We start from the raw sequence: 112378 nt of genomic DNA on the forward strand, positions 1-112378 counted from the left end.
CGCTCGAGGGCATGCAGATGATGGGCGGGTACGGTTACGCCACGGAATTCGACATGGAGCATCATGTGCGAAAGACTCTGGTGTCCTCCATTTATGGTGGTACCAACGAGATTCAGCGAGACATCATCGGCAAAACGTACGGACTGTGAGGATCGGTTGTGGCAACGTCTGCACGCACTCGGAGGGTGACGTCTGAGCTGAGGAGACGGCCGCAGCTGTCCGAGGACGTGGCCAACCACGTTCGCAACCTGATCATGTCCGGGGAAGTTCGACCGGGCGAGTTCGTTCGGCTGGACGAAACCGCGGCCGACCTCGGAGTCAGTGTCACGCCGGTCCGGGAGGCCCTGGTCGCGTTGCGCGGTGAGGGGATGGTCGAGTTGGTTCCCCATCGTGGCTATCTGGTGTCGCCGCTCAGCCGAGCGGACATCGAAGACATCTTCTGGTTGCAAGGGCAGATTGCGGTCAAACTTGCACTACGGGCCGCGGACAACATCACTGCTGACCAACTGGCGGAGTTGGTAGAGCTCAATACCGACCTACGGACAGCGGTCGACGCGTCCGATGCGGCTGCGATCGAGCAGTGCGAATTCCAATTCCACCGCCTGATCAATCTGGCGGCGGGCGGGGCAAAATTGGCGTGGTTCCTGTTCGGCGCAATTCGCTACACTCCGGCGCGGCTGTACGCGACCGACCCGGGCTGGGGTGAACTGGCGGTGTCGAGCCACGAGAAGTTGATCGAGGCGTTCGAGAAACGGGACCTCGAGCAGGTGGACGCGCAGATGCGAGTTCAGTTCTCCGACGGGGCAGCTCGTCTGCTCGCCCACCTCGACAGCATCGGTCTCTGGGACTGAACGTCGAGTAGGGCCCTCAGGACGGTGGCAGGGCGGGAGCGAGCAGGATCGCCGCACATTCGGCGACCAGTTCGTCTTCCGTGACGTCGATGTACCCGTCGAGCCACGAACTCAGCGTCTGTGCGAGGCCGCCGACGAGGAAGGTTGCCGTCAGCGTCAGTTGGCCGCTGTCGCCCAACCGGTAGAAGGTCTTGGCGTTGGCAGCGAGGAGGCCGACGAATATCGTCGTCGACGCCCGCCTCTTCTCGACGAGGAGCGGACTGGTGAGCGCGGTCGAGAAGAGTAATCGTCCGCGTCTCGGGTCGCGGGCAATAGTGCGGACGATGTTGGCAATCGCGGCCACTGCTTTGTCACGCTCGGAGTCGGCCGCGTCCACTGCTGCCTGGGTGGAGACGGCGATGTCTGTGATGACCGTGTCGTACACCGCGGATATCAGGGCGTCGCGGTCGGTGAAGCTCTCGTAGAAGTACCGGGCGGCTACACCAGCTTGTTTGCACACTCCGCGCACTGTCAGTTCGGGCTTGGCTGATCCCATCAGTTCGAGACCGGCTTCGATCAGCGTCTCGCGGCGCGCAGCGACGCGGAGGGCGCCGTCGACGCCGCCGTACAAACGCGGTTGGTCATTCATAAGGACCATCTTGGCATCTCGAAGTTCTTGACATCGTGAAGTTTCAGCGCTTGACTCATCTGAGAACATGCGTTCGCAGATATTTGACTCGAAGGGGTAAGGCCGTGACGGTGAGTGGAGATTCGATCGACATCGATGCCGAAGTCGAGAAGGCGATGTCCGGGTTGGGACTGTTGGCCGCCGGCGCAAACGTGATCATGCAACTTGCGCGCCCTGCGGTGGGGTACGGCGTGTACGAGAGCAAGGTCGAGACGGGCCGGTTGGATCGGCATCCGGTCAAGCGAACTCGCACGACCCTGACCTACCTGGCGGTGGCAACCCTGGCCACTGAGGACGAGAAGAAGCAGTACCGGCGCGCAGTCAACGGTGCGCACAAGTATGTTCGCTCCGACGAGAACAGTGCTGTTGAGTACAACGCCTTCGACCCCGAACTGCAGTTGTGGGTTGCTGCCTGCCTGTACCGCGGCTTCGAGGACGTCTACAAGGCCTTGTACGGAGATCTCGACCCGGTAGCCCAGGACGCTTTCTATCAACGCAGCGCAAGTTTTGGCACCACCCTCCAGATGCGCCGCGACATGTGGCCGGTGGATCGAGACGCGTTCGAGGTCTACTGGAACGACAGCCTGGGCAAAGTCAGCATCGACGACACCATTCGTGAGCACCTGTACGGGATCGCATCGGCCACGTTCACTCCGAAGTTATTGCATCCCTTGGTCGGTCCGCTCAATCGCTTTCTCACAACGGGGTTCCTGCCTCAAACCTTCCGGGACGAAATGCATCTGCCGTGGTCCGAACGCCGGCAACGCGGATTCGATCGATCGATGCGGGTTGCTGCTGCGGCTAATCGGGTTGCCCCGAAGGTTCTTCGTATGTTCCCGTACAACTTCTACCTGTGGGATCTGCGTCGCCGAATCGCGAAGGGGATACCGCTGGTCTGACGGGGAAGTCCGACGCTCAGACGAGGTTCTTGCTTCGCTTGATCCGGCGGCGGAGGTCGCGCATCTGAATGGTGTTGCCCGCCTGCCGGATCGATCGCGGTATGAATCTGTTGACAAACGACACGAAGATGAAGAGATGCTCGAAGCGTCGACGGTCGTCCTCGCTCCACTCGAGACCGAGCTGGTCACGGTAAATCGGGGGAAGGAAACCGATCGTCAGGAAGCGCAACAGGTTTCGAAACACCAGACGCAGTGGCCACGCGATCATGCGTAGGTCGATCAAATCATTCAGATACCGGCTGGTGCGTTCGTCGATGATGACGCGTTCGCAGCCGATGTTCCAGTATCGTTCGAAATCCGCGCGCGTGGCCGGCCACATCTCTTCGGTGACCTGCAGAGTTGTTCCCAGAGTGGAGGCGGATTGGTAGAACGACTCAGCCTGTTCCTCGGACATCACGCCGTGCAACAACTGGTGACTGTCTTCGAATCCGATGAAGAGACAAGCAGCGACCCACAATTGGAGTTCCCGGTTGAAGGCGTTGTACTTGACCGGGCTGTTTGCGTCTGACCGCACGTGCCGATGCACCGAGTTCACGGCTTCGCGGTACGCCAGACGCTCTTCCTCGTTGCCCAGAATCGCGACAGTCAGGTATTGCGTGGTGGTTCGCGCGCGCTTCCACGGATGCGCTGTCAGAGCGCCTGATTCAACCTTGCTTTCCATGACGCCGTACGCCACTTCAGGCCAGCCGAGTTGCAGAACGACATTGGCGGCGGCGCCGGCAAACGACCAGAAGTCAAGGGCGTCGGTGATGTGCGCAGGTTTACGAGCCCACCGTCGACGCACACCGCTGATGGTGATTCGCGTCTGGGCGGTTCGAAGAGACGACTCGGTCTGCTCGATGTTCAGATAGTGAGTGGGCATCGATCCTCCTATTTTGTCTCGACGTTGCTGACGAGCCACTGGTCGTTCGATCGGATCATCGAGATGACCATCCGATACTTCTGGGCATTTCCCTGCGGCGCAGCAACGTTTTTGGCTTCCTGATCGACGAACACGAGAACCGTTGCCGATGAACTGTCCAGGGACTCGATGCCCACGTGAGTTGCCGTCGCGGTTGCCTGACCCTGCCCACCGGCGACAACATCGCGCAGCGAATCGACCATGGTTCGGTAAGTGCCGGCAAATTCGTCCGTCGACATCGCGGCGATCGAGTCCTTGTTCGCGTCCAGGTCCTGGTAGTCGAACGAGGACATGATGATCGAGTATTCGCGGGCAGTGTCGAGAGCTTCTTGGCGCAGAGTGCCCTCCCGGTTTTCCGAATACACTTGAAAGCCCCACGCGGCCACTGCCGCGACCAGTGCCAGAGCCAACACGGCGGTCAGTGCGGTGCGCGGCGTCTTCAGGCGTCGCAGTAACGACGGGCGGCCCGGCTGGCCCGCCGATTCCTCCTCGGTCGTCTCGATCACTGTGCTTTCAGCGAGTGCCATTTCCCAGTCCTTCCAACATCGATCTCCAATAGTTCAGTGCGTCGACACCGGTCGGAATGAGAATCGGGTCAGCCACAACGGGCGGTCCGATCGGCGTGCCGGGGATGGTGGCATTCTGCAATCCGAGATCGTTGGGTCTGGGAGCATTTCGCGCTCCGCGTTGGACCAGATCATCGGCAGGTGGGCAGTACATCGCGAGGTTCGGACTGGTGGGGGAGAGATCACCGACCTCACGTCGGGCAGTGTCGTAGTTGCACACCGGGCCCTGTGTGGCGACCAGCGCAAAATCGGCACGATCACCCTTGACGATCGATGCCAGATCCGCGAGGCCGCGAGGGATTGTGACCAGTCCCGATTCCAGCGCATCCGTGCGGTCGGAGATGATCGGAGCGACAGTGACGAGGTTGGCCAGAACTGCGCCAAAAGTGTTGTGGTACTGGTCGAACAACTGCTGCGCGCTGCTCAACGCGGCCGGTGAATGGTCGGTCAGGTAGATCAGCACCGGTGCATTGGAATCGAGTTGCTCGGTGAAGTTCTTTGCCGCCGACATCCCGCGGACAAACGAATCCGATTGTGTTGCCATGGAATCAACCAACGTCGAGGTCCGCGAGAGCAGCGCCGCGAGTTCCGTGGACTGGTCGTTCAGCTGTGCGGACAGCGTCCCGCCGTTCTCGATCATCGTAGACAGACTTGGTCCGAGTCCGTTGAACGAGTTTCCCAATTCGGTTCCGATGTCGCTGATCGCCTCCGGATCGAGACCTTCGAGCACGTCCGACGCTTGAAGCATCAGCTCGCTCATCTGAACCGGCTGTTGGTCCGCCGGCATCGCAATCTCGTCGCCGTCCTGAAGGTAAGGTCCCTGATCGCTGTTGGGATAGATGTCGACGTTCTGGATTCCGGCGGCAGTTCCCATTGTCACCTTGGCAACACTGTCGGTGGGTATCTCGCTGTTTTCGTTGAGCGAAAGCTCCACGCGAGCGGATCGGGTACTCGAATCGAGAGCAACCTCGCTGACCTTTCCAACCTGCACCCCGCGGTAGGTGACCACCGTTCCCGCAGTGAGGCCAAAAGCGTCGGACATGGTGGCGTGCAGTCGAATGTGATCTCCGAATCCTTGTGGACCGACGACGTAGACGATGCCGAACGGAATGACCACGGCAGCGGTGAGCGCAAACAAGACAAGTTGCACGAGCGCAAGGCGTTTCATCGTCGGCCTCCCTGAAGCAGATCGGTCAGAGTTCCGGGTGCCGCAATCGCCGGCGCACCGCCCGCCATCCCGCCGGTCCAGAGTGTGTCGATCGTGCCGGGAATGTCGAGGGCGCCGTCGAACATCAGGTAATCGCCGCGAACTGCAGAGGTGAAACTCTCGAGCATTCCGTTCATGTTTGCCAGCGTTTGACCGATTTCGGCGTTGAACGAATCCAGTGTCCCGACAACGGTCGACGCGTCGTGGAGCATGCTGTCGAGCCCACCAGGCGAGGCATCGAGAATTGTGTTCGCGTTGAGTGCGAGTTGGACCGTCGAGTTCAACAGGCTGGAAATCTGATCCTTCTGCCCCACCAGGATCGTCACCACTTGTGGGAGGGAATCCAAGTAGTCGTCCACGATCTCGCGTTGCCCGGCAAGTTGTGACGAGATCCGAGCCGCGAGATCGACGGCCTCGTTGAACTCGTCCTGATGGCTACTGGCCTCCGCCATGAGAGAGGTGAGTGTATCGGTCAGTGACCGCACCTCACCGGACCGGCCGGCAAACGCAATATCGAGCTCCCGCACGACGATATCGAGTTGGTCGATGCCGCTTCCGGTCAGAACAGTGCCGAGCGTTGCCAGTGCACTCTCCACTTGCGGCCCGATCTCGGTGCGAGACTCGGGAATCGTGTCACCGTCGCGGAGTACCGAACTCGACGGAACGTCGGGCAGGCGCAGTCGAATGAAAGGATTACCCAGCGCTGAGGGAAGCTCGACGGAGGCTTCGACGTTGTCCGGTAACTGCGTCGCGGTATCGAGGCTCAGAGTCACTCGGGCCCCGATGACGTCGGCCGACAGTTCCGATACCCGGCCGATCACCTTCTGCCCGCTCCGGACGTCGGCTCCCGGAACCAGACCGTCGGCGCCGGCCAACTGCACTGCCACCGTGTACGCGTCACCATCTGCCGAGCGGCCCAACGGAAGATCCTGGATTCCGGCGCTGCAACCGCCGAATGCAAAGATCACCGCGCAACCAACACCGAATGTCACGACTCCGGTGAGTATCCGAACAGACTGCCCCATCAGTTGCCACCTCCCGAGACCGCGCCGCCGGATACCGCAGATGCGATTCCGAGCGGATCGGACGCACTGAGCGGGAAGGAAATGGGGTTCGTAAATCCGGCTCCGGTACAGATCGGCAATTTGTACGCTTCGCACAACGGTTGCGCCACAGCAAATTGCGTCAGCGCTGTCGAGACGTTGAGGCGAATGCGTCCGCGCTGATCGGGGCCGATAGTGCCGGACAAGTTTTGCATCATCAACGGCACGAGGTCCATGAACTCGGCGAGACCCGGTTGTTTTGACGCCAGTACCTCGCCGATGACTTGAACATTTCCAGCGATGGCACCGACGTCGTCGCCGTGCGTGGTCATGAATCGTTCCAGCTGATCGAATACCACCTGCAAATCTTGCAACGGCCTCGAGATGTCCATGTTCTGACTCGACCACTGATCACCCAATTGGCCCAAGTCGCCGACAAGTTGGTCGAGACTGACCTGCCGTGCGTCCAGCGCGGCCATCAAGGTGCTGAGATTGTCGACGAGTGTGCCGATGTCTTCGGACCGAGCGCCGACCACTCCCGTTGCCGTACTGAGGTTTCGGATCGCCGTGTTGAACTGATCGCCCTGCCCCTGCCACCCCGACGCACCGCGGCTGACAAGATCGCCGAGATTGCCGCCGTCGCCGGCAAACGCTTCAGCCAAGGTGCTGACGCTGCCCATCAAACCGTCGAAGTCGATGGGGGAGTGCGCACGTTCGATGGGGATCTGATCGCCGTTTTCCAACGTGTCTCCACCGGTGTATGCGGGGCCGAGTTCGATGTGGCGATCACTGATCACCGAAGGATTGAGAACATACGCCGATGCATCCGCCGGAAGTTCCACGGAGGTCGGCATGGACATCGCCACCCGAACCGATGTTCCGCGGGGCTGCACCGACGTGACCGTTCCGACACCGACACCGAGAACGGTGACTTTGCTTCCCTCATAGATCCCGCCGACGTAACTGAAATCGGCGTAGACGGTCTTGGACTGATCGGTGCGTCCGAAGATGTACCACCCCGAGAGGGCAATCGCCAGGGTCACAACGAGCAGTGCCGTGACGGCCTTACGTGGATTCACTTGCAACCCTCCATGATCCCCAGTGCGCAGAGAAGGTTGTCCGGGATCACGGCTGCCGGTGCATTGACGTCGGTCCAGTCGCCGGTGCCGGTGGCATCGGTGACCGAGCGCAGTGCAGACGGAAGACGCGTCATCAGCAGGTCGATCTGATCCGCGTTGTTCTTCAGCGTTGTCGTGACGGCGACCAGACTGTCTGTCAGCTCTCCGAATTCGCCCTCGCGTTCGGTGAACGTCGTGGACAGCTTCGAGATGATGATGGTCAGGTTGTCCACGAGTTGAGTGAGCGCGTCTTTGCGCATGGCCAGGGTACGGACGATGGTCTGAGCATTTGCGGCCGTGTTCACTATCGAATCAGTCTGTGCCACAGCCATGTCCGACAACTCCCGAGACATCGTGAGAACCTGGTCGATCTGCTCGCCGTTCTGGGCGAAGGCTGCGGAGGCGCCACTGATCCCGGCGAGCGCTCGGCCCACCTGGTCGGAGTCGGTCGGAATCACCTGCGCCAGAGTGTTCATCATCGATTCCATTGCTTGCAGGTCGACGCCGGTCGCAACCTGCGTTGCGTCAGTGCTGACGTCGTCGAGGCTGTACGCCGCGGTGGTCCGTGAGAGCGGGATGACGTGTCCGTCGGTGTCGTCGACAACTCCGGCCGGCACGACCTCGAGGTAACGCTTACCCAGGACCGTCTTGAGCCGGACAGTCGCGGTGCTCTGATTGCCCAACGGTTGATCCTTGTCCAGTCTGAAGCTGACGACGACGTGGTCGCCGGCAAGTTCGATGGAATCCACCCGTCCCGCCGGAACTCCGGCTACGTAGACCGGGTCGGTATCGGACAGGCCACTGGCATTGGCAAACTCAGCCGTGTATGCCGACGTGCGAACGTTGTACCAGAGCTTCGGAATGCCGAGCGCGGCTGCAAGTCCGACCACCAGGACAACGATCCCGAGGCTGCCCAAGGCGAGGGCAGTTCCGCTACCGCTCTGTCGACGATCCCCCTTGAACAGGAAGAGCATGATGCCGACAAAGACGTCGATCAGCTTGACCAGAAACATCATGAGCACACCGGCGAATGTGTTGCGCCGAAGATATTGGCTTCCACGTCCCCTGCCTTCAGCGTGAAGTTGCACAGATACAGATTGATGAAACTTCCGTAGCTGCCGATCCGGTTTGCGGCATCGGCGAACTGGGGGAGGTTCGCGACCAGTCGATTGAATTCGTCGGTGCTCGCGATCCAACCGGCAGTCACGTTCTCGAGTTGCTGAATCGTTGTGCCGAAGGAACCGTTCGATCCGGTCATCAACTGAGCCAAGGACGAGACGGTGCGGTTTCCCTGGTCCAGCAGCGTGGCAAGCTGGTCGTTCTGATCGACGACCGAGGTGCTCAGAACGTTCAAACCGTCAAGGAGGCTGATCATTTCGGGTTGACGGTCGTCGACGGAAGTGAGGAGTGTGTTCATATTCGTCAACAGTTGCGCAAAAACATCTTGGCGGTCGACGAGTCCTGATGTCATGGTGGCAATCTGGTCGAGAAGCGCCGAGATCGCGCCGCCCTGCCCGTTGAACGTTTCGACAAAACTTCGAGTGAGGGTGTTGACCTGCTCGGGTTGCAGAGCGGCGAACAGCGGTTTGAAGCCATTCATCAATGCAGTCAGGTTGATCGGGGGCGTTGTCTGTGTCAGCGGAACTGTCCCACCAGGTTCCAGCGTTCTCACCGATCCGGATGAGGCGCCGTCATTGTGCGTCAGAGCCAGGTAGCGGGCGCCCAGCATATCGCCGTAGCGGACCGTAGCCCGCACATCGGATGCGAGTAGATAGTGCGATTCGATCTCCACGTCGACGATCGCCTTACTGGTGCCACCGCCGTTGTCGGCAAAGGCGACCGAGTCCACCCTGCCGATGCGGACACCCGACAGGGTCACCGGGTTACCCGGGTTCAGGCCCTCCACGTCGGTGAACTCGAACGAATAGGAATCGGTGTCTCCACGAACCGGCACCGACAACGTGTTTGCCACGAACGACGCGCACGCCAGGCCGGTGAGGCAGAACAGGGACAACCGAACTACCTGAGCGGTACGAATTTTCACGGAACACTCACCTCGTTGCCCCGAATTAACGGTCCCAACATGAGTGTTGTGGCGGGGTTGGGCGCGGCGGTATCGCCGGCTTCGTTGCCGAGTAGCTGGTTCTCGAGAAGCATCAGCGCCGAGGCTTCGTCCGCGCCACCAGCGACCGGCATCAGATTGGTGCCCGAGCAGTACGCGCCCCGCTCATCCGCGTACTGCGGGCAATCCTCCCCTGTATAGGGAAGTGGATCGGTAAACGTGGGAACAGCGGTGATGTTGAATTTTCCGGTGGCGAAGACCCGGGCACCGGCGGCGCCGAATGTGTTGGCATTGGCCAGAGTGGAGCGCAGACCGTCGGGATTGGCCGCTGTTGTTGCGAGTATCTTTCCGGCAGAGTCGATGACGGTGATGACGTTGCCGGTGTTCTCTGCGACGAAGTTGTCGAGCGTCGCGGTGAAGACCGCAGCCGCACTTATCGACTTCTCGAGGTTGTCCCGGTTCGCAACCATGCTGTTCGAGACTGACGTCGCAGCTGCCAAGGTGTTGAGGATGTCTGGAGTTGCGCGGTCCAACGCCTCTACCACCGACGTGAATTCCGGTGTCGAATCAAGGAATTGGTGAGCCGCCGGTGTCAGCACGGTGGAGGCAGCGCTGAGATTGTCGATGGTTGCCCCGATCTTGGCTCCGTTTCCGTCCAGCGCCTGACCCAGTGCAGTCAGGGCGGTGTGCATTTTCTCGGGCCGCATTGCAGTGAGGACCGAGACCATTTGGGTGTAGACGTCGTAGAGTGCGACGGCTTCGGGACCGGTGTCCATGGAAATGGTGTCGCCCTCCGAGAGCGTCGCCTGGCCCGTGGCGTTCGGGTTGTCGACAAGTTGCACGTAGATGTCGCCGAAGAACGTCCGGGGTACCACCCGCGCCATGACGGTTGCTGGGATTTTCGACGTTTCACCGGTGTCGATCTGCAGTTGCACCACCGATTCTGTGGTGCCCCAATCGATCTCACCGATGCGGCCGATGTTGACCCCGTGGTATCGGACCGGAGCCTCGCCGCTGATCAGGCCGGCGTCGGCAGGGACGGCGACGTAGATATCGGTGCTGCGTTCGAGATTGCCCGAGCCGCGCAGCACCATGGTGACAGCAGCGGCAACGGCCACGGCTATGGCCACCGCGCCGCGAATGGCGTAGGCGATCTTGGTGCGCGTAGTGAGTCTGTCCACGGCTCAGACCCCCATTCCCGGGATTTGGGGAACAAGACCCCACAGGCCGAAAGTCATGATGACGTCCAGGATTCCGATCGCCAGGATCGCGGTGCGGAGTGCGCGGCCGGCGGCCTGACCCACACCCGCGGGTCCACCCGAGGCGTAGTACCCGTAGGCGCAGTGCACCAGAGCGACAACGGCCGCGAAGACCACGGCTTTGAGCCCGGAGTAGAGGAGGTCCTGTGGGGAGATCGCGAGATGGAAGAAGTAGTCGTACGTTCCCGCCGATGCGCCGTTGAAGAACACGACAACCAGGCGCGTTGACAAGTAGCTGGCCAGCAGACCGATCATGTAGATCGGGATGACGCAGATCATTGCCGCGATCACGCGGGTGCCGGCCAGGAAAGGAATCGATCTGATGGCCATGGAGTCCAGGGCATCGATCTCGTCGGAGATGCGCATGGCGCCGATCTGCGCGGTAAAGCCGGTTCCGACTTTGGCGGCCAACGCAATTGCGACTACAACCGGTGCGAGTTCACGCGTGTTGGCCACGGCCGACAGCATTCCGGACAGTGAGGTCATCCCCACCAATTCGAGTCCGCGATGCATTTCGACACCTAGCATCATCGCAGCCGCCAGGGACATCGCGAACACGATGCCGATGGTTCCGCCGCCGGACAGTAGAGAGTTCGTGCCGAAGCTGACTTCGCTGATCTGACCGAGCACATGCTTACGATATTTGGTGAGGACAAACGGAATTGATGCGACCGTGCGGACGTAGAACGTCACATGCTGACCGAGTGAAACCACACCGTCGCCGACGCTGCGTAGCGGTCTGCTTGCCTGGTGGGCTCTGATCCGGAGATCGACGAGCGACATCAGAATTCACCGACTGCCGGAACTATCACGGTGTACAGCGCAGACAGGACGGTGTTCGCGATGAAGACCAGAGCGAAAGCGATGACGACGGCTTCGTTGACGGCATCGGCGACTCCGCGGGGGCCGCCTTTGGCATGGAGTCCTTTGAACGTGGCGACCAAAGTCGAAGCGAGACCGAAGATCGCAGCTTTCACCAAGGCCATGACGAAGTCGGATGATCGTCCGTACTGGCTGAACGTTGCCATGAATGTTCCGGCCGGAAGATGCTGAACGTAGATGTGATACAGGTAGCACGCGATGACGCCGCCGAAGGTGACCATGGAACACAGAGCAAGGGAAACGATCACCGCTGCAACCAATCTCGGAGCAACAAGACGCTCGATGACGTCGATTCCCATGACTTCCATCGCGTCGATCTCTTCGCGGATCTTCCGGGAACCGAGATCGGTGCAGATGGCCGATCCGGCAACGCCCGCCATCATCAGGGCGCACACCAGAGCTGCCGCCTGACCCACGATAATGAACGCGACAACTGCGCCGGAATACCCGCCGGCGCCGATTCGTCCCGCGAGTTCACCGACCGACACCGCGATGAAGACACCGATCGGGATCATGAGCAGCAGGGATGGGCCGGTACTGACTCTGCCGATGAACAGGGTTTGAGTTATCGTCTCGTGCAACGAGAGTCGCCTGCGAATAATGGCCGTGAACAGGCCGAACAGGGCTTGAACGGAGAATCCGATCAGATAGCCGCCCTCGAGCGCTACGTCCCGTACCGGGCCTTTCGGGGCTGGTAGTTCGTACGTCACCGGATTCTATTCCTTTGCAGCTCAAGTTCTTTCAATGAAGATATCGAGTGTGTTCAGGCATCGAAACGGTTCGACGTGGGGCGTGCGATCGTTGCGGATGGTGTGTGAATCATTTCACAGCGGTTCGTGTGCGGCAAGACTTATGTGAATGGAAATTCTTTCTGAATTTTGTCCGGCTGGCGGCGCAGGCTTGATATAACTACAGTTGAAAGCCGTATTACCATTCATGTGCCCGACAGATGCGCGCACAATGTGTATGAATATTCTCAATACAGGGAAGCGGGCCGGAGATCGTGACAACAAGAGACCTGAGGGTTGCTCCGGCCGTCGGTCGGAGCCGTGCGGTCGAAGTGAAGAAGAGGCCGAAAGATCGTAAAGCTCAAATTGCGGCCGCGGCGGCAATTGCGTTCAGTGAGCGCGGCTATCACGGTGTCAGTGTCGAAGACATCGCGTCGTCGGTGGGTATCTCGCCCTCGGCGCTCTACCGTCATTTTCCGAAGAAGTATGCACTGTTTCAGTATTCGGCGCTGTCGTTGATGGAAGCGCTCACCGAGGCTCTCGATTCGGTGGAAGGCAGCAGGCAAGACGCCGATCTGCTTCGACGGGATGTGCTGGCTGTAATCCGAACGACGGTACGCAATCGCCGGACCGCCGGTATCTACCGGTGGGAGAGCAGATTCCTCGAGCCCTCGGATCGGGCGGTGATTCGTGAACACTCGATTCTGCTCAATCGCCGCGTGGGTGCCCATCTGTCGCCGTCGGACACTCCGATCGGTGAGCAGGATGCAAAGCTTGTGGTGGCCGCGATGTTCAGCGCGATCGGAAGCATCACTGCCCACAACCTTATGCTGCCGCAGAAGACAATTGAACGTATTCTGCTGAGTGCGTGTGTGGCGATAGATCGGACGAGATTTGTCCGCGGGCGCCCGGGCAATCCGCAGAGTCGCCGTTCGGTGCTTGCGCCGCTGGGGGACAACAAGCGGGAACGGCTTCTGCACGAAGCCGTTCGGCTCTTCGACTCCCGTGGTTACCACGACGTCAAGATCGAAGAGATTGCTGCCGCAGCTGGTTTGAATGCTTCCGGCATGTACCGGTACTTCGCAAGCAAAGCCGATCTCCTGTCCGCCATCTTCTACCGCGCGGCAGATCGGCTGGACGTCGCGACGGTGTCGGTACTGGATGCGTCGGACTCGCCGGCCGAGGCATTGGCATCGCTCTCGCTGATGTACGTCGACTTGTCTTTTGCGCAACACGAGTTGATGTCGATCTACTTCTCCGAGATGCACAATCTGCTGCCGAGTCATCGAAATGATCTGAAGAGTCGACAGAAGCTTTACGTGGCAGAGTGGGCGCGGCTGCTCCGTGAGATCCGGCCGGAACTGACGGAGCCCGAAAGCATATTCATCGTGCACGGCGCGCTGAATGTGGTTCCCGACGTCGGCCGGCTGCTCGGATTTGATCCCGAACCTGAGAACGTGTGGAAAGTCCACGGCTTGGTTTCGGCGGTTCTGTTCGGTGGACCGGGAGAGCCGTGAGCGTCAGGTGAAGACGACGAGCCAGACGGCGATGTAGTGGCAGATTGCCGCGACGACCGTTGCGGCGTGGAAGAACTCGTGATGCCCGAACGTCGTGGGCCACGGGTTCGGCCATTTGGTGGCGTAGAGAATTGCCCCGACGCTGTAGAGGATTCCTCCGATGAGGAGCAGCACCATGGGTGCCACTCCTACGTGGTGGGTCAGCTCGCCCGCGACGGGCACGATGGCCCATCCCAGAATCAGGTACAGCGGTACGCCTACCCATTTGGGGGCGGTTGGCCACAACATCTTGAGCGCGACGCCGGCCAAGGCTCCGGCCCAGACGACCGCAAGGACGACGGTGCCGGTTTCGCTCGGCAAACCCAGCATCGCAAACGGCGTGTAGCTGCCGGCGATGAACAAGAAGATCATCGAATGGTCGGCGCGCTTCATCCAGATGCGAGCGTCGACGGTCTTCCAGTGGATGCGGTGGTAGGTCGCGCTGATGCCGAAGAGGCCACAGATAGTGATGCTGTAGATCGCGGTGGCCAAGGCGGCCTTGCCGCCGACTCGAGCGCCCGCCACCGAGACGAGAACGATTCCCGCTACAACTGAGACGCAGAGTGCCCACAAATGGATCCATCCGCGCAGACGTGGTTTGACCGGAAGTGCGTCCAACCCGAGTGCTGTCATCCGTTGTCTCCTCTCGGTAACTCCACCAGAACCTACGGTACCGTAGGTTACGTGTCAGTAGCATAACCTACCTGCAGCTTTTCGACGCGCTGATAAAGCGTGACGGCGCTCGCAGGTGGGGCCAAGGTCCCGGCGTAGTCTTTGTCACCATGGTGATGTCACGGTGAAGGTGCGCGGACTGCTGTACAGCATCTACGAACGACGGCTCTTGAAGCATTTGGATGGACTCACCCATCCGAGGCATGTCGCGGTGATGTGTGACGGCAATCGGCGCTGGGCGCGCGAGAACGGTTTCACGGACGTCAGTCACGGGCACCGGATGGGCGCACTCAAGATTTCCGAGCTACTCGACTGGTGCGATGCCGCCGGAATCGAGATGGCCACGATCTATCTACTTTCCACCGAGAATCTGCGCCGCGACCCCGAGGAGTTGGACACTCTCCTCGAAATCATCACCGATGTGGTCGAGGAAATTTCCGGGCCGACTAAGAACTGGAGCGTGCAGATCGTCGGCGCTCTGGATCTGCTCCCGGCCGAACAGTCACGGCGCCTTCGTCAGGCTGCGGACGGAACCGACGGCCGCACCGGCACTCACGTCAACATCGCGATCGGATACGGCGGCCGCCAGGAGATCGCAGACGCGGTCCAGTCGCTTTTGAGTGAGAAGCTCAGCGAGGGACTCAGTGGCGACGACCTGGTCCAGGCGATCACCGTCGACGGCATCGACAGCCACCTGTACACGTCGGGTCAGCCCGATCCCGACCTGGTGATCCGCACGTCGGGGGAGCAGCGGCTCTCGGGGTTCCTGTTGTGGCAGAGCGCCTATTCGGAGATTTGGTTCACCGAGGCGTATTGGCCCGAGTTCCGCCGGGTCGACTTCCTCCGCGCACTGCGTGACTACGCTGCCAGACACCGCAGGTTCGGTGTCTGAGCAGTATCAGAGCTTGCGCAGGCGGAGCCGATTGATCGTGTGATCGGAATCCTTGCGTAACACCAGCGTTGCTCGCGGACGGGTGGGAAGGATGTTCTCCACCAGGTTCGGTAGATTGATCGAATTCCAGATGTCCTTGGCAGCACTGGTCGCGTCACGGTCCGACAGTCCCGAGTAGTGGTGAAAGTGCGCGCTCGGGTCGGCAAACGCCGTCTTCCGTAGCGCCAGGAATCGTTCGATGTACCAGGCTTCGATGTCCTCGATCCGGGCGTCGACGTAGATCGAGAAGTCGAACAGATCCGAGACCATCAGACGGGGTCCCGTCTGCAGCACGTTGAGACCCTCGATGATGAGGATGTCCGGCTGGCGGATCAGGTGGAACTGACCGGGGATGACGTCGTACAAAGTATGTGAATAGACCGGTGCCGCTACCTCTTCGGCACCCGACTTCACTTCGGTGACGAATCGCAGGAGCTTGCGCCGATCGTAGCTTTCGGGAAAACCCTTGCGGTGCATGATGCCCCGACGGTTCAGTTCCTTGGCGGAGTACAGGAAGCCGTCGGTCGTCACGAGATCGACACGCGGGTGGTGGTCCCAGCGAGCTAGGAGTGCTTGCAGCACACGGGCTGTCGTGGATTTGCCGACAGCCACCGAACCGGCCACGCCGATAACGAAGGGAACCTGTCGATCGGGATGTTTCTCACCGAGGAACGTTGCGGTAGCGGCAAACAGGCGCTGCCGTGCTGCAACCTGCAGGTGGATCAGACGGGCCAGAGGGAGATAGACCTCGGCAACTTCCTCGAGGTCGATCTGCTCGCCAAGGCCGCGGAGGCCGTACAGTTCGTCCTCGGTCAGGACCAGGGGAGTCGACTTACGCAGTGTGCGCCACTGCTTGCGATCGAACTCGACATACGGGCTGGATTCGCCGGCGCGTGCCATCAGCCCAGCTCACCGGTGCCGAGGAACTGCGATGCCGTGGGTACGGGCGAAGCGTGCGAGCAAGCCAGGCGCGAGTGCGCACGATCCAAGTGCATAACCGAATTGTGCTTGGTGCCACGTATGGAGTTGTCGTCGGGTCGCATTCCGGGCGCGGGCGCTAGGCTTGTGCCTTATGGATCCAGACTCGCTCGTTCGCCGATATCTGCTGCTGGGACTAGGTTTCGATCGACTCGAGGAAGGGTTCGTCGACGCTTTCACCGGCGATCCCGCTCTGCGTCAGCAAGTGGAGAATGCACCGAAGCCGGATCCGCGCGTACTCGCCCGCACCGCTCGCGAGCTCCGTGCCGAGTTACCGGCAAGCGGTCTCGGCGCCGAGCGGGCTCACTTCATCGACGTTCACCTCCGTGCTCTCGAATGCTCCGGACGCAAGTTCGCGGGCGAGGAGATCGGGTTTGTCGACGAGGTCGAGGCCTACTTCGACGTGCGAATTTCCAAGGGAAACGAAGACGCCTACGGCGATGCTCATCGCCTGATGGGTGAGGTGCTACCTGGCCCGGGAACGCTGGCGGAGCGCGTGCAGGCCCATCGCAAGGCCGACGAGATTCCCGCTGCCAAACTGGCTGAGTGCGTCGACGCGATGTCCAGTGCGTTGCGCGATCTGGTGCGCGGCACATTCCCGTTGCCGGCGTCGGAAACCGTCGAATACGAAGTGGTGGGGGACAAGCCGTGGTCCGGGTTCAACTACTACCTCGGTGACTATCGCTCCACAGTGGCGATCAATTCCGATCTTCCGCAGTTCATGGCCAACCTGCCGAGGCTGATTGCCCACGAGTCGTACCCCGGTCATCACACCGAGCACTGCCGCAAGGAAGCCGGTTTGGTGGGCGCCGGGCAGCTCGAGCAGACGCTGTTCCTGGTGAACACGCCGCAGTGCCTCATGGCGGAAGGCCTGGCGGATCTCGCGCTCGAAGCGATAGTCGGCCGCGACTGGGGCCTGTGGGCGCAGGAGATCTACGCGGATCTGGGGTTGGCGTTCGACGGCGAGAAGGCGCAGCAACTGTCGGCGGCGTCCGGTCAGTTGATCAGCGTCCGGCAGGATGCCGCGCTGATGCTGCACGACGAGGGACGCAGCCACGACGACGTTGCCGGATTCCTCGAACGGTGGTCGCTGTCGACGCCGGAGCGAGCGCGGCAGTCGCTGCGATTCCTGTCCTCGCCGCTCTGGCGGGCGTACACCAGCACTTACGTCGAGGGATACCGGTTGCTCGGCGGGTGGCTCGATCAGGCCGCAACGCCGTCCGACCGCACAGACCGATTCCGGCGTCTGCTGGACGAACCGCTTGTACCGAGCTCACTGCGTTCGGCACCGGGTGGAGACACGTCGGGCGACCTTCGTAGACTGGACGCATTCGATCCCGCATCCACCTTGGAGATTCCTCGATGACCGCTGTGCCTGGCTCCGACGTCAACTCTGCACCACTCGCCGAACTCGACCCCGAGGTCGCCGAAGCTATGGCGGGTGAATTGGCTCGTCAGCGCGACACTCTCGAGATGATCGCGTCGGAGAACTTCGTCCCCCGCTCGGTGCTGCAGGCTCAGGGCAGCGTCCTGACCAACAAGTACGCCGAGGGATACCCGGGACGCCGCTACTACGGCGGCTGCGAGAACGTCGACATCATCGAGGATCTCGCGCGTAACCGTGCCAAGGAACTGTTCGGCGCCGAGTTCGCCAACGTGCAGCCGCACTCCGGCGCACAGGCAAACGCTGCTGTCCTGATGGCGCTGATGAACCCGGGTGAGAAGCTGCTCGGCCTCGACCTCGCTCACGGTGGTCACCTCACGCACGGCATGAAGCTCAACTTCTCGGGCAAGTTGTACGACGTCGCGTCCTACGGTGTCAGCAAGGAAGATCACCGCATCGACATGGACGAGGTGCGTTCCATCGCCCTCGCCGAGAAGCCGAAGGTCATCGTCGCCGGTTGGTCCGCGTACCCGCGTCAGCAGGACTTCGCAGCCTTCCGTGCGATCGCCGACGAGGTCGGTGCGTACCTGTGGGTCGACATGGCGCACTTCGCCGGTCTGGTTGCCGCTGGTCTGCACCCGTCGCCCGTCCCGTACGCAGATGTCGTGTCCTCGACCGTCCACAAGACCCTCGGTGGCCCGCGCTCCGGTCTGATCCTGGCGAAGAAGGAGTGGGCCAAGAAGCTCAACTCCGCAGTTTTCCCCGGCCAGCAGGGTGGACCGCTCATGCATGCCATCGCAGCCAAGGCCGTCACCTTCAAGATCGCTGCCGGTGAAGAGTTCAAGGACCGTCAGGCACGCACTCTCTCCGGTGCACGCATCCTCGCCGAGCGTCTGGGCAACAAGGACGTCGCAGATCAGGGCATCAGCGTTCTGACCGGCGGCACCGACGTCCACCTCGTTCTCGTGGACCTGCGCAACTCGCAGCTCGACGGCCAGCAGGGTGAGGATCTTCTGCACGAGGTCGGCATCACCGTCAACCGCAACGCAGTTCCGTTCGACCCCCGCCCGCCGATGACCACGTCCGGTCTGCGTATCGGTACCGCAGCGTTGGCCACCCGCGGATTCGGCGACGCCGAGTTCACCGAGGTCGCCGACATCATCGGCACCGCGCTGGCCGGCAACGCCGATCTGGTCGCTCTGCGCGCCCGCGTCGCCAAGCTCGCTCTCGACGTTCCGCTGTACGACGGACTCGAGGACTGGGGCTTGCTCAGCAAGAACGTCTAGGCATTGATTCACTGACGGCCCGGTCCCTTTCGAGGGGCCGGGCCGCTGGTATTTGTGCGTTCGTGGATTTGTGGCATCGGTCACATGACCGATGGTGGCCGAGTTCGGCGCTTCCTAGCCTGAGAGCATTACCCCTCCGGCGAAGGAAACCCCATGACCGAACAGAATCTGCATTGGCTCTCTGCTAGCGAGATGGCGGCGTCGGTCGCGTCGAACAGTCTCTCGCCCAACGAGATTGCCGAAGCGATGATCCAGCGCGTCGACGCCGTCAATCCGTCGATCAACGCGATAGTGCAGTTCGATCGTGAGCAGGTCACGCGCGACGCGGCCGAACTCTCCCGGCAGCAGGAATCGGGCGAGAAGCTCGGCCCGTTGCACGGCGTGCCGTTCACGATCAAAGATCTGACGGCAGTGGACGGGCTGCCGACCACGTTCGGGATGAAGCCGTTCGCCGACAACATCGCGACGGGAAATGCCGTCGTCGTGGACAGGTTGCGCGCCGCGGGTGGGCTGTTCCTGGGAAAGACGAACACTCCCGAAAGCGGTTACTACGGCGGCACGGACAACCACCTGTACGGGCCGACGCACAACCCGTGGAAGCTCGGCAACAGCGCGGGTGGGTCCAGTGGCGGTGCGTCGGCTGCTGTGGCTGCCGGCCTCGGACCACTCGCCGAAGGTAGTGACGGCGCCGGGTCGGTGCGAATCCCGTCGGCACTGTGCGGGGTGGTCGGACTCAAACCGACTACCGGTGTCATTCCGCAGACCATCATGGCCGGCCGGTTCTACAACTGGGCGTACCACGGTCCGATCACCAGGACCGTTGCCGACAACGCGCTCATGCTCGACGTCATGGCCGGGCCGCACAACGCCGATCCGCTCTCGATCGAGCGCGCCGAGACCTCGTACGTCGAAGCGTCGAAGGGTGATGTGAAGGGACTTCGTGTTGCGTGGTCGACGAATCTCGGTCTCGGCCAGGTTGATCCGGAGGTGCTGGCCGTCTGTCTCGACGCGTTGTCGGCATTCGAGGAATTGGGTGCCCAGATCACCGAGGCGACTCCGGACTGGGGGAATCCGTCGGAATCGATGTGGAACGGCATCTGGGTTCCCGGTTTCGCTTCCGAGTACGACTTGCTCGACTGGGAGAACCAGCGCGGCGAGGTCGACGACAACCTCATCGAGATCATGCACGAGGCCGAACGGCTCACCGGTGTCGACGTCGGGCGGGCCGACGCATTCCGCGGCGTCATGTGGGACACGTGGACCACGTTCATGAACGACTACGACGTACTGGTTTCACCAACCTTGGCATCGGCCACGTTCCCGCTCAGCCAGTTCGCACCGTCGTGGCTCGAGGGTGCGTCGCTGCGTGAGCAGTTGCTCGATTGGCTCTTCACCTACCCGTACAACATGCTCAACAACCCGGCGATCACCGTGCCCGCCGGATTCACAGCCGACGGCCGACCGGTGGGGCTGCAGATCGCCGCACGCCACCGTCAGGACGCACTGGTCCTGCGGACGGCTGCGAACTTCGAGGCGGTCCGTCCGTGGGCCGACAAGAAGCCGGCCGATTCACTCGTGGTGGCCTAAGCCTCGAGATTGGCTAGATTGGTGCGATGACGTCTGTACTGCCTGATCGCGGCGCCGGGCCTGACATGTTCGCGCCGCGATCGCCGGCAGCGGGGGCGTACGGCATTCTCGGCTTGTGCGCCGAAGAACTCCGTACACGTGGACTCGAGTACTCGGCTGCGGCGGTCACGTACCGAGACCCGTCGACCGGACGCCATCGAGCTCTGGCGAGTTCCGGATACAACACCCGAGTGCTCGAGTTCTTGCTCGACGACTTCGTGGCCGATCGAAATCTCTTCGGCATCATTCGCGCAGCGTCAGGTGTGCCGGTGTTCTGGCAGGACGTGCCACGATTCGAGCAGGTCGAGTTGGTCACCGATGTCCTTCGGCCGTCCGGCTACGCCGAGGGGGCGTCGGTCGCGCTGGGGTTTTCCGGCCGTGAAGTGACCGGAATGCTGCACATGAGCTTCGAGGATTCCGCCGTCGTCGATCGTGTGCGAGAAGTAGTGAGGGCGTCGAGCGCCGCCTGCTCCCGCGTCGTGGGGGACCAGGCGGCGCTCGATCGTGTCCGCTTGAGCCCGCGGGAGCTTCAGGTACTGCAATTGGTGGCAAAGGGCGCGGGCAATGTCGAGATCGCCGAGGAACTGTTCGTCAGCCGTCGCACGGTTGCCACCCACCTCGAGAACATCTTCGTCAAGACCGGGACCAATTCGCGGGTTCAGGCAGCGGTGCGTGCCGCCAAGTGGGGCCTGATCGAGTCCTGAGTGACGCTGAATCACACGTGTGGCATTTTGTTACCTGGCGTTCACGCATTGTGCGTCGGATTTCGTGGCGGGATGGACCGAAGCACAGTACCGTCGGCAGTATCGAGTAGCGCAGAAGTTACTTGTGCGGGAGGTTCTGATCGTGACTGAAAAACTCAGTTCGAGGGGGCCGGCGCCCGGCCCTTGTTTCAGCTGACACAACGTCACCTGACACCAGAGCCGACCGGTCCAGCGAGAACGAGTTTGTGCGGCGTAGCGCAGACCTAGGAGCCCACCGTGACTGCATCACGCTCCGTTTCTGCCCACTCGGTTCCGGGCAGTATTTCAGCCGGCACATCAGCCGGGAGTCATTCGGTAGATGCACTTCGCACGTACGTCCTGGATACCTCGGTCTTACTGTCCGATCCGTGGGCCGTCACAAGATTCGCCGAGCACAACGTGATCCTTCCCTTGATCGTGGTCAGTGAACTCGAAGGTAAAAGACATCATCCCGAACTGGGATGGTTTGCCCGAGAAGCACTCCGCATGCTCGACGACCTGCGCATCGAGTTCGGTCGCCTCGACCGGCCGGTACCGATCGGCACTGAGAACGGCACGCTGCAGGTAGAACTCAATCACACCGACCCTGCGGTCCTTCCTGTCGGATTCCGCACGGACAGTAACGATTCGAGAATTCTTGCCTGCGCGCTCAATCTTGCAGCCGAGGGCAGGGATGTAGTTCTTGTCAGCAAGGACACTCCGCTGCGAGTCAAAGCGGGTGCCGTCGGTCTGCCCGCTGACGAATACCACGCTCATGACGTCGTGCCATCGGGGTGGACCGGCATGACCGAGTGTGATGTCGCGTCGACGGATATCGACGAGCTGTTCTCCGAGGGCTTCCTCGATCTCGAGGAGGGGCGAGACCTTCCCTGTCACACCGGGGTTCGGTTGCTCGGCGGTTCATCCAGCGCTTTGGGAAGGGTGACACCCGACAAGCGGATTCAGCTTGTTCGCGGCGAGCGCGAAGCATTCGGTCTACATGGACGCAGTGCCGAGCAGCGGATCGCACTGGAACTGCTGATGGACGAAAGTATCGGAATCGTCTCTCTCGGCGGCAAAGCCGGCACCGGAAAGTCGGCGCTGGCGTTGACCGCAGGGCTCGAAGCGGTGCTGGAGCGTCGAAGCCAACGCAAGGTTGTAGTGTTCCGGCCACTGTATGCCGTTGGCGGACAGGAACTTGGATATCTCCCGGGCAGTGAGAGTGAGAAGATGGGCCCGTGGGCTCAGGCAGTCTTCGACACACTCGACGGATTGGCGTCACCGGAAGTTCTCGAAGAGGTCCAGGCCCGAGGCATGCTGGAAGTATTGCCGCTCACGCACATTCGTGGACGTTCATTGCATGATTCGTTCGTGATCGTCGACGAGGCGCAGTCCCTCGAACGAAATGTGTTGCTGACGGTGCTTTCTCGACTCGGAACCGGATCGCGAGTGGTGTTGACGCACGATGTTGCGCAGCGCGACAACCTGCGAGTGGGCCGCCACGACGGTGTTGCCGCCGTGATCGAAAAGCTCAAGGGGCATCCACTGTTTGCGCACATCACGCTCACTCGAAGCGAGCGTTCGCCGATCGCCGAATTGGTTACCGAAATGTTGGAGGAGTTCGGGCCGACTCCCTGAGAATTGTTCTCCCCGTGCGGCACTCGTGCCGCACGGGGAGAAGCTCAGTTCTCCAGCGGTCCCAATTCTGCGTTGAGGACTTCCTGGACCACGCGCATAGCGGCGAGTCCGGCCGGGGCGCCGCAGTACGCGCTGGCATGTATCACGGTTTCGACGATCTCGGTGCGTGTCAAGCCATTTCGCAACGCGCCGCGGACGTGGCCTCGCAGTTCGTTCTCCGCGCGCAGGGCGATCAGCATCCCCAGATTGATCAGGCTGCGGCTGCGTCGATCGAGACCGGGACGCGTCCACACCGATCCCCATACGTTGGCCGTCACGAAGTTCTGCAAATCTTCGCTGTCGGTTCCGCGCGTGCGCTCGAACGCTGCGTCGACGAAATCGGCGCCCATGACTTCTGTCCGCACGGCCAGTCCGGCGTCGAAGGAATCGGATGTGTTGTTTTCGGTCATCGGGCGATTGCTCTCTTCCGGCAGGTGTTGTCAGGCCGGAGCCAGCCTACTGCGAGAGCCCAGGCCCACCACTGCCTGCCCGATCGCGGTCACCACGCCCCACGCAACATCGCGCAGCGAGAAGTAGTCCCGCCAGACGGCGATCTTGCTGTCGCGTAGTTCGAAGGTTCCACACACCCAGAACTCGATGCGCAGCGGGCCGACGGTCAGGATGTCGGTGCGTTCGGTGAGGACGGTGAACTCGTCGCCGACGATGTGGTGCATGTCGGCCTCGAACTTGAGCGACGGCTTCGTGACCATCCGAAGAGCTCGGACCACGGTCTTCTTCCCGCGTAGTGTCGGTAGCGAGACGTTCTGCCAGATGATGTCCTCGGTCATCAACTCGGCGGCGCCATCCACATCGAAATCGGTGAGGGCACGGAACATCTTTCGAACTGTCGTGACCGAATCAGTGTTCATCTCGATCCTCTGTTCATCGCGGTGCTCTGACAAATGTGCCCAAACCGTCGCTGTCGAAGTATTCCAAGGTTAGCGAGTTCCCGTCGAAAATGGCTCGGGAAACGGTTCCGATCGGCGCGTTCTCGGTGGCAAGGGCAAAGGTGAAGGTGTTGCCGTCCCAGTGGGTCAACGGATATGTGGTCCGCGCCGGCCCCAGAGTCAATGTCAGCGCGCCGCTGAGCTCGGCGACTTCCGCTCCGCCCCAGTACGGATTGTCGTAGGTCCCTGCCAGCGCCTCGAGCGGCGCAGACGGTGCCGGGTTGGCGGGTGGGCTCTGACCGACCAGCTCGCCTTCCGGTTCCAGCTGCGCGGAGAGCATCGCCTTGTACGGTGTGCGCCAGTCGCGAGTGATCTCGCCGTATTGAACGAGGTCCGCAAATTCGGCTGTCAGCGTCTCGGGAACGCCGGTCGGGCTGCCGTTGGTCAGGGCGATGATCCCGACATCCGCCGACGGAATCATCAGCATGTGGGTGGCGGCACCGAGAATGAACGCTCCGGAGTGTCCGAGGGTGACGCGTCCGGTCGAACCGTCGGACACGTTGAAGCCGAAACCGTAGAACCCGGCGCGCTCGCCGAGTTCGGCGGGATGACGCGAGACGATCTCCGGGCTGACCGCCGGAACCAAGGCTTCCGTTTCGACGATCTGCTTGCCGCCGGACTCACCGCCGCCGAGGACCATGTCCATCCACTTGGCCATGTCGCTCACCGACGACGTCACGCCCCCAGCGGGCGACTGAGCATCCGGCTGGCGTACGACGCCGGCCGTGTATTCACCGTCATGCAATTGGTGGCCGACGGCGCGGTTCTCGCGAGCTTGATAGTCGGCAAAGCTCGACGACGTCGATGTCATCCCCAGCGGTCCGTAGATGGTGTTCTGGGACAGCGATTCCCAGCTCGTACCGGCCGCAGCCGCAACAGCCTCGGCGCCCACGGTGATGCCGAAGTTCGTGTATTCGTAGGTGACCCGGAACGCTTCGAGGGGGAGTTGGCGCAGTTTGTCGAGTATTTGCGCCCGGTTGTAGCCGATATCCTCGAGCGCGTCACCGGCGTGATCGGGCAGCCCGGATCGGTGTGCGTAGAGATCGGAAATCATCAGGTGATCCGTCACCCACGGGTCACTCAACGCGAAGTTAGGCAGTTCGGACTTCACCAGCGTGTCCCACTCGACCGTCCCGACACCCACCTCGTGGGCGACAACGGTGGCACCGACTGGCTTGGACAGTGATGCGAGTTGGAAGACGGTATCGGCGTCGACGGGAGCGTCCTTGCCTTGCTCTCGAACACCAAAGCCCTTGGCGTACACGGTCTTACCGCCGTGGACGACGGCGATTGCCATGCCAGGTACGCCGGAACTCTCCATGAGTTCCTGTGCCAAGCCATCGAGTTTTCCGACGGCTGAGTCGATCTGACCATCGGGGATCGGGACGCCGACATCGAGGCCGGGGTTCATATCGTTGATCTGTGGGCCAGGTGCCGGCTCGTTCGGCGAGTTGTCCGACGCGCACCCCGCGAGTACGGTAACCGTCAGCGCGACGGAAATCGTCGCAGCGGACAGTCGTGAGCCGCATCTACTGGTGATGGACACGCAGATCTCCCTCATGGGGCTGTCGTCGGTACCGCCGTTAGTCCAGTATCGGGGAATCGGGTCCGGGTATCAGGACAAATCGGAAATTCTATTTTGGTGTCTTGGGCGCCAAACTGCTCAGGATCGATCCGTCGGTGGCAGGTTTCCAGGGGAGGAACAACGCCACCAGCAGGGCGGTGATCAACGCTGCGCCAACCGTGAAGTACGACGCTATGGCGAATCCGTCGAGGCACGCGGTCTTCATCGTGAGGATCAGACTCTCCTTCTTCTGCTCGAAGAGCGGGTTGATGTCACGGGAACGGATCTCGATGACGCTGAGCACCGACTCGCGAGCGAAGCCCTTCTCTTGGGCCGACATCACGGCGTCGGGGATGGCGTCGACTATCGGGGCCACCTTGGACGTGTAATACGAGGCGACGATCGAACCGATCACTGCGACGCCCAGGGTTCCGCCCAGTTCACGAGTGGTGTCGTTGACGGCCGAGCCGGCGCCGGCTTCGTCGAGAGGAACCGAAGACATGATGGAGTCGGTTGCGGGGCCCTGGACGATCGCGAGGCCGAGGCCCATGAGCACCATCGAGATCACGACGGGCCCGAGATAAGGGGTGTCGACGGTCGTCCGGCCCGCCAGGAACATGCCGCCGCTGAGGACGAGGAGGCCGAACACCATCACTGCGGTGGTTCCGAGTTTCTGTGCCGCCAGGGTGGCGACTGGGGCTCCGACAGCAACGGCGGCTGCGAAAGGCAATGAGTGGATGCCGAATTCGAGCGGAGAATACTCACGCACTCCTTGGAAGTACTGCGTGATCAGGAACAGGAATCCGAACATGCTGAAGTAGCTGACGGCAATGGCCAAGGCGGGGAACGAAAAACGCCGGATCCGGAAGAGATTCATGTTCAGAATTGGTGCATCGGTGCGCAGTTCCCAGATGACGAAGGCGGCCAACAGCACTGTCGCAGAAAGGTATCCCGTGATGCTGAACGTCGACACCCACCCGCGATGCGGCGCGTCGATGATGGTCCACACCAGAATCACGATGCCGAGGAGTGACAAGACTGTTCCGACGAAGTCGAATCGGCCGACGTGGAACGCCTTCGACTCCGGAACAACCAGCAGCACACCGACGATGACCAGCAGAGCGGCCGGAACGTTCATCCAGAACACCGAGTGCCAGGAGAAGTGCTCGAGCAGCCAACCGCCTGCCGTCGGACCGATGGCAATCGCAAAGCCGGCCATTGCGGTCCAGGACGCGATGGCGACGGCTCGTTCTCGGGCATCGGTGAAGATGTTCGTGATCATGGCCAACGTAGCCGGAAACACTGCTGCGGCAAAGACACCCATGGCGGCGCGCGCCATGATCACCTGTTCGAGGTTGGAAGCCAATGCGCCGACGAGCGACATCGCACCGACACCGATCAGACCGATGATCAGCACTCGGCGGCGCCCGAAGCGGTCTCCCAGGTGGCCGAAGGTCAGTAGAAATCCGGCGAAGGTCAACGTGTACGCGTCGACGATCCATTGCAGGTCGCTGACGGAGGCGAACAGGTCGACGCTCATTGTCGGCAGCGCAACGTTGACCACCGTGTTGTCCAGCACGACAAGGAGTTCGGCGAGGCAAATGAAGATCAGTGCGGTGAATCGGCGGGACTTTGTCATCATGGGCGCCGAGAGCGCCGGGACAAGTGTATGAGACATGTTTGTACGCCATCTCTGCTCCTGCGCGCACGGCAGCAGCGGTTGGAAGTTTGAGGAGGTGGTCAGTTCGGGGCTGAGACCAGAGCCTCGAGGTGAACGCCGATGCGATCGAGAGGCGCGGTGGTGCGTTGAGCTTTTGCCATCAGGGTCGCGCCTTCGATCGACGCGATGACGACGGTTGCCCACTGTGCTGCAGTCTCGGACGGGTGTCCCTGCTGCCAGAAGAACGACGTGAGAAGCGATTCCCACGAGGTGAAGGATTCTCCCGCGGCAGCCAATGCCGCCGGCGTCGACGCGCCTTCCACCGCCGCGGCTGCAACCGGACAGGAGGAGGTGAAATCGCTCTCTACCAGGCTGTTTCGAAAAATGGTGACAACCGCGTCGATGATCTCCGGTGGGGAAGACTGCGCGATCATCGAACTGATGGCTGCACTGACTCCCCGGCCGAAGTAGGCAACGGCTTCGCCGGCCAATTGTCCCTTGCCCTCGGGGAAGTAGTGGTACACCGACCCGCGGGGTGCTCCGGACCGTTCGACGATCTCGCTGAGTGAGGTGGTGGCGATCCCGTGTTCGCGGAAGGCATTGATGGCGCCGACCAGCATTAGAGTGCGGGAATCGGAGTCGGCCATCCCGCCATCGTATGCAATCGCGGTGCTGCTCGATTCCTTCGGTGCGCCCCACTTGCGGCGCGCTGCGGCGATCGGACACCGCGTTTGCGGGCTGGTCATGAGGATGAGGCGTCTCGAGGTGGGTTCATCTCTGCCTCCCGGTATGTCGATCGGTATAGGAACGAACCTGAGACTAGATGTAACTCTTAGATACAGTCAAGTGTTGCGCGCAGGTAGTGTGCATTAGCTGATGGTCTTAGTGGTAAATCTCCGCGATCAGTTGTTATATCGTGCGATATAGAGATGGAGTTGACCGAGATCGAGACGGTGGGCCGGCGGACCGGATCACTCTCGCGGGTGCGGGTACAGACTTGTCAAGTGATGTAATCAACCGGAGTTGAAATGGCCGGTACGGAATGACCGGATGTGTTGCCGTCGTTGACGAATGCAGCAGTGGTGGAATCGCCAGTGCACGCAACGAAGGAGCAGGATCATGCGCATCGGAATCATCGGAGCCGGTCAGATCGGTGGAACGCTCACACGCAGGCTGACTGCGCTCGGTCACGACGTGCGCGTCTCGAACTCACGGACACCGGACACCCTGGCCGAACTCGAGGCGGAAACCGGTGCGAAGGCGGTACTGAATACCGAAGCCGCCGAAGGTGCCGACCTGGTGATCGTGAGCATTCCGCAGAAGAATGTCGTGGATCTTCCCGCCGGCATCCTCGCGGGCGCGGCCGATGGCGCTCCCGTGATCGAGACCAACAACTACTACCCGCAGCAGCGCGACGGTTTGATCGCCGCAATCGAAGACGGTCAGGCAGAAAGCGACTGGGTCCAGGAACACCTCGGAGTGCCGGTGTTCAAGGCATTCAACGGAATCTGGTGGAAGCACCTTCTCGAGAAGGGCCTACCGGAAGGGACGAGCGGCCGGATCGCGCTCCCCATTGCCGGAGATGACCAGCTGAAGAAGCAGATAGTCTTCGATCTGATCAATCAGCTCGGCTTCGACCCCGTCGATGCCGGCACCATCGAAGACTCCTGGCGCCAGCAGCCGGGAACTCCTGTCTACGGCAAGGACTTTGATCGGGACGCTACGTTGAAGGCGCTTGCTCAGGCAACGCCGGAGCGCACCGACGAGTGGCGTGCTGTCGCGGAGTGACGTGACTTGCGCGAGCGGCGGTTCCCGAATACGGAACCGCCGCTCGGGCAGTGGATCAGTCCTTGACCTTCGCCATCGCCAGTACGTCGAGACGCTTGTCGAGTTCGGCTTCGCTGAGCTTGTCCGGAACCAGTCCGCGCTCGACAACAACCTGCCGAATCGTCTTCTTCTCCTTCAGAGCCTGCTTTGCAACCGACGCGGCCTCCTCGTACCCGATCGCCGAGTTGAGTGGCGTCACGATCGACGGCGAAGATTCGGCGAGGGTCTTGAGGTGCTCCTCGTGCGCCACCAGTCCGCTGACGCACTTGTCCGCGAACAACCGGGAAACATTGGCCAGCAACGTGAATGACTCGAGCAGGTTGCGTGCCATCATCGGGATGTAGACGTTGAGTTCGAACGCGCCGGCAGCGCCGCCCCACGCGATGGCAGCGTCATTTCCGATGACCTGCGCAGCTACCTGCGTAACAGCCTCCGGAAGAACGGGATTGACCTTGCCCGGCATGATCGAGCTGCCTGGCTGCAAATCCGGGAGCGCTATCTCGCCGAGGCCGGTCAACGGTCCCGAGCCCATCCAGCGAATGTCGTTGGCAATCTTCGTCAGCGAGACCGCGATGGTGCGCAGAGCGCCTGACGCTTCCACCAGACCGTCACGGGCAGCCTGCGCCTCGAAGCTGTTCTTTGCCGGAACCAGCGCGTCGACGCCTGTCGACTTGACCAGCTCCGCAACAACTTTGGGGCCGAATCCGTCCGGTGCATTGAGTCCGGTCCCCACCGCGGTGCCGCCGATCGGCAGTTCACCGAGCCGGGGGAGTGTTGCCTTGATTCGTTCGATGCCGGCCTCGATCTGGCGTGCGTAGCCGCCGAACTCCTGACCGAGAGTCACTGGAACCGCGTCCATCAAGTGGGTGCGACCGGACTTGACGACGGACTTCCACTCCGCGGACTTCGCCGCGAGTGCAGCGTGTAGATGTTCCAGAGCTGGAACAAGATCCGTGACGGCGGCTTCCGTCGCTGCGACATGCGTGGCCGTCGGGAAAGTGTCGTTGGAGGACTGCGACATGTTGACGTCATCGTTCGGATGCACATCCACGTCGTTGGCCCGTGCGATCGACGCGATGACTTCGTTGGCGTTCATGTTGGAGCTGGTGCCCGAGCCGGTCTGAAAGACATCGATGGGGAACTGATCGTCGTGCTTGCCGTCGGCAATCTCGTTGGCGGCCGAGATGATGGCATCGGCTTTGTCCGCGGCGAGAAGGCCAAGATCCTTGTTGACCTGCGCACACGCGGCTTTGAGAAGGCCCATCGCACGAATCTGAGTGCGTTCGAGGGGGCGGCCGCTGATCGGGAAATTCTCGACTGCGCGTTGGGTTTGTGCGCGCCACAGTGCGTTGATGGGCACCCGAACTTCACCCATGGTGTCGTGTTCGATTCGGAACTGCTGCTCGTTGCTTTCCGTCATGTGTCCACAGTGCCACTTTCGGCGGGCCGGTAGGGGACTACGCACCCTGTGCGTCGTTGTGGCAGTGCCGAACCACACAACGACGCACAGGGCGAAGCCGTCAGAACGTCGGGGGAACTGCGCCCTCTTCGCCGTCGAAGTCCACCGAGCTGTACTCGCGGAGCTTCTCGAGGCGGTGGTACGCGTCGATCATGCGGACGGTGCCGGACTTGCTGCGCATCACGATGGACTGCGTGCTGGCGCCGCCGCCGTAGTAGCGCACACCGCGCAGCAGATCACCGTCGGTGACGCCCGTCGCGCAGAAGAAGACGTTCTCGCCCGAGACCAGATCTTCGGTGGTCAGGATGCGATCGAGATCGTGGCCGGCGTCGATGGCCTTCTGACGCTCTTCGTCGTCGGTGGGAGCCAGCTTGCCCTGCAACGATCCACCCATGCAGCGCATGGCCGCAGCGGCGATGATGCCCTCGGGCGTGCCGCCGATGCCGACCAGCATGTCCGTGCCGGACTCCGGACGCGCAGCGGCGATAGCGCCGGCAACGTCACCGTCGGAAATCAGACGGATACGAGCGCCCGTGTCGCGAACGTCCTGGATCAGCTGGTTATGGCGCGGGCGGTCCAGGATGCAGATCGTGATGTCGGAGACCGACGCCTTCTTGACCTTGGCGACACGCTTGATGTTCTCCGCAATCGGGGCGCTGATGTCGATGACATCCGCAGCGTCCGGCCCGACAGCGATCTTCTCCATGTAGAACACAGCAGACGGATCGAACATCGCGCCGCGCTCGGCCACAGCCAACACCGAGATGGCGTTGGGCATGCCCTTGGACATCAGCGTGGTTCCGTCAACCGGGTCGACAGCAAAGTCGCAGTCCGGGCCGTCGCCGTTGCCGACCTCTTCGCCGTTGAACAGCATCGGCGCTTCGTCCTTCTCGCCCTCGCCGATGACAACGATGCCGCGCATGGACACCGAAGAAACAAGCTGACGCATCGCGTCGACGGCAGCTCCGTCGCCGCCTTCCTTGTCGCCGCGTCCAACCCAGCGACCTGCAGCCATCGCGCCGGCTTCGGTGACTCGGACCAATTCGAGAGCGAGGTTACGGTCCGGGGTCTCACGATGAATGCTGCTGGCCGTCATGTGCGGTGCCTCCTGGCGCGGTCGCGGTCGACGGGGTGTGTCGACGCAAGTGGTTTCTTCAGGCGTGATTGTCCCAGATGGGAGCCACTGTGTGCGCTGCTGGGTCAGAGCCGTGGTGATTTGTCACGCTTAGGGGTACCGGGAATCGTTACAAGCGGCCGGTACCTGGATACTGGGAGTGTGGCATCGAAGAAACCCCGCATTCTCGAAGACAACAAAGACATGGTCTGGTCTCTCGTACCGCTGGTGCTGTTCTGCATCATCATCGCGGGCATCGCCAGTCAGTGCACGTTCAGCCCGGGAGGCCCCACTCAGGGACCGATCCCGAGCGTCGACATCGACGCAGCGCTGAACTACGACGCCAAAGAATTGGGTTTCCCGATCCGCAAACCCGAAGTTCCCGAGGGCTGGACCCCCAACTCGGGCAGCCGGAAAGTGGTCACCGGCGACGGTGGCGGCGATTCCAGCACTGTGGGATTCATCACCACCAACGGCAGCTACATTCAGCTGACGCAGAGCAACGCCGAAGAATTTCCTCTGGTGTCCTACGTCGCCGGCGGTCAGCGTTTTGCGACGGGTGTCGAAGACATCGACGGCCACACCTGGAACGTCTTCGGCGGTGAGGGTGTCGAAGCAATCTGGGTGACCGACATCGACGGAGTTCGTCTCCTGATCACCGGTGCCGCGCCGGCCGAGGACTTCACGACCCTGGCGCGCAACGCCGGCCAAGCCGAGCCGATCGTCCCCTAGATTCCCGGGCCTATTCGTCCGACCCGGACAGCCTCTATTCGTCCGACCCGGACAGCCTCTATTCGTCCGACCCGGACAGCCTCTATTCGTCCGACCCGGACAGCCTCTATTCGTCCGACCCGGACAGCGCACTCTCCACGCGAGCCCTAGCGCCCGCCAAGTGCTCCTCACAGCGCTTGGCGAGCGCTTCGCCACGCTCCCACAAGGCCAATGAGGCATCGAGGTCCAGGCCGCCCTGCTCGAGGATCTTCACGACGCCCACCAGTTCGTCGCGGGCAGCTTCGTACCCGAGTTCGGTGATGTCGACGTCTGCTGGGTTGTTGTCGGCGTTGCTCATTTTTCTCTTCCCATTACTGCGGCGCGAACAGCGCCGTCTGCAAGTCGAACTCGTATCTGAGTGCCAGGCGGTGCGTCCTCGACCGACCGCAGCACTTCCGGATCGCCGTCCGCGATGATGCGCTGCACCACCGCGTAGCCCCTGGCCAGCGTGGCTGCCGGGCCAAGAGTTGTCAGGCGCGCCCGCAAATGCTCGACGGTTCGTGATTCGGAGTCGATCAGTCTGCCGACATCGCGGCGGCCGGCAGCTTGGAGTCGTTCGACTTCCTCGGCCCGACGGTCGATGGCCAGCAGCGGCGACGCCATCACCGGGCGGGTGCGTAGTTGTTCGATGAGGTGCGACTCGCGCTTGACCCAACTGCGCAGCGCCGCGGCACTGCGATCGCGGAGTTCGGAAACCAGTGCTGCTTCCGCAACGGCGTCGGGAACTACCCGTTTCGCAGCATCGGTCGGTGTGGCAGCACGAAGGTCGGCGACGTGATCGCTCAACGGACTGTCTGGCTCGTGGCCGATCGCACTGACGACGGGTGTCGTGCACGCGACGATGGCCCGGCACAGTGCCTCGTCGGAGAATGGAAGCAGATCTTCGACGCTTCCGCCGCCGCGCGCGAGGATGATGACATCCACTTCAGGGTTCGCGTCGAGATCCTTCAGCGCCTCGACGATCTGAGGTACCGCCGTCGGACCTTGAACTGCCGTGTTGCGCACCGCAATTGCGACGGCGGGCCACCGTCGATGGGCGACGGACACGACGTCTTTCTCGGCGGCACTCGCCCGTCCGGTGATCAGCCCGATCGTCCCGGGCAGGAACGGCAGCGGACGCTTGAGCCGGGGATCGAACAGGCCCTCAGCCGCCAGCAGTGCGCGCAGTCGCTCGATGCGCGCGAGCAGTTCGCCGATGCCGACGGCCCGGATCTCGGTTACTCGCAGCGATACGGTGCCGCGTCCGGTGTAGAACGAGAGCTTCCCGAACATCACGACCCGAGAACCTTCCGTCAACGGGACGGGAGAGTTATGCAGTAGTTGCGGTGAGCACGTCACGGACAACGACATGTCAGCCGACGGATCACGGAGGACCAGAAACGCAGTCCTGGTTCCGGGGCGTGCATTGATCTGGGTGATCTGACCCTCGACCCAGATACTGCCGAGACGGTCGATCCAGCCGGCGACCTTGGCCGAGACGGTTCGAACCGGCCACGGCTGTTCCGGGGAACTGGCACCCGAACCCGTCGGGCGTTGCTGTGCGGGGGGACGCTGGGCGGAAGTCACTTTGCCTTGGCTGTGGTGATGCGGTTGGTCAACATGGTCACGTACGGCGCGCGCGAACGAGTTACGTTCTCGTAGTCGAGGAGCGTCGTCAGATTGTCGACACTCAACGACTTGATACGAGCACGCAACTCCGCGAGCGTCAGGTTGGCGTAGTCGAGTTCGGTGACGATCGCAGGCTCGGACGCAGCGGTGTTGTCGGTATCACCATCCGGCGCTGTGTCTGCGTCGGACGAAGGGGTTGCACTGACCGAAGCATCAGCTGTGGGATCGACCGAGTACAGAGCGAACCGACCGGCGTTGGTGGGGCTCTCGCGAGGCTTCGGCGGCGACGGCTTCACGTCCTCGTCGAATACTGCCCACTCCGGCTGCTCGTCGTCGCCGGACCAACTGAGCAGCGCAAACGCTTGATCGCCCTTGATCGCGAGGGACGTGATGGACTGCTGCAGTCGCATGCTCGTCTGCAACATCTGACTGACAGCGGTCATGGGCAGGGCGACTGCGGTAGTCGGAAGCTTCTTGGCTTCTTCCAACGCTGTGACTGCGAGTCCTGCGGCCACACGTGCCACGAACGGGGGTCGAATCATTCCAACAGCTTGCCGTAAACCACCGACAATCGGTAGCCGACTCGGCCGTATCGCGGAGCTAGACCTTCACCGAAGTGTTGCACACGGAAGCTGCCAGTAGGCTGGTGCCATGTCTTCGGCTGTTCCTCTCAATCTCGGCATCGCGCACTCCGCGGATTCGGCGTCCATTCGCAAGGGCACAGGCAAGCGGGTACTTCTCGCCGAGCCACGCGGCTACTGCGCCGGCGTCGACCGGGCGGTGGAGACCGTGGAAAAGGCGCTGGAGAAGCACGGCGCCCCTATTTTCGTGCGCAAGGAAATCGTTCACAACCGCCACGTCGTCGAGACCCTGGAAGATCAGGGTGTGATCTTCGTCGACGAAACCGACGAGGTTCCCGAGGGCTCGCTCCTCGTCTTTTCCGCGCACGGCGTCTCACCGGCCGTTCACGAATCGGCGGCCGCACGCAATCTGCGCACCATCGACGCGACGTGCCCACTGGTCACCAAAGTGCACCAGGAAGCAAAGCGGTTTGCGCGTGACGACTACGACATCCTGCTCATCGGCCACGAAGGTCATGAGGAAGTCGAAGGCACCGCCGGTGAGGCCCCCAATCACGTCACGATCGTCGACGGCCCCGCCTCGGTGGATGCCGTCACGGTTCGCGACGAGAACAAAGTGATCTGGCTGTCGCAGACCACATTGAGCGTCGACGAGACGATGCAAACGGTCGCGCGTCTGCGAGATCGCTTCCCGAATCTGCAGGATCCCCCGTCCGACGACATTTGCTACGCCACCCAGAACCGTCAGGTTGCGGTCAAGGCCATGGCGCCCGAATGCGATCTGGTGATCGTGGTCGGCTCGCGCAACTCCTCGAACTCGGTCCGGTTGGTCGAGGTTGCACTCGGTGCAGGCGCGCGGGCGTCGTACCTGGTCGACTATGCCCGTGAAGTTGATCTGAGCTGGCTCGACGGCGTCGAGACGGTCGGAATCACGTCCGGCGCTTCCGTACCGGAGGTGCTGGTTCGTGGAGTGATCGACCTCCTGGCAGAGCACGGTTTCCACGACGTGCAGTCGGTGACCACCGCCAACGAGACCCTGGTGTTTGCGCTCCCGCGCGAGTTGCGCGCTGCGCGTACCCAGTAGGTACTACGAAAAAAATCCCGGACCTGCGAAGGTCCGGGATTTTTTCGTTGGGGATGAAGTGTCAGTTCGGCGTTTCGTCGCGGTCGCGGTAACGCACCCGAGGAGCCGGGTAGGCCGGAAGATCGGCGCCTGCCGGACGTCGACGCGGGGGTAGCGGCACGTCGTCGGCTCCACCTGAGGCAAAGAACGGTTCCATGCGCTCCTCGGAGGGGCGTCCGGCTTCCGGGGTACGACGCTCGCCGTGGGAGGGGTACTCGCGGCGCTCGCTGTAGGACGGGGCATCGCGGCGCTCGCTGTACGACGGGGTGTCACGGCGCTCGCTGTACGACGGGGCATCGCTGCGTTCGCTCACCGGCTGGTTGCGCCGTGGCGGTTGGTAGCGATCGTGTTCGACCGGAGCGGAGCTGCGACGCGGTGGTGTGCGGTCGGGCGCGGCAGCCGGGCGGTACGACGGACGCTCGTTGTAAACGGGGCGGTCGCTGTAGGCCGGACGATCGGCGTCGCGTCGCCGGGGTTGTGGCGGAATCAGGTCAGTTGCCTCGGCGGCATCCGGTCGGCTCGGCTCGGGGCGACGGCGCCGACGTTGCGCAGAATCGGAATTTTCGCTTGCACTACGCGAGCTCTTTGCAGGCAGCGGGTCTCGCCGGGTTCGGGTGGACCGAACCGGACCGGTTGGGCGCTGCTGGAGCAGGAAGTAACGCAGGCAGCCGATGATCAGGACCACGATGCTGGTGGCCAGCATGACGGGGAAGCGGTCTACCAGTGGGTATGCGATGTTGATGGCAATGTCGCGGAGTGAGGTGCTGTTGTCCTTGCCGATCAGGGTCTGTGCCACCGGCACCGCGACCAGAAGTAGGAGCGGGGGCTGCGCCATTGCCGTGAACAGAGATTTGTTTGCGGCAGCAATCACAGCGAAGAAGCAACCGAGGAAGTAGAACGTCGAGAAGACGGACGTCAGCTCGCCGCCGCCACCGGATGCGTCGATCAGGACACCGATCGAGGTGACACCGGCAGCGAGCAGAACTACTCCCCACCAGGGCAGACCGGGGACCGTGACGACCAGAGATCGTTTGTCCAGCGGTACCCCGGAGCGAGCACGTTGGGTTGCAGACACACATTGACATTAGCCGCTTTCTCGGTGTGAGCAGTGTTTGTGCCGGTCGTGGCTCCGGGTTTATCTGTCGGTGGCGTCCTCTACCGTCACTGGAATGAAGATCTTGCACACCTCCGATTGGCACATAGGTCGCACTTTCCATGGTGTGGACTTGTTGGCGGATCAGGCGAGTGTGTTGAACTCCATCGCTGCTCTCGTCCGTGAGCACGGCGTGGACGTCGTGGTCGTTCCGGGCGATATCTACGATCGCTCCATTCCCAGTTCCGACGCGGTCACGGTGTGCAATCGAGGTTTCGAGGCTATTCGTGATGCCGGAGCGATCATCGTCGCCACGTCGGGCAATCATGATTCGGCCGTGCGCTTGGGTGCCGGTGCGTCGTTTGCCGCGGCCGGCGGACTGCACCTGATCACTCGGGTCGGTCAGGTGGATTCACCGGTTGTGGTCGACGACGAGTTCGGCCCGGTGGTGTTCTACGGAATTCCGTATCTCGAACCGGAGATTACGAGAGTCGAGTTGGACGTGCCCCGCGCGCGTAGCCATTCAGACGTTCTCGGGGCCGCTATGGCTCGGGTGCGGGCAGACCTGACGAGTCGGCAGGAGAGTGACCCGAAAACCCGGTCGGTGCTCTTGGCACATGCCTTTGTTGTCGGCGGTGAGGCGACGGGTGAGGAGCGCTCCATTTCGGTCGGCGGCGTCGAGACGGTGGCGGCCGGCGAGTTCGACGGTGTCGACTACGTTGCGTTGGGGCATCTCCATTCGCCGCAGATGTTGTCGGAACGGGTCTGGTACTCGGGTTCACCGTTGCCGTACTCGTTCGGTGAGCGCAGCCACAAGAAAGCGGCGCTGTTGGTCGAACTCGACGCCTCCGGCCTCGTCTCGACGTCGCGTCTCGACCTTCCGGTTGTTCGAGGATTGCGGCAGTTGACGGGCGCCCTCGAAGATTTGCTGAGCTCGCCGGACTACAAGGATGCCGAGGATTGTTACGTCTCGGCACTGCTCACCGATCCGGTTCGCCCGATCGATGCGATGCGAGCGTTGCACACGAGGTTCCCGTTTGCCGTCCATCTCGAATGGCAGCGGCCGGAGGGTAATTCGGAGCTCAAATACCGCGACGCTGTGAGTGGCCGAGACGACATGGAGATCGCCCGGGGGTTTGTCGCCGCAGTCCGGAGCGACCCCACCGAGGGTGAAATTTCTCTGATGGAAGCTGCACTCGGTTCCGCTGATCGCGCCGAGGAAGTCACAGCTGAACTGGGAGTCACCGCGTGAGGCTTCATACGCTCGAAGTCACGGCCTTCGGTCCGTTCGCCGACACCGTCAAGGTTGACTTCGACAGGCTGGGGGCCGACGGCCTTTTCCTGCTGCACGGCGATACCGGCGCGGGAAAGACCACTGTCCTCGACGCCGTTGCCTTTGCGTTGTACGGCAGAGTGCCGGGTGCTCGAAACGAGGGCAAGCGGTTGCTGTCCGATCACGCTCCCGTCGGTTCGGTTCCACAGGTGGCCCTTGAAGCGACCATCAGTGGTCGACGCCTCAAAGTTGTTCGGAGTCCGGAGTTTTCGCGTCCGAAGAAACGTGGATCCGGCTCGATCGTGGAGAATGCCAAGGCGACCCTGACGTGGCTCGACGGCCGCGGCGAGAACCTCTCGCGCATCCCGGACATCGGTGACGAGATCAACCGTCTGATGGGGATGAGCGCCGATCAGTTCTTCCAGGTTGTCTTGCTACCGCAGGGGGAGTTCGCCAAATTCCTGCGGGCCGAGAACGATGAACGCGGTAAGTTGCTCGAGCGACTCTTCGACACCAAGAAGTTCGTGTCGGTGGAGGCGTGGTTCGACGAGAAGAAAAAAGCAAGTTTCAGTGCTCTCGCGGACCGAGAGCAGGCTGTGCAGGTCTTGCTTGCGCGGGTCGAGACCGCGGCGGGCTTGGAAGTGGGCGCGGAAGCGCATCCGCTCGAATGGTCGCGCAAGTTGCTCGCGGAGGCGCAAGACGGCCGCGATTTGGCAAACGGCGTGCTCGAGAAGTCCAAAGCTGCGGCAGCGGAGGCGCATCGAGTTCTCGGCGTTGCCGAGCGTACTGCGGATTTGGTGCGTCGCCGCGACCGTGCGCGCGCAGAGATCATTGCGCTGGACGAGGGATCGGCAGATCTGGCTCTCATCGCGGACGAGTTGGCTACAGCCTTACGAGCGCAACCAGTTTCGGTAATTTCGCAGGATTCGGACGCGGCGCAGCGCGTACTGGCGTCGGCACTCGCGCTTGCAGAGAAGGCTGTGACGCGGTACTCGGCGCACGGTGGTCCCGACATCTTCGGCGGGGGAGTGTGGCCTCCGCGAGACGGTGAGCGCGACGCGGTCTTGGTTCAGGTCAGGGACTGGCGCGACGAGATCGTGCGACTGGATTCTGTGGCTGAGCAGGCAGGGATCGCGGAGACGGCAGAATCGGAGATCGGCACACTGTCGGCGCGGCATGCCGCGATGGCTGCCCGCACCGAGGATATCGCGCGTGAGCGTGCGCAGCTGCCGGAGCAATTGAGCTCTGCTACATCAGAACTCGCCGATGCGCAGCGCTGCGAAGCGTCGTTGTCTGGTCTTCGGAATGCTTACGCGGCAGCAGCAGACAGAGCTGCGGCAGCACACGAGATCGGACGCGTGCGTGTGAAGGCCGAGGCGATGCGTGCCACAGTGCTCGATGCGCGCGACGTCCATCAGGCGGCTCGGGGGCGTTGGCTCGATCGGGTGCACACACGCATCGAAGGGATGGCCGCCGAGCTGGCCGGTTCGCTGAAACCGGGCGACGCGTGTCAGGTGTGTGGTTCGCCGGAGCATCCCGCTCTCGCGCAGCCCGGAACCGACACCGTAACCGAGGCCGACGTCGAGAAAGCCGCCGTTCTCGAACGCGCCGCAGAAGGTGCCTTGACGGTAGTTCTCGAGCAGGAGAGCGCACTGGCGTTGGAGATCGATCGATTGATCGCTCGCGGCGGCGACGGCGATGTCGGAGAGCTCGAGGCAGCGCGCGAGCAAGCACAGTCGACTCTCGAGAGCGCGCAGTCGAAGGCCGACCAAGCAGCGAGTGTCGCTGCGCGGGTGGCGGAACTCAGTGGCCGAGACAACACACTCGAGCAGGAGTCTGCAGCGTTGGCCACGGACGCGGCCACCGTCGTCGAGCGCATCTCAGCTCTGACGCTGCGAGCACAGGAGATTCGGGTCGCGATTGTCTCTGCAGCGGGCGAGGATTCGAGCATTTCGGCTAGGCGGGCCCGGTTCGAGACCTGGGCAACCGCGGCTACGACGGCGTCGGAAGCCCGCGACGACGCGGCCCGAGCACAAACTCGAGCTGTGGAGTTGTCGGCAAAACTGCTTGATGCGGCACTCTCCGCTGGTTTCGAGTCGGCTCCGGCCGCGCTGGCAGCTGTTCGGACGGCGGCACGCATCTCAGCGATTGAGGCAGAGGTTGCTCGGGCACGTGATTGCGGAGTAGCTGCGCGTTCAGTTCTCGACGACCCCGATGTTGCTGCTACGGCCGATGTTGCGACTGTGGACGTGGAAGGGCCTGGACTCGCTGCGCGTGAATGCACTGCAGCTGTCAACGAGGCCGTTGCAGCGGCGTCGCTGGCGGAAAATCGGGTTGCGGACCTCGAGCGGCTCAACGGCCAGCTCGAGAAAGCATACGAGGCAATTGCACCGCAGCGTGCGCGTCACGACGAGTTGGCGGCGCTGGCAGACGTGATCGCGGGCAAGGGGCAGAACAGCCGGAAGATGTCATTGCGGTCGTATGTGTTGGCGTCGCGGCTCGAGGAAGTTGCACTGTCCGCGTCGGTTCGGTTGCGTCGAATGTCCGGTGGGCGATACGAATTCGTTCACAGTGACGAAGCGGGATCCCGCGGTCGCCGCGGTGGCCTCGGGCTCGACATCCGCGACGATTTCACCGGCGTCGTGCGGTCGGCAAAAACACTCTCGGGTGGTGAGTCCTTCTTGGCGTCATTGTCTTTGGCATTGGGGCTTGCCGACGTTGTTGCCGCTGAATCCGGTGGTGTCGTGCTCGACACCATGTTCATCGACGAAGGATTCGGAACGCTCGACGCCGACACTCTCGACTCGGTGATGGGTGTACTCGACGAGCTTCGCGACGGTGGACGTGTTGTCGGGATAGTCAGTCACGTCGACGAAATGCGACAGCGAATCCCGAGTCGCCTGCACGTCATTCGGGGACGTGCAGGCTCCTCGGTTGAAGTGATTGCGGGCTGATCAGGACTTCTGGTCTTCGTCCGTGTTTGCCGCGCTGTTCTCGGATGGTTCGATCACGTCGGATGCGTTGCCCTTCGGCATAGGTTCGTTGTCCGTTGCACGTTCGTCGATCTGCTCACCGATATAGCGGATGACGACGGCGGCGACAGCGGCCACGGGAACTGCGAGGAAGGCACCGATGATTCCGTAGAGAGAGCTACCCGCAGCGACGGCAAGAAGCACGATAACCGCGTGGAGTTTCATCGACTTGCTTTGCAGGACAGGCTGAAGGACGTTTCCTTCGATTTGCTGCACCAGCAGGATGATGATCAACACGATGATCGCCGTGGTCAAGCCGTTGGCCACCAACGCGACCAGCACGGCGAGGGCGCCGGCAACAAATGCGCCCACAATCGGAATGAAGCCGCCGATGAACGTCAGAATCGCTAGCACGGGTGCCAGCGGGACACCGAGGATCAACAGTCCGGCGCCGATGAACACTGCATCGATCAGACTCACCAGAGCCTGGGTGCGGATGAACCCGCCGAGGGTGTCCCACATACGTGTCAGGACTTCTTCGAGGTGGCGGCCGGCCTTTCCGCCGCCCACTGCGTGGAGCCACGGGATGAACCGCGGGCCGTCCTTGATGAAGAAGAACGACAGAACCAGAACGAGGCCGAGCGTGACCAGTAGGGAACCGGCGGTGCTCACACCACTGAAAACGCCTGAGGCGATAGCTGTTCCGCTCTCCTGGACCTTGGCGACAACTGAATGGATAGCATTGTCGATCTGATCGTCCTGGAGGTTGAGCGGCGGTCCTTGCATCCAGTCCTGAACCTGGTTGATGCCCTCGGTTGTTTTGTTCGCCAGTTCAGGAGCTTGCCCGACGACTGACGGAATGATTCCGGCAATCACGCCGGCGAGCACACCGATCGACAGCAGCAGTGTGATGCCCGCTGCCGCTGCCGGTGGCAATCCGCGTTTGACCATTTCACGGGTGGGAGGCCACATGACCGTCGCGAGGACAATCGCCAAGGCAACGGGCAGCACGATCACCCATAGCTTTTCGACGAGCCAACCGAAGATCAGTGCGCCGATCGAAATGGATGCCAGCACCAACGACCACTTTGCGAGCCACATACCGCCCTGTCCGATGATCTCGCCGCGGTCGCGTGTACGCGCGGGAGTCGGCCCAGCTACCTTGTTGTCTTGCTCGCTCACTGATCGTCCTTTCGGTCGGCGTGGGATTTCTCCCCGCCGATGTATTTGACGTGATCTCGCTCGCCTGATCGTATCGCTGTCCGAATTGCGGCAGTGCATTCGGCGCGGCGGTGAGTATCTGGTCGAGTCAGTGCACGACTAACATTTCGACTATGAGAATTGCAGCAGCAGTTGTGGCAGCAACAATCGTCGTTCTGGGTCTCACCGCGTGCAGCGAGGAACAGACGAACGATGCACAGAACAAGGTAAACAGCGCGATCACCAGTGGACAGCAGGCTTTGGAGACCGCAAAAGAGTCAGCGGGCAATGCCATCGATCAGGGGAAAACTGCTCTGTTCGTGGCGACGTTCCGCGGTGCGTACGCGCCGTTGGCGGCTGATCGTGATGACGCGGACATCGAGAAGATCCTGACGACGACGTGTGATGAAGTCGCGAAGGGGACCGATGAAGCAGCAGTGAAAGCGGAGATCATCACTCTGGCGGAGAACAACGGAACCGTTCCGACTCAGGAGCAGGCCGGCCACATTTACTCTCTGGCCAAGGCAGCCTGCCCCTGACCGTGAGTCAGCAGCAGCGGGCACCCGGATTGTTGTCCGCTGCTGCATGACGTCGACGCCAGAACTCTCGTTCGCTCAACAGCGGCGCATCGCTGTGGTTCCGCCGGGTGTGTTCGACGTACCGGGTGTAGTCCAGATCACCCATCACTGATCGGATCCACCACAGGATGCCCCGCAGTGTTGTTCTGACTTTTTCAGTCATGGTCAGTGCCCACCTGCATGTGCGGCGCCAGGTGCGCGGACCTTACCGGCCTTGATGAGCTCATCCCATTCCTTCTGAACTTCCTTCTCGGCCGGTGTCGAGATGAAACTCGCGGGACCGAAGATCTTCGACGGTTCTTCGGGCGACTCGGTGGTCGGGAGCCCGCCGGCCCTGATTGCCTTGATACACACGATGATTCCGGCAATCACCACGACGATGACAAGTGATGCGAAGATGATCGACAACGTGCCCTGAATGAACGTGTTGCGAATGACGGCATCGATTGCTTCAGGGGTCTTGGCGGAGCCGTGTGACGTCTCGCCGGCGGCTTTTGCGTCCTTGAACACGTTGTGCTGAGCCCCGTATCCGATAGCCGGATTATCGGAGAAGATCTTCTGCCACGACGCCGTCATGGTGACGATCAAGTCCCACACCAACGGAACTCCGGGGATCCAGGCCCACTTGAACAGTCCCTTTTTCATCACGATCGTCATGACCACAGTCAGCGCGATGGCTGCGAGCAGCTGATTGGCGATGCCGAACAAGGGGAAGAGCGTGTTGATGCCGCCGAGTGGATCGGTGACACCCATCAGCAGGATTGCGCCCCAGGCCGCAACAACGATCAACGAGCACAGCCACGCACCGACGCGCCACGACGGATCCTTGAACTTCTTTGCAGGACCGCCGAAGTTACCCAGCGAATCCGACAGCATGAATCGCGCAACGCGGGTGCCGGCGTCGATGGTCGTGAGGATGAAGAGTGCCTCGAACATGATCGCGAAGTGATACCAGAACGATTTCAGTGAGTCGCCGCCAAAAACGTCGCTGAGGACTTCGGACATGCCGAATGCCAGCGTCGGGGCGCCGCCCGTTCGCGAGATGATCGATTCCTCTCCGACGGCTTCAGCTGCCTGGGACAGGACTTCGGGGGAGATCGGGGCGATGCCGAGGGGCAGGTTGTTCACGTATTCCGCTGCGGTTTCCGGTGTTCCACCGGTCAGTGCGGCGGGAGCGTTGAGTGCGAAGTACAGGTGCTGATCGAGGATGCAGGCGGTGACGAGGGCCATGATGGCAACAAATGATTCGGTCAGCATGCCGCCGTAACCGATCATCCTGGTCTGGCTTTCCTTTTCGAGGAGCTTCGGTGTTGTTCCCGACGCGATCAGTGCGTGGAAGCCCGAGAGTGCGCCGCAGGCGATGGTGATGAACAGGAACGGGAACAGAGCGCCGGCAAAGGCAGGTCCTTCTCCGTTGGACGCGAACGGCGTCACGGCAGGCATGTTCAATACCGGTCGTGCAACGAGGATTCCGATGGCGAGCAAGGCAATGGTGCCGACCTTCATGAACGTCGACAGGTAGTCGCGGGGCGCGAGGAGAAGCCACACGGGCAGGACCGAGGCGGCAAATCCGTAGGCGATCATCAACCACGCGATGGTGACCTTGGACAGCGTGAACCAGTCTGTGCCCCAACCGGTGTCGGCGACCCAGCCGCCGGAGACGATGGCCAGCAGCAGCAGGACTACACCGATCAATGACACCTCGGAGACCTTGCCGGGCCGAAGGTAACGCAGGTAGACGCCCATGAACAGTGCGATGGGAATGGTCATCGCGATAGAGAAGACGCCCCAAGGACTTTCGGCGAGTGCGTTGACCACCACGAGCCCGAGAACGGCGATGAGGATGATCATGATGACAAACACGCCGATCAGCGCCGCGACGCCGCCGACGAGGCCGAGTTCTTCACGGGCCATCTGACCGAGACTGCGGCCGCGTCGTTTGGACGAGATCCACAGAACCAGGAAATCCTGTACGGCACCGGCAAAGACAACTCCGATGATGATCCACAAAGTACCTGGTAGATAACCCATTTGCGCTGCCAGGACGGGGCCGACGAGTGGGCCGGCACCCGCGATGGCGGCAAAGTGATGGCCGAAGAGAACCCGTCGATCCGTCGGCATGTAATCGGCGCCGTTTTCCATGATCTCGGCGGGAGTGGCGACGTCGTCTCGCGGCTTGACGAGTTTGCGTTCGATCAACCGCGCGTAGAACCGATAAGCGATCAGGTACGTACAGATCGCGGCCAACACGAACCAGACGGCGCTGATGTGTTCATTTCGAACTATCGCAATCATGTACCAGGCGAGGCCGCCCACCAGTCCGATGATCAGGAAGACAAAGCGAGCTGTCGGTGAGATAGGGGTGCGGTCCACCACGCCGACGGGTGGTAGGTCAGGGTCTGTTCTCAGGTACTCGACATTCGGTTCCGGCGCCGTCGTCAGGCTCATCGTCGAACTCCGTCCACTAGTACAAATGTGGCCGCCGTCACAGCGGGCCATCTGTCACTGTAGGACGAGAAGTGTGAATCCGCGCGATACGTGGCCGGTATTTCAGAATCGATGAGCGTCGGAGTCGATCCAGTCGGTGAGCCAGCTTTGTGGCGGGGAGTCGAGCAGTTCGCCGGGCATGAGCCAGTCGAACAGATCGGCATAGGTCCGAGTCGTGAGGCCGTCGATCCGACGGTTCAGCATTGCCGGTTGCAGCTGATCGAACGAATCGATACCCATTGACGCGATCATCTGTTGCGCGCTGGCGACGGTTGCCTTCTGGAATCGGTACACACGTTCGCTCTTGTCGGGGACGTCGAGGGCGCGCGTGCGGGCCGGGTCTTGAGTCGCAACGCCGACGGGGCAGCGGTTGGTGTGGCACATCTGGGCCTGAATGCAGCCCACCGCAAACATCATTGCGCGGGCGGCCATCGTGAAATCGGCTCCCTGAATGATGCGTTTGACGATGTCCGAGCCGCTGGCAACTTTGCCGGACGCTCCGACCTTCACGAGATCCCGTAATCCCGTCCCCACCAACGCGTTGTGGACCAGCATCAAACCCTCGGTCAGAGGCATGCCCATGTGATCCTCGAACTCGACCGGGCCGGCGCCGGTGCCGCCTTCGGAACCGTCGACGATGATGAAGTCCGGCGTGATGCCGCGTTCGATCATCGCCTTGCAGATGCCGAGGAACTCGCGACGCGAACCCACGCAGAGTTTCATTCCGACCGGCTTGCCGCCGGACAACGTCCGCAGCGTTTCGACGAAGTCGACCAGTTCGACAGGTGTTCCGAATGTGGTGTGAGCGGGCGGCGATATGACGGTCTGGCCGACGGGAACGCCTCGCGTGTCGGCGATTTCGGGGGTGACCTTGACCCCGGGAAGTACCCCGCCCAATCCGGGCTTGGCGCCTTGCGAGAGTTTGATCGAAATGGCTTTCACCTGGTCCAAGGCTGCGCGCTCGGCAAAGCGTTCCGGATCGAATTGCCCGTCCTCGGTTCGGCATCCGAAGTAGCCGGACGCGATTTCCCAGATCAGGTCGCCACCGTGTTTGCGGTGATACGGACTGATGGCACCTTCTCCGGTGTCGTGGGCAAAGCCGCCTTTCGCGGCGCCCGCGTTGAGTGCCTCGATTGCATTGGCGGACAACGATCCGAAGCTCATCGCCGAGACGTTCAGAAGAGCGATGTCGTACGGTTTGGTGCAATCGCGTCCGCCGAGGCGTACTCGCGGAATGGTGTCGGGGGCTGTGCGGGCCCGGATCGAATGTGTCATGAACTCGTAGCCGATCGCATTGACATCGCGCTCGGTTCCGAAAGGTTCCTCGGCCAGCGTTCCCTTTGCGCGCTCGTACACCAGATCGCGTGTCTCCCGATCGAATGGCGTTCCATCGGTGGATGATTCGACGAAGTACTGCTGAATCTCCGGTCGGATTTTCTCGAGCAGGAATCGTGCGTGGCCGATAATCGGGTAGTTACGCAGAATGCTGTGCCGCCGCTGAGTCAGATCGTACGTACCCACCGCAGCCACCGCGAGTGCGACAACCGCGATCACCCACCATCCCGGCGAGACGACGCTCGCGAGCGTCGCCGTTCCGAGTCCGACGATCCATATGGCGAGCACAATCAGCATCCGAGTCACTTCGAGAGCGTAGGCGCTCACTGCGACACCGCGACGTCCGCTTCCATTAGGTTCTGCAGTAGAGAACCGAAACCGAATCTTTGGGGGATTGATGACCGAACCGCAGGAACCGAAACCGACCTACGGCGAGACACCGAGCTACGACCAATCAGCCGCCGCCGGCCAGCAGTATCAGCAGTACCCGACCGAGCAGTACCCGACGGGCCAGCAGTACGGCGCGCCGCAGCAGTATGCAGCCCCACAGACGTACACACAGCCTCAATACGGGCCGCCGAAGTCCAATGCAGGCTGGGCCGTCGCGTCGATCATCTTCTTCTGGCCGGTCGCGTTTGCCGCGTTCAACCACCTGCACGACATCTATCCGAAGTGGGCGATGGGCGATCACCAGGGCGCTCAGTACGCGTCGGAGCGGGTGAAGAAGCTCGGGCAGATCGCGCTCTTGATCGCGGTCATCGGATGGGTTCTGCTCATCGCGTTCTACGTCATCTTCCTGGTCGCGATCGTGGCGTCCGTCGACAGCTACAACTACAACTGATCACCTGCGGCGACGTGACGGTGGGGCGAGTACCCGTCGCGTCGCCGCGAGGCCGTAGAATCCACAGACCGTGAGCCTTACCCTCGGAATCGTCGGACTGCCCAACGTCGGCAAGTCCACCCTTTTCAATGCACTGACCAACAACGACGTGTTGGCTGCGAACTACCCGTTCGCGACCATCGAACCCAACGTCGGCCTGGTCGAGCTGCCCGATCCGCGGCTGCAGAAGCTCGCCGAGATCTTCGGCTCCGAGCGCATCCTTCCCGCGACCGTGTCTTTCGTCGACATCGCCGGAATCGTGAAGGGCGCCTCCGAGGGTGCCGGCCTTGGCAACAAGTTCCTCGCCAACATTCGTGAAGCCGACGCAATCTGCCAGGTAGTGCGCGTTTTCGCTGACGACGACGTCATCCACGTCGACGGCAAGGTCGATCCGGCCTCGGACATCGAGGTCATCGAGACCGAGCTCGTGATCGCCGACATGCAGACGCTCGAGAAGGCTCTGCCGCGTCTGGACAAGGAAGCTCGCAAGAACAAGGAGCTCAAGCCGGCCCACGACGAGGCGCTCAAGGCCCAGGCTTTCCTCAATGAGGGCACGACGCTCTTCAGCGTCAAGGACAAGCTCGACTTCTCGCTGCTGCGTGAGTTGAGCCTGCTCACCACCAAGCCCTTCCTGTACGTCTTCAACGCCGACGAGTCGGTGCTCACCGACGCGGCGAAGATCGCTGAACTGCGCGCATCCGTCGCTCCGGCCGACGCCGTGTTCCTCGACGCCAAGGTGGAGCAGGAACTCCTCGAACTCGACGAGGAAGACCGCCAGGAAATGCTCGACTCGATCGGTCAGACCGAGCCCGGCCTGCACGCTCTCGCACGCACCGGTTTCCACACTCTCGGACTGCAGACCTACCTGACGGCTGGTCCGAAGGAAGCTCGCGCCTGGACCATCCACAAGGGCGATACCGCGCCCCAAGCTGCCGGCGTCATTCACACCGACTTCGAGCGCGGCTTCATCAAGGCTGAAATCGTGTCCTTCGACGATCTCGTCGAGGCGGGTTCCATGGCCGCAGCCAAGGCTGCCGGCAAGGTCCGCATGGAGGGCAAGGACTACATCATGGCCGACGGCGATGTGGTGGAGTTCCGCTTCAATGTTTAGAATCCCTGTTCAGAGGGTCTTTCCTGGCTCTCCGTCCGCGGTGGGTCCGCAACGATGGCCGACCGAGTCCTGATGCCAAGGGGGGCCGTTCTCGTCAGGGAACAGCCAGGCACGCGGTTGCTGCCAACGAACTGACGCGCATGTTCCGCCAAGATCTCGAGCAGCCTGTCGGGGGTGATGGCCTCGGTCGGATCCTCGGCGAGCATCTTGTCTCGTTTGGCGGCACGTAGAACTGAGCGAGCATTCTGGAACCGTGTCTTGATCGTGCTTGGCTGCAGGGGGATATGCCAGCGCACGACGGGCCGATCACGTCTGGGGAGCGCTGGCACACACGACGAAGCCCCCACCCTCACAGGTGGGGGCCATCCGTCGTCTATAGAACAGGGCGATGCTCGTAGGCGTTCAACCCTGCATGGACGAAACATGCGATCTCACGCTCTGGCAGATGGAGGTGGACTCAGTGGGTCCGCCCGCAGAGCGAGGATCCTGGATAGCTGAGCACCTTCGTGCACGAACACGGCCAGAACCCCAAACTATCGGGATGCGACACCGTGGGAGCCGCGCGAAAGCCGCCTCGCGCGTCGGTCAGCTAGCGGAACTCAGTGAACCGGCGACGACACTGGCGACGCCGACCATGACGAGACTTCCGAAAGCCCAGCTGGCAAATCCGGCAATGTTCTCGGCCAGCGTGAAACCGGGGGACGAACCCATAGCTAACTCCTTCAAGTGGTAGTGGATGCGCAGCGATATCGGCAGGATGCCGAAGAAATGACCGTCCCGGGCGCCTCACTCGCGCCTCGTTGAGTGGAGCGTCCGGCGCGACCCGGCCAGACGGTACTCGCAGGGCTGCTGGCAGAGGATACCAAAGACCCCGCACCGGGAGGCGGAGTCTTTGGATACGCTGTGGCACCGCTACAAGATCAACGTATCGATCTGGCCTCACCTGACGGAGCGATACTCCGCGATCACAGACGAGACTTGTATGTAGTTGACAGCTCCCAGCCCTTGGCGATGTCCGCAGGGTCCCATTCGTCACTTCCTATTCGTTCGGCGACTTTGTCTAGGTAGTTACTGGGACGTTGTCCGTTTCATGCAGAGGATTCGATCAGACCGGTCTGATACTTCGACGCTTCAGGGTGCATCTCAACCCAGCGGTACGCGGGCCGTCTGTCTTTCACCAGCTGACCTTCCTGACTGATCTGAGGAGTGATCCCCAGAGCTTCCTCTGATATGCGGATTACCTGTTCGAGGATCCGGTGGACGTCGTTCGAATCGGAGTCGGTGTACTCGCCACTTCGAATATTTGAGTTGGCGTGGTCTACCTCCATCAATCTGGTGCCCTCCAAGCTCCCGATGATTTCGGCCCTCAACATGCGCGGATGGGGTACGTTCCAGAAGTTGCGCAGTGTGGTCACGGTCAAGGCTGCCAGGCGACGAGTTTTGCGCATCTTCCTGTCCACATAGAACGCCGGCGACCCACTGTCGCCGGGATCTTCAGGTAGACGGGTCGGCCTATTCCAGCCGAGACCGCACAGCAGTTCCTCGCGGCGCGGGCGATCCTGTAGCGAGGGGCAAGGTAAGCATTCGAAACGACTTCGCCGCGAATATCGCGGTTGCTCCACCTCAGGAACTGGATCCACGGAGGTGATCCGGAGCTGACTGGTGCTTCGTGCCACTCGAAGATCAATATGTCGTCGACCTCCATCGCGGCGAGGTGTTTGGAGAGCCCGTCCCGAAAGGCCACCCAGTCATGGTCGAGTCTTGCTCCGACAGGTTCGCCGTGGCACTGACGGGGACGTCCCCGCGGGGACGCGGGGACCATGTTCGGATCGGGGGACCGGTAGTCATCCAGCGACATTCGGGCCGGAAATCAGAAGCGCGGTGCAAGAGGGTCCGTTCAGTCCGTCCAGAGCTAGGAGTCGGACGCGGGCATCTCGCTGAGCGTCCGACGTGTGACAAACCGCCGCGGTCTTCCCGACAGCGGATCGGTGAATTCGAGTTCCCTCGCGAGCAATTGGAGTGGTAGGGAATGATCGTCCGGCGCGTCGGGCAATAGGTCGGGGTATCGCCGGTCGCCCAGGATTCCGGCGCCGAGAGCCGCCAAATGTACCCGCAACTGGTGCAACCGACCGGAGTGCGGACGCAGAACCGTGTGCAGCACAGCACGTCCGGAGGCGCTCACGCCCGTCCCTCGCGCCTCGATCATGGTCTCGGAGTTAGGTTCACGGCTGTCGTCGACGAGGACCCGCAACTCGCCGCGCCGAGCTTCGATGTGGTTGCGGTAGACGAGGGGACCGTCGGATTCGGCGAGCCTCGGGGCATCCTGGCCCCACCGGGACGGTCGCGCCGACACCGCCTCATAGACCTTCGTGACCTGCCGCTTCTCGAACAATGACTGGTACGCACCGCGCGTCGCGGGGCGGGCCGAGAACATCACCACGCCCGCGGTGCCCCGGTCGAGTCGATGGATCGGCGTCAGATCTGGGTTGTCGAGGCGGACCCGCAGTCGGACGAGAGCCGACTCACGCAGGTAGCGCCCGCTAGGGGTGGTCGGAAGAAAATGTGGTTTGTCGATCACGACGAGGTCGTCGTCGACGTGCAGGATCTCCTCGTGGAACGGCACCGGGTCCTCCGCCGGCAACTCACGGTAGTACCAGACAAACTGGTGCGCGCTGAACTCTGTGCTCCGGCAGATCGGGTGGCCGTCGATACCCACGAACTCGCCGTCGTCGAACCGTCGATACAGGTTTTCGGCGTCCAGATGGTCGAACTTCGCCACGACGTACTCGGCGATCGTCGCCCACGGCCCGGACAGCGGGATGCGTAGACGCGTCGGGCCAACTCCGTTCTTGACGGGCAGCGGCGGGGGCATTGACACGCAGGCAATCATCCCATCGACTGCTGGTCAGCGATGATTCGGTGTGGCGCCGCCGGGGACGTCCCCGCGGGGACGCGGGGATCCGTCTCGGAGCGGTGGTCGCCGCAACCTACAAACCGTCGAGTTCACTGACACCTACGCGCAACGACCCGAGGCCCGCAGCCTGGCCAGCTGTTCAACCAACCTGAGGCGATGTTCGCGAAACCGCCGGGCAGCATCACCGTTGCCCATGAGCTCCGCGTCAGCCAGTAGGTATTCACAGTTGTCCAGCTGATCCGTCAAGGTCATCACCGGAAATCACCTCTCATTGCCCGAATAAGTACCTGTCAAGGATGCGGGCGGGGGAGCCTGGAGACATCCGCTGAACTACCTATGCAGGTACCTATCCGGCGCGACCACACCGCCGTCTGTAACGATCCAGCTACACCTGCGGTCAATGTTGCGCATGGGGCGCTTGCGTCGTAGATACTTCACCGGTGAATCCGACAAAACGGACCGTCCTTTCCGCCATTTCGATGGTGACGCTCGTTATCGCAGGATTGCTGGTCGCGGCCCCGGCCAGCGGCGCTGAACCGTCGGCCTGGCGGTACACGATGGTGGCGTTCAGCAACGCCAGCGACCGCGACATGGATGTATTCGAGTCCGCGGACGGCACTGGATTCCAACTCGTCAAACCGTCGGCGTATCGGCCCCCGTCCGGGCTGGTGCGTGATCCGAGCATCTTCCGGAATACCGACGGAATGTATTACCTCACCTACACAACGGGCGGAACGAGTATCGGCTTCGCACGCAGTACCGACCGCATCACCTGGACACCTCTGGCGAACTATTCACTCCCGTTCTGCTGTGCCTTCATGCCAGGCACCGGGGACGGCACGGGTTCAGCGAGCCCGCCGGGCTTCTCGGGGTCGGCCGGCTTCAGCGACGGCCCGTCGTTGTCACCGTTCGTCACCAAAGCCTGGGCACCCGAGTGGTTCGTCGACGGCGACCGCGTCAACGTCATCGTGTCGATGTCGACCGGTGGAGGATTTGTGCCGTATCTGATGACGGCGCTGGAACCGTCGCTGCGGTTGTGGAGCCTGCCAGTTCCGCTCGCCGGGATCGGTGCGGACCACATCGACACCACCGTGGTCAAGGTGGGATCGACCTATCATGCGTTCACCAAGAACGAGACGACGAAGGTTGTCGAGCATGCGGTCGCGCCGTCGGCAACGGGCCCCTATTCCTTTGTCCCGCCCGGAAATTGGGGAACGTTCGTGGAAGGTCCTGCGCTGGCTCAGTTGCCGAACGGCGACTGGCGAATCTATCTCGACGCCTATGTCGAAGGAAAGTACCTGTATTCCGACAGCGCCGATGGCCTGAACACCTGGTCGCCCGTGCAAGAGCTTCCCGGCCTTTCCGGGACGGCCCGCCACGTCGGCGTGATGAGGGAACCGGCATAACCACGACTACTCGCAGGGCAATTCTGCAGACGCAGGGGTAACTGGCCCTGCGTCTGCAGATTCAGGCTGCGGCGGGGAGCAGCTTGACGTCCTGAGCCTGTGCCGTCATCCAATCGGCCAGCACTTGGCAGCCCGTGCGCCCGCTGGCGTCGAGGGGTTCGCTCGCGTAGCTGACATGCCGCCCGCCGCGGGGGTTCCGGATCTGGAAGCGCCGCCAGCTCACTCGGCTGGGTAGGTATCCCAGGACTTCGAGGAATGCCGTGTGGAGGCGTCGTAGATCCTTGCGCCACTGCTGCGGGCTGAAATGAGTTTTCTGCGCGTTCTGAAAAGTGTTGCTTCGGAGCAGTTCCCACACCTTGTTTGCCCACACTCGCGCCTGGGTGAAGGACATCCAGCTGGTGAGGTCGGCGATGTCACGAATGTAGCTGTCGTCGCTGGCGTTACAAATCAAGTCCTGCGGATGTCCGATCCACTTCACCGGGATCCACGACGGAATTTCGGGTCCGTCGCCGGCGACGCCATACCCCTCGCAACCTGTGAGAACCCCGACTGGTTGTTGCGGATCGGAGATCAACCCGATCCCGATGATGTTGCTGCCGTTCGCTTTCGGCAGGGCCGCGCGAATGACCGAGCATCCTTGTGAGTATCCGATGAGCATGACGGGTCCGCGGACCTCGGCGAGAGCCGCCACCAGCGCCTGGGCGCCCATTTCGGTGCTGTGACGGAAACTCGAGCCGCCGTCGGCAACAGGTCCGTACGACGCGGGGTAGCTCACCCACGTGGCGTCGAAGCGATCGTCGAGTTCACGCGTCACCGCGCTCAGTAGTCCGACTACGTGGGTGCGGGTGTCACCGTCGTACGACTCGCCGGTGCCGCCGACTGCAAAAACCGTTACCTCTGCCATGTCCACCATGGTCTACGGCAATTCTGAGAGGTCTGCGATCAAAGCCTGAGAGAACGCTGGCAATCCCGATACCCTGCGAAATCGTTATAAAAGGCGCACCATCAAAGCTATGACGACGGCATATCGCTCTCGGAAGAAGAAGGTTTCCATCGTCGGCGCCGGCAGTGTCGGCACGGCCATCGCCTATGCGTGCCTCATCCGTGGATCAGCGGACGTACTGGCCCTCTACGACACGAACGCAGCGAAGGTGCGTGCGGAGGTGCTCGATCTCAACCACGGCACTCAATTCACCCCACCGTGCTCGGTCGATGGTGGTGACGACATCGCTGTGACGGCAGGGTCCGATCTGGTGGTGGTGACAGCCGGGGCCAAGCAGAAACCCGGGCAGTCCCGTCTCGAGTTGGCGGCGGTCAACGTGAAGATCGCGCAGACTTTGACGGAGCAGCTTCTCTCGCAGTCGCCCGAAGCGATCATTCTTTTTGTCAGCAATCCCGTCGACATCGCGACGTACGCAGCGGTTCAGGCCGCGGGCCCGCCGTACCGTCATCGGATCTTCGGATCGGGGACGGTGCTGGACACGGCACGTCTGCGCTTTCTCATGGCGTCGAAGTTGGGTGTTGCAGTCGAGAATGTGCACGCGTTCATCGTCGGTGAGCACGGCGACTCCGAAATTCCGTTGTGGTCCAGCGCCACCATCGGCGGTGTTCCGGCAACGGCATTTGTGGGTCCCTCAGGCAACACACTCGACAGCACGATCCGCGACGAGGTCGCGACCGCGGTGGTGCAAAGCGCGTATCAGATCATCGAAGGCAAGGGCGCGACGAACCTTGCAATCGGGCTGTCGAGCGCTTTCATGGTGGAGGTGGTGCTGCGCGACGAGCAGCGGGTGCTGCCGATTTCGACTTTGCAGAACGGAGTACACGATCTGGACGGGGTATGCCTGTCGTTACCGACATTGGTCGGCGGGGCGGGCGCCGGCCGCGTACTGGAAGTGCCGTTGGCGGAGGGCGAACGCGCGGGTCTGCAGGCGTCGGCGCGAACACTGCGTGATGTTCAGCATTCTCTCGGATTGTGAAGTGCTGCCATGTCGTATATCGGGCATATAGGATCAGCTAATGATTAGCTTTTTGATTCGCGCCGCGATTTTCCTGGGGTCTGCGGCCGTCGGACTTCTTGTTGCGTCGTTGATTCTTTCAGGCTTCTCGGCGCCCACATCAGGATTCGTCGTGGCGGTCGTGATCTTTGCGATTGCGCAGTCGGTTCTGTCGCCGTTCATTGCCAAGGTGGCAAAGCGCCATGCCCCGGCATTTCTCGGCGGAATCGGATTGGTGTCGACATTTGTTGCTCTTCTGCTGGCGTCGATTTTCTCCAACCTGTCGATCACCGGCGTCTCGACGTGGATTCTGGGAACCGTCGTCGTGTGGCTGGTAACTGCAGTTGCGACGCTGGTGCTTCCGCTGTTGTTCGTGCGTAAGAAAGTGCAGGAGCGGAAGGCTTAGCCGTGCGCCCGAATATCGGAATGGATTACACAGTCCTGGACTGTCCGGATCCGGCTGCGCTGGCACGCTTCTACGAACAAGTGCTCGGGTGGAGAACCATTCGCGCCGAAGATGATTGGCACGTGATCGAAGGGGCGCCGGGCCGGCGACTGGCATTTCAGCTCGCCCCGGATTTTGTTCCGGTGGACTGGCCGAGCGTGGGTGTGGGAATCCATCTCGACCTCGTCATCGACGCTTTCGGCCCGGCCGAAGAGTGGGTACTGAGTCTCGGTGCGGAGCGCGTCGACGCAACCCCCGAGCATCCGACCTTCCGCGTCTACCGCGACCCGGTCGGCCATCACTTCTGTCTATGCCTGCGGGATTGAGTTCTGTCTCGACGGCGGCAGCGTCAGCGTGGATAATTCCGGAGACTGATCGCCCCTAGAGCTCTGGAGAGAAGACTATGGCTTCACAGAATTCCGACGAGTTTCTGGTCGAACGCTCCGCCGTCATCAATGCGGAGGCCGCCACTGTCTTCGATCTGATCAACGACTTCCACCACTGGACCACCTGGTCTCCGTGGGAGGGCCTGGACCTGGCGATGCAGCGGACGTACTCGGGACCCGATTCCGGCGTTGGTGCGTCGTACGCCTGGTCTGGCAACAAGAAGGCCGGTTCAGGTTCGATGACGATTACGGAATCAGTTCCGAGTAGCCGTGTCGTGTTGGATCTTTCGTTTCTCAAACCGTTCAAAGCCCAGAACGTCACGACCTTTCTTCTCGAGCCGCAGAACAGTGGTGTTCGCGTGACGTGGCAAATGACAGGGAAGAAGAACTTCTTCTTCAAAATTTTCGGATTCATCTTCAGCATGGACAAAATGGTGGGCAAGGACTTCGAGAAGGGCCTCGCGCAGTTGAAAGCCGAAGCCGAAAAGGGCTGATGCCGCGGTGGTACCGTCACCCGGTGCTACGGATGACGCCCACCGACGCCCAAACTTTCTGGATTTCGGAAAAGATCCCCAACGATCAGCTCCTGCTCTATTGCTTCGAGGGGCAATCGGAATCGCTCGAGGATGTGCGACGCGCGGTCCTCGATCGCGCGTCGTCGATGCCGGATCTGGGCGTGCGGATTCGTGAAGTGCCGTGGCATCTGGATTATCCGCTGTGGGAACCGATGCCGGTTGACGAGTCGTTGGTCGTGACGCATCGACTTCCCGGCTCTTCGTGGGAAGAGTGCATCAACGCGATCGAAGTGTTGCTCGAGAATCACGTCAACCCGCGCGTGACCCCATGGCTCCTACACCTTTTCGAGGGTGTGCGCGGCGCGCCACGCTGCGACGGGCCTGCGTTGATTGCCGTTCTGCAGGTGGCGCATTCGTTGGCAGACGGCAAGCGGGCGAGCGGCATTGCGCGCACGCTCTTCGCAGCTGAGGAGCCGAAACGTGAAGAGATCGATCGGCGTTCGAGCAGTTCGGCGGAAATACTCACCCGTGCGGCACTGCGGCTGCCGGGTCAGATCTACCGCCTTTTCCGCGACGGTCGCGCGGGTCATCGAGCTCAGCTACAACTCGAAGCCGATACGGAAGCCGGAGTTGTTGCGCCGCAGGCTCCCAACCGGCCGAAGGTTACCTCGAACATTCCTCCCGATGCGCACCGGCTGGTGCGGATGGTGGTGCGCGACGCGGCAGATCTCCGAGCGGAAGGCGTGTCCGTGACGGTGGGGGCGATGACGGCGATCTCGGTGGCCATGACCAAGTATCTGCTGGCAGCCGATGGCGTCGTACCCCCCGAGTTGGGCGCCGAAGTGACCATCGCGAAGGACGGAAAACCGACATCGCGCAACCACTTCCGCAACGCAGGTGTAGGTCTGTTCCCCGAGGTGGCAGACCTGCGTGAGCGCGCCGGGCGAATCAAGGAGTCGATGGCCGAGCGCCGGGCACGAGCAGCGCACCCATCCAGTGCAGCGTCGGACCGTGCGCTGGAGGCTGTGCCGGGGCCGCTTATTCGTTGGGGTGTACAGCAATACGATTTCACAGCGATTCCCGAGACGGTGACGGGCAATACTGTGGTGTCGAGTGTGGCCCGTGGAGCAGCCGATCTGGTGTTCGGCGGCGCTGCAGTGCGATTCACCGCCGGTTTTCCGAGCCTGTCGCCGGTCATGTCACTCACCCACGGTGTGCACGGTATCGGTGACACCGTGACCATCAGCATCACGACCAGTCCGTCGGCGATTGCAGATATCGACCACTACGAACAACTGATGCATGACGCGATCGACGAGGTGCGCGATACCTTTGCGAGACGGGTCTGATCTACTGGCCCGATGGGATTCACGCGTGCGGAGTTGGAGTCGTATCGCGACGCCGAGATCGACGATCTGATCGGACCGGGTTGCCGATTGCTGTTCGTTGGCATCAATCCGGGATTGTGGACGGCGGCAACGGGTGCGCATTTCGCGCGGCCGGGTAATCGTTTCTATCCGGCGTTGTTGCGGGCCGGCATCATCGAGCGGCCGATAGATCCGTCGGACGGTATGTCGGCAGCAGACACACAACACCTGATCGACCGGGGAGTGGGCATCACCAATCTGGCGGTGCGGGCAACGGCACGCGCAGATGAATTGACGTCGGAGGAACTCGCGGCCGGTGGACTTCGGGTGCGAAAGGTCGTGCGGGAAACAATGCCTGTTGTCGTTGCTTTTGCCGGGATCACCGCCTATCGAACAGCTTTCGGTAACAAGAAGGCCAAGGCCGGTCGTCAGGACCACGATTTCGAAGGCTCGAAGCTCTGGATCGTGCCCAATCCCAGTGGACTCAATGCGCACGAAACGGTGGACACGCTCGCGGCCAAATATCGCGATGCGGCACGAGACGCCGGAATCGTGTAACAGATATCGGAGTTCGGTTAAGGCGGCGCAAATTAGGCGCTACAGTGCAGGTATGTCATTTCTTTACAATGTCTTTGTAGTCATTCACCTGCTCGGCATGGCGGCCCTTGTCGGTAGTTATTTCACAGTCCTGAAGGCCCCCTCGGTTACCGAGGTGATGGTCTGGGGAGCGCGCCTGCAGTTCGTGTCGGGCCTCATCATCGTCGGACTCGGGGAAGGTGCTCTGGACAAGAACTACATTCACGCCAAGATCGCTGTGAAGCTTGTACTTTCACTGGTCATCGTCGCGCTGGCGGAGATCACGCGGGCCAGGCAGAAGAAGGGGCAGCCCAACCCCAATCTCGTGCACGTCGTCGGTGGACTGTCCATCGTGACCGTCTTTGTGGCCGCACTCTGGACCTGACAAACACACAAAAGGGCCCCGGCGAATCGGAAATCGCCGGGGCTCTTTGCTATTGACGTGTCTACAGACCCGGACGCTTGCCGATCGTCAGGGTTACCTCACCGGTATGGGCAAAGAAGTCGTTGCCCTTGTCATCGACGACGATGAACGCGGGGAAGTCCTCGACGTCGATCTTCCAGACAGCTTCCATACCCAGCTCGGCGTACTCGAGGATGTCGACCTTCTTGATGCAGTCGAGCGCCAGACGAGCAGCCGGTCCACCGATGGATCCGAGGTAGAAACCGCCGTGCGTGTTGCACGCGTCGGTGACCTGCTTGGACCGGTTTCCCTTGGCCAGCATGATCATCGAGCCGCCGGCGGCCTGGAACTGCTCGACGTACGAGTCCATCCGGCCGGCGGTGGTGGGGCCGAAGGAACCGGAGGCCATGCCGTCGGGTGTCTTGGCGGGGCCGGCGTAGTACACCGGGTGATCCTTGAGGTACTGCGGCATTTCCTCGCCGGCGTCGAGGCGTTCCTTGATCTTCGCGTGGGCGATGTCGCGGGCCACGACCAACGGGCCGGTAAGCGACAGACGTGTCTTCACCGGGTGCTTGGAAAGCTCGGCGAGGATTTCGGCCATGGGCTTGGTGAGGTCGATCTTGACCGCTGCGCCCTTGCCGGTTCCGGAGATGCCGTCGGTGTCGGCGTCGAGTTGCGCGTCGGTGACCTCGGGCAGGAAACGGCCCGGGTTGAACTCGAGTTGCTCGAGGAACACGCCCTCGGGAGTGATCTTGGCCTTGGCCTGACGGTCTGCGGAGCACGACACGGCAATGGCAACGGGCAGCGAAGCGCCGTGGCGGGGGAGTCGGACGACACGGACGTCGTGGCAGAAGTACTTACCGCCGAACTGGGCGCCGATGCCGATCTTCTGCGTGAGCTCGAAGACCTTCTTCTCGAGCTCGTGATCGCGGAAGCCGCGGCCCGTGATGGCGCCTTCGGTGGGGAGCTCGTCGAGGTAGTGCGCCGACGCGTACTTGGCGGTCTTCATCGCGAACTCGGCAGACGTGCCGCCGACGACGATCGCGAGGTGGTACGGCGGGCAGGCTGCGGTACCGAGTGAGCGGATCTTCGCCTCGAGGAACTGCATCATCGAGTCGGGGTTCAGGATCGCCTTGGTTTCCTGGTACAGGTAGGACTTGTTGGCGCTACCGCCGCCCTTGGCCATGAACAGGAACTTGTACGAGTTCTCATGTCCGGCAGCAGTATCGGCGTACAACTCGATCTGTGCGGGCAGGTTGTTTCCGGTGTTCTTCTCGTCCCACATCGTGATGGGGGCGTTCTGCGAGTAACGCAGGTTCAGGCGCGTGTACGCGTCGTAGACACCGCGGGCGATGGACTGCTCGTCGTCACCGGGGGTGAGGACGTGCTGTCCGCGCTTGCCCATGACGATGGCGGTGCCGGTGTCCTGGCACATCGGGAGAACACCCGCGGCGGCGATGTTTGCGTTCTTCAGCAGATCGAGGGCAACGAACTTGTCGTTGTTGGACGCCTCGGGATCGTCGAGAATGCTCGCCAGCTGCGTCAGGTGGTCGGTACGCAGGTAATGGGAGATGTCGTGCAGAGCCGTTTCGGTCAGCAGACGCATCGCTTCGGGCTCGACCTTCAGGAAGGTCCGGCCGTCCGGACCTTCGACTGTCGACACCCCTTCAGTGGTGAGCAGTCGGTACTCGGTGGTGTCCTCACCGATCGGCAACAGGTCCTCATAGAGGAAGTCGGCCATCATTTCTCCTGAACAAGGGTGCGTGCGAAGGTCTCGTTCAGGTTATCGTTGGGGGTTTTCCTCGATCACGCCGGGCGGTCGGACGGCGGCAGTGACTGGGCTGTTCGCCCACGAGAGCGAACATTTCAGGCAATAATGTCCGTCTGTGCTCGGCGACAAGAGGGACGGTTCGATGAGAGGTACCCGGACAGTGGGCGGATTGATCGCTGCGGCGATTCTCCTCGCCGCGCCGTCGACGGCGGTGGCCGCCGGTCCGGCCGCGTTCGGCGCAGAATCCGACGGTCCGCGGGTGATCAGTGCCGTGCCCGGCGAAGGGCGCCTCGTCGACGTCGTCGTCTACTCACCGTCGATGGATCGCGGAATTCCGGTCCAGGTGCTTCGTCCGGCCGACACGTCGGCTCCCGCTCCGACGCTGTATCTGCTCAACGGAGTTGACGGTGGGAAGAACGACGCGACGTGGTCGGCGCGCACGGATGTCCCGGAGTTCTTCGCCGACAAGCACGTCAACGTCGTCACCCCGTTGGACGGCGCCTTCAGCTATTACACCGATTGGCTCAGGCCGGATCCGGGTCTCGCGAGGATCAACGAGAACAACGGCGTGAACATGTGGGCCACGTTCCTCACCGCGGAACTGCCACACGTGATCGACGAGTATTTCGACACGACGGGTGAGAACGCACTCGGCGGGATCTCCATGGCCGGCACGTCGGTGTTGAACCTGGCGATGGCTGCGCCGACGGTCTACAACAGTGTCGGTTCGTTCAGCGGCTGCGCGATGACCAGCCCCGGTCCGGGGCAGGACTTCGTGAAGGTGGTCGTCGGAATCGGCGGCGGTAACCCCGAGAACATGTGGGGGCCGTACAACGACCCTGCATGGGTGGCACACGATCCGGTGGTGAATGCGGAGAAGCTACCGCGAATTCCGATGTACATCACGACGGCGACGGGCATTCCCGGTCGGTACGACACGTTGGCCGATCCGCGCATCGACAACAGTGTCGCGGCGTTGGCTGCAACCCTGGCTCTCGGTGGGGGCATCGAGGCCGCCACGCACTTCTGCACAACACAGTTGGCGGATCGGACGACCGCTCTGGGGATGGACAACATCCGGTACAACATCAAACCGGCCGGTACCCACTCGTGGGGTTACTGGCAGGACGACCTGCACGATTCGTGGCCGATGTTCGCCGCGTCCCTCGGCTTGTAAGGACTTTTGCATGCGTATCTCTCATATCGCACTGGCGTGCGCCGTGTCGCTGGCGTCAGTGGTAGCCCTCCCGGTCATCGCGGCCGCCGACGAATCGGCGCCGCCGGAATACACCGTGTCCGCTGATGCGTCGCCGCGAATCGCTGCCACCACCCCGGTCTCGGATCGGGAAGTGCTGCTCGACGTCGACAGTCCGGCAATGCAGCGCACGATGCAGGTCAGGGTGTTCCTCCCGGCTGACGGTTCGGAGCCTCGCCCCGTCGTGTATCTGCTCGACGGAAACTCGGGCCAGATCGAGGACAACAACTGGTTCGATCCGGAGAAGGGCAACGCGCGGGAGTTCTTCGGGGACAAGAATGTCTTTGTCGTTGCGCCGATCGGTGGAACCGGAACCATGTATACCGATTGGCAGGAAGACCACCCGAAATTCGGAAGGCTCAAGTGGGAGACCTTCCTGACCAAGGAATTGCCGCCGTTGATCGACGAGGCTTTCGACACCAGCGGGCGCAACGCAATCGGTGGAATCTCGATGGGTGCCGAGGCGGCGCTGATGCTTGCTCAACGCGCACCGGATCTGTATGACGCCGTCGCTGCGTACAGCGGGTGCTACACGACGGTGGGCGGTTTCGGTAAGGCACTGACAGACCTTGTCGTCATCAACGGAATGGCTACGTCGGAGCAGATGTGGGGTCCGGTCGACAGTCCCGCGTGGCGCGAACACGACATCTTCGCCAACGCGGACAAGCTGCGCGACACCACGGTGTATCTGTCCTCGGGCACAGGGTTACCGGGTCCCCACGAAACCCTCGAGACTCCCGAACTTGCTCGGGTTGTGATCGTCGGCGGTGTCATGGAACTGGGCTCCAATCTGTGCACCGATCAGATTGCGGGTGTACTGCGCGGCCAGGGCGTCGACGTCACACGAAGTGCGCAACCGGTGGGCACACACGGCTGGCCGTACTGGCACGACGAACTGGTGCGTTCCTGGCCGGTGATCGAGTCGGCTCTGGTCGACTGAAACGTGCGCGTCGACTGAAACGGGCGCGATGATTTCCGGCGGCCATGACGGTCTATCCCTACGTACACCGACGTAAGGAGTAGTCATGCCCACGATCACCCCGTGCCTGTGGTTCGACACGCAAGCGGAGGAAGCAGCACATTTCTACATCTCGGTTTTCGGAAGCGGGAAAATCCTCGAAATCGAGCGATACGGAGAGGGATCGCCGTCCGGTCAACCGGCAGGATCGGTGATGACGGTGGTCTTCGAACTGGACGGACAGCGTTTCACCGGGTTGAACGGCGGGCCGATGTTCACGTTTTCCGAGGCGGTGTCCTTCGAGATTCCGTGTGCCGATCAGGCCGAAGTCGACCACTACTGGTCGGCACTGACGGAGGGCGGCGAGGAGAGTCAGTGCGGTTGGCTCAAGGACAAGTTCGGACTGTCCTGGCAGGTAGTTCCGAACAGATTGCTGCAATTGATGCGCGATCCGGATCGCGCAAAAGCCCAGCGTGTAATGGACGCGATGATGCAGATGAAGAAGATCGACGTGGCAGAACTCGAACGCGCCGCACTCTGAGGGCACTCTGAGAGTCGACTGTGAGTGTCGACGCAATCGTGGCGGGCACCTCGGCGGCGTCGGTACACTTGAATGAGTGAATTTTCAGCTAACTGCGGCGATGGGTGACGGCCATATATGAGTTTTGCAACCGTGTCTGATGCCGGCGTGCTCGACACGGCGCCGTCCGCCCCGCGTTTTCCTCGTGTCCATGCGTATATCGACATCGCAGTGGTCATCGCAGTCCTCGTGGGCACCAACCTGATTGCGCACTTCACCACGGTGTGGGCGAGCATCGCGACGGTTCCGATTTCGGCGCTTGTGCTCCTTGCGATGAGCAAACGCCGAGGGCTGGGTTGGGCGGAACTCGGTCTGTCGCCGAAGCATCTCAAGAGCGGTTCGAAGTACGCGCTCATCGCGGTCGGACTGGTACTGACCGTCGTGGCGGTCGGAGCGCTGTTACCGCTGACCAGGCCGTTCTTCATGGCTGACCGCTACGCGACCATTTCGGGCGCCATCATCGCGTCGATGATCGTCATTCCCCTGCAGACGGTCATTCCGGAGGAATTGGCGTTCCGCGGTGTCCTGCACGGGACGCTCAACCGGGTCAGCGGATTTCGGGGCGTCGCCGCTGCGGGTTCTTTGACGTTCGGCCTGTGGCACATCGCGTCGTCGATGGGGTTGACCAGTGGAAACGCGGGACTGTCCGGCTTCCTCGGTAACGGGGTCGTCGGTCAGATCGCCGGTATTCTCGGAGCGGTTCTGGCCACCGCGGCCGCCGGTCTCGTCTTCACGTGGCTTCGTCATCGAAGTGGCAGTCTTCTGGCGCCGATTGCGTTGCACTGGTCGCTGAACGGCGCGGGCGCTTTGGCCGCGGCGTTCGTATGGCACGCGACCATGAACTGACCCGGACAATTCGAACGCGCGGTATCGCCGCGACTGTGATTTGCTCAATGAGTGATACAGCTGCATCGGGGCCATATCTTCCACATTTCCGGTAGCCCCACGGTCGAAGGCGCAGCCGACGCGCTCGTCTCCCTCCCTGACGGTGTGCTCGCGATCGACGACGCCGGTGTCGTGGCCTTCTGCGGTGAATTCGACGCGTTACCGCAGCATCTGCGCAGCGACGACGTCCACGATCATCGCCCAGGGTTTCTGCTCCCCGGATTCATCGACACTCACGTTCACTTTCCCCAGATCTACGCCGGCGATGCCTACGGCGGTGGACAACTACTCGAGTGGCTCGATCTCTGTGTGTTCCCGTCGGAATCGCGACTGGCCGATCCGGAATTTGCCGTCCACGCTGCGGCCTCGTTCTGCGCCCGCCGGATAGCCACCGGAACCACTGCGGCCATGGTCTTCGGTTCCGCTTTTCCGCACGCGCAAGACGCGCTGTTCGCGGAAACTCAGCGAACCGGACTTCGCATCGTCAGTGGTCGTGGCATCCAAACCACAGGGCCCGAATCTGCGGCAGCGCTCATCACTTCCGAGGACGACGCGATCACGCTGACTCGCGACGAGATCGATCGCTGGCACGGAGCAGACACCGGTGATGTCGACGCTGCTCTGCTGCACGTTGCCGTCGTACCGCGGTTTTCCCTCGCAGTGACGACGGAGACTCTGAAGAATCTGGGGGAGTTGTACGACTCGGTTCGAGACCGTGGTGTGTACTTCCACAGTCATCTCAACGAGAACAACAGGCCGGGCACCGGCGAGGTGGCAACCACGCTCGAGCGTTACCAGGTCCAGTCGTACCTCGATACGTACGACGGCAAGTTTCTGCCGGGCTCAGAGGTCGGTGGCAAGTCGTTCCTCGGGCCGCGCGCGATTCTCGCGCACTCCGTCCACTGTCAGGATTCGGAATTGGCCCGGATGGCGGAGACTGGGACGTCGATTGCTCATTGCCCGACTTCGCAGCAGTTCCTCGGTTCCGGCACGATGCCGTGGAAGCGAACGGTGGCGGCGGGAGTCAACATCGCGATCGGTTCGGACTTCGGTGGCGGCGACGAATTCCTTCTCTCTCGGGTTCTGGGCGACGCTTTCAAAGTGCATATCTCGGAGGACAGTGACAGCGCGCTGTCGTTGCACCCGGCCGAATTGTTGTTCACGGGCACGCTGGCCGGCGCGCGTGCGCTGGACCTGGAGAACCGCATCGGAAATCTCGACGCCGGTAAGGAAGCAGATTTCCTCGTCGTTGATCCGGACGGGTGGCCGGCACTGGGCAATCTGATCAACTTCGGCACGCGGTCGCCTGATCCGATTCTCGCGCGTGATCAGACTCTGTTCGGGTTGCTGATGGCGATGCGTGAGCCGGCGATCTTGCACGTCTACGTCCAGGGCCGCAGGGTTTCGACCTGACGTGTCCGGTTCGGCGACGGTTGTCACTGCCTTTCACCGCCCCGAAAACGGCGACGGTGAGCCGTTCGCTGGGTGGACTGCGCAGGCCGTCAGTGCAGCGAAGGTGGCTCGGGGCTATCTCGGCAGCGCGGTTAGCGACGGCCCCGGACTTTCCGATTACGGTGTGTCCCATACCTTTTCCAATATCGAAGAGCTGCATGGCTGGCTCGATTCTCCGGCGCATTCACGCGTCGAGGCACAAGGCGTCGAGTGTGGAGTTCGGGCCAAGAGCTCGGACCTCGTATTGGTGGAAGACGCCGCGCCTCCACCGGGTATCGGTGTGTACGACCACACCGTTGTTGCCGGACGGCAGGACGAATTTCTGCGGACCCAGCATCTCTTGATCGCCGAAAGTTCGCGGTTCTCGGGGTACGAGAGTGCGTTGCTGTTGTGCTCAACTGCCGATGCGACGCGGTGGCAATCGGTTCTGCGCTTCCGGACCGAACCCCAGCTGGCAGCATGGATGAAATCGGAGCAGCGGGCGGCGGTGTTGCCCGCACTACGCGAGGAGCTGGCAGAAGACTTCACCGAATCCGTGCGTTCCACGCCTTTCGGAACGATCTTGCGCACCGAGAACGGGCAGACACGGGTGACTCCGAACTGGAAGACCGCAATGATCGTTCTTCTGGTCCTCTACCCGACAGTGATGACGTTGTCGCGATTTCTCGGTCCGGTGCTCGACGACGCAGGCGCACCGCCCTGGCTGTCGATGTGGCTGAGCCAGATCGTCAGCGTCGGGGCGATGACGTGGTTCCTGATGCCGGCGGTAACCCGGTGGTTCGGTCGGTGGCTCGACCCGTTCGACGGCGCGAAATTGCGCACGAACGTCCTGGGTACCGTCGCTGTCCTGGCGATATACGTCGGGACGCTCGCGCTGTTCGCTTCTGTGAAGTGGTTGCAGTTCTGGGATTACTTCGACTGAATCCTGCCGCGCTTGAAGTACGTGATCGGTCCGAAAAAGTTGATCGCGATGATCGCTGCCCATTTGGCCTTGCTGCCATTGACCGTCGCACGATCGCGCTTCGCGAGGTCGGCCCAGGCGGTGATCGCCAGAATCGACTGGATCGAGCCCATCACGATCACGACGCGGCGCTGGCGCGGCGAGAGTTCACTCCATGACTTCTTGTTGCGGTTCATAAGTCAACTGTGCCTCACGGGGCCGTATCGGCCCGCACATCCGGTGTGAATAGCATCACCTTCGCGGGAGGTCGGGCTGGTTTCAGGTCCGGTGCCGCCCGGCCGAGGGCGTCGTCAATGTTCTGCTAATTGCTGCCGTGGCTGAAGAGTTGCACGGCGTAGCAAATGTGGACTGATCGGGTTCGCGCGAAATTGTCCTATTCCTGGTCAGGGCGACGATAGTGCTGAAACAGCAGTTTCGAAGTAAGGCTTACCAACATAAATTGGCCGGATTGAAAGATTGCGGAGTATTAACCATTAATGGAAATGGTGTTCGGATATCGTCAAGAAATGGGCAAATTATCTCGATCGGATCACGCACTCTGGGCGTTACCTGTGAATATGCGTTTGCCGGGAGTGCGTGAAGATGTAACGTCCCGGACACATTTGGTGTCGCGGAAGTAACGGAAGACCTCTACTCTTAGCTCCAGCAGGTCAGCAAGTCGGCCTGTAAGACCACTGATGTTTCACCTTCGACAGGAGTACACACATGACCAGCGCTGAACTCTCGGGCCAGTTCTCTTTCATCACCGACTTCCTCAGCAACGCATCTGACCTGTTCAGTGCTCTGACGTTCTTCACGTCGCTCAGCTGATAACTTCCGGCCACTACGGCCGATAACGATGGCCCTCGAAACGAAAGTTTCGGGGGCCATCGTTTTTGTTGTCGCTGGTCACAGCGGTGGTGTGACTGGTGTTGATCAAGTGCCAGGCGGTGGCGTTGTGACTGTGGTGCAATCGAGTGAAGAAAGAAACTCGACTTTCCGCCTAGATCGGGCGGGATACGCCGATGATCGGAGCAGTGTGCACGTCTCACGAAGAAATCTGTTCAAGTACGCGGCCGCAGGTTCTGCCGCCGCAGGACTGGCCGCGCTCAGCGGCACGGCAACGGTGGCCAACGCCGGATCGCTCGGAACTCTGCTCGACTACTCTGCCGGAGTCCCGTCGGCGCAGTCGATCCGTGCGGGCGGTTACGCGGGCGCGATCCGCTACGTATCCGACCGCCGCCCCGACGCGAACTGGATGGTGGGTAAGCCGGTCAAGGCAGGCGAAGTGAACGCACTGACCGCAGCGGGACTGCAAGTAGTGTCCTGCTATCAGTTCGGAAAAGGCGCGACGGCTGACTGGCGTGAAGGGCGCGAAGGCGGCAAGAGGCATGCAACACGGGGTCTGGAATTGCATCGCCAAGCCGGCGGACCTGAGGGGCGTCCGATCTACGCGTCCATCGACGACAACCCGTCGCCGGCCGAGATCAACAATCTCATCCGGCCGTATCTCGAGGGATGGGCATCTGTGGTCGGCAATCAGAACCTGGGTATCTACGGAAACACCGGCGTGATCGACGCGATGATCCGCGCGGGCGTCGGAACCTGGTACTGGCAACACAATTGGGGATCGCCGGCGGGGTATGTACACCCCCGTGCGCACCTGCATCAATTCGAGATCGACAAGAGAAAAGTCGACGGTATCGGCGTCGACCTGAATTCGATCCTGGCGCTGGACTACGGGCAGTGGTCACTGGCCGGTTCGGTCGTGCCGAATATTCCGATCGGCTCTATCGCACCATAGCGCCGAATTTAGCCAACCAGGCGCGGGCATCCTCGGGGAGGTTGCCCGCGGCTTCGGCGGCCAAGCACCAGGCTTTGGTCATCGCCAGAAAATTCATCGGGTTGTATGCGTCTTCTTCGCGTGAGAACAATCCGTCTCCGGCGTAGTGCAGGATCGTGATGTTTGCGGCGCCGTGAGTCGATCCGTCGCCCGGATCCTCCATGGGATTGTCGATCTCGCAGATGATCCACCCGCGCTCCTCGTCGATCACGTACCAGTTTGCGGGGAACTCCGTCATTCGTTTTCCCGGGAACTCGGTCATCGTGCGGGTGACCCACTTGCGCACGGCCTCACGGCCGTTGAGGGTGCCGAAGGCATGTTCGACGTACACGACATCTTCGGTGAACATGTCGGCAAACGCATTCCAATCGCCACTGCGGGTGCATTCGACGACGGTGTTCTGGAAACCGGCAAAGGCCTGATCGAGTTCAGTGCGTGTCCATGCCATGTGTGACTCCTCGGGTAGACGACCGAGTCAAATTAGAACACGTTCTCGCGGCCAGGTGGTGGGGATTCGGCCGATCTCATGTGTGCGGTACCGTCGTTGCCGGGTCGGGACCCGTATTGCGAGAGGAAATATTTCATGGAGTTTCTCATCGACTTCATCTACACCCTGCTGTCGAAGCTGCAGATTGCCGGCAGCATCGACTCTTCGGAGAAGTAACACCTCCCGCAGTTCTTGCGTCCGTGTGATCAATGCGGCCGCGACGTGGTTGATTCCCGGTGCGGCGCTTGCCGTTTGGGAATCAACCACGCGAAGATCATCGATACCGCTGCGGCAACGATCGAGATCACGAACGTGGCCTTGAACATGTCGAGCGTGGGGTAGATGCGGTCGTGGACCACGATGGTGGCACCGGCAAGCACAACGCTGACCACGGCGGCGGAACTCGACGTCCCGATCGACCGCATCAGTGAGTTCAAACCATTGGCTGCGGCTGATTCGGTGATCGGAACCGAACTCATGATGAGTGCCGGCATTGCTGAGAATGTCAGTCCGACACCCGCTCCGATCACCATTCCGGCAAGCGCGACCTGCCAGACCGCGGACGTCGCGAAGTAGGCGCTGACGTAACCGAGTCCGATGACGAGCGCTCCGGTCAACAAGGTGATCCGCGGACCTTTCCAGTCCGAGATGCGCGCGGACACAGGGGAGAGCGCCATCATCACCAGACCGGCGGGAGCGAGTACCAGGCCGGTGGTCACCATCGACAATCCAAATCCGTAGCCGGTGTCCTTCGGGGCCATGAGAAGTTGCGGTAGCGACAGTGAATTTCCGTACATCGAAAAGCCGACGGCGATGGATGCCAGGTTGGTGAACAGCACTTGTTTGCGTGCCGCGATGCGCAGATTCACCAGTGGTGCACCGCGTCTGAGTTCCCAGAAGCCCCACGCCACGAAGATCACGACGGACGACGCCAGTAGTCCGAGCGTCTTGGGGTCGGACCATCCCCACGTGCCACCCTTGGTGATCGGCAGGAGAAGGGCGATCAAGGCGGCAGCCAGCCCGAGTGCGCCCACGAAGTCGAAACGGCCCGGCTTGCGGACGGTGGACTCGGGAATGACAAAGAACACCAACAACATACACAGGCCACCGAGAGCCGCGGACACGACAAACAGGAAGTGCCAATCGGCACTTTGAGCGATGATCGCTGCGATGGGCAGCCCGACAGCGCCGCCGACACCCAGGGTGGCGCTCATGACGGCCATCGCGCCGCCGACCTTCTTCGGTGGCAGAACGTCGCGCAGGATGGCAATGCCGAGAGGGATGGCACCAACGGAGGCGCCCTGTAGTGCGCGCCCGATCACCAGTCCGATGAGCGACGACGACAAGGCGCAGATAACGGAACCGAGAACCACCAGACCGAGGCTCACCAGGATCATGCGTTTCTTGCCGAACATGTCGCCGAGGCGGCCACTGATCGGGGTGATGACCGCAGCGGCGAGCAGCGTCGCGGTGATGGCCCACGACGTGTCCGCTGGTGACGCGTTCAGCAAGCTCGGAAGCTGGGGGATGATCGGGACGACCAGCGTCTGCATGAGGGCGACGACGATCCCGCACAGGCCGAGGACGGTGAGGATCAGTCGTGGACGTGGGGACACTGTCGCGTCGACGGCTGTATCCGCGTTCGACGGATGGGCGTGAACGGACATTCGGCTCCCGAAGTATGTGGGCGGCGCCTGCCACCTTTTCTGTGCACGCTACACATTTTGTGTATCCTGCACAACGTGACGAATGCGCGCGGAGAAATCCCGGCCACTGAGCGTGAATCTGTGGACCGCGACCTTGTCGACGTCGAATACGAACTGACGCTGCTGTCGCGATATCACGCACTGGCGCAACGCTCGGACCTTCATCTGGACCGCTCGGCGTACCTCTTGCTCGGCCGCCTCGAACTGCAACAACCGATGAGTCTGAAAGAACTGTCCTGCGCGTTCAGACTGGACATCTCGACCATCAACCGACAGATCGGCGCCCTCCGTCGACAAGGCTTGGTCGAACGCGTCGAAGACCCGGCTGGCGGATTGGCGAGAAAGGTCCGCCCCACCCAGTCCGGTCTGGCCCAGCTGCGGGCAGACCGCGTACATTCGACTGCCGGAGTGGGGAAGGTGTTGCGGGACTGGACGCCGGAGTCGCGCCGGGCATTGGGTGAGCTACTGCGGCAATTCAATCAATCGGTGGAAGATATCGAAGGTCGGACCTGGCCGCGCCCGACACCCGACGATCACGTCTGAGTATGAGCCAGGGTCGAATCCGGTTCCGGCGCAATGACTACCAGTTTCGGTCGATCTTCCGGCGACGAGTGGTTTCCGTGCCACGACATCAGTGACCATCGAGACAGTGTGGAAAATGCCGATCCGAGACTGGCGAAGGAACCGGAGCTCAGGATCGAGCCGGCCGATCCGATGCTGCCGATCGACAATATCGAGAATGCGCTGCCGATCGACAATATCGAGTGAGTGCTACCGATCGAGAGAATTGATCCTTCTGAACGGATCGACAGAATTGATCTGGAATGTCCCATTCCCTGGTTTATCACGAGCACCGGACGCACAAAAGAGGCCCGCCGAAAATTCGGCGAGCCTCTTTGAAGCAATTGTGGATCAAGCCACTGCGAACATACCCACGGTCGGCAGGAAGCTGCAGGTGATGCGATCTGCGCCTTCAGGCTGGGTGGTCAGCGAACCGCTGATCACGGACAGCACACGTCCCGGTCCGGTGTCGGCGATAACCGACAGGGTGGCGGGGCCGTCCGGGTTGATGTGAGCGGCCGTCGTGAGGTTCTGCGTTGCGCTACGACCGTTGTCGATGTTGATCCAGGTGACCGTCAGCGGGACGGGCTGGTCATCGGTGGCCGGAGCGGTACCGAGTGCAGTGAAGACAAATCCGGCCTGACCTGCGGCAGGTCCCGGAGGCGGCAGGTGAGCCGGGCCGGGAACGGCAAGTGCGGTGCCGACGGAATCAGCCGTTGCGGAGATGCAGCCCTTACCCAGCGTCGGGTAGAGGAACTGTGCGATGACGGGTGCGTTCTCGTCCGGAATCGCCGGTCCGCCGCCGCCGCTGCCGTCGAGGAAGGTGATGACCTTCTCGAGCGTCGCCTTGATCTCAGGGGGGAGACCGGCGGAATTGAGGATGGCGCGAGCCTGAGCGAGGAGATCAGCCTGCGGATTGCCGGCGACCTGGGTGACACCCTGGGCGTCGACGGGGCCGGCGGCTGCGCCGATGATGGCGGGAGCAAACGATGCCAGGAACTCGATCGGCACACTGTCCGGTGTGGGGGCGGGAGCCGGATCGGCCATTGCCTGTGCGGGCAAGGCGAGTCCTGCTGCTGCGGCAATTGCGACGGCGGTGAACGCCTTACGCATACCTCGGGTTCGAAGCACTGTTTCCCCATCCTTAGTCAGACCGCGCGGGCGCCGTAGCGCCCGCGTTGACGGCTCGAGGGGTCACTCTATGTAGAGAGCCCCGGGTTGTACAGCCGTTCAGTTTCTGAGCAGCTACGGATCCCGGTGGAGTCTATTACATGACTGGCCTCGAAATGATTGCTTGCCGACCATACCCTGTGACAGAAGTGATCAATGTGAATATTGATGCAACTGTTATGTCGGTTTAGGCGGTTTCAAGCGTCAGTTTTTTGCCGAATCAGCGACGAGGGCATCGATTTTCCGAGCAAACTTCACGTCGAGTTCGGTGATGCCGCCAGCTGAGTGCGTCGACAGCGTGTAAGTGACTTTCCGCCACCGGACGTCCATGTCCGGATGATGATCGGCGGCTTCGGCAGCTGCGGCGACGTCCTGAAGCAGTGCGACGGCTTCGGGAAATGTCGGGGATTCGACCACTCGGGTAATCGCATTATCGGTTCGCTGCCAGTCTGGCAGTTCTGCGAGTGCAGCGTCGATCGCGGAATCGGACATCACGGAAGCCATACTCCATCATGGTGTCATGAGCGACGAGGCTGCAAGTGGCGGCGAAGCTGCCGACGAGTACGAGATAGTCGCCGGCGCGATCTTCCGCGACGGCCGGTTGTTGCTCGCGCAACGCATCCGCCCGCCGGAGTTGGCGGGGATGTGGGAGCTTCCCGGTGGCAAAGTCGAAGCTCTCGAGACGCCGCAGCAGGCTCTCGAGAGGGAACTGGCAGAAGAATTGGGTGTTGTAGTCCGGTGCGGGCGCCGAATCGGCGTCGACGTGGCACTGGGTGGAATGCGAGTTCTGCGAGCGTATCGAGTGGAAATTCTGGCCGGAGAACCGGTGGCGCTGGATCATGCGCAGCTGGCATGGGTGGACGCAGACACTCTGGAAACGTTCGACGTAGTGGGCAACGATCGGGCATGGATCCCGGACCTGCTCGCCGAATTGCGCAGGCTCAGGCAGCCCGAGCCATCTTGAGGCCGACCTTCAGTTCCTTCTTGGAAGCGCCGTTGTTCTCGAGCTTGCGCATCCTCATGATCACGACCGGGCACTTCACACAGCGGGTCTTCTTGCGGCAGCACTTCTTCTTGGGCTTGAGCTGCGAGACTTTGCTTGGTTTAACTTTTCCCATGTGGCACTGCGTCTTTCCTTCAGCGGCTTGGCGGAGAACCGCACTGCAAACAAGGTTAGCGTAACCTTAAGAGCGATGAATTACCAGCAAAAGTTTTAACCCCCGCCATAGTGTCGAAAATCACTATCTGCAGGTCGTGGCCGTGATAGAGGACGCACTTTGCGCGAGTAGTCGTTCGGAGCGAGTAGTATTTACAAGGCCGCGGTGCCTGTTCCAGGCAATTCGTGCCCTGACTCGGATTACACATTTGTGCAGCGGCCACCAGAAGAGCCGTGCGTTGCGAGTTTCGCGTGGCCGAATCAGCCGAATTACTCAGCCAGGAGAGCCATCGCGTGACCATCACCAGCTTCCGTAACGTTGCCATCGTCGCACACGTCGACCACGGCAAGACCACCCTCGTTGACGCCATGCTTCGTCAGTCCGGCGCCTTCGAGGAGCGCGCCGAGCTGGTCGACCGCGTCATGGACTCAGGAGACCTCGAGCGCGAGAAGGGCATCACCATTCTCGCGAAGAACACCGCTGTCCATAAGGTCAACGACGACGGCACCATCACCGTCATCAACGTCATCGACACCCCCGGCCACGCCGACTTCGGTGGCGAGGTCGAGCGCGGCCTGTCCATGGTCGACGGTGTCGTTCTGCTCGTCGATGCTTCCGAGGGCCCGCTGCCGCAGACCCGCTTCGTGCTGCGCAAGGCGCTTGCCGCCTCGCTGCCCGTCATCCTGGTCGTCAACAAGACGGACCGCCCTGACGCCCGCATCGAAGAGGTAGTCACCGAAGCTCAGGATCTGCTCCTCGACCTGGCGTCGGATCTGTCCGACGAGGCAGCCGAAGCAGCCGAGCTTGCACTCGAACTTCCCGTTCTCTACGCCTCCGGTCGTGAGGGCAAGGCCTCGACCGTGCAGCCCGAGAACGGCAAGGCACCCGACGCCGACGACCTCACCGCGCTTTTCCAGGTTCTGATGGAGTACGTCCCGGCCCCCAAGGGCACGGTCGACGCACCCCTGCAGGCTCACGTCACCAACCTCGACGCATCCGCATTCCTCGGCCGCCTCGCTCTGGTTCGCATCCACAACGGCGAGCTGCGCAAGGGCCAGACCGTGTCGTGGTGCCGCGAGGTCGACGGCGAGCCCGTCGTCACCAAGACCAAGATCACCGAACTGCTCACCACCGTCGGTGTCGAGCGCGTTCCCGGTGAGGTTGCCGTCGCCGGCGACATCGTCGCCGTTGCAGGCTTCCCGGACATCATGATCGGTGACACCCTCGCCGACCTCGAGAACCCGGTTGCGCTGCCCCGCATCACCGTCGACCAGCCCGCCATCTCGGTCACGATCGGCACCAACACGTCGCCGCTCGTCGGTCGCGTCAAGGGCCACAAGCTGACCGCCCGCATGGTGAAGTCCCGCCTCGACCAGGAGCTCGTCGGTAACGTCTCGCTCAAGGTCCTCGACATCGGTCGCCCCGATGCGTGGGAGGTCCAGGGTCGTGGAGAGCTCGCTCTCGCCATCCTCGTCGAGCAGATGCGTCGTGAGGGCTTCGAGCTCACCGTCGGCAAGCCGCAGGTTGTCACGCAGGTCGTCGACGGCAAGGTTCACGAGCCTTTCGAAGAGCTGACCATCGACAGCCCCGAGGAATACCTCGGCGCCATCACGCAGCTCCTCGCCAACCGCAAGGGCAAGATGGTCCAGATGTCGAACCACGGCGCAGGCTGGGTTCGCATGGAGTTCATCGTTCCCTCACGTGGCCTCATCGGTTTCCGCACGGACTTCCTCACGGAAACCCGCGGAACCGGTATCGCCAACGCCGTGTTCGACGGATACGGCCCGTGGGCCGGTGAGATCCGCGCGCGCCACACCGGCTCGCTCGTCTCCGACCGCTCCGGCTCTGTCACGCCGTTCGCCATGATCCAGTTGGCCGACCGTGGAACGTTCTTCGTCGAGCCGGGCGCAGACACCTACGAGGGCATGGTCGTGGGCATCAACCCGCGCCAGGAAGACCTCGACATCAACGTCACCCGCGAGAAGAAGCTGACCAACATGCGTCAGTCTTCCGCAGACGTGATGGAGACTCTCGCAAAGCCGATCAAGCTCGAGCTCGAAGCAGCCATGGAGTTCTGCTCCGGCGACGAGTGCGTCGAGGTCACCCCTGAAGACGTTCGCGTCCGCAAGGTGCACCTCAACGCCACCGAGCGCGCTCGTGAGCGTTCACGCAGCAAGGCCCGCGACAAGGCTTCTCTGTAGTCTTTCGCAGTAACAAACATGACAAGGCGAATGTGCCTTTTGCTCGGTGTTCTTCCGGCAAAAGGTACATTCGCCTTCATGGTTTCCAGGCATCGTGTTGGCTGGAAACCATGAACTGAGGCTGCGCGTGCCTTGAAACGGAAGGAATATCTCTGTGGTTGCTGGACGTCGGTACCTGGCGTTGGCCGTGGCGGTGACAGCGTTGTCTCTGACGGCGTGCACTGCTGATCCGCCGCCGCCGGTCGAGAGCACCGAGACGGTCAAGCCGACGCCGACGCCCGTCACGCCGGCCATGAAGGTCGTGTCGGTGGGGATCGACCAGGTGGGTGACGGATTCAATCCCCACCTCCTCGCGGATTTGTCCCCGGTGAACTCCGCCGTCGGTAATTTGGTGTTGCCCAGCGTGTTTCGTCCGATCAGCTCACCCGTTCTGCCTGGGCAGGCCGAGTGGGTCATCGACGACTCGCTGGCCCTCTCCGCAGAAGTTGTGTCGGAGGCGCCGTTCACGATTCGCTACCAGCTCCGCAACGAAGCGCAGTGGTCCGACGGTGCGCCGATCGCCGCCGAGGATTTCCGCTACCTGTGGCAGCAGATGATTTCGGTTCCCGGTGTTGTGAACCCCGCTGGGTACCAGTTGATTTCGGACGTCACCTCGTCCGGCGGTGGAAAGACCGTGAACGTCGTGATGCGTGCGGCGTATCCGGCGTGGCGAGAACTCTTCACAGATCTTCTCCCGTCCCATCTGATCAAGGACACCCCCGGCGGCTTCAGTACCGGACTGAGTGAGGGAATTCCGGTGTCGGGAGCGCATTTTCACGTGCGCTCCGTCGACCGTGGCCGCGACGAGATCATCCTCGAACGTAACGACAGGTTCTGGGGAGAACCGTCGGACCCGGATCAGATCGTGATGCGTCGGGCGGGGTCGGCTGCGCAGTTGGCCGAGGCGATGCGCACCGACGATTCGCAGGTTGCTCAGATCCATGCGGGCAGTGCTACCGACATTCAATTGTCGGCAGTTCCGGGCGTGAGCACGGCATTTACGTTTGTGCCCCGCACACTCGACATGACGGTCAACGGACGCAGTGCCACTTTCGCCGACGTCCGGGTTCGTAAAGCTGTTCTGGGACTTCTGGATTCCGATCTGCTGGCAGTAGTTGCCGCGGGCAGTGAATCTGCTGCGGTTCCGGCAAAAGCGCAGATTCTCTCGCCGTCCGATCCCGGCTACGTGCCGACGGCGCCGCCCAAGCAAAGTCGTGAGCGCTCGATGGAGCAACTGGTGGAGTCCGGCTACGTCGTCGTGCCGCCGGCGGGGCCGGTTGTGGTCGGAGGAACAAACGGAAGCGTCGTCCGTGACGGTAAGCCGCTGGAGCTGACCATCGGCGCACCGGAGAACGACGACATTGCGATCGCGGTGGCCAACACCGCTGCCGACGAACTGCGGGACGCAGGAATTGCGGCAACCGTGAAGTCTTTTCCGGCAGAAGAGCTGTACGGTCAGGAACTCACGTCGGGGCGCGTGGACATGGTGGTCGGCTGGATTCGCGCCGGCGTCGACCCCGCGACGTCGTTGGCGTCTCGGTTCAGTTGCCCCCTGACTCCCACCGTGCCGGTGACCACTACGGAAACTCCGGAGTCCACCTCGGTCGCGCCGACGCCGACTACGGCTCGCGAGTCCGATTCCGAAGCGCCGAGCAATATTTCGGGGCTGTGTGACCCGTCGCTGCAGCCGCGGATCGACGAAGCGCTCAGCGGGATCGGTGATTTCGGGGCGCTGATCGCCGACGCCGAACCCAAGTTGTGGGATCTCGCGGCAGTTCTGCCCATCGTGCAGGACCGCACGTTGGCCGCGCTCGGAACCGGAGTCGAAGGTGTCACTCTGACCGGTCCGGTTCAGGTCGGAATATTCAGTGACGCAACCAACTGGGTGAGGGTGAAGAAATGACCGTCGCAAAGAAGAGACTTCTGCTGGTTCACGCGCATCCCGACGACGAAACGATCACCACGGGCGGCACCATCGCCCGGTACGTCGACGAAGGCGCCGAAGTAACTGTCCTGACCTGCACGTTGGGGGAGGAGGGGGAGGTAATCGGCGATCGGTGGGCTGGGCTGGTTGCCGACGCCGCCGATCAACTCGGCGGGTATCGGATTGCGGAGCTGACCACGGCGTTGTCTCGTCTCGGTGTGAGTGAACCCCGATTCCTGCTGGGAGCCGGTCACTTTCGTGATTCCGGAATGGTCGGGACACCATCGGCTGCGAATCCGCGGGCATTTGTCAACGCTGATCTCGAGGTTGCTGTGCGCGCCGTGGTCGAGGTGATCCGGGAACTGCGTCCGCAGGTGGTCATCACATACGACACCAACGGCGGGTACGGCCATCCCGATCATATTCAAGCCAATGCCATCACCACCGCTGCCGTTGCTGCGGCGGGAACATCGGTGTATCCCGAGGCCGGCGAGCCGTGGAGTCCACAGAAGTTCTACTGGACCGTGGCCGAACGAAGTTCCCTGGAACGGGGAATTGCGTCGATCGCGCAGGTGCCGGCGCAGTGGCGGCTACCGGAGCCCCGTGAGCTTCCGTGTGTGGTCGACGCAGATGTCACGACGGCGATCGACGTCAGTGCCGTTCTCGAATCGAAGGCAGCCGCGCTGTCCGCGCACGCCACGCAGGTGACCGTCGCGCCGAGTCGCACCGAGTTCGCGTTGTCCAACAACGTCGTGCAGCCGATTCTGCCGGTCGAGTATTTCGTGCTTGTTCGCGGTGAGTTGGGTCCGGTCGACGCAGACGGCCGTGAGTCCGACCTCTTCGGTGGGATCTCATGACCAGTGCTTCACCGGACGCACCACAAGACGGTCGGTGGGCGTTTCTCGACCCGGTCATCCTCGGCGTCTTGATCTTCGACGGATTTCTGTGCGCGATACTGTCGGTGATTTTTCTCCCGAGCTACCTCGGCACCACACCGTTTCCGGTCAGCATCCTGGTGGCCGCCGTGGCCAACCTCGCGTTGGTCATCGCGGCGCGAACCGTGACGACAACCGGTAAGGCGGCGCTTCCGTTGGCCGGTTGGATCGCCGGATTCCTGTTCTGCATGGTCGGCGGGCCAGGCGGCGACGTTCTGGTGTTGTCGTCGCCGCTCACCTTCCTGCTTCTTGTCGGCGCGCTGGCTCCGGCGATCGTGTTCTTGTTTCGAGTGGCAAGCAAGGCGCTCGCGTCTACCGGTATTTCGAAGCCTTCATAAGGGACACTTGCTGTGTGGCTGAACTAGATCTTGCGGGCGTCACGATCGCCCTGACGGCAGAGCGTCGCTCGGAAGAATTTGCGACGCTCCTCGAACGGCGGGGTGCGGAGACAGTCCGGACCCCGGTGATTCACGTGCTTCCTCTGGTCGACGACGCTGATCTGCGAGTTCAGACGCAGGCGTTGATCGCGGATCCGCCGGAACTCGTCGTGATCAGCACGGGGATCGGGTTCCGCGGTTGGCTGCAGGCGGTGGAGTCGTGGAATCTGACAGAGCAGTTTCTCGGCGCACTGGGCCGGACCCGGATCGTGGCTCGCGGTCCGAAGGCGATGGGAGCGATCCGCGGCGCTGGATTGCGTGAGGACTGGTCGCCGTCGGGTGAATCGTCCGAGGAAGTCCTGGCTCACTTGGCGAGCGAGGGCGTCGACGGCGTTCGGGTGGCTGTTCAACTGCACGGAATCATCACCGAATGGGAACCGCTGACCGATCTGAGTGCGTCGTTGACCGACATCGGCGCCGTGGTCACGGCCGTCTCGGTGTACCGGTGGATTCGCCCGCCGGATCAGTCGCAGGTGCGGGCACTAGTTTCCGCGGTGCGATCGGGCAGTATCGACGCACTTACTTTCACCAGCGCCCCGGCTGTGTCGTCGATGCTCAGCACGGCCAAGGAGATGGGGGAGCTGGAGCGCTTTGTCGCCGCGATGCGAACCAGCGTGCCCACCTACTGCGTCGGCCCGGTGACGGCCGCGCCGTTGGAACTTCTGGGGGTCCCCACCATCCAACCGGAGCGCTCGCGTCTCGGTGCCTTGGCAAAGTTGATCATCGAGGATTTGCCCAGACGTCGCGCGCTCCGGGCGTGACGGCTTCGATCAGACCCCACGCGTTCTCGGCGGGCAGGTCGATGACGTCGTAGCTCCCGGTACCGGCCGGTGTTGCGGCGATGACGGTGGCAACGCCGGCGCGTCGCTGGAAGAACGTTTCACGAACCGTCCAGCCGATCACGCCGTCGGCTTCGAGGCTGTGCCGCTTGCGGTCGAGGGAACCGCTGCGGGTGATGAGCCATCCGGGTAGTACCGCGTGTCCGAGACCGTTGTATCGGTCGTAGGCAAGCCCTGCTCCGCCCGCAGCGAGCACGACAACGCCGACCCAGACGTAGGTGGGCACGTGAACTCCGAACCCCGTGCAGATCGCGGCCGCCACTGCAGCGATCACAGCGGGGAACAACGCTCGGGTGTATCGGCGTCGACGGGCGGCGCCGCCGTGGGAGCGGAGCGGGACGGACGCCTGCCGCGAGTCTCCGATGACCGTTGCCATGACGCGTTCGGCTTCGGTCCGTGGACCTTGCGGCAGCAGAAGTGAGGATTCCTTCTTCTCCGCACTCACTCCCGTCATGATCGCGTCGAGGCGCGCACCGCCCGCAATTCGAAGCAGCAGAGGCTCTTTGAGCGTCGTACCGCGTAGCCTGGCCCGGTCCAGGGTTGTCGCCCTGGTTTTGAGCAGTCCGTGGCTGACGTGCAGGATACGGCCGTTGTCGGTGAGCGTCATGTTGCCGAACGCGATCAGGTACTGAATGCACGCAAAGGCGCTGGAGAGGACGAGCAGCGCCACCAGCAGAACGATGACCAGCACGGTGACACCCAGACCTTCGAGCGATTCGACGCTGCCGGTGACTGCGGACGACTTCGCGATTGCAGTGCCGATGCCGTATTGGAATGCGATGCCGACAATTGCCGCGATGATCGCGATGCCCGTGAACGAGAAGGGTGCAAACCGAACCCAGCTCACCTGCCAGTGCCCGATTTCGACGTCGGCAGATACCGGCGCGGCCGGTGTCTCGGGCGTGGGCTTGCCCCGCGACTCGCTCAGCAGCGCTGCGCGCAGATCCGGAACCAGGGCGCTCGAGAGGGCGTTCAGCTCGAACTTGTTGGAATCGTGGCCGTTGCCCGCCCGCTGCCCGGTGCCGATTCGTACGATCGACAATCCCAACACGCGGTGCAGCACTCCGGCTTCGACGTCGACGGACCGGATGCGACTGCGCGGCACCGAGAGCAATTTCTTCTGGAAGACACCGGTGCGCAGCTGAACGTGGACGGGGCCGATGCGATACGTGGTGGTGAAATACCGGAGGAGGCCGTAGATCACGAGCAGCGTGACAACGCCGAGTCCCCAGTAGTGGTTGCCGCTCTGGCTGCCGAGTATGAACGAGATCAGCAGGACCGGAAGCAGTTTGACCACCTCGTTGATCGGATGAACCAGCAGCATCCGTCGGTCGAGGCGAAGCCACGGCTGTTCCTGCTCCGCGGCTTCGGCGGCCGCGGACTCCGCTTCGTCGGGAATCTCGATCATTAGTTTGTCGATCTCGCTCATGTCGCGTCACTCGAATTGGTGCCGGCAATTGCGGTCAGTTGTGCAACCGTACGGTCGGCGACGTCCTGATCGAGGGCGGAGATCCTCACAGCGCCGGCCGACGACGCCGTCGTCACGGTGACGGTCGCGAGTCCCAGCATCCGATCGATGGGGCCACGTTCGGTGTCGACGGTCTGGACCCGCGAGATCGGGGCGATGCGTCGTTCCTGCGTGAACCATCCCGTGCGGGTGTACACGGCGGTGTCGCTGATTTCCCAGCGATGCACCCGGTAACGCCACATCGGCACCATCAGGATGTGCACCGCTGCGCAGAAAACGGTGACCGCACCGACTACCCCCACCACCCAGGTCGGCAGGCCGGAGATGAGGATCGCGCACACGATTTCGGCGACGATCACCGGAGCCCAGAAAAGTGCTGCGGTAATGGCCCACAATCGGGGTGCTTTGGTGCTCGGACGCCACAGCGGATCGGCCATGGTGATGGTGGTAGACGCGGTCATGATGCTTACTTTGGTCGAGTTGAGGCGATCTGTCGACAACCACCCTATGGTGGAGTGTGGCGACCATGAAGGGAGCACGTGATGACTGAACAAGATTCGGCATTCAGCTCGGAGGCACCGGAGTCCGATGCTCTGGAACAGGCAACACCGGTAGATCCGAATACTCCCGACGAACCTGACCTGACCGATATTCCTCTCGACGCACCGGCTGCCGATGTTGTCGATCAGCGGCGTGAAGTGGCGATCGACGAGGAGTATCCACCTAGCTGAGTTCTGGTACTTCCGGCACCGAGTGGCAGTAGTCGTCGGGTATGGCGCATGATCGCTAGGTGAACCGAACTGGTGATGACTCCGGCAAACCCACCATGCTTCCGATGCCTGGCCTGTCTGCGTCGGCAACTGGGGCCGCGTCGCCGAGCCCATCGGCTATGAGACGCGTGTTGCGTCGTGCTCGCGACGGAGCAACGTTGAATGTGGACGAGGCAACGACGCTGCTGCAGGCCCGCGGAACAGATCTTGCGGATCTCTGCGCGTCGGCCGCCAAGGTTCGTGACGCCGGTCTGCTGGCGGCTGGGCGCCCGAACACGGTGACGTACTCGCGCAAGGTGTTCATTCCGCTGACCCACCTGTGCCAGGACAAGTGCCACTACTGCACGTTTGTCACGGTCCCCGGCAAGTTGCGGGCCGAGGGACGCGGCATGTACCTCGAACCCGACGAGATCCTCGAGATTGCTCGTCAGGGCGCGCAATTGGGTTGCAAGGAAGCGCTGTTCACGTTGGGGGACCGCCCAGAAGCGCGGTGGCCGGAAGCGAAGCAGTGGCTCGACGAACGCGGATACGACTCCACTCTCGACTATCTGCGGGCGATGTCGATTCGCGTCCTCGAGGAAACCGGCCTTCTTCCGCACCTGAATCCGGGGGTGATGAGCTGGCAGGAACTCTCGCGTCTCAAGCCGGTGGCGCCGTCGATGGGCATGATGCTCGAGACCACCGCTACCCGGCTGTTCACCGACAAGGGTGAATGCCATTACGGCAGTCCGGACAAGGACCCGGCCGTCCGGTTGCGCACCCTGACCGATGCGGGTCGTCTGAACGTGCCGTTCACCACCGGCATTCTGGTGGGTATCGGCGAGAACTTTGCCGAGCGCGCCGAGTCGATCATGGCGATCCGTAAGTCGCAGAAAGCTTTCGGCCATATTCAGGAAGTCATCATCCAGAACTTCCTGGCCAAGCCCGATACCGCGATGCGTGATTCCCCGGACGCGTCACTCGACGAGTTCCTGGCCGCGATCGCCGTGGCGCGACTGCTCCTCGGTCCGTCGATGCGGATCCAGAGCCCGCCGAATCTGGTCTCCAACAGCGAGTGCCTGGCGCTTCTCGGCGCGGGCGTCGACGACTGGGGCGGGGTGTCGCCCCTGACTCCGGATCACGTCAATCCCGAACGCCCGTGGCCCAACCTCGACACTCTGGCCGCGATCAGCGCCGAGGGCGGCTTCACTCTCACCGAACGTACCGCCGCGCAGCCCGCCTATGTACTGGCCGGTGCTCCCTGGATCGACCCGCGCATCGCCGGTCATGTTCAGGCACTTGCCGATCCGAAGACGGGACTGGCCAAACTTGACACCAAGCCGGTGGGCCGGCCGTGGCAGGAACCGGACGAATCCTGGGAGTCCAGCGGACGCGTCGACCTCAACACCGAGATCGACACCGACGGTCGCAACACCGAGACTCGCAGCGACCTGGGCAGTGCTTTCGGCGACTGGGAAACCGTGCGTGAGCAGGTTCTGGAATTGAGTGCTCCGGTTCGGGTCGACACGGATCTTCTTGCGGCGCTGCGCAGTGCCGAGCGTGATCCTGCCCGGTGTTCGGACGACGAGTACCTGGCGTTGGCCACCGCCGAGGGCCCTGGACTGGAAGCTGTTGTGGCACTGGCAGATGCGCTCCGCAAGGACGCGATCGGCGAAGACGTCACCTACGTGGTGAACCGAAACATCAACTTCACCAACATCTGCTACACCGGCTGCCGATTCTGCGCATTCGCGCAGCGTAAGGGCGACGCCGACGCGTTCACGCTCTCCGCCGAGGAAGTGGCGGATCGGGCGTGGGAGGCGCACGTCGCCGGGGCCACCGAGGTGTGCATGCAGGGTGGTATCGACCCGGAACTGCCCGTCACCGGGTACGCCGATCTGGTGCGCGCCGTCAAGAAGCGGGTACCGTCGATGCACGTTCACGCGTTCTCGCCGATGGAAATCGTCAACGGTGCCTCACGCAGTGGTGAGAGCATCCGCGACTGGCTCACGGCGCTGCGCGAGGCCGGTCTCGACACGATCCCCGGCACCGCGGCGGAGATCCTCGACGACGAGGTGCGCTGGATCCTGACCAAGGGCAAGTTGCCGACGGCGGAGTGGATCGAAGTGGTCACCACAGCGCACGAGGTGGGCCTGCGATCGAGTTCCACCATGATGTACGGGCACGTCGATCAGCCGCACCACTGGGTCGGCCACCTTAACGTGTTGCGTGGAATCCAGGACCGCACAGGCGGATTCACGGAATTCGTGCTGCTGCCGTTCGTGCATCAGAGCGCTCCGCTGTATCTGGCGGGTGCGTCGCGTCCCGGTCCCACCATCCGCGACAACCGTGCGGCGCATGCGCTGGCGCGCATCATGCTGCACGGCCGGATCTCCAACATCCAGACCAGCTGGGTCAAGCTGGGTATCACCGGAACGCAGATGATGCTCAACGGCGGCGCCAACGACCTCGGCGGAACGTTGATGGAAGAGACCATCTCGCGGATGGCCGGATCCGAGCACGGCAGCGAGAAGACCGTCGCAGAACTGCGGGCCATCGCCGAAGGTATCGGTCGGCCGGCTCGTGAGCGCACCACCACACACGCCCGACGCGACGGGGTGGCCGTCTGATGGCGGACGTCCTGGGTGATCGACGCGTTGTCGAGGTACTCGATCGAGCGGTCTGGGGCATCAACCCCGTCCTCGACCTCGCGTACAGCGATCCGTTCGGCATCAAGCGTCGCACTTTCGAACCCACGGATTCCGAGCGCAACACGGCCGAGGCAGTTCTCGACGCCGTTGCCTGGGTTCTGGACGTGATCAAGTTCCCCGGTACCGCGGCGTGGTCCGTCATGACGGACGTGCAGCGATCGAAGTGGTGGACCACCCGACTGGGCGCCCTCAACACGGTTGCCGTGGCATTCCCCGGAATTTTCGGGGTTTTGCTCAACAGGTTCCCGATCCAGGATTTGCTGGCCTTTGCCAACCAGGCCGTTGTCCTGGTGGCCGTCGCCCGCGAGCACGGCGTGACCGGACGCGATCAGCAGGTTGATCTCCTGGCGTCGGTTCTGTGCCGCCGAGAAGTCAGCTCTCGCGAACTGCTGGACGCCGAGGACTTCACCGAAAAGGCTGTCACCAGCACAGACGAGACATGGCGACCATTCGCTCTGATCGCAACGCTGTGGCAAACCGCACAAACTTTTCGGGCGATCGGTGACGAACTGCATAAGCGTCCACTACGCACCAAGCCGTACGAGATCATGGGCAAGATTCCGGTGATCGGCGTGGTCGCGGACTATTTCGGCGAGCGCGGCGCGCTTGTCCGGGCTGCATCGGCGGGCGAGAAGTGGATCGCGATTCGGTCGCGGAACGCCACCACAGTAGGCTGAAATGTGTTAAGTCGCTTGCGCGCAGCAGGCGCACCTCTGGAAGGCAGGGAGAGAAGGCAGTGACCTACACGATTGCTGAACCGTGTGTAGATGTGATGGACAAGGCATGTATCGAAGAATGCCCCGTCGACTGCATCTACGAGGGTGGGCGCATGCTCTACATCCACCCCGACGAATGTGTCGACTGCGGCGCGTGTGAACCTGTCTGTCCCGTCGAAGCGATCTTCTACGAAGACGACGTTCCGGAGCAGTGGAGCCCCTACATCAGCGCAAACGTCGATTTCTTCGACAACCTCGGTTCGCCGGGTGGAGCTGCCAAGCTCGGTAAAGTCGATTACGACACGCCGTTCATCAAGGCGCTGCCTCCCATGGGTGAGGAATAGAAATCTTGTCTCGTACTCCGGTGGCCGCCGGGCTTCCCGATTTTCCCTGGGATTCCCTGGCGGATGTCACAGCCACGGCACACGCACATCCCGACGGCATCGTGAACTTGTCGGTGGGCACTCCGGTGGATCCGGTGGACCCGCTCATCCAGGAAGCTCTCGCCTCCGTCGCGGAAATCCCTGGTTACCCGACAACACACGGCACGCTCTCGCTGCGTGAGGCGATCGCCGAGTCACTCGATCGGCGATACAACATCCCGGATATCGATCCGGCGGCCGTGCTGCCCGCGATCGGTACCAAGGAAATGATCGCGTGGCTGCCGACCCTTCTGGGTCTCGGCAGCGATGATCTTGTGGTCATTCCGGAGTTGGCGTATCCCACGTACGAGGTTGCCGCGAAGCTCGCCGGCGCACGGATCTTGCGGGCCGACGGTTTGAACAAGCTCGGTCCCGAATCGGCGTCGTTGATCTTCGTGAACTCGCCGTCCAACCCCACCGGCAAGGTTCTCGGTCTCGAGCACCTGCAGAAGGTGGTGGCGTGGGCACGCGAGCGCGGCGCGATAGTCGTGTCCGACGAGTGTTACCTCGGTCTGACCTGGGAATCGGATGCGCTGTCCATCCTTGATCCCCGAGTCAACGACGGCGACCTGACCGGTCTGCTGGCCGTGCATTCACTGTCGAAGACGTCGAACCTTGCGAGCTACCGCGCAGGTTTTGTCACCGGAGACCCGTCGCTGGTCGCGGAACTTCTCGAAGTCCGCAAGCACGCCGGAATGATTCTGCCACTGCCTATCCAAGCCGCTATGGAAGCCGCACTCGGCGACGATCTGCACGAGAACGTGCAGCGCGAGCGTTACCGTGAGCGTCGGACCGTCCTGCTCGACGCGGTGCGCGGCGCCGGATTCACCGTCGACAATTCCGAGGCCGGTCTGTATCTGTGGGCTACCCGCGGCGAGGCATGTCGAGACACGGTTGCCTGGTTCGCGGAGCGAGGCATCCTGGTTGCACCCGGCGAGTTCTACGGCCCGACCGGCGGTCAGCACGTGCGGATCGCACTGACCGCCACAGACGAGCGGATTGCCGCTGCGGCAAAGCGGCTGACGTCGAACCCTTAGCGGCCCCTTTAGTGACCCTTGCCTTCAGTGTCCTTTGAAGGCTTCGGCTAACCACCAGGATCCGCCGTCGCTGCTGATCTTGGCGTCGATGACAAGCGGGCCACCACGTGGCCCGCTCAGCCAGGTGCGTACGGCGTCGAGGTCCTGGGTCGTGCGTACCGTGACCCCGTCGATGCCGTAACCGCGGGCAATGGCCGCGAGATCGGTGTCCGGAAAGGTCACGGTGGTGCGGTCCATGTCCGGGTCGGTGAAATGATGGACTTCGGCCCCGTAGGCGCCGTCGTTGTAGATCACGATCACCATGGGAAGTTTCAGGCGCACAACGGTTTCCAGCTCCGAAATGCCCATCAGGAAGCCGCCGTCGCCGAGGGCTGCGACGGGTAGGCGTTCCGGCTGTGCCAACGCCGTTCCGATGGCGGTGGCCAATCCCAATCCGATGGATTGGAAAGCCTGTGTGAAACAGAACCCGAAGTGATCCGGCACCGACAGGTAGGCACTGGGGTATCCCATGAAGTTTCCCGAATCCACGGACACTGTGCGCTCGGTGGGGAGGATGGTGTCGAGTTCGAGTGAGAGCAATCGGGGATCGATCGAGTGATCGGTGCTGAGATCCTCGAACGGAACCTGGCTCCACTTCGATTTCGTTGCAATGGAGCCCCGAACCGCATCGGTGCGGTAGCCGACCCGGACGGGGGTCTTGTCGAGTGCGTCCAGGGCGTCGGTGGCTGTGGCCGCGCTGTCGCCGACAATGCCCAGGTGGATCGGACGGTGGGCACCGAGTGCGGATGAGTCGAGATCGATTTGAACAACCGTAGTGTTTTCGCCGATCAGATGCCCCTGGCGCATGGTCCACATGTTGAGCGCGCATCCCCACCCGACCACAAGGTCGGCGCCGGCGATGAGTTCCGCGGATCGAGGGGATGAGAAACCGCCGGAGATGCCGAGGGCGAAGGGATCCGAACCGAACAAACCGTTGGCAACGGCAGACGTCGCAACCAGTGCGCCGGTGTGGCGAGCCAGTTCCGCGATCTCGGGACCGGCGTCGCGGGCGCCGCGTCCGGCAACAAAAACTGGGCGGTCGGCGGCGGCGAGCAGGTCGAGGAACGTCTCGAGTGCAGTCCCATCCGGCCGAATGCGGTGGAGCGCCGGCACGTTGGGTGGTGTGTTGGCGCCGGTAGCGATCTGGCCTTGCACATCGAGTGGAAGATTCAGTACGACGGTGCGTCGTTCACGACAGGCGGTAGTGAACGCTCGGACGGTATCCGCGACAGCAGAATCCGCACTGTGTACCCGCTCGGCCACGGCGCCCACGCTGCGGGCGAGGCTGTCCTGGTCGATGGCAAAGTTGGATTGCACTGCCGCACCGGCGGTATCGGCCGTCAGCACGATCAACGGGGTGCGGCTCTTGGCTGCTTCGGTGATGCCGGTCAGTGCATTGGTCAAACCACATCCCTGATGGGTAGTGACTACCGCGACCGTCCCCGACATGCGAGCGTAGGCGTCGGCCATGGTGGCAGCGCCGCCCTCGTGCCGGGCGGCGACAAACGGAACTCCGTGCCGCCGTAACGCATTGGTGACGGTGAAGTTGCCGCTGCCGACTACGCCGAACGCATACCCGACGCCCAATTCGGCGAGGGTGCGTCCGACGATGTCGGCAACGGTGTTCGGAGAAGTCACGAGCGCTCGACCAAAGCAAAGACCCGGGCCGGGCTGCCGGTTCCACCGACAATCGGTAGAGGCGAAACAACGAGCACAGCGCCGAGCGTCGGCAGTTTGTCGACATTCAGCAACTGGGTGAGGCCGTACTTGTTGTTGCCCAAGAGGTAATAGTGGGCCGGGAACATCGGCTCGAAACCCCCGGCACCGCCCGCATCGATTCCCACCGTCTCTACGCCGAAACCACTGATGGGGCTGGATTCGCCCAGCCACTTCGCTGCCGCCGACGAGATCCCCGGGGTGTGTGGACCGTTGGCGTCGGCGTTGGCAAAGCGCTCCGGGTCTCCCACCCGCGAACCCCATCCGGTGCGCAGGATCAACCAGGCGCCCTCGGGCAGTGGCCCGTTCTGGGCTTCCCAGGCTTCGATGTGCTCGGGTTCGAGAACGAAGTCCGCGTTCTTCTCGACCTCGGCGGTGACGTCGATGACGGCGATGGGGCCGATCAGCCGGTTCGGCGGGATCTGATCGACGCTCAGGCCGTCGCGGCCGCTCACCCAGTGAGTCGGTGCATCGAGGTGGGTGCCGGTGTGCTCCCCGGTGTGCAGATTGTTCCAGCTCCACATGGGGCCGGCGTCGTCGAAATTGCTGACGGGTTCAAGACGGGCGGGGATGGTGTTGGCAAAGGGCTCGGGCAGCGACAGGACCGGGGTGGTGGAACTCAAGGGGGCGGTGAGGTCGATGATCTCGATGGTCTGTGAACCGATTTTCGTGAGCAGGTCGTTCAGTGTGGTCATGAGCCATCCTTCGATTCGAGCGCTGCGGGTGTATTCGCACACTATCGAGGGCATTCCAGGGGAGATACTGAAGGTAGGCGTTTTCGGTTACGGAGGTCGACATGGACGGCGTTACCGCGGTACCGATTCCGGCCAACGAGCCGGTTCATTCCTACGCGCCGGGTAGCCCCGAGCGAGCAAAGCTCCGATCGGCGCTTCGAAGTCTGTGCGACGACCACCTCGAGATTCCGCACGTTTTCGGTGGAATAGAGGTGCGTGGTGCGGGTGCGCCGGTCGATGTTGTCGAACCGCACCGGCACTCGCACGTCCTCGGCACGTTTCGCAACGGTACCGGGGAAGACGCCGCCCGGGCGATCGAGGCCGCCTCGGCAGCAGCGCCGGGGTGGCGCGAGCTGTCGTTCGACGACCGAGCCGCCGTGCTTCTGAGAGCTGCCGATCTGTTGTCCGGCCCGTGGCGTGAGCGGATCGCGGCGGCCACGATGCTGGGGCAGTCGAAGTCCGTGCAGCAGGCCGAGATTGACGCGCCTTGTGAGTTGGTGGACTTCTGGCGATTCAACGTGCACTTCGCGCGTCAGATCCTGGCGGAGCAACCACAGTCGTCTTCGGGGGTCTGGAATCGCCTGGACTACCGGCCGCTCGAAGGGTTCGTCTACGCGATCACGCCGTTCAACTTCACGGCGATCGCCGGCAATCTTCCGACCGCCCCGGCGCTGATGGGCAACACAGTTCTCTGGAAGCCGTCACCGACACAAAGCGTCGCGGCTTATCTGACATTGAAGGTTCTCGAGGAAGCGGGCCTGCCTCCTGGCGTGATCAACTTGGTGACCGGAGACGGCCCGGATATTTCCGCAGTGGCACTGCAGGATCGGCGCCTCGCGGGAATTCATTTCACGGGTTCGACTCGAACGTTCAAATGGCTGTGGGCGCAGGTCGGTGCAAATATCGACAGATATGTAGGTTATCCGCGTCTGGTCGGCGAGACCGGGGGCAAGGACTTTGTTGTCGCGCATTCTTCGGCGGACCCGGAAATCCTCACGACGGCCCTGATCCGAGGTGCCTACGAATATCAAGGCCAGAAGTGTTCGGCGGCCTCACGTGCCTACATCCCTCGAAGCCTGTGGGCGTCGATGCGAGACGGCTTTCTCGGGCAGGTCGACGCAATCAGCTACGGCGACGTCAGCGATCTCGAGAACTTCGGCGGCGCCGTCATCGACCGTCGCGCGTTCGACAAGAGTGCGGCGGCAATCGAGCGCGCGGGGGCCACCGCCGGGATCAAGATCGCTGTCGGAGGCAAGGCCGACGACAGCGTCGGATACTTCGTTCGGCCGACGGTTCTGCTGGTGGACGATCCACGTGACGAGGCCATGACACACGAGTATTTCGGTCCGATCCTCTCGATCCACGTCTACGACGACGATTCCTTCGCCCAGATCCTGGACGAGGTGGATGCTGCGACGCCTTACGCGTTGACCGGATCGATTTTTGCCACCGATCGAGCGGCGGTGGCTCAGGCCACCGGTGTATTGCGTTTCACCGCCGGCAATTTCTACGTCAACGACAAGCCGAGCGGGGCAGTAGTGGGACAACAGCCTTTCGGTGGTGCTCGCGGATCCGGCACCAACGACAAGGCGGGTTCACCCATCAACCTGCTGCGCTGGGTGTCGGCGCGCACGGTCAAGGAAACCTTTGTCGCTCCGACGGACTACCGATATCCGCACATGGGAAGCGAGACGTGAAACCGTCTGCTGCGCTCACCAATTCACTACGCCCGGTCATCCTGGCGGCCGCGCGCTCTCCTCGATGCGAGCATGCGATTACCAGGGCTCCGCTCAGTCGCCAGGTGGTGAACCGGTTTGTTGCCGGCAGCGAGCGCAGCGACGCGATAGCGGTAGTGAGCCGATTGCTCGACAACGGCCGGTATGTCTCGGTCGATTTTCTGGGGGAGAACGTCACGGATGGCGCGTCGGCGCAGGCAACCGTCTGTGAATACCTGTCACTGATCGAGGACTTGGGGAGATTCCCCGGCCCACTCGGTCCGGTACCGCGGATCGAGGTGTCGGTGAAACTGTCGTCGTTGGGCGCAGGATTGAGTCCCGAGATCGCCGCCGAGAACGCCCGAACCATTTGCGCGGCAGCGCAGTCCGCCGGAGTATGGGTGACCGTGGACGCAGAGGATCACACCACCACCGATGCGACGCTCGCGACCGTACGATCATTGCGCGTCGATTTTCCGTGGCTGGGTATTGTTCTGCAGGCCTACCTGCGGCGCACCGAATCGGATTGCCTGGCCTTCGCGGACGCGAGGATCCGTCTGTGCAAGGGCGCGTACAACGAGTCCGAGGCGGTGGCGTATATCCGCCGCGAGGACGTGACGGCGTCGTATCTTCGGTGTCTCGATATCCTGTGCAGGGGAACGGGATACCCGATGGTGGCGTCACATGATCCTGTGGTGATCGCGGCAGCGGCGCGCACGGGTCGGGACGTCGACCGATTCGAGTACCAGATGTTGTTCGGTATCAGGGAACCGGAGCAAGCACGGCTGGTTGCGTCCGGACAGCATGTCCGGACGTATGTTCCGTACGGTTCCGCGTGGTACCCGTACTTCATGCGCAGACTCGCAGAGCGGCCGGCAAATCTCGCGTTTTTCCTGCGTTCGGTTGTGTCCCGACATCGATGCTGCGGCGCAGTGGGTTCCCGGTGTTGTGAGATGCTGTCAAAATGCTGCTTCGATCACTGAATCCCCTTGCCATTGCCCGCGGCGACGACGTCGACGACGCGATCACCATCGGGGATACGGTTCTCTCGCGCAGCCATATTCTCGGCGCTGCGACTTCGGTGGCGGAGCGGGTTGCGCAGGCCGAGCGCGTCGCGGTGCTGGCGACTCCCACGGCAAAGACCATTCTGGCAGTAGTCGGAGCATTGATCGCCGGTGTCACCGTCGTTCCTGTGCCGCCGGATTCGGGAACAGCTGAGCGCGAACACATACTGAAGGACTCCGGCGCCCAGGCGTGGCTGGGGGAAACCGACGAATTGTGCGTCGGCCTGCCGGTGGTTCCGGTTCGCCTGCACGCCCGCTCGTGGCACAGCTACCCCGAACCGGCGCCGCAGTCCACTGCATTCGTCCTCTACACCTCGGGAACGACCGGACCGCCGAAGGGCGTGCTGCTGAGCCGGCAGGCAATTGCCGCAGGTCTCGACGCATTGACCGAGGCTTGGCAGTGGACGCATCGAGACACCGTTGTGCAGGGGTTGCCCTTGTTCCACGTCCACGGACTGATTCTGGGCGTGCTCGGACCACTGCGGGTGGGCAGTCGGCTGATCCACACGGTGAAGCCGACGCCGCAGGCCTATGCGGAGGCCGGCGGCTCGCTCTACTTCGGGGTGCCGACGGTGTGGTCGCGAATTGCCGACGACGAGGCGTCGGCACAGGCGTTGGCGTCGGCCCGGTTGCTCGTGTCCGGAAGTGCACCGCTGCCCGTTCCGGTGTTCGAGAAGTTACGTGCGCTCACCGGCCACGCGCCCATCGAGCGGTACGGGATGAGCGAAACCATGTTGACCCTGAGTACCCGCGCGGACGGCGAGCGTCGGCCAGGCTGGGTGGGTGTACCAGTGCGCGGCGTCGAGACGCGGTTGCGCGACGAGGCCGGTAACGACGTGCCTCACGACGGTGAGAGCATCGGCGGCCTTCAGGTTCGTGGGCCCATGCTGTTCGACGGCTACCTCAATCGCCCCGATGCCACTGCCGAATCGTGGACCGACGACGGGTTCTTCAAGACCGGTGACGTCGCTGTCATCGACGAGGGCGGATTCCATCGCATCGTGGGGCGTGAATCCATCGATCTGATCAAGTCGGGCGGCTTCCGGGTGGGTGCGGGCGAGATCGAGACGGCCATCCTGGGGCACCCCTCCGTAGCCGAGGTCGCGGTGGTCGGTGTTCCCGATCCGGACCTGGGCCAGCGGATTGTGGCGTGGGTTGTCCGGCGGGCGTCAGCACCGGAGGTCACCGAAGCGGACCTCGTGGATCTGGTGGGTGCGGAGTTGTCCGCGCATAAACGCCCGCGCGAAATTCGGTTTGTCGACACACTGCCGCGGAACGCGATGGGCAAGGTGCAAAAGCGCTTGTTGCTGCCTGAATAATCTTGTTTGGTTGGTTTTTCTGTGTTTTTCGCTACACTACCCGCCGGTAAGACTTGCTCCAGTTGCGTGCGCAACTGGCATCGGAGGGACAGGTTTCATGGCGGGCGGACGGCATTCGAGCGCTGACAGCGGGCGATCATTCGGTTTTTACGCAGTCGGCGGGATGGTTGCGCTGGCGCTCGTTGCCACCGGAATTGTCGTGTTCAAGGCCGTGCAACCCGATACCTGCGACAGTGTCGACGAGTTCACCCTGGCAGCAGACCCGTCCATCGCGTCGTCGGTATCCGAGGTGTTGGCCGGAACGACCCCTGAGCAGACGGACTGCATGCACGTCGTGGTCGAAGCAGCATTGCCGGGCGACGTGGTCGGGCGACTGGGGAAGGGCGCCGACGCACCGGATCTGTGGATTCCGGACTCCACTTCGTGGATAAGCAAGGCGGCGCTCACCGCCGCCGGTCCGGTTGCCGCAGCCGGTGGTTCCATCGCGACGTCTCCCGTGGTGTTGGCATCCGGCGGCGAGGAGTTTGCCGATTGGCTGTCGGTGCTCGAAGTGCCGGATCTTGCGCTCGGTAATCCGCTGTCCACCGGAATCGCGTCCGCCCCGATCCAGGCTGCACTTGCCGAGAGCGGGAGCAGCGCGGATTCGGTACGTACCGCGCTGGTCCCGCACGCTCAGGCCGAAAGCGTGCGCGCTGAGGACCAACCTGTCGGTGCGAAGATGCTGACCGAACTTGTCAGTACCGGCAAGGTCGGGGTGTCAACCGAACAGCAGGTCTCCCAGTTCGCGAACGCGGCCATCAGTGCCACGGTACCGTCCACCGGAACCGTGCTGATGGACTATCCGTTGGCGGTGAGTGCCTCGGCGCCGGATCGCCACTATGCCGCGGCGCAGAAAGCCAAAGTTCTCGCCACGGTGTTCGCCAGCGATGAGGCGCAGGAAATCCTGGCCCGCAACGGTTTTCGTGACCAGTCCGGTGAGGGGCAGGTTGCCGGCGGTATCGGGGCCGTTCAGGCCCTGCCGGTGCCGGACCAAGCCGCACTCGACAAGACCCTCGGAGCCTGGGCGTTGTTGGCCAAACCGATCCGCACCCTCGTCGCCATCGACGTGTCGTCGTCGATGGATTTCCCGGCCGCCGGTGGGAAGACCCGCATGGACCTCACGACAGCTGCCGCACTCACCGGCAACCAGGTGTTCCCGGACAGCGTTGCCGCCGGACTCTGGGCATTCTCCCAGGGCATGAACGGAACGCAGGACTACCAGGAACTGGTTCCGATTCGCCGCTACGACACCATGGTTGGCGGAATATCGCAGCGAGCACTCATGGCCGAGCAGACCAAGAAGCTGACACAACTCAAGCGCGGCGCAACGGGCCTCTACGACACCACGCTCGCGGCATTTCGGAAAGTTCAGGAATCGTACGACCCGCGCGCCGTCAACAGCGTGATCATTCTGACCGACGGCGCCAACGAGGATCCCGACAGCATCACGCGCGAGCAATTGCTCGACGTGCTCGAACGGGAACAGGATCCGGCGCGACCGGTGATCATCGTGACTATCGGAATTACCGACGACGCCGATGCGGCTGCGCTGGCGGACATTTCACGCGTCACCGGTGGGTCCACCTACATCGCCCGTGATCCGTCGGAAATCTCCGGTGTGTTCGTCAACGCACTGGCTCACCGCGGCGCCTAGGCGGTCAGCACGAGTGCATCACCGTCGGTGACGGCAATGGTGTGTTCACTGTGCGCTGTGCGCGATCCGTCGGCTGAGCGGATGGTCCATCCGTCGTCGTCGAAGACGATCTTGTCAGTGGTGAGGGCGAACCACGGTTCGATCGCGATGGTCAGCCCGCGTCGCAGTTTCATGCCACGACCTGCGCGTCCGGTGTTGGGGATGTGCGGATCTTCGTGCATCGTGCGGCCGAGTCCGTGGCCACCGAATTCGGTGTTGACCGGGTAGCCGTAATCAGCTGCGACGCCGCCGATCGCAGCGGAGATGTCGCCGAGGCGATTGCCTGGACGGGCGACTGCGATAGCTGCCGCGAGCGCACGTTCGGTAGCTTCGATGAGGCGCTGGTCCTCGGCACGGGGAACACCGACGACGAGACTGCGTGCCGAGTCGGCGACCCATCCGTCGATGGAGACAGCGATGTCCATGGTCAGCAGATCGCCGTCCTGGAGCACGTAGTCGTGCGGAAGTCCGTGCAGCACTGCGTCGTTGACAGACAGGCAGATGACGTTGCGGAACGGTCCGCGCCCGAAGGACGGTGAGTAGTCCCAGTAGCAGGACACGGCGCCGCGTTCTTCGATCAGGTCGCGGGCGCGGTGCTCGAGGTCCAGGAGATTGACTCCAGGCTTGGCGCGCGAAGCGAGGTCGGTGAGTAGTTCGGCAATGAATGCGCCGGTGACGCGCATTGCTTCGATCTCACGGTCGGTCTTCAGTTCCACCATCGGGGATTCCTTTCAAGGTTTGGTATTAAAATACCACTGCAGGTTGGTATGCTGTTCCCATGGTTCGTCTTCCGCTCACTCCCGCGCAGATTGCACTAGGTCGCCAGTTGGGCGCGTACCTGCGTCAAGCTCGGGGCGAGCGCACGCTCGTCGATGTGGCGGAGGCCGCCGGAATTTCGCCGGAAACGTTGCGCAAGATCGAGACCGGGCGCATGCCGACACCGGCGTTTGTCACGATTGCCGCGCTCGCCGATGTACTTGGCGTGCCCCTTGATGACCTCGCCCAGATCTGTCTCAACCGTGAGAGGCTTCGGGCTTAAGCAGCCTCGGGGCCGGCCCACGGTATCGGGAGTGGCGGCGCCACTGACGAGTACCGGTGACCGGTCGGTGTAGTCGTGGTGAAAGAGTGCCTGGTACCGGGTGCGTGATCGTCGGTTTCGGCGTACCAGTCCAAGCCCTGTTTGGCGTAATTGCATGCCGCGCACAATCCTGCACCATTTTCTGCACTGGTTGCGCCGCCCCTCTGGTGGTCGCGAATGTGGTCTCGATGCCGAACGGGTGCATCGCACCATGGAGTGCGACAGCTTCGATCGCGGAGATCGATCAACTGCGCCAGTCCCTTCGGGAAGATTCTGGACTTGGATTCCATGGCTGTCAGCTCTCCCGTCGTGGGTTGGGCATAGAGCTTACGGATGTGAGCGATGGATTGAGAGTCCCTGCCGGACTGTGCAATCCATTGTCGGGCAATACCCGCGGGGATGGGTCCGTAACCGTTGACGTGCGCGGGGTCCGTGGCATCACCGAAGAGTGTCTGGTCGGAAATAACAAGATTTACAGTGATGGGAGTGGGCGTGGCGCGGCCGATTCCGGTGACTCGCTCGACGAGGAGATCGGCCATGATCTGAGCGCGCGTGCGGTCGTCTCCGTGAGCCAGGACGGAATCCGCATCTCGCATCAGTGTGGCGTGAACGGCAACGCCTTCGGCTACCGGGAGTAGGACACTGAGATAGCACATGGTGTCCGGTGCCGGCCGCGACGTCACGCGTCGGTCGCCTACGGCTTTGCGGGCGCGCCGGACCACACTTTCGGCATCTACCTCGGCGGTGCGGGCGCGGATTCTGGCGGTCAATTGTTGGTCTCCGCAGCCGGCCAGGTTATCTGCGTCGCAGCAGAACTCGCGATCCACGGCGGCACGATCTTGGGCTGTGAGACAGGCGGTTTCGCGCATGAGGATGGTGGCGCGTTGCTCGCTGATGCCGCCGTGGACCAGGAGCCTGAGCGTGTAGGGCATCTCGTCGTTCAATGCGCGGGCAAGGCTCAGGTGTTGAGTGCCTGACCAGACTGATTCGCGTCGAGCGAGAGCAACTTGGGCGTTGATTCCACGGCCCTGATGTGCAACGGGAACGCCGCGTTCACCACGGTCTTTGCGAGTGGAAGCGTCCAGATCAGCAGCGAGCATTGCTTGTGCGCCGGCGCAACTGGCTTTCAGTTCCTCGAGCGCGCGCAGCAGGTCGATGCGTGCTGCATTGTCGACGGATCTGTCCATGTCGATGAGTAGTAAACGGAACTGCTTGACCATGTGATCTGAAACTGCCGTCGTCATCATTGCCCCCCGGTAATGTCGAACGTACATTCGATCTTACTCCCGATAGTCCACCTGCGCAATGGTTTTGACTCACCGGTATGTAACGATGAAACTGTGACTGTGTAGAACAGGGGCTCGAATGAATTCGTGGGATGTTGCCGCCGATGGAGTAATGCGGTTGCCGTCGGGACGGCTGGTTCGAGGGCGGGGATTGCGTAACCCGCTACCGGAAGGGCCATCGCCCGATTTCGGGTTGTATGCGCAAGCGCGTCAACCGCCTTCCTTCTTGTGGGAAAGCCGATGGATACGCTGGCACGACTTCTGGCTGCCAAGTGACCGCTCCGAGTTTCGGAGTGCCTTGGAGGAACTCTTGCGGCGATCCGAAACCGAACGAGTGGAGATCGCGTGTGGCGGTGGATTCGGCCGTACGGGGACAGCGTTGGCTTGTCTGGCGGTGCTCGACGGCGTTGCCGCTGAGGGCGCGGTTACCTACGTACGCGAACACTATTCTCACCGGGCGGTGGAAACTCCGTGGCAGCGGCGGTTCGTGTCTGGATTCGCGTGACCGGAGAGGCGCTAACTCTTCGCTGTGAGCGTCTGGCTCTTACGCCAGCGTGAGTTTGCGTATCCGAGCGCGGCGATCACTGCAAAAAGGACTGCCGTCGAGATCAACTGATCCCGGGCGTCGTCGTCGAACAGCATGAGGACAACAAAGGCTCCGAGCATCGCGAGAGTCGCGTAACTCAGGTACGGGAAGAGCCACATGCGGATGGTCAGTTTGCCTTCGGCTTCGAGTTGCTTACGCAGGCGAAGGTGGGAGACCACGATGAAGATCCAGATGACGAGCAACGCAGCGCCGACGGCATTGAGCAGGATGCCGAGAAGGTCGTCGGGCAGAAGCCAGTTGAGCATGACGGAAACGAAGCCGAAGAACACCGACAGCAGTACCGCGTTGGTCGGAACTCCCGAGCGCGAGAGTGTGGCCATGAATGCGGGGCCGTCACCGCGTCGCGACAGGGAGAAGGCCATGCGTGAGGTGCCGTAGATGTTGGCATTGAAGGCCGACAGCAAGGCAACAACCACAACAAGTTCCATGAAGCCGGCAACACCGGGGATGTTGGCCAGGTTGAGGACGGAGACAAAGGGGCTGGTCTCGAGATCGGGGTCGTTCCACGGCAGGACCAACACCATGATCGAGATCGCACCGATGTAGAAGACGCTGATACGCCAGACCACGCTGCGGACGGCGAGAGCGATGGAGCGTTCCGGATTCTCGGATTCTGCCGCCGCGATGGTGACGATTTCGATTCCGCCGAACGCGAAGGCAACAACAAGAAGGCCGGCAGCGACGCCGGAGAATCCGTTGGGCATGAACCCGCCCTGCCCGAACAGATTCGAGGTTCCCACCGGGTCCGTACCGGGAAGCAGGCCGAACACCAGCAGTACACCGATGATCAAGAAGCCGATGATGACGGTGACTTTGATTGCCGCGAACCAGAATTCGAACTCGCCGAAGTTGCTGACCTTGGCCAGGTTCACGATGGCAAAGAACACCACGAAGACAAGCGCGATCGTCCATTGCGGAATCGACGGCAGCCACTCGTTGACGATGGCGGACGCCCCGGTGATCTCGGCGCCCAGAACCATGATGAGCATGAACCAGTAGAGCCAGCCCATCACAAAGCCTGCCCACTCGCCGATCCCCAGTCGCGCGTAATGCGAGAACGAGCCGCTGGCGGGAATTGCGGCGCCCATTTCACCGAGCATCCGCATCACGAACACGACGACGGCGCCCGCGATGATGTACGAGATCAGAACCGCGGGACCAGCCGTCGCGATACCGACGCCCGTTCCGAGGAACAAACCTGCTCCGATAGCCGACCCCAGGCCCATCATCGTCAGATGGCGGACCTTGAGGCCTTTGCCGAGAGCGGTGGTCGTTTCTTCGGGGGCGTCGGTGTTATTCATCAGTCGTTGGCGTGGAGTGCAGCATTCAGTTCGACGCCAGTGCCCTTCCACGGCACGACCTCGACGGCACCCGAAACCGAGTTGCGACGGAAGAGCAGGTTGGACTTGCCGCTCAGTGCCAGTGCCTTGACGACGGTTCCGTCCGGTCCGGTGACCTTGGTGCCGGCGGTGACGTACAGACCAGCTTCGAGGACGCAGTCGTCGCCGAGGGAGATGCCGATTCCGGCGTTGGCGCCGAGGAGGCAGCGCTTGCCGACGGAGATCGTTTCCTTGCCGCCGCCGGACAACGTGCCCATGATGGACGCGCCGCCGCCGACATCGGAACCGTCGTCGACGACGACGCCGGCGGAGATACGGCCCTCGACCATGGAGTTACCGAGTGTGCCGGCGTTGAAGTTCACGAAGCCTTCGTGCATGACCGTGGTACCGGATGCGAGGTGTGCGCCAAGGCGGACACGGTCGGCGTCGGCGATACGGACACCCGAGGGAACGACGTAGTCGACCATGCGGGGGAACTTGTCGACGCTGAAGACGGTTACAACGCCGCGGATACGCAGACGCGAGCGGACCTGCTCGAAGCCTTCGACGGCACACGGGCCGAAGTTGGTCCAGACGACGTTGGCGAGGAGGCCGAACTGTCCGTCGAGGTTGACGCCGTGCGGTGCGACCAGGCGATGGGAAAGCAGGTGAAGGCGCAGGTAGACGTCGTAGGCGTCGACCGGAGCCTTGGAAAGGTCGGCGATGGTGGTGCGGACGATGACCTGCGAAACCTCGCGTGCCTCGTCGGTTCCGGCCAGCAGTGCGAGGTCGGAGGGAATGTCTGTTCCCTCGACGTTCTCGGTACCGGTCGTCTCGAATGTTCCCAGCTCCGGTGCGGGGAACCAGGTGTCGAGGACGGTGCCGTCCGCGGTCACGTTGGCGATACCTACTGCTGATGCTCCCTGTGCGCTCACAGCAGTAGAGATTACTGGGTGCGCTGGCTGCGGGCTTAGGCTGGTGGCCGTGAGCATCCTCGATCTTGCCTCCGACCCCATCGATCTGACGGCCGCTCTGGTCGACATTCCCAGCGTCTCCCACGACGAATCCGCCATCGCGGACGCCGTCGAGGTGGCGTTGCGGGAGCAGACCAGCGGCTTCGAGATCATCCGCAACGGCAACGCGGTTCTCGCTCGGACGTCGCGCGGATTGCCGAGCCGGGTGATGCTTGCCGGCCATCTCGACACAGTTCCGATTGCGGACAATGTTCCGTCTCGCCGTGAGGGTGACATCTTGCACGGGTGCGGCACCGTGGACATGAAATCCGGCGATGCCGTGTTCCTGCATCTCGCAGCGACCATCGAGAATTTGGCCCACGACCTGACGCTGGTGTTCTACGACTGCGAGGAAATCGCCGCAGCCTACAACGGGCTCGGCCGGATCGAACGCGAGATCCCCGAGTGGCTCGCCGCTGATGTCGCGATTCTGGGCGAGCCGACGGCCGGGTTCATCGAAGCCGGGTGCCAGGGAACGATGCGGGTGCGCTTGACCGCGTCGGGCACTCGTGCGCATTCAGCCCGGTCCTGGTTGGGGGACAACGCGATTCACAAGTTCGGCACCGCGTTGGAGCGGATGTCGGCCTATGTGCCGCGCTCGGTGGATATCGACGGTTGTGTCTACCGCGAGGGGCTTTCGGCGGTGCGGATCTCCGGCGGTGTCGCCGGAAATGTCGTGCCGGACGCAGCCGAGATGGACGTCAACTTTCGGTTCGCACCGGATCGCAGTGAGGCGCAGGCGGTGGCTCACGTCCGCGAAGTATTCGACGGATTGGACCTCGGATTCGAGGTCACCGACTCCTCGCCCGGCGCTCTGCCCGGCTTGGCGAACCCGTCGGCGGCCGCGTTGATCGAGGCTGCGGGTGGACAGTTCCGAGCCAAGTACGGCTGGACCGATGTGTCCAGATTCTCGGCTCTCGGTATTCCCGCGGTAAATTACGGCCCCGGCGATCCGAACCTTGCGCATAAGCGCGACGAGCACGTTCCCGTGCAGCAGATCACCGACGTCGCAGCCGTGCTGAGAAAGTATCTGTCGGCCTGACCGTTAGCCTTGCGTGCATGGCACCAGAGAAGAATTCGGCTTCCAAGAAGCAGAGCTCGTCGATCAAGCATCGCGGGCCCGTTCAGCTTCGACGCAAGCGCAAGGACGAGAAGACCACTACGGATCAGCGTCTGCTCGACAAGCGTGGCCCCACAGATTGGGTCCACACCGATCCGTGGCGTGTGCTGCGCATCCAGAGCGAATTCATCGAAGGTTTCGGCGCGCTCGCCGAGGTTCCGCGTGCCGTGACGGTGTTCGGTTCGGCCCGCACCGCGGTCGACCATCCGGAGTACCAGGCGGGCCGTGAGCTGGGAACGGCGCTGGCGGAAGCCGGGTACGCCGTGATCACCGGTGGTGGACCGGGAGTCATGGAAGCTGCCAACCGTGGTTGCAGCGAGGCAGGCGGATACTCGATCGGACTCGGCATCGAGTTGCCGTTCGAGCAGGGTCTGAACGAGTGGGTCGACCTCGGTATCAACTTCCGCTACTTCTTTGCGCGCAAGACGATGTTCGTGAAGTACTCGCAGGCCTTCATCTGCCTGCCCGGCGGCTTCGGAACGCTGGACGAATTGTTCGAGGCTCTCACTTTGGTGCAGACCCACAAGGTGACTCGCTTCCCGATTGTCCTCTTCGGCACCGAGTACTGGTCCGGATTGGTCGACTGGATTCGTGGCACGCTCGAGCGCGACGGAAAGATTTCCGAAGGCGATGTGAATCTGTTGCACGTCACGGACAGTGTGGAAGAAGCAGTCCGAATTGTCCTCGATGCCGACAAGGGCATCGACGAGGCCGCAGGCCTGGGGAAAGAAGAAGAATGGTGACCGATTCAGGCAAGAAGTTCGCGATCTGCGTCTACTGTGCCTCGGGTCCGGTGGACGAGTCGTTCCTGGCTTTGGCTGCCGAGGTGGGCACCGCGATCGGTCGACGCGGGTGGCAGTTGGTATCCGGCGGCGGCAATGTCTCGATGATGGGTGCTGTCGCGGAATCGGCTCGGGCTGCCGGTGCGTGGACCGTGGGCGTCATTCCGAAGGCTTTGGTGCACAAGGAAGTTGCGGACGTCGACGCCGACGAGTTGATCGTCACCGACACGATGCGTCAACGCAAGCAGTTGATGGAGGATCACGCGGACGCGTTCATCACCTTGCCCGGCGGTATCGGGACGTTGGAAGAGTTGTTCGAGACGTGGACCGCCGGCTACCTCGGGATGCACAGCAAGCCTGTGGTTCTGCTTGACCCGGTGGGGCATTACACCGGACTGCTCGAATGGTTGGACAAATTGGACGGTACGGGATTTGTCGGTCGTAAAGCACTGGACACATTGCTGGTCAGGACTGACATCGAGGCTGCTCTCGACGCTTGTGTAGGGCCCTGAAGAAGTGCGTGACGGGCTACCTTACTGCGAGGTAAGGTAGCCCGAGGGTGGCCGTCGAGTCGCCGGATACGTGATTGGGGAGACATGAGTTCGGAAGCACGCGACAAAGTTGGCCTGCTGGATCTCGCGGCAAAGTTGCCGTCGATGATCACCGAGGTGCCGATCCTCCTCAAAGGGGCGTCCGGCCTGCTGCGCAAGCCGTCGGCGGCGATGTCCATCGGACTGATTCTCCAGCAGAACGCCGCAGCGCACCCGGCGCGTCCGTTCATCCGGTTCGAGGGCCACTCAACGAGTTACGGTGACGCCAACGAGCAGGTCAACCGATATGCGGATGTGTTGCGTACACGTGAGGTTCAACGCGGAGACGTCGTGGCGATCCTCGGCAAGAACACTCCGGAGTCGCTGCTGATTGCGTTGGCCGCCGTCAAGCTCGGCGCGGCAGCGGGAATGCTGAACTACAACCAGCGTGATGATGTTCTCGCACATAGCCTTACGCTTCTCGGCGCCCGCGTGCTTGTTGTGGCCGACGAGAGCGAAGAAGCTCTCGAATCATTGCCGGACGGGTTTGCCGGACCTCGACAACTTTTGGTCAGCGAACTCGACGAGCTGGCAAAAACGGCCGACGCCACAAATCCGGCAGTGACGGTCGAGATCCTTGCGAAGGAAAAAGCGTTCTACATCTTCACCTCGGGTACCACCGGAATGCCCAAGGCCAGCTTGATGACTCATTTCCGCTGGCTCAAATCCATGTCCGGTCTCGGACTCATGGGCGTTCGCTTACGCCCGTCCGACACGTTGTACTGCTGCTTGCCGCTCTATCACAACAATGCGTTGACGGTGTCGCTGTCGTCAGTATTGGCTTCGGGTGCAACGCTTGCCATCGGCCGGCAGTTCTCGGCGTCGCGATTCTGGGACGATATCGCGCTCAACAAAGCGACGGCGTTCGCGTACATCGGCGAATTGTGCCGGTACCTACTCAATCAGCCCGAGAAGCCCACCGACCGTGACAATTCCGTTCGACTCATGGTCGGGAACGGGTTGCGGCCGGAGATCTGGAAGGAATTCACGGACCGTTTCGGTATCGCGCGAGTCGCCGAGTTCTACGGTGCCAGCGAATGCAACATCGCCTTCGTCAACGCACTCAACGTCGATCGGACCGCCGGAATCTGCCCGCTGCCGCATGCCGTCGTCGAATTCGACGAGGAAACCGGAAAGGCGTTGCGTGGTCCGAACGGACGGTTGCGCACCGTGCCGACGGGGTCCGTCGGACTGCTGCTCTCCAAGATCACCGACCGAGCGCCCTTCGACGGATACACCGATGAAGCCGCGACCGACAGCAAATTGGTGCGGGGTGGTTTCAAGGACGGTGACACCTGGTTCGACACCGGCGACCTCGTGCGGAAGCAGGGGTGGAGCCACGTGGCATTCGTCGATCGACTCGGCGACACCTTCCGATGGAAGGGCGAGAACGTCGCGACCACCGAGGTGGAGGGCGCGCTCAGTTCACATCCGGCGATCGAGGAAGCCGTCGTCTACGGCGTCGAGATCCCGGGTACCGACGGGCGCGCGGGAATGGCGGCCGTGACATTGCGCGACGGTCACACCTTCGACGGCAGTGGCATCGCCGCTCATCTCTACGGAAAGCTCCCCAGCTACGCCGTGCCGCTGTTCGTTCGGATCGTCGACTCCCTCGAACACACCAGCACGTTCAAATCCCGCAAGGTGGAACTGCGCAACGACGGATACGACGTCGGCGCAGACACCCTGCATGTCCTTGCCGGTCGTGAGAGCGGGTACAGCGATTCGTACGACAGTTACGTCGACGAGGTAGCCGCAGGCTCGGCACCCAAGGGCTAGACCGCGTTCCGTCATGCCAGTATGAATGGCATGTCTTCATTGGCCGGTTCATCCGCGCAGCCAGATCCGGCGCCCACACTCTGTGGACGACCGGTGGCGGTCGACCGTGCATTGGTCATGGCGATCGTCAACCGAACACCAGACTCGTTCTACGACAAAGGTGCGACGTTCTCTGATTCTGCCGCGATGGCCGCGGTGGATCGTGCGGTCGACGAAGGCGCCGATCTGGTCGATATCGGGGGAGTGAAGGCGGGCCCCGGCGACCTGGTCGACACCGACGAGGAGATCAGGCGCGTCATTCCCTTCGTCGCGGCGATCCGCGACAAGTTCCCGGAACTGTTGATCAGCATCGACACGTGGCGCAGCGACGTCGCGCGTCTCGCGCGTAAGGAAGGTGCCGATCTGATCAACGACACCTGGGCCGGGGCCGATCCGGAACTGGTGATGGTCGCCGCCGAAACCGGAGCGGGCATCGTGTGCTCACACACCGGCGGAGCGGTGCCGCGGACCCGTCCGCACCGCGTCAGATACACCGATGTTGTTGCCGATGTGGTGAACGAGGTTGTCACAGCAGCCGAGAGGGCCCTCGCCTTGGGAGTGCCACGCGATGCGATTCTGGTCGATCCGACCCACGATTTCGGCAAGAACACCTTTCACGGGCTCGAGTTGTTGCGAAAAGTGGACATTCTTGTAAACACCGGGTGGCCAGTGCTGATGGCGCTGAGCAATAAGGACTTTATCGGGGAGACTCTGGGGGTAGAGCTTTCCGAGAGGCTGGAGGGAACATTGGCAGCGACAGCAATGGCCGCGGCGGGCGGTGCCCGAGTGTTCCGGGTGCACGAGGTGGCATCTACGCGCCGGGTGGTCGACATGGTTGCGGCAATTCAGGGCCGACGCGCTCCTGTCCGAACAGTTCGGGGGCTGGCATGAGCATTATCGGCACTGGGTCCACGCGCACGTGGTCCGAAGCCAACAGTTGGGATCACCCCAGTTGGACGGTCGAGGAACTCGAGCGGGCCAAAGCGGGTCGCACCGTCTCGGTGGTGCTTCCGGCGCTCAACGAGGAGGACACCGTCGCTTCGGTGGTCGACACCATTCATCCGTTACTCGGCGGGCTGGTGGACGAACTTGTCGTCCTTGATTCGGGATCTACCGATCGCACCGCGAAGCGGGCACGGGCCGCCGGCGCGCGGGTGATCAGCCGCGAGGCTGCCGTGCCGTCGCTTCCACCGGCAGCCGGCAAAGGTGAAGTTCTGTGGCGCTCGATCGCAGCCACCACGGGCGACCTGATCGCGTTCGTGGATTCCGATCTCATCAACCCGGACCCGGCGTTTGTTCCGAAGTTGCTCGGCCCGTTGCTGACCGTCGACGGTATTCACCTGGTGAAGGGGTACTACCGGCGTCCGCTGCGCGTCAGCGGTACGGAGGACGCCAACGGCGGCGGGCGGGTCACCGAGTTGGTGGCGCGGCCGATGCTGGCGGCCCTGCGGCCCGAACTCACGGCCGTTCTGCAACCGCTGGGCGGTGAGTACGCCGGAACGCGGGAGTTGCTCTCCGCCGTGCCGTTTGCACCCGGCTACGGAGTCGAGATCGGGTTGTTGCTCGATACCTACGACACCTTGGGGCTCAGTGCCATCGGTCAGGTCAATCTCGGCGTCCGCAAGCACCGCAATCGGCCGCTTGCCGATCTGGGCGTGATGAGTCGGCAGATCATCGGGACGATGCTGCGACGCTGTGGCATCGAGGATTCCGGCGCCGGATTGACGCAGTTCCTGGTCGAGGGCGACTCGTTTGCGCCGGCCACCACCGAGGTGTCGCTGCTCGACCGTCCGCCGATGAATTCGATTATCCGCAGCGCGGGGGTCTGACCGCTATCCGCAGCGCGGGGGTCTGACCGCAGCGGAACGTGTATGGGAGTATCGGGGCATGTTGACGATCCTCCTGTACCTGATTGTCATGGCGCTTGTCGGCGGGATGATTTTCCTTGCCGCGAGTGCCGTATTCGGGCGCTCGGAAGAACTGCCGCCGCTTCAGCCCGGCACCACTGCGGCAGTGCTTCCCGCGGAAGGTGTGACAAGCGCCGACGTCGACGCATTGCGATTTCAGCAGGTTCTGCGTGGGTACAAGGCGAGCGAAGTGGATTGGGCCCTGCACCGGCTCGGGATGGAAATCGACTCTCTCCGTGCGCAATTGGAAGCGCGATCCGAATCTGCCCCAGAAGTTGTGGATGCGGATGCGGAGGCTGTGAGTGAGCGCCCGGACGATGTCTGACGGAATCGTTCGATGCGACTGGGTGATCGAATCGCCCGGCGACACGCTGTACCGCGATTACCACGATCACGAATGGGGACAACCCCTCCGCGGTCGTGACGCCCTGTTCGAGCGACTCGCACTCGAAGCCTTTCAATCAGGTTTGTCGTGGATCACGATTTTGCGAAAGCGAGAGGCTTTCCGATCGGCGTTCGACGGATTTGTTCCCGAGAAAGTAGCCGAATACGACCAAACGGACGTGGACCGCTTGCTGGCGGATTCCGCGATTATTCGCAATCGGGCCAAAATCGAGGCAACAATTTCCAACGCGAGAGTTCTCGTGAATTCACCGGAATTGGATCTCGATGCGTTGCTCTGGTCGTTTGCGCCACCCCGACGCACCGCGCGACTCGCTTCAATTGCGGACGTTCCCGCTATCACCGAAGAATCAACGGCCATGGCCAAGGAACTCAAACGGCTCGGCTTCAAGTTTATCGGCCCTACCACGGCATATGCACTCATGCAGGCCACCGGAATGGTTGACGATCACATTGCCGATTGCTGGGTTCCAGCGGTAGTGCCGTAGTAGTCCGGACACGCGTAAATGTGACTCAGATTCCCGGTTCCGGGACGGATAGGGAACAATGGAAGCTACGAGCCTCGCTGATGGTTGGCGGGGCGCACCGTTTGTCGACGCGCAGTGAAGTGCAGCGCAGATCTGGAGGGAGCAGAGGATGGCGGCCATGAAGCCCCGGACCGGGGACGGTCCCCTCGAAGCAACCAAAGAGGGACGAGGAATCGTCATGCGGGTTCCACTCGAGGGTGGCGGACGCCTTGTCGTCGAGCTGACCCCGGATGAAGCTGCTGCGCTGGGTGTGGAACTTACAAACGTCACCAGCTAGTCGGGTCCAGGTAGGGAAATGCACCCAGGCTCCGCAACCGATCTTCGGTGCGGGGCCTGAAGTGTGTGTAGGTCTAGGCACGTGTTCGAGCCGAGCCGGAAGGGCAGTTGTGTGCTTGCCGAAGTAATCGATCTGCTGGCGTGCCCGCAGTGCAGTCTGGAACTCGATTTGATCGACCGCGCCCTGGAATGTGCCCGAGGGCACCGCTTCGACATCGCCAGACAGGGCTACGTTTCCCTCATCAGCGGTGGGTCCACCAAATTCACCGGTGACAGCGCCGAGATGATTGCAGCCCGGTCCAGACTGCTCGGTAGTGGGCATTTTGATCCGCTGATGGACGCGGTGACGACGGCGTGTACTCGCTCCGAGGGCGTCGACCCGGCGAGGATCCTCGAAATCGGTTCCGGCACAGGTCAATATCTCGAGCATGTGGTCGGTAGGCTCCCGGATTCCCGGGGAATCGCCCTCGACGTCTCGAAATTTGCGGCCCGGCGAGCAGCCAAAGTCCACGACCGTATCGGGTCGATAGTCGCGGACGTGTGGCAGCCCCTGCCGATTCGTGACGGCGTGCTCTCCCACGTGCTCTGTGTGTTCGCTCCGCGCAACGGTGAGCAGTCCCATCGCGTTCTGGGCGACGAGGGCGTTCTCGTGGTTCTGACGCCCACGGACAGGCATCTGCGTGAGCTGATCGAGTTGCTCGGCATGGTTCGCGTCGACGACAAGAAGGTGGAACGGCTCGGGTCGTCCATGGCCGGACTGTTCGAGCGTGAACATTCCGAGGGCGTCGAGTTCACCATGCACCTCACCCACACCGAGATCCTCGACCTCGTGGGCATGGGTCCCTCTGCCCGGCACCTGAGCGCCCAGCAACTTGCCGCCTCGGTGGCGGCGCTGCCCGAACTCACACCGATCACCGCCTCTGCGACGGTTTCCAGCTACCGCAAAGTCAACCGCGGCGCCTGATCGCGTCGTCATAGACGTCGATGGTTTGTTTGGCGATCTCGGCCCACGAGAAATGCTCGATCGCCCGGACCCGGCCGGCCCGTCCCATCGCGTCGGCACCGGTTCGGTCGGCAACAACCTCGTTGACCGTCGCGGCCAACGATTCCTCGAATGCGGCAGGCTCGTACGCGTTGTAGTGGACGAGTCGCCCGGTCACGCCGTCATCGACCACCTCGGGGATTCCTCCCACATCCGAAGCGACAACAGCGGTTTCGCACGCCATGGCTTCGAGGTTGACGATGCCCAACGGCTCGTACACCGACGGACAGACGAAGACTGTTGCAGCCGAAAGTATTTCGCGGATCTGCTCGGTGGGCAGCATCTCGCGGACCCAGAACACATTGCCGCGGTGCGCGGCGAGGGCCGCTACTGCCTGCTCGGTCTCGGCCGCTATTTCCGGGGTGTCGGGGGCGCCCGCGCACAGGACAAGCTGGATGGACGGGTCGAAATCGTGCGCCGCCGCGATCAGATGGCCGACGCCCTTCTGGCGTGTGATGCGGCCGACAAACGCCACGATGGGTTGACTGACGTCGACTCCGATAGCTGTCAACGCAGACGCTTCGCCGGTTCCGGCCGGACCGGGATGCCACACACTCGTGTCGATCCCGTTGCGAACCACATGGATACGGCTCGGATCGAGCGACGGGTACGCGTCGAGGACGTCGGCACGCATCCCCGAGCTGACCGCGATGACAGCGTCGGCATGCTCGACTGCAGTGCGCTCGGACCACGACGAGACGCGGTAGCCGCCACCTAACTGCTCGGCCTTCCACGGACGGCGGGGTTCGAGGGAATGCGCGGTCAGGATGTGGGGGACGTCGTAGAGCGCCGACGCCAGATGTCCGGCCAGCCCGGTGTACCAGGTATGGGAATGGACAATATCGACACCGCTTGCGGCTGCGGCCATCCGAAGCTCGGTGGACAGCGTTGTCAACGCGGGGTTGGCGCCGGCCAACACAGGATCGGGGGAGTGGACGATCGCGTCGTCGCGCGGCGCCCCCATGCAGTGAACGTCGACGTCGACGAGCCGTTTCAACTGAGCGACCAGCTCGGTGACATGCACGCCTGCCCCGCCGTAGATCTCCGGTGGGTATTCCTTGGTCATCATCGCGACTCGCACCGGCTAAACCTAACCGCCCGTGGTCGATCCGGCTACCGGCCGGCGCACGTGCCGAGTGTCGCGGCGCGCTTCGCTAGCGGGACCACCGGAGTGCGGATAGGTTAACGGTGTGAGAAGCCAGCCGCATGTGCTTGGAATCGTGCTCGCCGGAGGCGAGGGCAAACGTCTCTATCCGCTGACGGCGGATAGAGCTAAACCAGCGGTGCCGTTCGGCGGCGCCTATCGACTGATCGACTTCGTGTTGAGCAACCTGGTGAACGCGGGCTATCTGCGTCTCTGTGTGCTCACGCAATACAAGTCGCATTCACTCGACCGACATATATCGCAGACGTGGAGGTTGTCCGGATTTGCGGGTGAGTACATCACCCCCGTCCCGGCGCAGCAGCGACTCGGGCCGCGCTGGTACACCGGCAGTGCCGACGCAATCCTGCAGTCGCTCAACCTCGTTTACGACGAAGACCCCGAGTACATCGTGGTGTTCGGTGCCGACCACGTGTACCGCATGGACCCCGAGCAGATGGTGCAGCACCACATCGACTCCGGTGCGGGCGTGACCGTCGCCGGTATCCGGGTGCCGCGCAGTGAGGCGTTTGCGTTCGGCTGCATCGACAGTGACGAGTCGGGGCGCATCACGCAGTTCCTCGAGAAGCCGGCTCATCCGCCCGGCACCCCTGACGACCCCAATTCCACCTTTGCCTCCATGGGTAACTACGTGTTCACCACGAAGGTATTGGTCGACGCCATCCGCGCCGACTCCGAGAACTCCGATTCCGATCACGACATGGGCGGCGACATCATTCCCGCTCTCGTCGCGGCAGGCGAAGCGTCGGTGTACGACTTCAAGGACAACGTCGTTCCAGGTGCAACCGACCGCGACCGCGGCTACTGGCGCGACGTCGGCACCCTCGACGCGTTCTACGACGCGCACATGGACCTCGTGTCGGTCCACCCCATCTTCAACCTGTACAACCGGCGCTGGCCCATCCGCGGCGCCACCGAGAACCTGGCACCAGCCAAGTTCGTCAAGGGCGGCCTCGCTCAGGAGTCGATAGTCGGCGCCGGATCGATCCTGTCCGCGGCCACCGTGCGCAACTCCGTTCTCAGCTCGAACGTGATGATCGAGGACGGCGCCACCGTCGAAGGCAGCGTCCTGATGCCAGGAGTGCGGATCGGCAAGGGAGCAGTCGTGCGCCGAGCCATCCTCGACAAGAACGTTGTTGTCGGCGACGGCGAGATCATCGGGGTCGACCTCGAACGAGACCGCGAACGATTTGCGATCAGCTCCGGTGGAGTCGTCGCAATCGGTAAGGGTGTCTGGATCTAGTTAGATCTTGCTGGCACTGGCTAGATCTTGCTGGCGCAGAGCAGTCCTTCACCGAGTGGAAGCACCACCCGAATCAGACGCTTGTCGTCCGTGATTGCCTTGGCGGCTTCGCGGACGGCCACCGTCGTGGCATCCCGGGCCGACGGGTCGGCGACGCGGCCACCGGCAAGAGCGTCGTGCAGCACGATCACACCGCCCGGGCGCAGCAACCGGATACCTTCATGGACGTAATGGGGCTGATCGACCGGGGCGCAATCGACGAATACCAAGTCGTATCCACCGTCGGCGAGGCGCGGCAGCACGTCGAGTGCATTGCCGTTGATCAAGCGCGTGCGAGCGGGAGCGATTCCACTCTCGCGGAACGTCAGTTTGGCTGCGCGCTGGTGCTCGGGTTCGCTGTCGATGGTGGTCAGGACTCCGTCGTCGCGCATACCGTGCAGCAACCACAGGCTGCTCACACCGGCTCCGGTACCGACCTCGACCGCCGTTCTCGCGCCGAGCATCCGAGCGAACATCGCCAGTGTCGCGCCGACTGCCGGCGTCACGGGTGCGGTGCCGAGGTCCAATGCTCGGTCCCGCGCCGCGGTAAAAATCTCGTCCTCGGAAACAACGTCCTCGACGTGGCGGAGTATCTGTTCGGCGTGGGTCACGCCCATGAGGTTATCGGGCCGGTCGCATTGACGCTGCAAGGCGCGCACCCTGACGGATTCTCAGGAATCCCTCAGCCTCTTCATAGGGCATGCACACCGCGGTAGGAGAGGGTAAGTACATCGCCGGAGGTGCAAGGAACATCCGGCGGGGATGGATGAGCTGATCAACGGTGATCCGGGAACAAAACACCCCGGTGTTCGGTTGTACGAACCACCACGTGAGCTGACCGCGCGGCACGAAAGACCAGGAGGATCCACTTATTTTCCAGATCAACGACGAGCCTCGCCCTCGAGAGTCGGAAGTAATGACGACGGAATCGGCTGTGG

General features: G+C 62.3%; 112 protein-coding genes and 1 pseudogene (2 of these 113 only partly in view). 63 read left to right on the top strand and 50 right to left on the bottom strand.

Going from position 1 to position 112378, the window contains the following annotated elements; translation table 11 throughout:
- Positions 1-149 carry the 3' end of an acyl-CoA dehydrogenase family protein gene (locus tag ACFRFQ_RS23365; protein ID WP_378662883.1) on the top strand. It extends 994 nt beyond the left edge of the window, so the window shows 149 of its 1143 coding nt (coding positions 995-1143); its start codon lies beyond the left edge, outside the window; it ends in the stop codon at positions 147-149.
- 9 nt (positions 150-158) lie between these two features.
- A complete protein-coding gene (locus ACFRFQ_RS23370; RefSeq protein ID WP_378662886.1) occupies positions 159-851 on the top strand; it encodes a GntR family transcriptional regulator in 693 nt (230 codons plus the stop codon).
- 16 nt (positions 852-867) lie between these two features.
- Here ACFRFQ_RS23370 and ACFRFQ_RS23375 read toward each other — a convergent pair whose 3' ends face one another.
- Complete coding sequence (locus ACFRFQ_RS23375; protein WP_378662889.1) at positions 868-1479, bottom strand: TetR/AcrR family transcriptional regulator; 612 nt, start codon at positions 1477-1479, stop codon at positions 868-870.
- A gap of 155 nt (positions 1480-1634) precedes the next feature.
- Between ACFRFQ_RS23375 and ACFRFQ_RS23380 the strand changes: the two genes are divergently transcribed.
- On the top strand, positions 1635-2417 hold the full coding sequence (locus ACFRFQ_RS23380) for an oxygenase MpaB family protein (RefSeq protein WP_378663331.1): 783 nt from the start codon (positions 1635-1637) through the stop codon (positions 2415-2417).
- Positions 2418-2433: 16 nt separating this feature from the next.
- Here the strand turns inward: ACFRFQ_RS23380 and ACFRFQ_RS23385 are convergent, their stop codons facing one another.
- Genes ACFRFQ_RS23385 through ACFRFQ_RS23430 form a run of 10 tightly spaced genes read right to left on the bottom strand, consistent with a single transcriptional unit; the run spans position 2434 to position 12225 of the window.
- Entirely contained in the window at positions 2434-3339 is a 906-nt protein-coding gene (locus ACFRFQ_RS23385) for an oxygenase MpaB family protein (protein WP_378662892.1), read from the bottom strand.
- Positions 3340-3347: 8 nt separating this feature from the next.
- Positions 3348-3905 carry a mce associated protein mas1a gene (locus ACFRFQ_RS23390; protein WP_378662894.1) on the bottom strand — a complete coding sequence of 186 codons (558 nt, stop codon included), beginning with the start codon at positions 3903-3905 and terminating at the stop codon, positions 3348-3350.
- The gene (locus tag ACFRFQ_RS23395; RefSeq protein WP_378662897.1) at positions 3892-5112 is read right to left on the bottom strand and encodes an MlaD family protein; all 1221 of its coding nucleotides are present in this window, start codon (positions 5110-5112) and stop codon (positions 3892-3894) included. The genes ACFRFQ_RS23390 and ACFRFQ_RS23395 overlap by 14 nt, the downstream gene beginning before the upstream one ends.
- A complete protein-coding gene (locus ACFRFQ_RS23400; RefSeq protein ID WP_378662900.1) occupies positions 5109-6176 on the bottom strand; it encodes an MCE family protein in 1068 nt (355 codons plus the stop codon). Before ACFRFQ_RS23400 ends, ACFRFQ_RS23395 begins: the two co-directional genes overlap by 4 nt.
- Positions 6176-7273 (bottom strand): MCE family protein, encoded by a 1098-nt coding sequence (locus ACFRFQ_RS23405; protein WP_378662901.1) that lies wholly within the window; start codon positions 7271-7273, stop codon positions 6176-6178. The genes ACFRFQ_RS23400 and ACFRFQ_RS23405 overlap by 1 nt, the downstream gene beginning before the upstream one ends.
- Entirely contained in the window at positions 7270-8325 is a 1056-nt protein-coding gene (locus tag ACFRFQ_RS23410) for an MCE family protein (protein ID WP_378663333.1), read from the bottom strand. Before ACFRFQ_RS23410 ends, ACFRFQ_RS23405 begins: the two co-directional genes overlap by 4 nt.
- A complete protein-coding gene (locus ACFRFQ_RS23415) occupies positions 8325-9356 on the bottom strand; it encodes an MCE family protein (protein ID WP_378662904.1) in 1032 nt (343 codons plus the stop codon). Before ACFRFQ_RS23415 ends, ACFRFQ_RS23410 begins: the two co-directional genes overlap by 1 nt.
- Positions 9353-10555, bottom strand: a complete 1203-nt coding sequence (locus tag ACFRFQ_RS23420; RefSeq protein WP_378662906.1) for an MCE family protein — start codon at positions 10553-10555, stop codon at positions 9353-9355. Before ACFRFQ_RS23420 ends, ACFRFQ_RS23415 begins: the two co-directional genes overlap by 4 nt.
- A 3-nt stretch (positions 10556-10558) precedes the next feature.
- Positions 10559-11416, bottom strand: a complete 858-nt coding sequence (locus ACFRFQ_RS23425; RefSeq protein ID WP_378662909.1) for an MlaE family ABC transporter permease — start codon at positions 11414-11416, stop codon at positions 10559-10561.
- Positions 11416-12225 carry an ABC transporter permease gene (locus ACFRFQ_RS23430; protein WP_138872482.1) on the bottom strand — a complete coding sequence of 270 codons (810 nt, stop codon included), beginning with the start codon at positions 12223-12225 and terminating at the stop codon, positions 11416-11418. The genes ACFRFQ_RS23425 and ACFRFQ_RS23430 overlap by 1 nt, the downstream gene beginning before the upstream one ends.
- 293 nt (positions 12226-12518) lie before the next feature.
- On the opposite strand from ACFRFQ_RS23430, the gene ACFRFQ_RS23435 reads away from it, so the two are divergent.
- A complete protein-coding gene (locus ACFRFQ_RS23435; RefSeq protein ID WP_378662913.1) occupies positions 12519-13760 on the top strand; it encodes a TetR/AcrR family transcriptional regulator in 1242 nt (413 codons plus the stop codon).
- Between the two features lie 3 nt (positions 13761-13763).
- Here the strand turns inward: ACFRFQ_RS23435 and ACFRFQ_RS23440 are convergent, their stop codons facing one another.
- Positions 13764-14432: a hemolysin III family protein gene (locus tag ACFRFQ_RS23440; protein WP_378662917.1), complete on the bottom strand. Its 669-nt coding sequence runs from the start codon at positions 14430-14432 to the stop codon at positions 13764-13766.
- Positions 14433-14595: 163 nt separating this feature from the next.
- Between ACFRFQ_RS23440 and ACFRFQ_RS23445 the strand changes: the two genes are divergently transcribed.
- The gene (locus ACFRFQ_RS23445; protein ID WP_378662919.1) at positions 14596-15363 is read left to right on the top strand and encodes an isoprenyl transferase; all 768 of its coding nucleotides are present in this window, start codon (positions 14596-14598) and stop codon (positions 15361-15363) included.
- 6 nt (positions 15364-15369) lie between these two features.
- Here the strand turns inward: ACFRFQ_RS23445 and coaA are convergent, their stop codons facing one another.
- Positions 15370-16302 (bottom strand): type I pantothenate kinase, encoded by a 933-nt coding sequence (coaA, locus tag ACFRFQ_RS23450; protein ID WP_378662922.1) that lies wholly within the window; start codon positions 16300-16302, stop codon positions 15370-15372.
- Positions 16303-16474: 172 nt separating this feature from the next.
- Here coaA and ACFRFQ_RS23455 point away from each other — a divergent pair, with 172 nt between their 5' ends.
- The 5 genes from ACFRFQ_RS23455 to ACFRFQ_RS23475 all read left to right on the top strand — a co-directional run bounded on the left by ACFRFQ_RS23455 (position 16475) and on the right by ACFRFQ_RS23475 (position 23036).
- Positions 16475-17746, top strand: a complete 1272-nt coding sequence (locus ACFRFQ_RS23455) for a DUF885 domain-containing protein (protein WP_378662924.1) — start codon at positions 16475-16477, stop codon at positions 17744-17746.
- Positions 17743-19050 carry a serine hydroxymethyltransferase gene (glyA, locus tag ACFRFQ_RS23460; RefSeq protein ID WP_378662927.1) on the top strand — a complete coding sequence of 436 codons (1308 nt, stop codon included), beginning with the start codon at positions 17743-17745 and terminating at the stop codon, positions 19048-19050. The genes ACFRFQ_RS23455 and glyA overlap by 4 nt, the downstream gene beginning before the upstream one ends.
- Positions 19051-19203: 153 nt before the next feature.
- Positions 19204-20637 (top strand): amidase, encoded by a 1434-nt coding sequence (locus ACFRFQ_RS23465; protein ID WP_378662929.1) that lies wholly within the window; start codon positions 19204-19206, stop codon positions 20635-20637.
- A gap of 26 nt (positions 20638-20663) precedes the next feature.
- Entirely contained in the window at positions 20664-21380 is a 717-nt protein-coding gene (locus ACFRFQ_RS23470; RefSeq protein ID WP_378662932.1) for a LuxR C-terminal-related transcriptional regulator, read from the top strand.
- A 276-nt stretch (positions 21381-21656) separates the two neighbouring features.
- Complete coding sequence (locus tag ACFRFQ_RS23475) at positions 21657-23036, top strand: PhoH family protein (RefSeq protein WP_378662935.1); 1380 nt, start codon at positions 21657-21659, stop codon at positions 23034-23036.
- A 44-nt stretch (positions 23037-23080) separates the two neighbouring features.
- Here the strand turns inward: ACFRFQ_RS23475 and ACFRFQ_RS23480 are convergent, their stop codons facing one another.
- The 5 genes from ACFRFQ_RS23480 to ACFRFQ_RS23500 form a co-directional block, all read right to left on the bottom strand.
- Complete coding sequence (locus ACFRFQ_RS23480) at positions 23081-23485, bottom strand: carboxymuconolactone decarboxylase family protein (RefSeq protein ID WP_378662938.1); 405 nt, start codon at positions 23483-23485, stop codon at positions 23081-23083.
- Between the two features lie 30 nt (positions 23486-23515).
- Positions 23516-23944: a limonene-1,2-epoxide hydrolase family protein gene (locus ACFRFQ_RS23485; protein WP_378662940.1), complete on the bottom strand. Its 429-nt coding sequence runs from the start codon at positions 23942-23944 to the stop codon at positions 23516-23518.
- Between the two features lie 13 nt (positions 23945-23957).
- A complete protein-coding gene (locus ACFRFQ_RS23490; protein WP_378662943.1) occupies positions 23958-25583 on the bottom strand; it encodes a serine hydrolase in 1626 nt (541 codons plus the stop codon).
- A 73-nt stretch (positions 25584-25656) separates the two neighbouring features.
- On the bottom strand, positions 25657-27228 hold the full coding sequence (locus ACFRFQ_RS23495; RefSeq protein ID WP_378663336.1) for an MFS transporter: 1572 nt from the start codon (positions 27226-27228) through the stop codon (positions 25657-25659).
- A gap of 98 nt (positions 27229-27326) precedes the next feature.
- Positions 27327-27992: a TetR/AcrR family transcriptional regulator gene (locus ACFRFQ_RS23500; RefSeq protein WP_378662945.1), complete on the bottom strand. Its 666-nt coding sequence runs from the start codon at positions 27990-27992 to the stop codon at positions 27327-27329.
- A 325-nt stretch (positions 27993-28317) separates the two neighbouring features.
- On the opposite strand from ACFRFQ_RS23500, the gene ACFRFQ_RS23505 reads away from it, so the two are divergent.
- Positions 28318-29034: an NADPH-dependent F420 reductase gene (locus ACFRFQ_RS23505; RefSeq protein ID WP_378662948.1), complete on the top strand. Its 717-nt coding sequence runs from the start codon at positions 28318-28320 to the stop codon at positions 29032-29034.
- Between the two features lie 55 nt (positions 29035-29089).
- Here the strand turns inward: ACFRFQ_RS23505 and ACFRFQ_RS23510 are convergent, their stop codons facing one another.
- Together ACFRFQ_RS23510 and glpX are read right to left on the bottom strand one after the other, a co-directional pair.
- Complete coding sequence (locus ACFRFQ_RS23510; RefSeq protein ID WP_378662951.1) at positions 29090-30493, bottom strand: class II fumarate hydratase; 1404 nt, start codon at positions 30491-30493, stop codon at positions 29090-29092.
- A gap of 100 nt (positions 30494-30593) precedes the next feature.
- Positions 30594-31628: a class II fructose-bisphosphatase gene (glpX, locus tag ACFRFQ_RS23515; RefSeq protein ID WP_033234502.1), complete on the bottom strand. Its 1035-nt coding sequence runs from the start codon at positions 31626-31628 to the stop codon at positions 30594-30596.
- A 180-nt stretch (positions 31629-31808) separates the two neighbouring features.
- On the opposite strand from glpX, the gene ACFRFQ_RS23520 reads away from it, so the two are divergent.
- Entirely contained in the window at positions 31809-32378 is a 570-nt protein-coding gene (locus tag ACFRFQ_RS23520) for a DUF4245 domain-containing protein (RefSeq protein ID WP_378662954.1), read from the top strand.
- A 106-nt stretch (positions 32379-32484) separates the two neighbouring features.
- Here ACFRFQ_RS23520 and ACFRFQ_RS23525 read toward each other — a convergent pair whose 3' ends face one another.
- The 3 genes from ACFRFQ_RS23525 to ACFRFQ_RS23535 are packed head-to-tail and all read right to left on the bottom strand — an operon-like array spanning position 32485 to position 34567.
- The gene (locus ACFRFQ_RS23525) at positions 32485-32715 is read right to left on the bottom strand and encodes an exodeoxyribonuclease VII small subunit (protein WP_378662957.1); all 231 of its coding nucleotides are present in this window, start codon (positions 32713-32715) and stop codon (positions 32485-32487) included.
- Positions 32712-33983, bottom strand: a complete 1272-nt coding sequence (gene xseA, locus ACFRFQ_RS23530) for an exodeoxyribonuclease VII large subunit (protein WP_378662960.1) — start codon at positions 33981-33983, stop codon at positions 32712-32714. The genes ACFRFQ_RS23525 and xseA overlap by 4 nt, the downstream gene beginning before the upstream one ends.
- Positions 33980-34567 carry a lipid droplet-associated protein gene (locus tag ACFRFQ_RS23535; RefSeq protein ID WP_378662963.1) on the bottom strand — a complete coding sequence of 196 codons (588 nt, stop codon included), beginning with the start codon at positions 34565-34567 and terminating at the stop codon, positions 33980-33982. Before ACFRFQ_RS23535 ends, xseA begins: the two co-directional genes overlap by 4 nt.
- Before the next feature lie 109 nt (positions 34568-34676).
- Between ACFRFQ_RS23535 and ACFRFQ_RS23540 the strand changes: the two genes are divergently transcribed.
- Positions 34677-35690 (top strand): 4-hydroxy-3-methylbut-2-enyl diphosphate reductase, encoded by a 1014-nt coding sequence (locus ACFRFQ_RS23540; RefSeq protein ID WP_378662966.1) that lies wholly within the window; start codon positions 34677-34679, stop codon positions 35688-35690.
- A 61-nt stretch (positions 35691-35751) separates the two neighbouring features.
- Here ACFRFQ_RS23540 and ACFRFQ_RS23545 read toward each other — a convergent pair whose 3' ends face one another.
- Positions 35752-36804: a DUF6542 domain-containing protein gene (locus ACFRFQ_RS23545; protein WP_378662969.1), complete on the bottom strand. Its 1053-nt coding sequence runs from the start codon at positions 36802-36804 to the stop codon at positions 35752-35754.
- A 94-nt stretch (positions 36805-36898) separates the two neighbouring features.
- Between ACFRFQ_RS23545 and ACFRFQ_RS23550 the strand changes: the two genes are divergently transcribed.
- On the top strand, positions 36899-38074 hold the full coding sequence (locus tag ACFRFQ_RS23550) for an exonuclease SbcCD subunit D (protein ID WP_378662972.1): 1176 nt from the start codon (positions 36899-36901) through the stop codon (positions 38072-38074).
- A complete protein-coding gene (locus ACFRFQ_RS23555; RefSeq protein ID WP_378662975.1) occupies positions 38071-41049 on the top strand; it encodes an AAA family ATPase in 2979 nt (992 codons plus the stop codon). The genes ACFRFQ_RS23550 and ACFRFQ_RS23555 overlap by 4 nt, the downstream gene beginning before the upstream one ends.
- Here the strand turns inward: ACFRFQ_RS23555 and ACFRFQ_RS23560 are convergent, their stop codons facing one another.
- The gene (locus tag ACFRFQ_RS23560) at positions 41050-42168 is read right to left on the bottom strand and encodes an AI-2E family transporter (protein ID WP_378663339.1); all 1119 of its coding nucleotides are present in this window, start codon (positions 42166-42168) and stop codon (positions 41050-41052) included.
- Positions 42169-42401: 233 nt separating this feature from the next.
- Between ACFRFQ_RS23560 and ACFRFQ_RS23565 the strand changes: the two genes are divergently transcribed.
- The gene (locus tag ACFRFQ_RS23565) at positions 42402-42806 is read left to right on the top strand and encodes a hypothetical protein (RefSeq protein ID WP_378662977.1); all 405 of its coding nucleotides are present in this window, start codon (positions 42402-42404) and stop codon (positions 42804-42806) included.
- Positions 42807-42813: 7 nt separating this feature from the next.
- Here ACFRFQ_RS23565 and ACFRFQ_RS23570 read toward each other — a convergent pair whose 3' ends face one another.
- The 3 genes from ACFRFQ_RS23570 to ACFRFQ_RS23580 form a co-directional block, all read right to left on the bottom strand.
- Complete coding sequence (locus ACFRFQ_RS23570) at positions 42814-43008, bottom strand: YbdD/YjiX family protein (protein ID WP_378662979.1); 195 nt, start codon at positions 43006-43008, stop codon at positions 42814-42816.
- Between the two features lie 2 nt (positions 43009-43010).
- Positions 43011-45293 (bottom strand): carbon starvation CstA family protein, encoded by a 2283-nt coding sequence (locus tag ACFRFQ_RS23575; RefSeq protein ID WP_378662982.1) that lies wholly within the window; start codon positions 45291-45293, stop codon positions 43011-43013.
- A gap of 102 nt (positions 45294-45395) precedes the next feature.
- Entirely contained in the window at positions 45396-46973 is a 1578-nt protein-coding gene (locus ACFRFQ_RS23580; RefSeq protein WP_378663341.1) for an FMN-binding glutamate synthase family protein, read from the bottom strand.
- 91 nt (positions 46974-47064) lie between these two features.
- Between ACFRFQ_RS23580 and ACFRFQ_RS23585 the strand changes: the two genes are divergently transcribed.
- Positions 47065-47508, top strand: coding sequence for a CD225/dispanin family protein (locus ACFRFQ_RS23585; RefSeq protein WP_378662984.1), 444 nt, complete (start codon positions 47065-47067; stop codon positions 47506-47508).
- 70 nt (positions 47509-47578) lie between these two features.
- Positions 47579-48658 (top strand): redox-regulated ATPase YchF, encoded by a 1080-nt coding sequence (ychF, locus tag ACFRFQ_RS23590; protein WP_138872507.1) that lies wholly within the window; start codon positions 47579-47581, stop codon positions 48656-48658.
- A 585-nt stretch (positions 48659-49243) separates the two neighbouring features.
- On the opposite strand, the gene ACFRFQ_RS23595 is transcribed toward ychF, so the two are convergent.
- From ACFRFQ_RS23595 to ACFRFQ_RS23605, 3 genes and pseudogenes are all read right to left on the bottom strand, one after another.
- Positions 49244-49369, bottom strand: a complete 126-nt coding sequence (locus ACFRFQ_RS23595; RefSeq protein ID WP_378662987.1) for a hypothetical protein — start codon at positions 49367-49369, stop codon at positions 49244-49246.
- Positions 49370-49746: 377 nt separating this feature from the next.
- Positions 49747-50516: pseudogene (locus tag ACFRFQ_RS23600) on the bottom strand (hypothetical protein).
- A gap of 54 nt (positions 50517-50570) precedes the next feature.
- Positions 50571-51548 (bottom strand): pseudouridine synthase, encoded by a 978-nt coding sequence (locus tag ACFRFQ_RS23605; RefSeq protein WP_378662990.1) that lies wholly within the window; start codon positions 51546-51548, stop codon positions 50571-50573.
- 503 nt (positions 51549-52051) lie between these two features.
- On the opposite strand from ACFRFQ_RS23605, the gene ACFRFQ_RS23610 reads away from it, so the two are divergent.
- Positions 52052-52978, top strand: a complete 927-nt coding sequence (locus ACFRFQ_RS23610; RefSeq protein ID WP_378663344.1) for an arabinofuranosidase — start codon at positions 52052-52054, stop codon at positions 52976-52978.
- Positions 52979-53039: 61 nt separating this feature from the next.
- Here ACFRFQ_RS23610 and ACFRFQ_RS23615 read toward each other — a convergent pair whose 3' ends face one another.
- Positions 53040-53882: a PE-PPE domain-containing protein gene (locus tag ACFRFQ_RS23615; RefSeq protein WP_378662993.1), complete on the bottom strand. Its 843-nt coding sequence runs from the start codon at positions 53880-53882 to the stop codon at positions 53040-53042.
- Between the two features lie 109 nt (positions 53883-53991).
- On the opposite strand from ACFRFQ_RS23615, the gene ACFRFQ_RS23620 reads away from it, so the two are divergent.
- The 7 genes from ACFRFQ_RS23620 to ACFRFQ_RS23650 all read left to right on the top strand — a co-directional run bounded on the left by ACFRFQ_RS23620 (position 53992) and on the right by ACFRFQ_RS23650 (position 58649).
- A complete protein-coding gene (locus tag ACFRFQ_RS23620) occupies positions 53992-54957 on the top strand; it encodes an L-lactate dehydrogenase (protein WP_378662996.1) in 966 nt (321 codons plus the stop codon).
- 40 nt (positions 54958-54997) lie between these two features.
- Positions 54998-55381, top strand: a complete 384-nt coding sequence (locus ACFRFQ_RS23625) for a hypothetical protein (RefSeq protein ID WP_378662999.1) — start codon at positions 54998-55000, stop codon at positions 55379-55381.
- A 20-nt stretch (positions 55382-55401) separates the two neighbouring features.
- Complete coding sequence (locus tag ACFRFQ_RS23630) at positions 55402-55746, top strand: VOC family protein (RefSeq protein WP_378663002.1); 345 nt, start codon at positions 55402-55404, stop codon at positions 55744-55746.
- A 77-nt stretch (positions 55747-55823) separates the two neighbouring features.
- A complete protein-coding gene (locus ACFRFQ_RS23635; protein WP_378663004.1) occupies positions 55824-56300 on the top strand; it encodes an SRPBCC family protein in 477 nt (158 codons plus the stop codon).
- Positions 56301-56332: 32 nt separating this feature from the next.
- On the top strand, positions 56333-57670 hold the full coding sequence (locus ACFRFQ_RS23640; RefSeq protein WP_378663007.1) for a WS/DGAT domain-containing protein: 1338 nt from the start codon (positions 56333-56335) through the stop codon (positions 57668-57670).
- 12 nt (positions 57671-57682) lie between these two features.
- Entirely contained in the window at positions 57683-58246 is a 564-nt protein-coding gene (locus ACFRFQ_RS23645) for a mismatch-specific DNA-glycosylase (RefSeq protein WP_378663009.1), read from the top strand.
- Between the two features lie 52 nt (positions 58247-58298).
- Positions 58299-58649, top strand: coding sequence for a hypothetical protein (locus tag ACFRFQ_RS23650; RefSeq protein WP_378663012.1), 351 nt, complete (start codon positions 58299-58301; stop codon positions 58647-58649).
- A 61-nt stretch (positions 58650-58710) separates the two neighbouring features.
- Here the strand turns inward: ACFRFQ_RS23650 and ACFRFQ_RS23655 are convergent, their stop codons facing one another.
- Positions 58711-60408, bottom strand: a complete 1698-nt coding sequence (locus tag ACFRFQ_RS23655) for a fumarate hydratase (RefSeq protein ID WP_138872518.1) — start codon at positions 60406-60408, stop codon at positions 58711-58713.
- Positions 60409-60580: 172 nt separating this feature from the next.
- On the opposite strand from ACFRFQ_RS23655, the gene ACFRFQ_RS23660 reads away from it, so the two are divergent.
- The 6 genes from ACFRFQ_RS23660 (at position 60581) to ACFRFQ_RS23685 (ending at position 66490) form a co-directional block, all read left to right on the top strand.
- Positions 60581-61615: an alpha/beta hydrolase gene (locus ACFRFQ_RS23660; protein WP_378663014.1), complete on the top strand. Its 1035-nt coding sequence runs from the start codon at positions 60581-60583 to the stop codon at positions 61613-61615.
- A gap of 10 nt (positions 61616-61625) precedes the next feature.
- Entirely contained in the window at positions 61626-62633 is a 1008-nt protein-coding gene (locus ACFRFQ_RS23665) for an alpha/beta hydrolase (RefSeq protein ID WP_378663016.1), read from the top strand.
- Between the two features lie 85 nt (positions 62634-62718).
- Positions 62719-63192 carry a VOC family protein gene (locus ACFRFQ_RS23670; protein ID WP_378663019.1) on the top strand — a complete coding sequence of 158 codons (474 nt, stop codon included), beginning with the start codon at positions 62719-62721 and terminating at the stop codon, positions 63190-63192.
- 117 nt (positions 63193-63309) lie between these two features.
- Complete coding sequence (locus ACFRFQ_RS23675; RefSeq protein ID WP_378663021.1) at positions 63310-64077, top strand: CPBP family intramembrane glutamic endopeptidase; 768 nt, start codon at positions 63310-63312, stop codon at positions 64075-64077.
- Between the two features lie 51 nt (positions 64078-64128).
- A complete protein-coding gene (locus tag ACFRFQ_RS23680) occupies positions 64129-65529 on the top strand; it encodes an amidohydrolase family protein (RefSeq protein WP_378663024.1) in 1401 nt (466 codons plus the stop codon).
- Between the two features lies 1 nt (position 65530).
- The gene (locus tag ACFRFQ_RS23685; protein ID WP_378663027.1) at positions 65531-66490 is read left to right on the top strand and encodes an antibiotic biosynthesis monooxygenase; all 960 of its coding nucleotides are present in this window, start codon (positions 65531-65533) and stop codon (positions 66488-66490) included.
- Here ACFRFQ_RS23685 and ACFRFQ_RS23690 read toward each other — a convergent pair.
- A complete protein-coding gene (locus ACFRFQ_RS23690; protein WP_378663030.1) occupies positions 66478-66705 on the bottom strand; it encodes a PLDc N-terminal domain-containing protein in 228 nt (75 codons plus the stop codon). The genes ACFRFQ_RS23685 and ACFRFQ_RS23690 overlap by 13 nt on opposite strands.
- Positions 66706-67547: 842 nt before the next feature.
- Between ACFRFQ_RS23690 and ACFRFQ_RS23695 the strand changes: the two genes are divergently transcribed.
- Positions 67548-68312, top strand: a complete 765-nt coding sequence (locus tag ACFRFQ_RS23695; RefSeq protein ID WP_378663033.1) for a DUF1906 domain-containing protein — start codon at positions 67548-67550, stop codon at positions 68310-68312.
- Here ACFRFQ_RS23695 and ACFRFQ_RS23700 read toward each other — a convergent pair.
- Both ACFRFQ_RS23700 and ACFRFQ_RS23705 read right to left on the bottom strand, forming a co-directional pair.
- Positions 68299-68799: a nuclear transport factor 2 family protein gene (locus ACFRFQ_RS23700; RefSeq protein WP_378663036.1), complete on the bottom strand. Its 501-nt coding sequence runs from the start codon at positions 68797-68799 to the stop codon at positions 68299-68301. The genes ACFRFQ_RS23695 and ACFRFQ_RS23700 overlap by 14 nt on opposite strands.
- A gap of 245 nt (positions 68800-69044) precedes the next feature.
- Complete coding sequence (locus ACFRFQ_RS23705; protein WP_378663039.1) at positions 69045-70505, bottom strand: MFS transporter; 1461 nt, start codon at positions 70503-70505, stop codon at positions 69045-69047.
- Positions 70506-70580: 75 nt separating this feature from the next.
- On the opposite strand from ACFRFQ_RS23705, the gene ACFRFQ_RS23710 reads away from it, so the two are divergent.
- Entirely contained in the window at positions 70581-71087 is a 507-nt protein-coding gene (locus tag ACFRFQ_RS23710; RefSeq protein ID WP_378663041.1) for a MarR family winged helix-turn-helix transcriptional regulator, read from the top strand.
- Here ACFRFQ_RS23710 and ACFRFQ_RS23715 read toward each other — a convergent pair.
- The 3 genes from ACFRFQ_RS23715 to ACFRFQ_RS23725 all read right to left on the bottom strand — a co-directional run bounded on the left by ACFRFQ_RS23715 (position 71078) and on the right by ACFRFQ_RS23725 (position 72779).
- A complete protein-coding gene (locus ACFRFQ_RS23715) occupies positions 71078-71377 on the bottom strand; it encodes a hypothetical protein (protein WP_378663044.1) in 300 nt (99 codons plus the stop codon). The genes ACFRFQ_RS23710 and ACFRFQ_RS23715 overlap by 10 nt on opposite strands.
- 79 nt (positions 71378-71456) lie before the next feature.
- Positions 71457-72218, bottom strand: coding sequence for a hypothetical protein (locus ACFRFQ_RS23720; RefSeq protein WP_378663346.1), 762 nt, complete (start codon positions 72216-72218; stop codon positions 71457-71459).
- A 261-nt stretch (positions 72219-72479) separates the two neighbouring features.
- Positions 72480-72779 carry a 4a-hydroxytetrahydrobiopterin dehydratase gene (locus tag ACFRFQ_RS23725; protein WP_378663046.1) on the bottom strand — a complete coding sequence of 100 codons (300 nt, stop codon included), beginning with the start codon at positions 72777-72779 and terminating at the stop codon, positions 72480-72482.
- Positions 72780-72795: 16 nt separating this feature from the next.
- Between ACFRFQ_RS23725 and ACFRFQ_RS23730 the strand changes: the two genes are divergently transcribed.
- Positions 72796-73239, top strand: a complete 444-nt coding sequence (locus ACFRFQ_RS23730) for a (deoxy)nucleoside triphosphate pyrophosphohydrolase (protein WP_378663049.1) — start codon at positions 72796-72798, stop codon at positions 73237-73239.
- On the opposite strand, the gene ACFRFQ_RS23735 is transcribed toward ACFRFQ_RS23730, so the two are convergent.
- The gene (locus ACFRFQ_RS23735; protein ID WP_092807195.1) at positions 73217-73393 is read right to left on the bottom strand and encodes a hypothetical protein; all 177 of its coding nucleotides are present in this window, start codon (positions 73391-73393) and stop codon (positions 73217-73219) included. The two genes, ACFRFQ_RS23730 and ACFRFQ_RS23735, sit on opposite strands and share 23 nt — an antisense overlap.
- Positions 73394-73725: 332 nt before the next feature.
- Here ACFRFQ_RS23735 and typA point away from each other — a divergent pair, with 332 nt between their 5' ends.
- From typA to ACFRFQ_RS23760, 5 genes are all read left to right on the top strand, one after another.
- Complete coding sequence (gene typA / locus ACFRFQ_RS23740; RefSeq protein ID WP_378663053.1) at positions 73726-75633, top strand: translational GTPase TypA; 1908 nt, start codon at positions 73726-73728, stop codon at positions 75631-75633.
- A gap of 154 nt (positions 75634-75787) precedes the next feature.
- Complete coding sequence (locus ACFRFQ_RS23745) at positions 75788-77575, top strand: ABC transporter family substrate-binding protein (protein ID WP_378663056.1); 1788 nt, start codon at positions 75788-75790, stop codon at positions 77573-77575.
- On the top strand, positions 77572-78453 hold the full coding sequence (gene mshB, locus ACFRFQ_RS23750) for an N-acetyl-1-D-myo-inositol-2-amino-2-deoxy-alpha-D-glucopyranoside deacetylase (protein WP_378663059.1): 882 nt from the start codon (positions 77572-77574) through the stop codon (positions 78451-78453). Before ACFRFQ_RS23745 ends, mshB begins: the two co-directional genes overlap by 4 nt.
- Positions 78450-78869, top strand: coding sequence for a hypothetical protein (locus ACFRFQ_RS23755; protein ID WP_378663062.1), 420 nt, complete (start codon positions 78450-78452; stop codon positions 78867-78869). The genes mshB and ACFRFQ_RS23755 overlap by 4 nt, the downstream gene beginning before the upstream one ends.
- Before the next feature lie 14 nt (positions 78870-78883).
- On the top strand, positions 78884-79729 hold the full coding sequence (locus ACFRFQ_RS23760) for a uroporphyrinogen-III synthase (protein WP_378663065.1): 846 nt from the start codon (positions 78884-78886) through the stop codon (positions 79727-79729).
- Here ACFRFQ_RS23760 and ACFRFQ_RS23765 read toward each other — a convergent pair.
- Entirely contained in the window at positions 79689-81236 is a 1548-nt protein-coding gene (locus ACFRFQ_RS23765; RefSeq protein ID WP_378663068.1) for a PH domain-containing protein, read from the bottom strand. The two genes, ACFRFQ_RS23760 and ACFRFQ_RS23765, sit on opposite strands and share 41 nt — an antisense overlap.
- Positions 81233-81736 (bottom strand): PH domain-containing protein, encoded by a 504-nt coding sequence (locus ACFRFQ_RS23770; RefSeq protein WP_378663070.1) that lies wholly within the window; start codon positions 81734-81736, stop codon positions 81233-81235. The genes ACFRFQ_RS23765 and ACFRFQ_RS23770 overlap by 4 nt, the downstream gene beginning before the upstream one ends.
- 81 nt (positions 81737-81817) lie before the next feature.
- Between ACFRFQ_RS23770 and ACFRFQ_RS23775 the strand changes: the two genes are divergently transcribed.
- From ACFRFQ_RS23775 to dapC, 5 genes are all read left to right on the top strand, one after another.
- Positions 81818-82006, top strand: coding sequence for a hypothetical protein (locus tag ACFRFQ_RS23775; RefSeq protein ID WP_033234459.1), 189 nt, complete (start codon positions 81818-81820; stop codon positions 82004-82006).
- A 95-nt stretch (positions 82007-82101) separates the two neighbouring features.
- Positions 82102-84654 carry a bifunctional FO biosynthesis protein CofGH gene (locus ACFRFQ_RS23780; RefSeq protein ID WP_378663349.1) on the top strand — a complete coding sequence of 851 codons (2553 nt, stop codon included), beginning with the start codon at positions 82102-82104 and terminating at the stop codon, positions 84652-84654.
- Positions 84654-85412: a hypothetical protein gene (locus ACFRFQ_RS23785; protein WP_378663073.1), complete on the top strand. Its 759-nt coding sequence runs from the start codon at positions 84654-84656 to the stop codon at positions 85410-85412. The genes ACFRFQ_RS23780 and ACFRFQ_RS23785 overlap by 1 nt, the downstream gene beginning before the upstream one ends.
- A gap of 59 nt (positions 85413-85471) precedes the next feature.
- A complete protein-coding gene (gene fdxA / locus ACFRFQ_RS23790) occupies positions 85472-85795 on the top strand; it encodes a ferredoxin (protein WP_033234456.1) in 324 nt (107 codons plus the stop codon).
- A gap of 5 nt (positions 85796-85800) precedes the next feature.
- Positions 85801-86910: a succinyldiaminopimelate transaminase gene (gene dapC / locus ACFRFQ_RS23795; RefSeq protein ID WP_378663076.1), complete on the top strand. Its 1110-nt coding sequence runs from the start codon at positions 85801-85803 to the stop codon at positions 86908-86910.
- 24 nt (positions 86911-86934) lie between these two features.
- Here the strand turns inward: dapC and ACFRFQ_RS23800 are convergent, their stop codons facing one another.
- Together ACFRFQ_RS23800 and ACFRFQ_RS23805 are read right to left on the bottom strand one after the other, a co-directional pair.
- Positions 86935-88587 (bottom strand): thiamine pyrophosphate-binding protein, encoded by a 1653-nt coding sequence (locus ACFRFQ_RS23800; RefSeq protein ID WP_378663079.1) that lies wholly within the window; start codon positions 88585-88587, stop codon positions 86935-86937.
- Positions 88584-89360 (bottom strand): cyclase family protein, encoded by a 777-nt coding sequence (locus ACFRFQ_RS23805; RefSeq protein WP_378663081.1) that lies wholly within the window; start codon positions 89358-89360, stop codon positions 88584-88586. Before ACFRFQ_RS23805 ends, ACFRFQ_RS23800 begins: the two co-directional genes overlap by 4 nt.
- A gap of 101 nt (positions 89361-89461) precedes the next feature.
- Between ACFRFQ_RS23805 and pruA the strand changes: the two genes are divergently transcribed.
- The 4 genes from pruA (at position 89462) to ACFRFQ_RS23825 (ending at position 95190) form a co-directional block, all read left to right on the top strand.
- Complete coding sequence (gene pruA, locus ACFRFQ_RS23810) at positions 89462-91096, top strand: L-glutamate gamma-semialdehyde dehydrogenase (protein WP_378663084.1); 1635 nt, start codon at positions 89462-89464, stop codon at positions 91094-91096.
- On the top strand, positions 91093-92097 hold the full coding sequence (locus ACFRFQ_RS23815) for a proline dehydrogenase family protein (RefSeq protein WP_378663087.1): 1005 nt from the start codon (positions 91093-91095) through the stop codon (positions 92095-92097). The genes pruA and ACFRFQ_RS23815 overlap by 4 nt, the downstream gene beginning before the upstream one ends.
- A complete protein-coding gene (locus ACFRFQ_RS23820) occupies positions 92079-93497 on the top strand; it encodes an acyl-CoA synthetase (RefSeq protein ID WP_378663090.1) in 1419 nt (472 codons plus the stop codon). The genes ACFRFQ_RS23815 and ACFRFQ_RS23820 overlap by 19 nt, the downstream gene beginning before the upstream one ends.
- A gap of 97 nt (positions 93498-93594) precedes the next feature.
- On the top strand, positions 93595-95190 hold the full coding sequence (locus ACFRFQ_RS23825; protein ID WP_378663093.1) for a substrate-binding domain-containing protein: 1596 nt from the start codon (positions 93595-93597) through the stop codon (positions 95188-95190).
- Here ACFRFQ_RS23825 and map read toward each other — a convergent pair.
- Complete coding sequence (gene map, locus ACFRFQ_RS23830; RefSeq protein WP_378663095.1) at positions 95187-95948, bottom strand: type I methionyl aminopeptidase; 762 nt, start codon at positions 95946-95948, stop codon at positions 95187-95189. The two genes, ACFRFQ_RS23825 and map, sit on opposite strands and share 4 nt — an antisense overlap.
- A 59-nt stretch (positions 95949-96007) precedes the next feature.
- Between map and ACFRFQ_RS23835 the strand changes: the two genes are divergently transcribed.
- Positions 96008-96268 (top strand): helix-turn-helix domain-containing protein, encoded by a 261-nt coding sequence (locus tag ACFRFQ_RS23835; protein WP_378663098.1) that lies wholly within the window; start codon positions 96008-96010, stop codon positions 96266-96268.
- Here the strand turns inward: ACFRFQ_RS23835 and ACFRFQ_RS23840 are convergent.
- The gene (locus tag ACFRFQ_RS23840; protein ID WP_378663101.1) at positions 96265-97554 is read right to left on the bottom strand and encodes a DUF222 domain-containing protein; all 1290 of its coding nucleotides are present in this window, start codon (positions 97552-97554) and stop codon (positions 96265-96267) included. The two genes, ACFRFQ_RS23835 and ACFRFQ_RS23840, sit on opposite strands and share 4 nt — an antisense overlap.
- A 118-nt stretch (positions 97555-97672) precedes the next feature.
- Here ACFRFQ_RS23840 and ACFRFQ_RS23845 point away from each other — a divergent pair, with 118 nt between their 5' ends.
- On the top strand, positions 97673-98098 hold the full coding sequence (locus ACFRFQ_RS23845; RefSeq protein WP_378663103.1) for a protein-tyrosine phosphatase family protein: 426 nt from the start codon (positions 97673-97675) through the stop codon (positions 98096-98098).
- Positions 98099-98109: 11 nt separating this feature from the next.
- Here the strand turns inward: ACFRFQ_RS23845 and ACFRFQ_RS23850 are convergent, their stop codons facing one another.
- Together ACFRFQ_RS23850 and dapD are read right to left on the bottom strand one after the other, a co-directional pair.
- Complete coding sequence (locus tag ACFRFQ_RS23850; RefSeq protein ID WP_378663106.1) at positions 98110-99501, bottom strand: amino acid permease; 1392 nt, start codon at positions 99499-99501, stop codon at positions 98110-98112.
- Positions 99501-100454, bottom strand: coding sequence for a 2,3,4,5-tetrahydropyridine-2,6-dicarboxylate N-succinyltransferase (gene dapD, locus ACFRFQ_RS23855; RefSeq protein ID WP_378663109.1), 954 nt, complete (start codon positions 100452-100454; stop codon positions 99501-99503). The genes ACFRFQ_RS23850 and dapD overlap by 1 nt, the downstream gene beginning before the upstream one ends.
- 49 nt (positions 100455-100503) lie before the next feature.
- On the opposite strand from dapD, the gene dapE reads away from it, so the two are divergent.
- From dapE to ACFRFQ_RS23905, 10 genes are all read left to right on the top strand, one after another.
- Complete coding sequence (dapE, locus tag ACFRFQ_RS23860; RefSeq protein ID WP_378663112.1) at positions 100504-101574, top strand: succinyl-diaminopimelate desuccinylase; 1071 nt, start codon at positions 100504-100506, stop codon at positions 101572-101574.
- Between the two features lie 17 nt (positions 101575-101591).
- A complete protein-coding gene (locus ACFRFQ_RS23865; RefSeq protein ID WP_378663114.1) occupies positions 101592-102395 on the top strand; it encodes a TIGR00730 family Rossman fold protein in 804 nt (267 codons plus the stop codon).
- Complete coding sequence (locus tag ACFRFQ_RS23870; protein ID WP_378663117.1) at positions 102389-102946, top strand: TIGR00730 family Rossman fold protein; 558 nt, start codon at positions 102389-102391, stop codon at positions 102944-102946. Before ACFRFQ_RS23865 ends, ACFRFQ_RS23870 begins: the two co-directional genes overlap by 7 nt.
- Before the next feature lie 84 nt (positions 102947-103030).
- Positions 103031-104803, top strand: a complete 1773-nt coding sequence (locus tag ACFRFQ_RS23875) for a long-chain-acyl-CoA synthetase (RefSeq protein WP_378663119.1) — start codon at positions 103031-103033, stop codon at positions 104801-104803.
- Positions 104804-104833: 30 nt separating this feature from the next.
- On the top strand, positions 104834-105733 hold the full coding sequence (gene folP, locus ACFRFQ_RS23880) for a dihydropteroate synthase (protein ID WP_378663122.1): 900 nt from the start codon (positions 104834-104836) through the stop codon (positions 105731-105733).
- Complete coding sequence (locus ACFRFQ_RS23885) at positions 105730-106671, top strand: glucosyl-3-phosphoglycerate synthase (RefSeq protein ID WP_378663125.1); 942 nt, start codon at positions 105730-105732, stop codon at positions 106669-106671. Before folP ends, ACFRFQ_RS23885 begins: the two co-directional genes overlap by 4 nt.
- 58 nt (positions 106672-106729) lie before the next feature.
- Complete coding sequence (locus tag ACFRFQ_RS23890; RefSeq protein ID WP_378663128.1) at positions 106730-107074, top strand: DivIVA domain-containing protein; 345 nt, start codon at positions 106730-106732, stop codon at positions 107072-107074.
- On the top strand, positions 107067-107639 hold the full coding sequence (locus ACFRFQ_RS23895; protein ID WP_378663131.1) for a DNA-3-methyladenine glycosylase I: 573 nt from the start codon (positions 107067-107069) through the stop codon (positions 107637-107639). The genes ACFRFQ_RS23890 and ACFRFQ_RS23895 overlap by 8 nt, the downstream gene beginning before the upstream one ends.
- 148 nt (positions 107640-107787) lie before the next feature.
- Complete coding sequence (locus ACFRFQ_RS23900) at positions 107788-107955, top strand: DUF3117 domain-containing protein (RefSeq protein WP_003945169.1); 168 nt, start codon at positions 107788-107790, stop codon at positions 107953-107955.
- Between the two features lie 111 nt (positions 107956-108066).
- Positions 108067-108918: a putative RNA methyltransferase gene (locus tag ACFRFQ_RS23905; RefSeq protein WP_378663352.1), complete on the top strand. Its 852-nt coding sequence runs from the start codon at positions 108067-108069 to the stop codon at positions 108916-108918.
- On the opposite strand, the gene glgA is transcribed toward ACFRFQ_RS23905, so the two are convergent.
- On the bottom strand, positions 108902-110077 hold the full coding sequence (gene glgA / locus ACFRFQ_RS23910; RefSeq protein ID WP_378663134.1) for a glycogen synthase: 1176 nt from the start codon (positions 110075-110077) through the stop codon (positions 108902-108904). The two genes, ACFRFQ_RS23905 and glgA, sit on opposite strands and share 17 nt — an antisense overlap.
- A 109-nt stretch (positions 110078-110186) precedes the next feature.
- Between glgA and glgC the strand changes: the two genes are divergently transcribed.
- Complete coding sequence (gene glgC, locus ACFRFQ_RS23915; protein WP_033234436.1) at positions 110187-111401, top strand: glucose-1-phosphate adenylyltransferase; 1215 nt, start codon at positions 110187-110189, stop codon at positions 111399-111401.
- A gap of 20 nt (positions 111402-111421) precedes the next feature.
- Here glgC and ACFRFQ_RS23920 read toward each other — a convergent pair whose 3' ends face one another.
- Entirely contained in the window at positions 111422-112057 is a 636-nt protein-coding gene (locus ACFRFQ_RS23920; RefSeq protein ID WP_378663138.1) for an O-methyltransferase, read from the bottom strand.
- A gap of 299 nt (positions 112058-112356) precedes the next feature.
- Here ACFRFQ_RS23920 and sigE point away from each other — a divergent pair, with 299 nt between their 5' ends.
- Positions 112357-112378: the 5' end (the start) of an RNA polymerase sigma factor SigE gene (gene sigE, locus ACFRFQ_RS23925; protein WP_033234434.1), read on the top strand. The gene runs 578 nt beyond the window's last position; 22 of the gene's 600 nt are visible here — the first part of the coding sequence; it begins with the start codon at positions 112357-112359; its stop codon lies beyond the right edge, outside the window.

The sequence above is a fragment of the Rhodococcus sp. NPDC056743 genome (genome assembly GCF_042790355.1).
Lineage (GTDB): Bacteria > Actinomycetota > Actinomycetes > Mycobacteriales > Mycobacteriaceae > Rhodococcus_F.

Coding starts and splice junctions, on each gene's coding strand:
- ACFRFQ_RS23835 (WP_378663098.1), top strand. CDS start 96,008: ATGGTTCGTCTTCCGCTCACTCCCGCGCAGATTGCACTAGGTCGCCAG.
- ACFRFQ_RS23715 (WP_378663044.1), bottom strand. CDS start 71,377: ATGGGACATTCCAGATCAATTCTGTCGATCCGTTCAGAAGGATCAATT.
- ACFRFQ_RS23400 (WP_378662900.1), bottom strand. CDS start 6,176: ATGGGGCAGTCTGTTCGGATACTCACCGGAGTCGTGACATTCGGTGTT.
- ACFRFQ_RS23540 (WP_378662966.1), top strand. CDS start 34,677: ATGTCTTCGGCTGTTCCTCTCAATCTCGGCATCGCGCACTCCGCGGAT.
- glpX (WP_033234502.1), bottom strand. CDS start 31,628: ATGACGGCCAGCAGCATTCATCGTGAGACCCCGGACCGTAACCTCGCT.
- ACFRFQ_RS23920 (WP_378663138.1), bottom strand. CDS start 112,057: ATGGGCGTGACCCACGCCGAACAGATACTCCGCCACGTCGAGGACGTT.
- ACFRFQ_RS23465 (WP_378662929.1), top strand. CDS start 19,204: ATGACCGAACAGAATCTGCATTGGCTCTCTGCTAGCGAGATGGCGGCG.
- ACFRFQ_RS23660 (WP_378663014.1), top strand. CDS start 60,581: ATGAGAGGTACCCGGACAGTGGGCGGATTGATCGCTGCGGCGATTCTC.
- ACFRFQ_RS23635 (WP_378663004.1), top strand. CDS start 55,824: ATGGCTTCACAGAATTCCGACGAGTTTCTGGTCGAACGCTCCGCCGTC.
- ACFRFQ_RS23665 (WP_378663016.1), top strand. CDS start 61,626: ATGCGTATCTCTCATATCGCACTGGCGTGCGCCGTGTCGCTGGCGTCA.
- ACFRFQ_RS23650 (WP_378663012.1), top strand. CDS start 58,299: ATGTCATTTCTTTACAATGTCTTTGTAGTCATTCACCTGCTCGGCATG.
- ACFRFQ_RS23735 (WP_092807195.1), bottom strand. CDS start 73,393: ATGGGAAAAGTTAAACCAAGCAAAGTCTCGCAGCTCAAGCCCAAGAAG.
- ACFRFQ_RS23575 (WP_378662982.1), bottom strand. CDS start 45,293: ATGAGCCTGACGACGGCGCCGGAACCGAATGTCGAGTACCTGAGAACA.
- coaA (WP_378662922.1), bottom strand. CDS start 16,302: ATGGCACGCGCCGGCGAATCCAGCCCGTATGTCGAGTTCGATCGCAAG.
- ACFRFQ_RS23675 (WP_378663021.1), top strand. CDS start 63,310: ATGAGTTTTGCAACCGTGTCTGATGCCGGCGTGCTCGACACGGCGCCG.
- ACFRFQ_RS23870 (WP_378663117.1), top strand. CDS start 102,389: ATGGTGACCGATTCAGGCAAGAAGTTCGCGATCTGCGTCTACTGTGCC.
- ACFRFQ_RS23645 (WP_378663009.1), top strand. CDS start 57,683: ATGGGATTCACGCGTGCGGAGTTGGAGTCGTATCGCGACGCCGAGATC.
- folP (WP_378663122.1), top strand. CDS start 104,834: ATGTCTTCATTGGCCGGTTCATCCGCGCAGCCAGATCCGGCGCCCACA.
- ACFRFQ_RS23385 (WP_378662892.1), bottom strand. CDS start 3,339: ATGCCCACTCACTATCTGAACATCGAGCAGACCGAGTCGTCTCTTCGA.
- ACFRFQ_RS23605 (WP_378662990.1), bottom strand. CDS start 51,548: ATGATTGCCTGCGTGTCAATGCCCCCGCCGCTGCCCGTCAAGAACGGA.
- ACFRFQ_RS23380 (WP_378663331.1), top strand. CDS start 1,635: ATGTCCGGGTTGGGACTGTTGGCCGCCGGCGCAAACGTGATCATGCAA.
- ACFRFQ_RS23890 (WP_378663128.1), top strand. CDS start 106,730: ATGTTGACGATCCTCCTGTACCTGATTGTCATGGCGCTTGTCGGCGGG.
- ACFRFQ_RS23495 (WP_378663336.1), bottom strand. CDS start 27,228: ATGATGACAAAGTCCCGCCGATTCACCGCACTGATCTTCATTTGCCTC.
- ACFRFQ_RS23770 (WP_378663070.1), bottom strand. CDS start 81,736: ATGACCGCGTCTACCACCATCACCATGGCCGATCCGCTGTGGCGTCCG.
- ACFRFQ_RS23505 (WP_378662948.1), top strand. CDS start 28,318: ATGCAGCAGTGGTGGAATCGCCAGTGCACGCAACGAAGGAGCAGGATC.
- ACFRFQ_RS23390 (WP_378662894.1), bottom strand. CDS start 3,905: ATGGCACTCGCTGAAAGCACAGTGATCGAGACGACCGAGGAGGAATCG.
- ACFRFQ_RS23410 (WP_378663333.1), bottom strand. CDS start 8,325: ATGTTTCTGGTCAAGCTGATCGACGTCTTTGTCGGCATCATGCTCTTC.
- ACFRFQ_RS23775 (WP_033234459.1), top strand. CDS start 81,818: ATGACTGAACAAGATTCGGCATTCAGCTCGGAGGCACCGGAGTCCGAT.
- ACFRFQ_RS23625 (WP_378662999.1), top strand. CDS start 54,998: ATGATTAGCTTTTTGATTCGCGCCGCGATTTTCCTGGGGTCTGCGGCC.
- ACFRFQ_RS23690 (WP_378663030.1), bottom strand. CDS start 66,705: ATGAACCGCAACAAGAAGTCATGGAGTGAACTCTCGCCGCGCCAGCGC.
- ACFRFQ_RS23670 (WP_378663019.1), top strand. CDS start 62,719: ATGCCCACGATCACCCCGTGCCTGTGGTTCGACACGCAAGCGGAGGAA.
- ACFRFQ_RS23765 (WP_378663068.1), bottom strand. CDS start 81,236: ATGAGCGAGATCGACAAACTAATGATCGAGATTCCCGACGAAGCGGAG.
- ACFRFQ_RS23885 (WP_378663125.1), top strand. CDS start 105,730: ATGAGCATTATCGGCACTGGGTCCACGCGCACGTGGTCCGAAGCCAAC.
- ACFRFQ_RS23785 (WP_378663073.1), top strand. CDS start 84,654: ATGGCGGACGTCCTGGGTGATCGACGCGTTGTCGAGGTACTCGATCGA.
- ACFRFQ_RS23610 (WP_378663344.1), top strand. CDS start 52,052: ATGGTGACGCTCGTTATCGCAGGATTGCTGGTCGCGGCCCCGGCCAGC.
- ACFRFQ_RS23585 (WP_378662984.1), top strand. CDS start 47,065: ATGACCGAACCGCAGGAACCGAAACCGACCTACGGCGAGACACCGAGC.
- ACFRFQ_RS23805 (WP_378663081.1), bottom strand. CDS start 89,360: ATGACCACACTGAACGACCTGCTCACGAAAATCGGTTCACAGACCATC.
- ACFRFQ_RS23595 (WP_378662987.1), bottom strand. CDS start 49,369: ATGGGTTCGTCCCCCGGTTTCACGCTGGCCGAGAACATTGCCGGATTT.
- ACFRFQ_RS23720 (WP_378663346.1), bottom strand. CDS start 72,218: ATGCGTAAGGCGTTCACCGCCGTCGCAATTGCCGCAGCAGCAGGACTC.
- ACFRFQ_RS23525 (WP_378662957.1), bottom strand. CDS start 32,715: ATGAGCAACGCCGACAACAACCCAGCAGACGTCGACATCACCGAACTC.
- ACFRFQ_RS23570 (WP_378662979.1), bottom strand. CDS start 43,008: ATGACTGAAAAAGTCAGAACAACACTGCGGGGCATCCTGTGGTGGATC.
- ACFRFQ_RS23655 (WP_138872518.1), bottom strand. CDS start 60,408: ATGGCCGACTTCCTCTATGAGGACCTGTTGCCGATCGGTGAGGACACC.
- ACFRFQ_RS23755 (WP_378663062.1), top strand. CDS start 78,450: ATGACCAGTGCTTCACCGGACGCACCACAAGACGGTCGGTGGGCGTTT.
- glyA (WP_378662927.1), top strand. CDS start 17,743: ATGACCGCTGTGCCTGGCTCCGACGTCAACTCTGCACCACTCGCCGAA.
- ACFRFQ_RS23730 (WP_378663049.1), top strand. CDS start 72,796: ATGAGCGACGAGGCTGCAAGTGGCGGCGAAGCTGCCGACGAGTACGAG.
- ACFRFQ_RS23455 (WP_378662924.1), top strand. CDS start 16,475: ATGGATCCAGACTCGCTCGTTCGCCGATATCTGCTGCTGGGACTAGGT.
- map (WP_378663095.1), bottom strand. CDS start 95,948: ATGGTGGAACTGAAGACCGACCGTGAGATCGAAGCAATGCGCGTCACC.
- ACFRFQ_RS23900 (WP_003945169.1), top strand. CDS start 107,788: ATGGCGGCCATGAAGCCCCGGACCGGGGACGGTCCCCTCGAAGCAACC.
- ACFRFQ_RS23490 (WP_378662943.1), bottom strand. CDS start 25,583: ATGAGGGAGATCTGCGTGTCCATCACCAGTAGATGCGGCTCACGACTG.
- ACFRFQ_RS23825 (WP_378663093.1), top strand. CDS start 93,595: ATGGCGGGCGGACGGCATTCGAGCGCTGACAGCGGGCGATCATTCGGT.
- ACFRFQ_RS23840 (WP_378663101.1), bottom strand. CDS start 97,554: ATGATGACGACGGCAGTTTCAGATCACATGGTCAAGCAGTTCCGTTTA.
- ACFRFQ_RS23850 (WP_378663106.1), bottom strand. CDS start 99,501: ATGAATAACACCGACGCCCCCGAAGAAACGACCACCGCTCTCGGCAAA.
- ACFRFQ_RS23895 (WP_378663131.1), top strand. CDS start 107,067: ATGTCTGACGGAATCGTTCGATGCGACTGGGTGATCGAATCGCCCGGC.
- ACFRFQ_RS23440 (WP_378662917.1), bottom strand. CDS start 14,432: ATGACAGCACTCGGGTTGGACGCACTTCCGGTCAAACCACGTCTGCGC.
- ACFRFQ_RS23640 (WP_378663007.1), top strand. CDS start 56,333: ATGACGCCCACCGACGCCCAAACTTTCTGGATTTCGGAAAAGATCCCC.
- ACFRFQ_RS23865 (WP_378663114.1), top strand. CDS start 101,592: ATGGCACCAGAGAAGAATTCGGCTTCCAAGAAGCAGAGCTCGTCGATC.
- ACFRFQ_RS23560 (WP_378663339.1), bottom strand. CDS start 42,168: ATGTGGCTCGCAAAGTGGTCGTTGGTGCTGGCATCCATTTCGATCGGC.
- ACFRFQ_RS23780 (WP_378663349.1), top strand. CDS start 82,102: ATGCTTCCGATGCCTGGCCTGTCTGCGTCGGCAACTGGGGCCGCGTCG.
- ACFRFQ_RS23550 (WP_378662972.1), top strand. CDS start 36,899: ATGAAGATCTTGCACACCTCCGATTGGCACATAGGTCGCACTTTCCAT.
- ACFRFQ_RS23875 (WP_378663119.1), top strand. CDS start 103,031: ATGAGTTCGGAAGCACGCGACAAAGTTGGCCTGCTGGATCTCGCGGCA.
- ACFRFQ_RS23510 (WP_378662951.1), bottom strand. CDS start 30,493: ATGACGGAAAGCAACGAGCAGCAGTTCCGAATCGAACACGACACCATG.
- ACFRFQ_RS23480 (WP_378662938.1), bottom strand. CDS start 23,485: ATGACCGAAAACAACACATCCGATTCCTTCGACGCCGGACTGGCCGTG.
- ACFRFQ_RS23845 (WP_378663103.1), top strand. CDS start 97,673: ATGAATTCGTGGGATGTTGCCGCCGATGGAGTAATGCGGTTGCCGTCG.
- ACFRFQ_RS23535 (WP_378662963.1), bottom strand. CDS start 34,567: ATGATTCGACCCCCGTTCGTGGCACGTGTGGCCGCAGGACTCGCAGTC.
- mshB (WP_378663059.1), top strand. CDS start 77,572: ATGACCGTCGCAAAGAAGAGACTTCTGCTGGTTCACGCGCATCCCGAC.
- ACFRFQ_RS23375 (WP_378662889.1), bottom strand. CDS start 1,479: ATGAATGACCAACCGCGTTTGTACGGCGGCGTCGACGGCGCCCTCCGC.
- ACFRFQ_RS23470 (WP_378662932.1), top strand. CDS start 20,664: ATGACGTCTGTACTGCCTGATCGCGGCGCCGGGCCTGACATGTTCGCG.
- ACFRFQ_RS23425 (WP_378662909.1), bottom strand. CDS start 11,416: ATGTCGCTCGTCGATCTCCGGATCAGAGCCCACCAGGCAAGCAGACCG.
- ACFRFQ_RS23565 (WP_378662977.1), top strand. CDS start 42,402: ATGAGAATTGCAGCAGCAGTTGTGGCAGCAACAATCGTCGTTCTGGGT.
- ACFRFQ_RS23820 (WP_378663090.1), top strand. CDS start 92,079: ATGCTGCTTCGATCACTGAATCCCCTTGCCATTGCCCGCGGCGACGAC.
- ACFRFQ_RS23485 (WP_378662940.1), bottom strand. CDS start 23,944: ATGAACACTGATTCGGTCACGACAGTTCGAAAGATGTTCCGTGCCCTC.
- ACFRFQ_RS23620 (WP_378662996.1), top strand. CDS start 53,992: ATGACGACGGCATATCGCTCTCGGAAGAAGAAGGTTTCCATCGTCGGC.
- ACFRFQ_RS23700 (WP_378663036.1), bottom strand. CDS start 68,799: ATGGCATGGACACGCACTGAACTCGATCAGGCCTTTGCCGGTTTCCAG.
- ACFRFQ_RS23725 (WP_378663046.1), bottom strand. CDS start 72,779: ATGGCTTCCGTGATGTCCGATTCCGCGATCGACGCTGCACTCGCAGAA.
- pruA (WP_378663084.1), top strand. CDS start 89,462: ATGGACGGCGTTACCGCGGTACCGATTCCGGCCAACGAGCCGGTTCAT.
- ACFRFQ_RS23395 (WP_378662897.1), bottom strand. CDS start 5,112: ATGAAACGCCTTGCGCTCGTGCAACTTGTCTTGTTTGCGCTCACCGCT.
- ACFRFQ_RS23630 (WP_378663002.1), top strand. CDS start 55,402: ATGGATTACACAGTCCTGGACTGTCCGGATCCGGCTGCGCTGGCACGC.
- ACFRFQ_RS23500 (WP_378662945.1), bottom strand. CDS start 27,992: ATGACCAGCCCGCAAACGCGGTGTCCGATCGCCGCAGCGCGCCGCAAG.
- ACFRFQ_RS23705 (WP_378663039.1), bottom strand. CDS start 70,505: ATGTCCGTTCACGCCCATCCGTCGAACGCGGATACAGCCGTCGACGCG.
- ACFRFQ_RS23615 (WP_378662993.1), bottom strand. CDS start 53,882: ATGGCAGAGGTAACGGTTTTTGCAGTCGGCGGCACCGGCGAGTCGTAC.